General features: G+C 68.6%; 94 protein-coding genes, 1 tRNA gene and 1 pseudogene (1 of these 96 running past the window's edge). 68 read left to right on the top strand and 28 right to left on the bottom strand.

Annotated elements, in window-relative coordinates; translation table 11 throughout:
• The 4 genes in view from DTQ71_RS15950 to DTQ71_RS15935 are tightly spaced (at most 37 nt apart) and all read left to right on the top strand, a layout consistent with a single transcriptional unit that may run on beyond the window.
• Positions 1-1178 carry the 3' portion of a recombinase family protein gene (locus DTQ71_RS15950; protein ID WP_109565297.1) on the top strand. It extends 148 nt beyond the left edge of the window, so 1178 of the gene's 1326 nt are visible here — the last part of the coding sequence; its start codon lies off the left edge, out of view; the stop codon is at positions 1176-1178.
• Entirely contained in the window at positions 1175-1576 is a 402-nt protein-coding gene (locus DTQ71_RS15945; protein ID WP_109565296.1) for a hypothetical protein, read from the top strand. The genes DTQ71_RS15950 and DTQ71_RS15945 overlap by 4 nt, the downstream gene beginning before the upstream one ends.
• A gap of 37 nt (positions 1577-1613) precedes the next feature.
• Positions 1614-4883, top strand: a complete 3270-nt coding sequence (locus tag DTQ71_RS15940; protein ID WP_245947593.1) for a site-specific DNA-methyltransferase — start codon at positions 1614-1616, stop codon at positions 4881-4883.
• A gap of 4 nt (positions 4884-4887) precedes the next feature.
• A complete protein-coding gene (locus DTQ71_RS15935; protein ID WP_109565295.1) occupies positions 4888-7683 on the top strand; it encodes a BPTD_3080 family restriction endonuclease in 2796 nt (931 codons plus the stop codon).
• A 45-nt stretch (positions 7684-7728) separates the two neighbouring features.
• Here the strand turns inward: DTQ71_RS15935 and DTQ71_RS15930 are convergent, their stop codons facing one another.
• From DTQ71_RS15930 to DTQ71_RS15915, 4 genes are all read right to left on the bottom strand, one after another.
• A complete protein-coding gene (locus DTQ71_RS15930; RefSeq protein ID WP_109565294.1) occupies positions 7729-8118 on the bottom strand; it encodes a hypothetical protein in 390 nt (129 codons plus the stop codon).
• The gene (locus tag DTQ71_RS15925) at positions 8115-8381 is read right to left on the bottom strand and encodes a DUF6429 family protein (protein ID WP_211317147.1); all 267 of its coding nucleotides are present in this window, start codon (positions 8379-8381) and stop codon (positions 8115-8117) included. Before DTQ71_RS15925 ends, DTQ71_RS15930 begins: the two co-directional genes overlap by 4 nt.
• Positions 8382-8733: 352 nt before the next feature.
• Positions 8734-8823, bottom strand: a tRNA-Ser gene (locus DTQ71_RS15920).
• Between the two features lie 108 nt (positions 8824-8931).
• Positions 8932-11016, bottom strand: a complete 2085-nt coding sequence (locus DTQ71_RS15915; RefSeq protein WP_109565293.1) for a serine/threonine-protein kinase — start codon at positions 11014-11016, stop codon at positions 8932-8934.
• Positions 11017-11122: 106 nt separating this feature from the next.
• On the opposite strand from DTQ71_RS15915, the gene tssH reads away from it, so the two are divergent.
• Genes tssH through DTQ71_RS15890 form a run of 5 tightly spaced genes read left to right on the top strand, consistent with a single transcriptional unit; the run spans position 11123 to position 18212 of the window.
• Complete coding sequence (tssH, locus tag DTQ71_RS15910; RefSeq protein WP_109565292.1) at positions 11123-13852, top strand: type VI secretion system ATPase TssH; 2730 nt, start codon at positions 11123-11125, stop codon at positions 13850-13852.
• A 3-nt stretch (positions 13853-13855) separates the two neighbouring features.
• A complete protein-coding gene (locus DTQ71_RS15905) occupies positions 13856-14953 on the top strand; it encodes a DUF2169 family type VI secretion system accessory protein (protein ID WP_109565291.1) in 1098 nt (365 codons plus the stop codon).
• Positions 14950-15969 (top strand): 3-oxoacyl-ACP synthase, encoded by a 1020-nt coding sequence (locus DTQ71_RS15900; protein ID WP_109565290.1) that lies wholly within the window; start codon positions 14950-14952, stop codon positions 15967-15969. Before DTQ71_RS15905 ends, DTQ71_RS15900 begins: the two co-directional genes overlap by 4 nt.
• Positions 15966-17234: a PAAR-like domain-containing protein gene (locus tag DTQ71_RS15895; RefSeq protein ID WP_109565289.1), complete on the top strand. Its 1269-nt coding sequence runs from the start codon at positions 15966-15968 to the stop codon at positions 17232-17234. The genes DTQ71_RS15900 and DTQ71_RS15895 overlap by 4 nt, the downstream gene beginning before the upstream one ends.
• 18 nt (positions 17235-17252) lie before the next feature.
• Entirely contained in the window at positions 17253-18212 is a 960-nt protein-coding gene (locus DTQ71_RS15890) for a hypothetical protein (RefSeq protein ID WP_109565288.1), read from the top strand.
• Between the two features lie 9 nt (positions 18213-18221).
• On the opposite strand, the gene DTQ71_RS15885 is transcribed toward DTQ71_RS15890, so the two are convergent.
• Both DTQ71_RS15885 and DTQ71_RS15880 read right to left on the bottom strand, forming a co-directional pair.
• The gene (locus DTQ71_RS15885; protein ID WP_109565287.1) at positions 18222-18593 is read right to left on the bottom strand and encodes a hypothetical protein; all 372 of its coding nucleotides are present in this window, start codon (positions 18591-18593) and stop codon (positions 18222-18224) included.
• Position 18594: 1 nt separating this feature from the next.
• The gene (locus DTQ71_RS15880; protein WP_109565286.1) at positions 18595-19029 is read right to left on the bottom strand and encodes a DUF6484 domain-containing protein; all 435 of its coding nucleotides are present in this window, start codon (positions 19027-19029) and stop codon (positions 18595-18597) included.
• Positions 19030-19370: 341 nt separating this feature from the next.
• Between DTQ71_RS15880 and DTQ71_RS15875 the strand changes: the two genes are divergently transcribed.
• From DTQ71_RS15875 to tagF, 18 genes are all read left to right on the top strand, one after another.
• Positions 19371-19781 carry a hypothetical protein gene (locus tag DTQ71_RS15875; protein WP_245947591.1) on the top strand — a complete coding sequence of 137 codons (411 nt, stop codon included), beginning with the start codon at positions 19371-19373 and terminating at the stop codon, positions 19779-19781.
• Between the two features lie 4 nt (positions 19782-19785).
• The gene (locus DTQ71_RS15870; RefSeq protein WP_109565284.1) at positions 19786-20388 is read left to right on the top strand and encodes a MotA/TolQ/ExbB proton channel family protein; all 603 of its coding nucleotides are present in this window, start codon (positions 19786-19788) and stop codon (positions 20386-20388) included.
• Positions 20385-20768 (top strand): ExbD/TolR family protein, encoded by a 384-nt coding sequence (locus DTQ71_RS15865; RefSeq protein ID WP_109565283.1) that lies wholly within the window; start codon positions 20385-20387, stop codon positions 20766-20768. The genes DTQ71_RS15870 and DTQ71_RS15865 overlap by 4 nt, the downstream gene beginning before the upstream one ends.
• A 55-nt stretch (positions 20769-20823) precedes the next feature.
• On the top strand, positions 20824-21186 hold the full coding sequence (locus tag DTQ71_RS15860; RefSeq protein WP_245947589.1) for an ExbD/TolR family protein: 363 nt from the start codon (positions 20824-20826) through the stop codon (positions 21184-21186).
• Positions 21186-23228 carry a DUF4384 domain-containing protein gene (locus tag DTQ71_RS15855; RefSeq protein ID WP_109565281.1) on the top strand — a complete coding sequence of 681 codons (2043 nt, stop codon included), beginning with the start codon at positions 21186-21188 and terminating at the stop codon, positions 23226-23228. Before DTQ71_RS15860 ends, DTQ71_RS15855 begins: the two co-directional genes overlap by 1 nt.
• Before the next feature lie 111 nt (positions 23229-23339).
• Positions 23340-24491 carry a type VI secretion system protein TssA gene (gene tssA, locus DTQ71_RS15850; protein WP_109565280.1) on the top strand — a complete coding sequence of 384 codons (1152 nt, stop codon included), beginning with the start codon at positions 23340-23342 and terminating at the stop codon, positions 24489-24491.
• Positions 24484-25020, top strand: coding sequence for a type VI secretion system contractile sheath small subunit (gene tssB / locus DTQ71_RS15845; RefSeq protein WP_109565279.1), 537 nt, complete (start codon positions 24484-24486; stop codon positions 25018-25020). The genes tssA and tssB overlap by 8 nt, the downstream gene beginning before the upstream one ends.
• 2 nt (positions 25021-25022) lie before the next feature.
• The gene (gene tssC / locus DTQ71_RS15840) at positions 25023-26531 is read left to right on the top strand and encodes a type VI secretion system contractile sheath large subunit (RefSeq protein ID WP_170125460.1); all 1509 of its coding nucleotides are present in this window, start codon (positions 25023-25025) and stop codon (positions 26529-26531) included.
• A 32-nt stretch (positions 26532-26563) separates the two neighbouring features.
• On the top strand, positions 26564-27052 hold the full coding sequence (locus tag DTQ71_RS15835; RefSeq protein WP_109565277.1) for an Hcp family type VI secretion system effector: 489 nt from the start codon (positions 26564-26566) through the stop codon (positions 27050-27052).
• A 25-nt stretch (positions 27053-27077) separates the two neighbouring features.
• Entirely contained in the window at positions 27078-27800 is a 723-nt protein-coding gene (gene tssE, locus DTQ71_RS15830; protein ID WP_109565276.1) for a type VI secretion system baseplate subunit TssE, read from the top strand.
• Positions 27800-29689: a type VI secretion system baseplate subunit TssF gene (gene tssF / locus DTQ71_RS15825; RefSeq protein WP_109565275.1), complete on the top strand. Its 1890-nt coding sequence runs from the start codon at positions 27800-27802 to the stop codon at positions 29687-29689. Before tssE ends, tssF begins: the two co-directional genes overlap by 1 nt.
• Positions 29653-30756, top strand: a complete 1104-nt coding sequence (gene tssG / locus DTQ71_RS15820) for a type VI secretion system baseplate subunit TssG (protein WP_109565274.1) — start codon at positions 29653-29655, stop codon at positions 30754-30756. The genes tssF and tssG overlap by 37 nt, the downstream gene beginning before the upstream one ends.
• Positions 30753-32315 (top strand): type VI secretion system-associated FHA domain protein TagH, encoded by a 1563-nt coding sequence (tagH, locus tag DTQ71_RS15815; RefSeq protein WP_109565273.1) that lies wholly within the window; start codon positions 30753-30755, stop codon positions 32313-32315. The genes tssG and tagH overlap by 4 nt, the downstream gene beginning before the upstream one ends.
• Before the next feature lie 45 nt (positions 32316-32360).
• Complete coding sequence (gene tssJ / locus DTQ71_RS15810; RefSeq protein ID WP_109565272.1) at positions 32361-32807, top strand: type VI secretion system lipoprotein TssJ; 447 nt, start codon at positions 32361-32363, stop codon at positions 32805-32807.
• A 14-nt stretch (positions 32808-32821) separates the two neighbouring features.
• Positions 32822-34156: a type VI secretion system baseplate subunit TssK gene (gene tssK / locus DTQ71_RS15805; protein ID WP_109565271.1), complete on the top strand. Its 1335-nt coding sequence runs from the start codon at positions 32822-32824 to the stop codon at positions 34154-34156.
• A gap of 13 nt (positions 34157-34169) precedes the next feature.
• A complete protein-coding gene (icmH, locus tag DTQ71_RS15800) occupies positions 34170-35546 on the top strand; it encodes a type IVB secretion system protein IcmH/DotU (RefSeq protein ID WP_109565270.1) in 1377 nt (458 codons plus the stop codon).
• A 3-nt stretch (positions 35547-35549) separates the two neighbouring features.
• Positions 35550-39080, top strand: coding sequence for a type VI secretion system membrane subunit TssM (gene tssM / locus DTQ71_RS15795; RefSeq protein ID WP_109565269.1), 3531 nt, complete (start codon positions 35550-35552; stop codon positions 39078-39080).
• 5 nt (positions 39081-39085) lie between these two features.
• Positions 39086-39565, top strand: coding sequence for a type VI secretion system-associated protein TagF (tagF, locus tag DTQ71_RS15790; protein ID WP_109565268.1), 480 nt, complete (start codon positions 39086-39088; stop codon positions 39563-39565).
• A gap of 21 nt (positions 39566-39586) precedes the next feature.
• Here tagF and DTQ71_RS15785 read toward each other — a convergent pair whose 3' ends face one another.
• The 4 genes from DTQ71_RS15785 to DTQ71_RS15770 form a co-directional block, all read right to left on the bottom strand.
• Positions 39587-41920: a type VI secretion system Vgr family protein gene (locus DTQ71_RS15785; protein WP_109565267.1), complete on the bottom strand. Its 2334-nt coding sequence runs from the start codon at positions 41918-41920 to the stop codon at positions 39587-39589.
• A gap of 102 nt (positions 41921-42022) precedes the next feature.
• Positions 42023-44467, bottom strand: a complete 2445-nt coding sequence (locus DTQ71_RS15780) for an ImcF-related family protein (RefSeq protein ID WP_170125459.1) — start codon at positions 44465-44467, stop codon at positions 42023-42025.
• Positions 44464-45339 carry a M15 family metallopeptidase gene (locus DTQ71_RS15775; protein ID WP_109565265.1) on the bottom strand — a complete coding sequence of 292 codons (876 nt, stop codon included), beginning with the start codon at positions 45337-45339 and terminating at the stop codon, positions 44464-44466. Before DTQ71_RS15775 ends, DTQ71_RS15780 begins: the two co-directional genes overlap by 4 nt.
• Before the next feature lie 4 nt (positions 45340-45343).
• A complete protein-coding gene (locus DTQ71_RS15770; protein ID WP_109565264.1) occupies positions 45344-46093 on the bottom strand; it encodes a PP2C family protein-serine/threonine phosphatase in 750 nt (249 codons plus the stop codon).
• A gap of 111 nt (positions 46094-46204) precedes the next feature.
• On the opposite strand from DTQ71_RS15770, the gene DTQ71_RS15765 reads away from it, so the two are divergent.
• The 4 genes from DTQ71_RS15765 to DTQ71_RS15750 all read left to right on the top strand — a co-directional run bounded on the left by DTQ71_RS15765 (position 46205) and on the right by DTQ71_RS15750 (position 56285).
• Positions 46205-46873 (top strand): OmpA family protein, encoded by a 669-nt coding sequence (locus DTQ71_RS15765; RefSeq protein ID WP_109565263.1) that lies wholly within the window; start codon positions 46205-46207, stop codon positions 46871-46873.
• Positions 46874-47018: 145 nt separating this feature from the next.
• Positions 47019-48749 carry a ShlB/FhaC/HecB family hemolysin secretion/activation protein gene (locus DTQ71_RS15760; RefSeq protein ID WP_109565262.1) on the top strand — a complete coding sequence of 577 codons (1731 nt, stop codon included), beginning with the start codon at positions 47019-47021 and terminating at the stop codon, positions 48747-48749.
• A gap of 34 nt (positions 48750-48783) precedes the next feature.
• On the top strand, positions 48784-54330 hold the full coding sequence (locus DTQ71_RS15755) for an MBG domain-containing protein (protein ID WP_170125458.1): 5547 nt from the start codon (positions 48784-48786) through the stop codon (positions 54328-54330).
• Positions 54330-56285, top strand: a complete 1956-nt coding sequence (locus tag DTQ71_RS15750; protein ID WP_109565260.1) for a caspase family protein — start codon at positions 54330-54332, stop codon at positions 56283-56285. Before DTQ71_RS15755 ends, DTQ71_RS15750 begins: the two co-directional genes overlap by 1 nt.
• Before the next feature lie 44 nt (positions 56286-56329).
• On the opposite strand, the gene DTQ71_RS15745 is transcribed toward DTQ71_RS15750, so the two are convergent.
• A complete protein-coding gene (locus tag DTQ71_RS15745; protein ID WP_109565259.1) occupies positions 56330-57769 on the bottom strand; it encodes an aldo/keto reductase in 1440 nt (479 codons plus the stop codon).
• A 71-nt stretch (positions 57770-57840) separates the two neighbouring features.
• Between DTQ71_RS15745 and DTQ71_RS15740 the strand changes: the two genes are divergently transcribed.
• From DTQ71_RS15740 to DTQ71_RS15675, 14 genes are all read left to right on the top strand, one after another.
• Complete coding sequence (locus tag DTQ71_RS15740) at positions 57841-58191, top strand: TIGR04076 family protein (RefSeq protein WP_109565258.1); 351 nt, start codon at positions 57841-57843, stop codon at positions 58189-58191.
• A complete protein-coding gene (locus DTQ71_RS15735) occupies positions 58176-59234 on the top strand; it encodes an aldo/keto reductase (RefSeq protein WP_109565257.1) in 1059 nt (352 codons plus the stop codon). The genes DTQ71_RS15740 and DTQ71_RS15735 overlap by 16 nt, the downstream gene beginning before the upstream one ends.
• Complete coding sequence (locus DTQ71_RS15730; RefSeq protein ID WP_245947587.1) at positions 59227-59994, top strand: ABC transporter ATP-binding protein; 768 nt, start codon at positions 59227-59229, stop codon at positions 59992-59994. The genes DTQ71_RS15735 and DTQ71_RS15730 overlap by 8 nt, the downstream gene beginning before the upstream one ends.
• On the top strand, positions 59987-60712 hold the full coding sequence (locus tag DTQ71_RS15725; RefSeq protein ID WP_109565255.1) for an ABC transporter ATP-binding protein: 726 nt from the start codon (positions 59987-59989) through the stop codon (positions 60710-60712). Before DTQ71_RS15730 ends, DTQ71_RS15725 begins: the two co-directional genes overlap by 8 nt.
• Positions 60709-61623 carry a branched-chain amino acid ABC transporter permease gene (locus DTQ71_RS15720; protein ID WP_109565254.1) on the top strand — a complete coding sequence of 305 codons (915 nt, stop codon included), beginning with the start codon at positions 60709-60711 and terminating at the stop codon, positions 61621-61623. Before DTQ71_RS15725 ends, DTQ71_RS15720 begins: the two co-directional genes overlap by 4 nt.
• Positions 61620-62573, top strand: coding sequence for a branched-chain amino acid ABC transporter permease (locus DTQ71_RS15715; RefSeq protein ID WP_109565253.1), 954 nt, complete (start codon positions 61620-61622; stop codon positions 62571-62573). The genes DTQ71_RS15720 and DTQ71_RS15715 overlap by 4 nt, the downstream gene beginning before the upstream one ends.
• The gene (locus DTQ71_RS15710; RefSeq protein ID WP_109565252.1) at positions 62570-63835 is read left to right on the top strand and encodes an ABC transporter substrate-binding protein; all 1266 of its coding nucleotides are present in this window, start codon (positions 62570-62572) and stop codon (positions 63833-63835) included. The genes DTQ71_RS15715 and DTQ71_RS15710 overlap by 4 nt, the downstream gene beginning before the upstream one ends.
• 108 nt (positions 63836-63943) lie before the next feature.
• The gene (locus tag DTQ71_RS15705; RefSeq protein WP_109565251.1) at positions 63944-64831 is read left to right on the top strand and encodes a LysR family transcriptional regulator; all 888 of its coding nucleotides are present in this window, start codon (positions 63944-63946) and stop codon (positions 64829-64831) included.
• A gap of 93 nt (positions 64832-64924) precedes the next feature.
• The gene (locus DTQ71_RS15700) at positions 64925-65755 is read left to right on the top strand and encodes a putative hydro-lyase (RefSeq protein ID WP_407066411.1); all 831 of its coding nucleotides are present in this window, start codon (positions 64925-64927) and stop codon (positions 65753-65755) included.
• The gene (locus tag DTQ71_RS15695) at positions 65755-66786 is read left to right on the top strand and encodes a TRAP transporter substrate-binding protein (RefSeq protein ID WP_407066409.1); all 1032 of its coding nucleotides are present in this window, start codon (positions 65755-65757) and stop codon (positions 66784-66786) included. Before DTQ71_RS15700 ends, DTQ71_RS15695 begins: the two co-directional genes overlap by 1 nt.
• A gap of 27 nt (positions 66787-66813) precedes the next feature.
• Positions 66814-67359: a TRAP transporter small permease subunit gene (locus tag DTQ71_RS15690; protein ID WP_342768133.1), complete on the top strand. Its 546-nt coding sequence runs from the start codon at positions 66814-66816 to the stop codon at positions 67357-67359.
• Positions 67356-68639, top strand: coding sequence for a TRAP transporter large permease (locus tag DTQ71_RS15685; protein ID WP_109565247.1), 1284 nt, complete (start codon positions 67356-67358; stop codon positions 68637-68639). The genes DTQ71_RS15690 and DTQ71_RS15685 overlap by 4 nt, the downstream gene beginning before the upstream one ends.
• Before the next feature lie 243 nt (positions 68640-68882).
• Positions 68883-69788 (top strand): polysaccharide deacetylase family protein, encoded by a 906-nt coding sequence (locus DTQ71_RS15680; protein WP_109565246.1) that lies wholly within the window; start codon positions 68883-68885, stop codon positions 69786-69788.
• Positions 69788-71797: a molybdopterin-containing oxidoreductase family protein gene (locus DTQ71_RS15675; protein ID WP_109565245.1), complete on the top strand. Its 2010-nt coding sequence runs from the start codon at positions 69788-69790 to the stop codon at positions 71795-71797. Before DTQ71_RS15680 ends, DTQ71_RS15675 begins: the two co-directional genes overlap by 1 nt.
• A gap of 148 nt (positions 71798-71945) precedes the next feature.
• Here DTQ71_RS15675 and DTQ71_RS15670 read toward each other — a convergent pair whose 3' ends face one another.
• Complete coding sequence (locus DTQ71_RS15670) at positions 71946-72398, bottom strand: NUDIX domain-containing protein (protein WP_109565330.1); 453 nt, start codon at positions 72396-72398, stop codon at positions 71946-71948.
• Between the two features lie 141 nt (positions 72399-72539).
• Between DTQ71_RS15670 and hslO the strand changes: the two genes are divergently transcribed.
• From hslO to DTQ71_RS15630, 8 genes are all read left to right on the top strand, one after another.
• Positions 72540-73550 carry an Hsp33 family molecular chaperone HslO gene (gene hslO, locus DTQ71_RS15665; protein ID WP_109565244.1) on the top strand — a complete coding sequence of 337 codons (1011 nt, stop codon included), beginning with the start codon at positions 72540-72542 and terminating at the stop codon, positions 73548-73550.
• Positions 73540-74124, top strand: a complete 585-nt coding sequence (locus tag DTQ71_RS15660; protein WP_109565243.1) for an NUDIX hydrolase — start codon at positions 73540-73542, stop codon at positions 74122-74124. The genes hslO and DTQ71_RS15660 overlap by 11 nt, the downstream gene beginning before the upstream one ends.
• Positions 74111-75247: a CCA tRNA nucleotidyltransferase gene (locus DTQ71_RS15655; RefSeq protein ID WP_109565242.1), complete on the top strand. Its 1137-nt coding sequence runs from the start codon at positions 74111-74113 to the stop codon at positions 75245-75247. The genes DTQ71_RS15660 and DTQ71_RS15655 overlap by 14 nt, the downstream gene beginning before the upstream one ends.
• Before the next feature lie 128 nt (positions 75248-75375).
• Entirely contained in the window at positions 75376-75957 is a 582-nt protein-coding gene (locus DTQ71_RS15650; protein WP_109565241.1) for a LysE family translocator, read from the top strand.
• Positions 75958-75994: 37 nt separating this feature from the next.
• Positions 75995-77845 carry an ABC transporter ATP-binding protein gene (locus DTQ71_RS15645; protein WP_109565240.1) on the top strand — a complete coding sequence of 617 codons (1851 nt, stop codon included), beginning with the start codon at positions 75995-75997 and terminating at the stop codon, positions 77843-77845.
• Between the two features lie 87 nt (positions 77846-77932).
• Entirely contained in the window at positions 77933-79792 is a 1860-nt protein-coding gene (locus tag DTQ71_RS15640; protein ID WP_109565239.1) for an ABC transporter ATP-binding protein, read from the top strand.
• A complete protein-coding gene (locus DTQ71_RS15635) occupies positions 79793-81001 on the top strand; it encodes a class I SAM-dependent RNA methyltransferase (protein WP_109565238.1) in 1209 nt (402 codons plus the stop codon).
• Entirely contained in the window at positions 80998-81789 is a 792-nt protein-coding gene (locus DTQ71_RS15630; protein WP_109565237.1) for an ion transporter, read from the top strand. The genes DTQ71_RS15635 and DTQ71_RS15630 overlap by 4 nt, the downstream gene beginning before the upstream one ends.
• A 144-nt stretch (positions 81790-81933) precedes the next feature.
• On the opposite strand, the gene DTQ71_RS15625 is transcribed toward DTQ71_RS15630, so the two are convergent.
• The gene (locus tag DTQ71_RS15625) at positions 81934-82575 is read right to left on the bottom strand and encodes a sugar transferase (RefSeq protein WP_109565329.1); all 642 of its coding nucleotides are present in this window, start codon (positions 82573-82575) and stop codon (positions 81934-81936) included.
• Complete coding sequence (locus DTQ71_RS15620) at positions 82572-83294, bottom strand: NAD-dependent epimerase/dehydratase family protein (protein WP_170125457.1); 723 nt, start codon at positions 83292-83294, stop codon at positions 82572-82574. Before DTQ71_RS15620 ends, DTQ71_RS15625 begins: the two co-directional genes overlap by 4 nt.
• Before the next feature lie 203 nt (positions 83295-83497).
• On the opposite strand from DTQ71_RS15620, the gene DTQ71_RS15615 reads away from it, so the two are divergent.
• The 3 genes from DTQ71_RS15615 (at position 83498) to DTQ71_RS15605 (ending at position 86740) form a co-directional block, all read left to right on the top strand.
• Positions 83498-85672: a YjbH domain-containing protein gene (locus DTQ71_RS15615; RefSeq protein WP_109565235.1), complete on the top strand. Its 2175-nt coding sequence runs from the start codon at positions 83498-83500 to the stop codon at positions 85670-85672.
• On the top strand, positions 85669-86358 hold the full coding sequence (locus DTQ71_RS15610; RefSeq protein ID WP_109565234.1) for a YjbF family lipoprotein: 690 nt from the start codon (positions 85669-85671) through the stop codon (positions 86356-86358). Before DTQ71_RS15615 ends, DTQ71_RS15610 begins: the two co-directional genes overlap by 4 nt.
• A 130-nt stretch (positions 86359-86488) precedes the next feature.
• Positions 86489-86740 carry a hypothetical protein gene (locus DTQ71_RS15605; protein WP_109565233.1) on the top strand — a complete coding sequence of 84 codons (252 nt, stop codon included), beginning with the start codon at positions 86489-86491 and terminating at the stop codon, positions 86738-86740.
• Between the two features lie 358 nt (positions 86741-87098).
• Here DTQ71_RS15605 and dxs read toward each other — a convergent pair whose 3' ends face one another.
• From dxs to DTQ71_RS15575, 6 genes are all read right to left on the bottom strand, one after another.
• The gene (gene dxs, locus DTQ71_RS15600) at positions 87099-89015 is read right to left on the bottom strand and encodes a 1-deoxy-D-xylulose-5-phosphate synthase (protein WP_109565232.1); all 1917 of its coding nucleotides are present in this window, start codon (positions 89013-89015) and stop codon (positions 87099-87101) included.
• Positions 89016-89020: 5 nt separating this feature from the next.
• Positions 89021-89893 carry a polyprenyl synthetase family protein gene (locus tag DTQ71_RS15595; protein ID WP_109565231.1) on the bottom strand — a complete coding sequence of 291 codons (873 nt, stop codon included), beginning with the start codon at positions 89891-89893 and terminating at the stop codon, positions 89021-89023.
• Positions 89890-90126: an exodeoxyribonuclease VII small subunit gene (locus DTQ71_RS15590; protein ID WP_109565230.1), complete on the bottom strand. Its 237-nt coding sequence runs from the start codon at positions 90124-90126 to the stop codon at positions 89890-89892. The genes DTQ71_RS15595 and DTQ71_RS15590 overlap by 4 nt, the downstream gene beginning before the upstream one ends.
• A complete protein-coding gene (locus tag DTQ71_RS15585) occupies positions 90119-91045 on the bottom strand; it encodes a histone deacetylase family protein (RefSeq protein ID WP_109565229.1) in 927 nt (308 codons plus the stop codon). The genes DTQ71_RS15590 and DTQ71_RS15585 overlap by 8 nt, the downstream gene beginning before the upstream one ends.
• A gap of 66 nt (positions 91046-91111) precedes the next feature.
• The gene (locus tag DTQ71_RS15580; protein ID WP_109565228.1) at positions 91112-91822 is read right to left on the bottom strand and encodes a response regulator; all 711 of its coding nucleotides are present in this window, start codon (positions 91820-91822) and stop codon (positions 91112-91114) included.
• Positions 91819-92319 (bottom strand): MarR family winged helix-turn-helix transcriptional regulator, encoded by a 501-nt coding sequence (locus DTQ71_RS15575; protein ID WP_109565227.1) that lies wholly within the window; start codon positions 92317-92319, stop codon positions 91819-91821. Before DTQ71_RS15575 ends, DTQ71_RS15580 begins: the two co-directional genes overlap by 4 nt.
• A 127-nt stretch (positions 92320-92446) precedes the next feature.
• Here DTQ71_RS15575 and DTQ71_RS15570 point away from each other — a divergent pair, with 127 nt between their 5' ends.
• The gene (locus tag DTQ71_RS15570; RefSeq protein ID WP_109565226.1) at positions 92447-93316 is read left to right on the top strand and encodes a branched-chain amino acid aminotransferase; all 870 of its coding nucleotides are present in this window, start codon (positions 92447-92449) and stop codon (positions 93314-93316) included.
• A 320-nt stretch (positions 93317-93636) separates the two neighbouring features.
• Entirely contained in the window at positions 93637-93960 is a 324-nt protein-coding gene (locus tag DTQ71_RS15565) for a DUF2794 domain-containing protein (protein WP_245947585.1), read from the top strand.
• A gap of 69 nt (positions 93961-94029) precedes the next feature.
• Here the strand turns inward: DTQ71_RS15565 and DTQ71_RS15560 are convergent, their stop codons facing one another.
• Positions 94030-94872 (bottom strand): class I SAM-dependent methyltransferase, encoded by an 843-nt coding sequence (locus DTQ71_RS15560; RefSeq protein WP_109565224.1) that lies wholly within the window; start codon positions 94870-94872, stop codon positions 94030-94032.
• A 111-nt stretch (positions 94873-94983) separates the two neighbouring features.
• Between DTQ71_RS15560 and DTQ71_RS15555 the strand changes: the two are divergent.
• A pseudogene (locus DTQ71_RS15555) lies at positions 94984-95154 on the top strand (DUF2794 domain-containing protein); the annotation flags it as partial.
• Positions 95155-95204: 50 nt separating this feature from the next.
• Here the strand turns inward: DTQ71_RS15555 and DTQ71_RS15550 are convergent.
• The 4 genes from DTQ71_RS15550 to DTQ71_RS15535 form a co-directional block, all read right to left on the bottom strand.
• On the bottom strand, positions 95205-96095 hold the full coding sequence (locus tag DTQ71_RS15550) for a cation diffusion facilitator family transporter (RefSeq protein WP_109565222.1): 891 nt from the start codon (positions 96093-96095) through the stop codon (positions 95205-95207).
• A 135-nt stretch (positions 96096-96230) separates the two neighbouring features.
• Positions 96231-97088 (bottom strand): C40 family peptidase, encoded by an 858-nt coding sequence (locus DTQ71_RS15545; RefSeq protein WP_109565221.1) that lies wholly within the window; start codon positions 97086-97088, stop codon positions 96231-96233.
• Positions 97085-98464 carry a leucyl aminopeptidase family protein gene (locus DTQ71_RS15540; protein ID WP_109565220.1) on the bottom strand — a complete coding sequence of 460 codons (1380 nt, stop codon included), beginning with the start codon at positions 98462-98464 and terminating at the stop codon, positions 97085-97087. Before DTQ71_RS15540 ends, DTQ71_RS15545 begins: the two co-directional genes overlap by 4 nt.
• A gap of 76 nt (positions 98465-98540) precedes the next feature.
• On the bottom strand, positions 98541-98924 hold the full coding sequence (locus DTQ71_RS15535) for a hypothetical protein (protein ID WP_109565219.1): 384 nt from the start codon (positions 98922-98924) through the stop codon (positions 98541-98543).
• 170 nt (positions 98925-99094) lie between these two features.
• Here DTQ71_RS15535 and DTQ71_RS15530 point away from each other — a divergent pair, with 170 nt between their 5' ends.
• Together DTQ71_RS15530 and DTQ71_RS15525 are read left to right on the top strand one after the other, a co-directional pair.
• Complete coding sequence (locus DTQ71_RS15530; RefSeq protein WP_109565218.1) at positions 99095-99742, top strand: carbonic anhydrase; 648 nt, start codon at positions 99095-99097, stop codon at positions 99740-99742.
• Between the two features lie 42 nt (positions 99743-99784).
• Complete coding sequence (locus tag DTQ71_RS15525; protein WP_109565217.1) at positions 99785-100627, top strand: helix-turn-helix transcriptional regulator; 843 nt, start codon at positions 99785-99787, stop codon at positions 100625-100627.
• A gap of 3 nt (positions 100628-100630) precedes the next feature.
• Here DTQ71_RS15525 and DTQ71_RS15520 read toward each other — a convergent pair whose 3' ends face one another.
• Positions 100631-102259 (bottom strand): DUF4139 domain-containing protein, encoded by a 1629-nt coding sequence (locus tag DTQ71_RS15520; RefSeq protein ID WP_109565216.1) that lies wholly within the window; start codon positions 102257-102259, stop codon positions 100631-100633.
• A 143-nt stretch (positions 102260-102402) separates the two neighbouring features.
• On the opposite strand from DTQ71_RS15520, the gene DTQ71_RS24365 reads away from it, so the two are divergent.
• Positions 102403-102810 (top strand): hypothetical protein, encoded by a 408-nt coding sequence (locus DTQ71_RS24365; RefSeq protein ID WP_245947584.1) that lies wholly within the window; start codon positions 102403-102405, stop codon positions 102808-102810.
• A gap of 207 nt (positions 102811-103017) precedes the next feature.
• On the opposite strand, the gene DTQ71_RS15510 is transcribed toward DTQ71_RS24365, so the two are convergent.
• Positions 103018-104040, bottom strand: coding sequence for an aspartate-semialdehyde dehydrogenase (locus tag DTQ71_RS15510; protein WP_109565215.1), 1023 nt, complete (start codon positions 104038-104040; stop codon positions 103018-103020).
• Between the two features lie 117 nt (positions 104041-104157).
• Here DTQ71_RS15510 and DTQ71_RS15505 point away from each other — a divergent pair, with 117 nt between their 5' ends.
• The 6 genes from DTQ71_RS15505 to DTQ71_RS15480 all read left to right on the top strand — a co-directional run bounded on the left by DTQ71_RS15505 (position 104158) and on the right by DTQ71_RS15480 (position 113876).
• Positions 104158-104469 (top strand): ArsR/SmtB family transcription factor, encoded by a 312-nt coding sequence (locus tag DTQ71_RS15505; RefSeq protein ID WP_109565214.1) that lies wholly within the window; start codon positions 104158-104160, stop codon positions 104467-104469.
• Between the two features lie 60 nt (positions 104470-104529).
• Positions 104530-105576, top strand: coding sequence for a permease (locus tag DTQ71_RS15500; RefSeq protein ID WP_172500064.1), 1047 nt, complete (start codon positions 104530-104532; stop codon positions 105574-105576).
• Positions 105577-106329: 753 nt separating this feature from the next.
• Positions 106330-107568: a Coenzyme F420 hydrogenase/dehydrogenase, beta subunit C-terminal domain gene (locus DTQ71_RS15495; RefSeq protein WP_109565212.1), complete on the top strand. Its 1239-nt coding sequence runs from the start codon at positions 106330-106332 to the stop codon at positions 107566-107568.
• Between the two features lie 298 nt (positions 107569-107866).
• Positions 107867-109597, top strand: coding sequence for an ABC transporter ATP-binding protein (locus DTQ71_RS15490; protein WP_281271248.1), 1731 nt, complete (start codon positions 107867-107869; stop codon positions 109595-109597).
• A 59-nt stretch (positions 109598-109656) separates the two neighbouring features.
• Positions 109657-110766: an efflux RND transporter periplasmic adaptor subunit gene (locus DTQ71_RS15485; protein ID WP_109565210.1), complete on the top strand. Its 1110-nt coding sequence runs from the start codon at positions 109657-109659 to the stop codon at positions 110764-110766.
• Positions 110763-113876, top strand: a complete 3114-nt coding sequence (locus DTQ71_RS15480; RefSeq protein ID WP_109565209.1) for an efflux RND transporter permease subunit — start codon at positions 110763-110765, stop codon at positions 113874-113876. The genes DTQ71_RS15485 and DTQ71_RS15480 overlap by 4 nt, the downstream gene beginning before the upstream one ends.
• 4 nt (positions 113877-113880) lie before the next feature.
• Here the strand turns inward: DTQ71_RS15480 and DTQ71_RS15475 are convergent, their stop codons facing one another.
• Complete coding sequence (locus DTQ71_RS15475; protein WP_109565208.1) at positions 113881-114945, bottom strand: dipeptidase; 1065 nt, start codon at positions 114943-114945, stop codon at positions 113881-113883.
• Between the last annotated feature and the right edge of the window lie 398 nt (positions 114946-115343).

The raw sequence follows: 115343 nt of genomic DNA, 5'->3' as shown, positions 1-115343 counted from the left end.
GCTCCGAGGGCTGGGTGCTGGTCCGCGATCAGTATGACGACGGCGGCATTTCCGGCGCCACGCTGGAGCGCCCCGGTCTGCGGCGGCTGCTGGAGGACATCGAGGACGGGCTGGTCGACGTGGTCGTGGTCTACAAGATCGACCGTCTCAGCCGGTCGCTTGCCGACTTCGCGAAGCTGGTCGAGGTGTTCGACAGGAACGGCGTGACGTTCGTCTCGGTGACTCAATCCTTCAACACCACCACCTCCATGGGCCGGCTGACGCTGAACATCCTGCTCAGCTTCGCCCAATTCGAACGCGAGGTGACCGCCGAGCGCATCCGCGACAAGGTCGCTGCCAGCCGGAAGAAGGGCATGTGGATGGGTGGGGTGCCGCCCTTCGGCTACCGCGTCGAGAACAGAAAGCTGGAGGTCGACGAAGAAACCGCAACGCATGTGCGCTGGATTTTCGACCGGTTTCTTGAGATCGGATCCTGCACGGAACTGGCGCGGGAGGTCGGCACGCGGGGACTCCGGACGCCGCGCGGCAACCGGATCGACAAGAAATACATCTACCGGATGCTCAGCAACCGCGCCTACATCGGCGAGGCGGTCCACAAGGGCGACAGCTATCCCGGCGAGCACGACGCCATCATCGACCACGAGACGTGGGACCGAGTCCACGCCATCCTGCAGGAGAGCCCCCGGAAACGCGCGGCCCGCACACGCGCCGACACGCCCGCGCTGCTGAAGGGGCTGCTGTTCGGGCCCGATGGCGCCGCGTTCTCGCCGACGCATACCCGCAAGGGCGACCGGCTCTACCGCTACTATGTCAGCCAGACCGTGCTGAAACACGGCGCTGGATCGTGCCCGGTGGGCCGCGTGCCAGCAGGGGATATGGAGGCCGCCGTCATCGATCAGCTGCGCGCTGTGTTCCGCCAGCCGGAGATCGTGGCCGGGACATGGAAGGCGGCACGCGCCCACACCGACGACATCTCCGAGGCCGACGCCCGCGCGGCGCTGCAGCAGCTCGACCCGCTGTGGGACGAACTCTTCCCCGCCGAGCAGGCACGCATCGTGACATTGCTGGTCGAGCGCGTGGACATCGGCACGGAAGGCCTGAACGTGCGGCTCCGCGTCGATGGCCTTGGCGGCCTCGCGCGCGAGATGCTGGCTGGAGACATGGGAGCGGCTGCATGACCCGCGTGGCTCCGATCCCCGACACCGTGACGCTCCATGTCCCGTTCCGCATCGTGAAGCGCGGCGGGCGGAAGGAGATGCAGTTGCCGGAAGGCGTCCGGCCAGACTGCAAGGCGGACAACACGCTGGTCAAGGCGCTGGCCCGTGCCTTCCGCTGGAAGCGGATGCTCGAGTCGGGCGAGTTCTCGTCGATTTCGGAGTTGGCCGAGAAGGAGGGCATCGCCTTCACCTACATGGCGCGGCTGATGCGGCTGTCATTGCTGTCCCCGGCAATCGTCGATGCCATCATGGACGGTCGCCAGCCCGCGAATGTCACGCTCGCCGACCTGATGGGTTCGTTCCCGTCCGACTGGCAAGAACAGCAGGCACTCTGGACTGCAGACAGCGCGCAAGACTGAATCGCGCGTGCAAACGGACAATTCCCGCGATAGGGTCATGGAAAACAAGCCCTTTCTGCAAGTACTGGAATTCGCGCGCATGTCCGACAGCCTGACCGACCTGATCCTCTCCCTGATGCCCGAAGACGGATCGTCGATCGGCAATGGCGCGATGATGGCTCTTTTGCGCGAGCATGTGCCAGCCCTGTCCGACGAGGACTACGCGGCCGCCCGCGATGAGTTGGTTGACGAAGGTGTCCTCGGGCGGGGGCGCGGGCGCGGTGGATCGATCTATCGGGCCGACGTGACCGACCTGACACTGGAGATGCAGGACGAGGACGAGCCGACGGAGCCCCGCGGCAGGCCCCGAAGCGCGACAAGATCAGCGGCTTCACGCAGGTCCGGCGAACCGGTACAGGTGCTGTCCTATCGTCACGGCGAGACGCGGGTAAATAACCCCGAGGTGGGGATGGTCCACGCCGGGACGGACCCGGACGGCGCGCGCACCACATGGGCCTACGATCCGCATCTGGACCCGGTGCTGAACTTCGACTCTGCCCGCGCAGGGGTGGAAAAGCTGATCGATGACGCCCTGGCCAGCGATGATCCGCAGGCGATGAAGGACGCATTGTACGAGCTCAAGCGGCTCCAGCAGCCCTACCTCAACTGGACGGGCAAGGCGGAACGGACGTCGTTCGACGTCGATACCGTCAGCCTGCACGTGCATGAGCGGGTGGACCCGGCGACGATCCTGGCCAACGCGGCGAAGCGGTTGAAGGGCAAGGATGCGGGCGCGCAGTGGCGGCAACCCGACCTGTTCGCGGCGCCGTTCGAGAACCTGCCGCTGCGCCAGGCGCTCGACTTCTACTCCCACGAAAAGGGCTGGTCGAACCGGCTGGTGTCGGGCGACAGCCTGCTGGTGATGAACTCGCTGCTGACCAAGGAAAGCATGGGCGGCAAGGTGCAGATGATCTACATCGACCCGCCCTACGGCATCAAATACGGGTCGAACTTTCAGCCTTTCACGAACAAGCGCGACGTGAAGGACCGATCAGACGCGGACCTGACGCAGGAACCCGAGATGATCAAGGCGTTCCGCGACACCTGGGAACTGGGCATCCATTCCTACCTGACCTATCTGCGCGACCGTTTGGTGCTGGCCAAGGACCTGCTGCACGAGAGTGGATCTGTGTTTGTGCAGATTGGTGAAGAAAATTGCCACATTGTCAGGAATGTCCTCGACGAAATATTTGGAATCGAAAACTTCATTTCCCAAATCATATTCACAAAAACATCGGGAGCCACGTCGGAGAACCTTGCTGGTACCTACGATATTATCTTATTTTACGCCAAAGATAAGGCGCACCTGAAGTTCCGCCAACCTTATAACTTGAAGGAAGTCGGTGGTATCGGAGGGTCCGCTTACAAAAAAGTCCGAATGCCAAATCTTTCAGAGCGTCCCATAAAGAAGACGGAACTTGAGAAACCAGAGCTACTTACTGATGGCGCACGAATATTTCGCATCGACAATCTTACCAGCCAAGGGGCTGGAAGGGACAAAGGAGAAGGCGCGGCATCTTGGTTTCCAGTGAGTTACAATGGCGTCGAATTGCGACCATCGGACAAAGTGCGCTGGAAGACAAATGAAGATGGTATGAGCCGGCTATTCAAGGCCGGGCGACTCAGCGCGACAACGACAGGTCTATATTACGTTAGATACTTCGATGACTTCGCTGCTTTTCAAGAAGACAATATGTGGACGGACACCGGCATAGCTGGCTTTGCTTCCGAAAAGCGGTACGTGGTTGAGACCTCAGAGAAGGTGGTCGAAAGGTGCATGATAATGGCCACCGACCCTGGAGACCTTGTGCTTGACCCAACTTGCGGATCCGGGACAACCGCTGCTGTGGCAGAAAAGTGGGGACGACGATGGATCACATGCGATACATCGCGCGTCGCCGTCACCTTGGCCAAACAGCGTCTTATGACTGCAAGCTTTGAATATTATGCGTTACGCTACCCGCATGAGGGACTGAAGGGCGGTTTTGACTACGAAACTGTGCCGCACGTGATGCTGAAATCGATCGTCACCAACCCAGACATCGACACAATTTACGACGAGCTGCACCCCAAAGTCGACGAGGCTCTGACATCTCTCAACGCGGCCCTGGCTGCTGCTCCGCCGAAGCCATTCATTCCTATTCTAGGCGTCCGCAAAGGTAATCAGGTGAACTTTGCGAAGGGCGAAACCCTGCACGAATGGGAAATCCCGTTCGACTGGCCGGTGGATTGGCCCGACGCTGCCCGCGGACCCTTCGACGCTTTTCACGTTGCCCGTCAGACAATGCAGCGTCGCATCGATCAGTCCATCGCCGACCATGCAGATCAGGAGACGCTCTACGACAAGCCGCGCATCGACCGGAACCGCCTGCGCATCACGGGGCCCTTCTCGGTCGAAGCGGTGCCCGCACCGACTGTCCTGTCGCTCGATGACAGCCTGCCACCCGTCGAGGCAGACGACAGCATTGCCCGCACGGGCGAGACCTCGCGCCAGTCGCTCTGGCGCGACGAGCTTCTGAAGACCGGTGTCCGGGCGAAGGGCGGCGCGATGCTGCGCTTTGCCGAGTTCGAAACGCTGCCGGGCCTGCGCCACCTCCATGCCAGCGGATCGCTGGCCGATACCGGCGAGCGGGTTGTCGTCAGCTTTGGCCCCGAGCACGCAGCCCTCGAACAGCGCCAGGTGGAACTGGCCCTGACCGAGGCCGAAACCCTGCGTCCCGCGCCGAAGTTCATTCTGTTCTGCGCCTTCACCTTCGACCCCGAGGCCGCCAAGGACATCGACGAAGTGAACTGGCCCGGCGTGACGCTGCTCAAGGCGCAGATGAACACCGACCTTCTGACCGAGGATCTGAAAAAGGCGCGATCCTCGAACCAGTCCTTCTGGCTGATGGGTCAGCCCGATGTGGAGCTGCGCAAACGCAAGGACGGGATGTGGGAGGTCGAGGTCAACGGCTTCGATTACTTCGATCCAAAGGCGGGCGATCTGGTGTCGGGCGGCAAGAAGCAGATCGCCATGTGGTCGCTGGACACCGATTACGACCAACGCTCCCTGATGCCCCATCAGGTGTTCTTTCCGATGGCGGACGCCAAGGGCGGATGGAACCGGCTGAAGGCGACTGTCCGATCCGAACTGGACGAGGATCTGCTGGAGCAGTTCCATGGCACCGTGTCGCTGCCCTTTGCGGCGGGGGACAACCGGCGCATCGCGGTGAAGATCGTCGATGATCGCGGGATCGAGTCCCTCAAGATCATGCCGCTTGAGGGCTGAACCCATGTCCCTCATCATCAACACGCCATTCGTCTGCCCGGCTCAGCATTGGATCGAGGGCAAGGGTGGCAAGCTCGAAATCAAGCCCGAACGCCGCCCGGCGAGCTACGAGGTCTTCGACGCCCGCAACAACACGAAGCGGACAGAGGTGCTGGACCTGGTCAATACCATCCGCGCCCGGGTCGACGCCTGGCGCGAGGCGGGCTGGCCCGGCGTGACCATCGTCACCCGAAAGCTCCTGGAACACTGGCACGATCAAGACGCGCGACAGCACCCGTTCTACTTCTGCCAGCTGGAGGCAATCGAAACCTTGATCTGGTGGGTCGAGGGAGCTGAGGCATTCAAGCAGGGCATCGCGATCCCCGGCGACGGCGGGACCTGGGAGCGCCTTTGCAACAAGATGGCCACGGGCGCGGGCAAGACCACGGTGATGGCGATGATCATCACCTGGCAGGTCCTGAACGCGCTGACCTACCCGAAGCGGAACAAGGATTTCAGCCGCGCGGTGTTCATCGTGGCGCCCGGCCTGACTGTGAAGGAACGCCTTCAGGTCCTGCTGCCCAGCGAGGGCTCTTATTACGACGAGTTCAACCTCTGTCCGTCCGAGGCGCTGCGGCAAAAGCTGAACCAGGCCGAGGTGCTGATCGAGAACTGGCACACGCTGATGCCGCTGAAGGAGCAGGAACGCTCGGTCGTGAAGAAGGGCCGGGAGTCGGACGAGGCCTTCACGCGGCGGGTGCTGGGCAAGCTGGCGGCACACAAGGATATCATCGTCATCAATGACGAGGCCCACCACGCCTATCGGAAACCGCCCGAGGTGAAGATCAGCAAGAAGGTGGCCGCTGAGCAGGGGATTGACCTCGACGAGGCGACCCGCTGGATCGAGGGGCTGGACCGCATCCACAAGACGCGTCGCATCCAGCGCTGCTTCGACCTTTCAGCGACGCCGTTTGCGCCGACCGGCAAGAAGAGCACGGACACGGCGCTGTTCGACTGGATCATCTCGGATTTCGGGCTGAACGACGTGATCGAGGCCGGGCTGGTAAAGACGCCGCGCGTCGTGGTGCGGGACGATGCCTTGCCCGACGCGAGGACGTTGCGGTCGAAGCTCTATCACATCTACCGTGATCCTTCGGTCTCCGAGGATCTGAACAGGGCGAAGGCCGAACCGCACGAGGCACTGCCGAAGCTGGTGCAGGACGCCTATACGCTTCTCGGCGCGGACTGGCGCGAAACGCAGAGGCAGTGGCGAGAGGCAGGTCATCATTCCCCGCCGGTGATGCTGACGGTCTGCAACCGCACCGAGACGGCCGCGCGGGTCGAGCACTATTTCAACCAAGGTGACTCGCACTGGCCGGAGCTTCATGCGCCGAACAGGACGTTGCGTGTCGATTCCAAGGTGCTGGAGAAGGCGGAAATCGGCGAAGCCGCCACGTCCGACAAAGATTACGAGAACAGGCTGAAGGAAATCATCGAGGCTGCAAACCTGCCGGAGACACGAAAGCAGCAACTTCAGGGGATGAAGAAGGAGGAACTGCTGCGGGAGATCGTCGACAATGTCGGCAAGCGCGGTGCTGCTGGCCAGGACCTGCAGAACGTCATCTCCGTCGCGATGCTGTCCGAAGGCTGGGACGCCAAGAATGTAACCCACATCATGGGCTTGCGCGCATTCACCTCGCAGCTTTTGTGCGAGCAGGTCGTCGGCCGCGGTCTTCGCAGGGTCTCTTACGACACGGATGAGAACGGGCTGTTCCTGCCAGAGTATGTGAACGTTTTCGGCGTTCCGTTGTCCATCTCGGAAACCGGGGAAGGTGGCGACCCGCCTCCGCCCCCCAGACCGACCACCCAGATCGAGGTCATTCCTGATCGGGCACACCTTGAGATCAAGTGGCCCAATGTCCTGCGCGTCGAGACCGTGGTGAAGCCGCAGCTGACCATGGCGTGGGACAAGGTGCCTGCACTTGAGCTCGACCCGGCCTCGACACCCATAAGTGCTGAACTGGCCCCCGCCTTGGGAGGGGCCACGGACATGGGCAAGGTCACCGCGATCGATCTCGAACGCCTTCCGGACGGGTTCCGCTTGCAGAGACTTGTCTTTCAGGCTGCCAGAAAAGGCTTCGCCGAACTGCGGCACAGCTTCTCCGGAACCGAGGAGTACCTCGCGGCTCAGCTGGTGCGCATAGTCGAGACCTTTCTGAATTCAAAGCTTCTCGACATTCCGTCACTCTTCCACTCGGACCCATTGCGTCGCCGGATCCTGATCGCCTTGAACATCGATCTCGTCGTCCAGCACGTCATGCGTCATGTGAGCGAGCAGAATACTGAGCGCCTCACTCCGGTCTTTGATGAAGAGAACCCGATCGGCGCCACCGGTCAGATGCGCACCTGGTATACGACCAAGCCCTGCTTCCCGGCCATCAAGTCACACATCAGCCACCTCGTCGGCGATTCGTCGTGGGAGGGACACGCGGCGAATGTGTTCGAGGGGCGGGACGACGTAGTCGCCTATGCGAAGAACGATCACCTCGGCTTCCAGATTCAGTATATGTGGGCCGGTTCACGTCGCCGGTATGTGCCCGACTTCCTTGTTCGGCTGTCTGGCGGCAAGATGCTTGCCCTCGAAATCAAGGGAACCGACAGCCCCCAGAACAAGGCAAAGCGGGATGCGCTGAACGAATGGGTAAAGGCCATCAACGCGTCGGGTGGTTTTGGGTGCTGGTCATGGGATGTCGCCTTCAAGCCGGGCGACGTACAGGACATCATCACGAAACACACGGCCGTTGCCGAGCCAGTTGAATAGTTCTGGCACAAGATCGTCCTCGAATCCTGGCTGGACTGCGAACGACTATCTCGGCAGTTTGGCTGCTTCGTTGCCGACAATTCCTGAAAGGAATGCCTCGTCCAGCTTCGGCTCGTCCCATCGCTCGGCGACGGCCAGCCAACGGTCGAGGTGGTCGCGGAACCCCGGATCGCTAGCCTTGAGGTGAAACGTGTAGAGTCGGTCGACAATCTGCCGCATCAGGTGTCGCATCCGGTCGTCGTCGAGATGGGATGCATCGGTCCAGGGAATCTGCCGACCGCCGGCGTCAGTGATGAATACGTCCGAATAGTCGCCCGCGTGGGTGACCGGGACAGTCCCGGCGTGCAGTTCCTCGATTCCCGTATTGCGCACACAGATCATCGCCATCAGCTGCGCCAGCCGGGCAGCGATACGAGCCTCGTCGGCCGGTTTCATGGGTCGGACCTTTGTGGATCGTTCGAGTGCGGTTTCATGAACAACTCGGCGAGAGTCGCTTCGGCTCGGGCCAGTCCGGCTTCCGTCAGGGCGAGCGATTTCGCCTTGCCGACGGGATCGTGGATCAGGCCCTTCGCGTGCAGCCGGTCGCTGATGGACCAGTCGATCCCTTTCCAGACACGGTTGCTGTCATGCAAGGTCAGGCTGAGGATGGCCAGCGCCGCGTCATCAAGTTTGTCGGTGTCGAGGTCCAATTCCGTCATGTGCGGCCTCCTTCACCAACAAGATGCCGTCATCGCCCTAAATTCTCAATGGCGGAAGGGACTTGCGAAGCTGGACCGAGGAAAGAACGGGTTGGATTTCTGTTCCATTTCACGAAAGCCACTGGCATCGAAGCGTTCAGGTGGCGCGGGGAACTCTCCGCATGTTTACAACTGCTTACGGGCTTTGCACCGAATGCGCGCAGTCGAGAGGTTCGGAGAATATCGAGCTCCAGAGAACGTATCCGGCTACTGTGGCAAGGAAACCAGTGCAAAGCCGACTGCGCATAACCCCCGAAAACAACGAGAAAATCCGGCCGTAGCCGGATCGGGAGAACGCTTTCGCGAGGGCAAGTGGCGGAGGCGGTGGGATTCGAACCCACGAGACGGTTTCCCGCCTGCCGGTTTTCAAGACCGGTGCCTTCGACCGCTCGGCCACACCTCCGACAGAGACCGGCTACACGGGACGCGGCGACGCGTCCAGCGGGACGACGGAATGCGGGGGCCGTGGGCTAGGGGCGATGCGGCGCGGGCGTGGCCCGCGTCCGGCAAGCTATTCCCGCAGGTCGAGGATACGGGAGCTGACACTAAGCACGGTGTCGGGGCGGCGCGCGGTTTCCGCCGCCAGCGCTTCGGCGAAGGCCGCGACGCTCTCCTTGCTGGGGCGCAGTTCGAAGAGCGGCTCGGACGAGACGATGGCCACGATTTCGGCCTTGCCGTAAAGCTCGTCGTCGACGCGCAGCGCGAAGCCGCCCAGGTCGGGCCGGGCGCGCAGCTGCTCCAGGGTGCCCAGCAGCGGGATGCGCCGAAGCCCGCCCTCCAGGGTGCCCATCTTGCCGACCGAGGTCTCGGGCCGGTTCTGGTTGGGCACGACATGGAAGGCGAGCCCCGTATTGTCGACGACCGAAACCCAGAGATGCGCCTCCTCCAGCCCTTGGGGCAGCAGCAGGTCCGCCACGACGAACTCGCCGGTTCGGTAGATGCCCGCCAGGTTCTCGCTGCTCTCCTCGCCCGATCCCAGGCGCAGGGACACCCCGGCCCCGCGCGCATCGGGCAAGGCGGCCCGGATGGCGCAAAGCTCGGGGTTGAGCGTGTCCGTCTCGATACGCAGGCTACGGTCGCCGATTAGCGGCGCCAGCCGTGCCGACAACTCCTGAGCGGTGCCGTTGACCGCCACGTCGCCGGTTACGGTGACGGTGTCGCCGAGGCTGTAGGGGAAGTTGTCGCCGGACAGGCTCAGCGGCCCGCAATCCGAGACCGCCGCGAGAGTCGGGGACAGGGCCGCGCGCTCGAGGCTGCGTGGACCGGCGATCACCTCGGTCGTCACCGTCATCCCCGAGAGCGTCGTCCACTCCTCCAGGGCGCCTTCGAGCGCCGCGCGCGCGGCCAGCGTCTCCGCTAGGCCCGTGAGGCGCGCGGTATTGTCGGAGACCGAGATCGTCCAATCGTCCAGCGTGGCCGCCAGGGTCATGAGGTCGCTCACATGGGCGGGCCAATCCGGGTCGGGCATGCCGGTGGCCAGGGTAAAGGCGCCCTCGGGGGCGGCACCGCCCGTGACCTCTTGCCAGGTTCCGGCAAGGGCGGCGGCAATCTCCGCATCGGGCGCGTGCCCCGAAATCGTCGGAGCGCCCCCTCCTGCCGCGGCGGCCAGGGTGTAGGGCGTCACATGGGGCAGGGGCGGCGTGCGGTCGAAGAGGCCCACCGCATAGCTCACCGCCACCACGGCGCCGAGCGCTACGACCGCGCCGCCCAGGAGGATCGGCAGCTTGCTTCGCTTGGGCTTTTCGTCGCCCTTGCCGTCCGTCTTGGGCGCGAGCCAGCCGTCCAGCCGGTCCAGAGCCGCCTGGGCCGAGGGCGGTCGGTCGCCCGGATCGACGGCGCCCAGCCAGTCGATCAGTTTCTTCAGCGGCTCGGACAGGCCGCTGGTGTCCAGGGGCTCGCGTTTCTTGCGCAGGATTTCCCCGGGCGAGCCGCCGATCTGGGGCAGTTCCCGGCGCTGCGCGGCCAGCAGCGATGCGCCGAGGGCGTAGAGGTCCGATCGGGAATCGACCCGGCCGTCGAGCTGTTCGGGCGCGGCGAACTCGTATTTGCCCGCGAACTCGTTGCCCACGATGGTGCGCGCGCCCGCCGCCGTGTCCTTGGCGATGCCGAAATCGATCAGCGTCGCCCGGTCGGGCCGGTCGTCGCGCAGGATGATGTTGTCAGGCGACAGATCACGATGGACGATGCCCTTGGCATGGGTCGCCACCAAGCCCTCCAGCACGCGGTGTGCGACGATCAGCAGATCCCGGTCCGACAGTCCCCGGCCGAACATCATGTCGTTGAGAGAGGTGCCCTGGATGTAATCCATCACCAGGATCACATGCCCCGCATCGGTCCGCGAGCATTCCGAATAGCGCACCACCGCGTCATGGACGATGTCGCGCATCTGCTCCTCGCGCTTCATCAGCTCCAGGTAATCGGCATTGCCCGAGAACTGCGCGTTGAGCGCCTTGATCGCACTCTGACGTCCGGTGATCTGGTTCCGTGCCAGATAGACCTCACCCGTGCCGCCCCGGCCCAGGAGGCCCTCGACCTCGTAGGTATTGTTGAGAAGCTGGCCCGTCTTGAAGATGTCGGAAGGCAGCGAAGGGATCATGGTGTCGGGCCTTTCGCCATATATCCTTACCTTGACTAAGCGTTAAGCAAAGGGATCATTCCACCCGTGGGAGTTTTTCTCAACGGATTTCGCGGAGGGGGCCGAGATGGCGGGACGAGGATCGCAGGAAACGGTCAAGCGAAAAGAGCTGGTCGGAAAGCTGAACCCGATCTGCTTTGCAGCCTTTTCCGCAGCGGCGCAGGCGGCGAAAAAGCGCGGGAACCCCTATGTCGAACTCGTCCATTTCGTCACCGCGCTGGCCGATACGGAGCGGTCCGATTTCGCGCTGCTATTGGAGAGCGCGGGCGTCGACCGGCACCGATTCGACGGCGACATTCTGAAAGCGACCGATGCGCTGCCCCACGGGGCGAGCTCGGTCGAGGAGTTCAGCGACCACATTTTCCGCGCCATTCAGGAGGCGTGGCAATACGGCTCCCTGGAGTTCGGCAGCGATCAGGTGCGCTCGGCCTATGTGCTGCTGGCCGCGCTCAAGGTGCCGGTGCTCGAAGGGCTGCTCTTCAAGATGAGCCTGGAGTTCGACAAGATCGACCCCGACGCGATGGCCGCGCAGCTCGACGACATCCTGGCCTCCTCGCTGGAGCGGGTGGAAGAGCCGGGCGCCCCTGCCGCCAAGCCCGCCGGGGCCGCCGCCAAGGGCGGGCAGTCCGCGCTGGCGATGTATGCGACGAACCTCACCGAGCGGGCGAAATCCGGCAAGATGGACCCGGTGGTGGGCCGCGACCCCGAGATTCGCCAGATCGTCGACATCCTGCTGCGCCGCAAGCAGAACAACCCGATCCTCACCGGCGAGGCAGGGGTGGGCAAGACCGCCGTAGTCGAGGGCTTCGCCCAGCGGCTGGCGCGCGGCGACGTGCCGCCGCAGCTGCGCAATGTCGAGTTGCACATGCTCGATATCGGCCTGATGCAGGCCGGCGCCAGCGTGAAGGGCGAGTTCGAAAAGCGGCTCAAATCCGTGATCGAGGAGGTGCAGTCCTCTGATGTGCCGATCATCCTCTTCATCGACGAAGCGCATACGCTGATCGGCGCCGGAGGCGCAGCCGGCACCGGCGACGCGGCCAACCTGCTCAAGCCGGCGCTTGCCCGGGGTGAACTGCGCACCATCGCGGCGACCACCTGGGCCGAGTACAAGCAGCATATCGAGCCCGACCCCGCGCTGACCCGCCGCTTCCAGACGGTCAAGGTCGATGAGCCGGACGAGCCCAAGGCCGTGCTGATGTGCCGGGGCGTGGCCGGCGTCCTGGAAAAGCACCACCAGGTGGAGCTGCTCGACGAGGCGATCGAGGCCGCCGTCCAGCTTTCGCATCGCTACATCCCCAGCCGCCAGCTGCCCGACAAGGCGATCAGCTTGCTCGACACGGCCTGCGCCCGCGTCGCCGTCAGCCAACACGCCACCCCCGCCGAGGTCGAGGATATCGAACGGCGCCTCGCCGCGCTGGAGATCGAGGAGGGCATCATCGAGCGCGAGGAGGCCATCGGCATCGACGTGGCCGAGCGCAAGGCCGAGGTCACCGCCGGTCTGGCCGAGGCCAAGGCGGCGCTGGAGGCCGCCACCGCCCGCTGGGAGGAAGAAAAGGCCATGGTCGCCGGGATCCTCGACCTGCGCGCCCAGTTGCGCCGCGCGGGCGCGAGCCTGGACGAGACGGGCGAGATCGGCGATGCCCCCCCGCCCGAGGAGGTGCCCGAGGCCGATGAGGAAGCGTCAGCGTCCGAAGAGGCCCCGTTCGACCGGGAGGAAACGCTGGCCGCGCTCCGCGCCAAGATGGCCGAATTGACCGATGCCCAGGGCGAGACGCCGCTGATCCTGCCCGCCGTCGACGCCCAGGCCGTGGCCTCCGTCGTGCAAAGCTGGACCGGCATCCCGATGGGCCGGATGATGGCCAGCCAGACCGAGCGTGCCCTGACCCTGGCCGACACCCTGGCCGAGCGGATCGTGGGCCAGGACCATGCGATGCGCATGATTGCCAACCGCATCCAGACCAGCGCCGCTGGGCTGAAAGCCCCCGAAAAGCCCGTCGGCGTCTTCATGCTCTGCGGCCCTTCCGGCGTCGGCAAGACCGAGACCGCGCTGGCGCTGGCGGACCTGATGTATGGCGGCGAGGGCAACCTCATCTCGATCAACATGTCCGAGTTCCAGGAGGCCCACACCGTCAGCACCCTCAAGGGCGCGCCGCCGGGCTATGTCGGCTATGGCAAAGGCGGCATCCTGACCGAGGCGGTGCGGCGCAAGCCCTACTCCGTCATCCTGCTCGACGAGGTCGAGAAGGCCCATCCGGACGTCCACGAGATCTTCTTCCAGGTCTTCGACAAGGGGATGATGGATGACAGCGAGGGGCGGCGGATCGACTTCAAGAACACGCTGATCCTGCTGACCTCCAATGTCGGCTCCGACGAGATCATGGCAATGACCGCCAACGGCACCCAGCCCGCCGACGAGGAGGAACTGACCCAGGCGCTGCGCGCCCCGCTGCTCAACGTCTTCCCAGCCGCGCTTTTGGGCCGGGTGGTGACGATCCCCTACTACCCGCTCTCCGAGTCGATGATCGAGGCCATTGCGAACCACAAGCTGCGCGGCCTCGCCAAGCGCCTGGAGGAGGGCTACGGCGCGGAGTTGGTCATGGGCGAGGGCGCGATGCAGGTCATCAAGGATCGCTGCACCGAGATCGAGTCCGGCGGCCGGATGATCGACGCGCTGCTGACCAACACGCTGATGCCCGAGCTCTCGCGCCGGGTGCTGAACGCGACGCTGGAGGGGCGCAGCTTCAAGACGGTCACGGTAAGCGGGGGGGCGGAGGGGTTCGACTACGCCTTCGACTGAGCGATGGAGATCTTCAACCAGACCCGCTTCGTCCACCAGCACACCGGTGCCCTGGACAAGGCCGGGCGGGAATATCTTCTGCTTGTGGTGAAGGGAACTTTCGACTTCGGGACGGACGGCGCCTCGGCGCAGCTTTCGGCCGAGCAGCGGCCCCTGGTCTTCGCGGACGAGTACAAGGGCGAACCCGGCTTCTCCGCGCCGCTCTGGGAGACGGATTTCGCCCATCGCAAGCCGCGCTGCGACGTGATCGTCAACGGCGACGCCCATGCGCCGAACGGCCGGCCGGCGACCTCGGTCCGGGTCGGCGTGCGGGTGGGGGATTGGATCAAGCAGTTCGATGTCGTGGGCGCGCGGGAATGGCGGGCCTTCGGTCCGGTCGTGGCGCCGACCAAGCCGATGCCCTTCACCCGCATGGCCTTCGGCTACGACACGGCCTTCGGCGGCCGCGATCCCGACGATCCCGACGACGAGATCGCGCCGACCTACATGGACAACCCGGTCGGCATGGGCTGGGCCCGCGCCACCAGTCTGGAGCGGGTCTCGGGCCGCCCGGTGCCCAACACCCAGGCCGTCGATGACCCCGTCGCCACCCCCTTCGGCGACTACACCCCGATGTCGCTGGGTCCGATCCCGCGCAACGTGCCGGCCCGGTCCCGCTATGCCGGGACCTACGATCAGGCCTGGATCGACGACGTTTTCCCCTTCCTGCCCGCCGATTTCGACGAGCGCTATTTCCAGTCTGCCCCGGCGGACCAGTGGATCGACCCGCCCCCGTCCGGCACCCCGGTGGTGATTCTGGGCCTGACCCCCTCGGGGCGAGAAAGCTTCCGCCTGCCGTCGACCGAGCTTCCCGTGCGCCTCTTCCGCGGCCGCGAGACGGCGCTCGACACAAAGCTGAGGGCGGACACGATCCTGTTCGATTGCCATGCGCGGCAGGTGAGCCTCGTCTGGCGCGTCGACATTCCGATCCGGCGCAAGTTCATCGAAATCTCGGAGGCCTGGATCGGCCCGCCCACCGAGGCGATGCTGCGCGCCCGGGCCGAAGGCCGGCGCTATATTCGGGCCGTCGCCACCGGTGGGCCCGAAGAGGACGCGCCGTGAGCGGGCTGGTCGTGACCGCGGGCGGGATGGTCACCGCGGTGGGCCTGGACTTCGCGTCCTCCTGCGCGGCGCTGCGGGCGCGGCTCGACGGGTTCGCCGAAACACGGTTCCTGGGCCCCGGGGGGGAGTGGCTGCTGGGCGCGGCCGTGCCTTTGCCCAAGGCGTGGATCGGGGAGAAGCGGCTGGTGCATCTCCTGGCCGGGGCGTTCGCGGATCTGCGCGCCGCCGAGCCCGGCGCGTTGGACGACGCGGCGCTGATCCTGTGTCTGCCGGAAGAGACCCGCCCTGGCCGTCCTCTGCGCGACGGGCAGAGCCTGCTCGCGCGGGTTGCGGAGCATCTGTCGCTGCCCCGCGCCTCCAGCACGCGGCTGATCGCCCATGGCCGTCCCTCGGGCATCGTTGCGCTGGAGCGGGCGCGCCGGCTTCTGGCGGAGGGGCGCGCGCGGCAGGTCGTGATCGCGGGCATCGACAGCTACCTGACCGGGCGCGCGATCCGCCACTATCTCGACGCGGAGCGCCTGCTCTGCGCGCCCAACCCCGAAGGCTTCATCCCCGGCGAGGCGGCGGCGGCCGTCCTCTGCCGCGCCGACGGCCCGGGCCTGCGGATCGGCGGCCTGGGTCTCGCCCGGGACCGCGCGTCGTTCCGCAACGGGTTGGACGAGGACGGGCTGGACCTGCCGCTGCGCGGCGACGGGATGACCGCCGCCTACAAGGCCGCCTTCGCGGAGGCCGGGATCGGGCATCACGACATCGGCGTGAAGATCGGCGACCAGACGGGGGAGACGTATTTCTTCAAGCAGACGTCGCTCGCGATGCTGCGCACCCAGCGGGTCCGGTCCGACGTACAGCCGATTTGGCCCATCGCGGCCAGCCTTGGGAACGTGGGCGCGGCGGCGGTTCCGGTCATGCTGGGTTGGGCTCTTGAGGCGGCGCGTAAGGGCTATGCCCCTGAGGGGCGGATGCTGGTCGAGGCGTCCGGCGACGATGGCGCCTGCGGTGCGGCGGTGGCGGCATGACGGTCTTCGCCAATGGATTGGAGATTTCCTCTAAGGCGCAGGGCTGTAAGGTGATCGCGGCCTTTCCCGACACCTGCATGACCCCGCCCCAGGCCCCGCCCACCCCTCCCGGCGTGCCGATTCCCTATCCGGATTTCGGTTTCGACAGCGACCTCGCCAGCGGCACGGGCACGGTCAAGATCAAGGACAAGGAAGTCAGCCAGGAGAACGCGAGCAAGTATTCCAAATGTAGCGGAGACGAGGCGGGTGCCGCGCCGAAGAAGGGCCTGATCACCTCGACCAACACAGGCGCCGTTTACGCGCAGAAATGGTCGATGAACGTTAAGGCCGAAGGGAAGGGCGTCGTTCGCTTTACCGACATGGCGACGGGCAATCACCGCAGCAACGCGGGCGACTCGCCGCCGATGATCATCGTGGGCAAGCCCAACCTCGCATTGTCGGCCAATACCGAGGACTGTCTGGTGGGCGAGTATGGCGACATCAAGAAGGAGTGCAATGAACGCGGGGGCGAGGCGCATCACATCATTCCCGACGAATATTTTCGAAAGAAGGACGTCGCCGATTGCGGAATCACCCTGCCGAAGGCGGTCCAGGATCGGGTCGACAACGCGAAGGGTGGACGCGCCAAGATGGAGATCGTCGCCAAGTACGCCAAGGACAACAACATCACGCCGGACCCGACCCGCACCGATCCGAGCTTCCCATCGACGGAGGAAGGCTGCGCGATCTGCGTCGGCGGTAAAGAGAACGCCAAATCGCAGACGGAAAGACAGAGCGACCAGGGAAAGAAAATCGCCGAAAAAGGCCGGGACGACACCCGCAAGAAGGACAGCAACGACCTGACCGCGAAGGACGCCGCGGGAAAGGGCGGATCGTCTAAATCCGATACCGACAAGGTGCTGGGCCTGCATAACGGGCGAGGCCACGGATACATGCATTACGTCTTCGACGGGATGTTCGGAAACGACCCCCGACCCTTGGGGGACGCCGTCGAGATCGCGGAGATCGCCCTGTCGGGATGCGCGGAATATCACTCCTCGGTCATCGACTCCGAATGCGCGCAGGTCGGGGCGAATTGTGTCCGCGCGCAGCACGACAAGGCGCTCAAGAAAGATCCGCAGCCGAAATGCGAGAGCATCACGAAGAAGACGAAGGAAGGGCGCTTCGACAAGCGCGAGCCCACGCTCAACAGGAAATACGACGGAACGGCAGCCGGTCCGAACGATAAGTGCTACATCCCGGACCTGCACCCATCCCATGGCTGACCCCGAAAGAGGCCCCCGATGTTCGCACAGCCTGTAACCGACACCCTTGTCCTCGCGATCGAGGACGTTCCTCCGGATGAATGGCGCTTCCATTACATCAGCTACGAGCCGACCGAGCATCACAGCTTTGATACGCCAAACGGGGGCGATGTGATCTCCGCGGCTGTCAATCCAGAGAATCTTGCGGCCTGGATGCTCGCCGACGGGACGCTCTTCGCCGTGTCGCATGAGCTTCAGAGCGCGATCATCCTGCCGCTCCCTCGGGAGCGGATGCCGTTCTTCGATGTCACGCGCCTCGATGGGCGCTACTTCGTGACCGGGGCCGCGGCGAATATATGGGCCTTCGACATGGCCGAGGGTGCCTGGAGCCCGATTACTGCGCCCGCGCCCCAGCCCGATCTGCCGGACCAGGGGAGAGACGAGAGCGATGAGGCCTATGCGCGCCGCGTCGTCATGGCGCGAAGCGCCCATTTGCAGGCCCATCCTGATATGTACCATTCGTTCAAGGTCGGCGACGACCTCTACTTCGTGGGCGCCTTGGGGCGCGTGTTCCGGCTTAGGGACGGTGCGCTGGACGGAGATTGGCTCGATGGGGGCGACCGGCTGTTCCATGGCTTCGCCCACGAAGACGAGGCGATTTTGGTCGGGAACGACCCCGGGGTCGCGGTCTATCGCGGCACGCTCGATTCGGGGTTCGAGCGCATCTGGCAAAGCGACGAGACCGCGCTGCACCGGATGGCCTTCTTCGGGGGCGCGCATTATGTCGGTGCCGGCCTGGACCTGAGCTATGACGGCCCCTGTCTCAACGTCCTGAATGGCGACGAACTGGTCCCGGTGGTGACCGGATGCGAGCGTGAGCCGGGCCATCTGCGCCATCTCATGGTGACCGGCGAGGTGCTTTGGGCGATCGACCTCGAGGGCATTTTTCGCTTCACCAAAGGAAAGTGGACGCTGACCGAGCTTGAGGATCTGGCCTGACGCGAGAGGTCACCCCCGCGGATCCAGCGCCGCCTCCAGATAGGCCCGGACCTTCTCGATATCCAAATCCGCCACCGACTTGCCGTTGGCGCCCGGCTGCAACATGCGCAGAACGAACAGCTCTCCCGCGTATGGGAAGTCCTCGTAGGCCTCCTCGGCAAGCCGCACGCCCTCCTCGCCCGCGACACGCACCCCGTCGAGATGGGCGTCGAGGCGTTCGACCAGGCGGGCGAGGCGTTCCTCGTCCATGTCGGGGAACTCCTCGGGGCGGGCGAGCACGGCGTCGTATTGCGTCCACAGGAACGCGGCCTGCTCGACATGCTGGCGGACCAGCGGCACGATCACCGGCGCGCGGTAGGGTCGGGGCGGGGCCTCGGACATCTCAGTTCAGGTTGATCGATCCGCCACGGATGCGGTTCGACGCGGAGGCATGGCTGACCAGGTTGCGGCCGCGCACGGTGACATGGCCGTCCTTCTCCAGAATGATGGCGCTGTCGCCCACGCGCAGCTCGATCCGCTCCTTGGCGGTGATGCGCACTGTCTCCCCGTCGTGCTCGATCTCCCGCGTCTCCTTCGGCACGGCGTCCGGACGCACCGGTTCGACGATCCGGCCCACGATCAGCGGCCGCTCCAACGCGCCGTCCTCGAACAGCAGCGCAACCTCGCAGCCCGCGTCATCGGCGCTCAGATGGGCCAGCGAGCGCGCCGGCCGCGCCGTCTCTCTGGGATTGCCGGGAAAGACCACCAGAGGCCGCCCGTCCTCGAAGCCGATCAGCAGGCCGATCACGACGCCGTCTACCGCTTCCCTGACCGTCATGGGCTTCGCCTCCACGCTTGGGTTCTCCGACGATGCCACGGCGGCGGCGATGCGCCAAGAGCCGGGTTGGTCGCGAGACGGGGTTAAGGGCCGTGACCGGTACCGACCCGGCTGGGTCCGTCCAACGGGGACCCGGCCCGGGACGCATTGGCCCGCCTAGTCCTTGGCCGTTCTCGTGGCGAAGAGGAGGGCAGAGGGGCCAGCGACGCCTTGACGGCTTGGCGCTTGAGGACGGTTCGATCCCCCAAAGCCGGCGACCGGGGCGGTGGCGTCCCGCCCGAAATTTGCCTGTTCTCGCATCCCCCCTCCGCTGCTAGGCTCCGAAGCGAGGGGGGAATGCGATGCGTGGATTGATGTTGGCGGCCCTGGCCGCGGCCGGTCTGGCGGGACCAGCGGCGGCTCAGGGGATCACGGTCGAGCTCAACAAGCTGGAAGCGGGCGAGGAGGGGCAGTGCCGCGCCTTCTTCCTGTTCCGCAATGGCGACGATCGCAGCTTCGAGGCCTTCGAGATGTCGCTGGCGCTGATCGACACGGACGGGGTGATCGACCAGCTCCTCACGATCGACGCGGCCCCTTTGCCGGTGGATCGCACGACGCTGAAGCTGTTCGAGTTCCCGGGGCTCGCCTGCGACGCACTGGGCGAGGTGCTGCTGCACGACATGACCGCTTGCCGCCCGCAGAACGGGGAGGAAATCGACTGCTTCCCGCTGCTCACCCTGGAAAGCCGGGCGGATGTCGCCCTGGTGAAGTAGCGCCGTGGCGGCGCTTGGTTCGGCGGGGCCGGTCCTTCTGCTGCTGGCGGCGCTCTCGGTGCTGTCCGTCGCGGTCTTTGTCGCGCGGCTGATCGCGCTGCGGGGCGCGTCGGCCGGGGCGGCGGCGCGGGCCGACTGGCTCGACGCGGTCGAAGGCGGCGCGATGCCCGGTGCACCCGTGGGCGGAGGCGCTCCCGCCGACCGGCTTCTGGCGCGGGCGGCGGCGCTTCTGCCCCGGCGTCCGGCCCCCGAGGCGCTGACCGCAGAACTGGAGGCGATGGGCGCGACCGAGGTCGCGGCGCTGGGTCGGGGGGTGCGGACGCTCGAAATCATCGGGCTGATCGCGCCGTTGCTGGGTCTTCTCGGCACCGTGCTGGGCATGATCCAGTCCTTCCGGGCGCTGGAACTGGCCGAGGGCGCGGCCAACGCCTCGATCCTGGCAGGAGGCATCTGGCAGGCGTTGCTGACCACGGCGGCGGGGCTGATCGTGACAATCCCGGCGCTGGTTGGCGCTGCGATCCTGCAATCGCGTATCGACCGCGCCACCGACGAGATGGAGCGCGTGATCGGCCGAGCCGCGCTGGCCGCCGCGCTGCCGCGCTCATGATCGCGCGGCGCAGGCGGGCGGCGCGGCCGACGCTGGTGCCGCTGATCGACGTGCTGTTCATCATGCTGATCTATTTCATGGTGACCTCTATCTACCGGGATCTGAACATGATCCCGGTGTTGGGGGGCGCCGAGACGCCCGCGGCTGGGACCGCTGCCGCACCGGGTGAGACCCTGCTGATCCGGGTCGCGGCCGATGGGCGCGCGGTGCTCCGGGGGGCGGCGCTGACCGAGGGCGACCTGGCCCGCGCCCAGGGCGCGCGTGTCCTGGTCCTGCCCTCGCCCGAGGCGCCGCTCTCGGGTCTCGTGACCGTGCTCGACCGGCTGAGCGCGGCGGGGCTGCGCGACGTGGAACTGGTGCGGCTGGAGGCGCGGCCGTGACGCGCGCCGCGCCATGGGGCTGAGGCGCCGCGTCCCCACCCCGCCGGTTGAGCCGGTGATCCCACTCGTCGACGTGGTGTTCTTCCTGCTGGCCTTCTTCATGCTGGTCGCCCGGCTCGACGCCACCGCGCCTTTCGAGGTCCTGCCGCCGGTCGCCATCGGGGGCGCGGATATGCCCGGCGGGGGCGTGACGCTCTCGGTCGCTGCGGATGGGACGCTAGCGCTGAACGGGGCCCCGGTCCCCGAGCCCTGGCTGCCGGAGCTGCGCCGCCGGCTGGACGGCGGCGCGGAGCCGCTCATCCGCGTCAACGCCCATCGCGACGTGGCTCTCCGCCATGTCCTGCCCCTCATCAGTGCGCTGGAGGACGCGGCGCTGGGCGAGATCGTCCTGGTCGTCACGCCGCCGGAGGCCCGGTGATGCGCGGCGGGCTGGCGGGCCTCGCTGCTTCGCTCGCGTTGCATGGCGTGATCGCGGGGCTGGTCTGGCTGGCCTGGCCCGCCCCACCCCCGATGCCCGATCAGGCAGCGGGGCGGACCGAGATGCGCATGGGCGTGATGCAGGTCGAAAGCCAGCGCGCCGCCCCCGCCCCGCCGGACGCGCCCCGCGCCGTGCAGGCCGTGCCGCAGGGGCTGCGGAGCGAAGGACAGGGCGTGCCGATGCGGCGGAGCGAGGCGGTCGCGGTCAGCGGCGCCTCGCTGGCGGACCTGTCCGACGGCGGCGCGCAGGCTTTGGAGGCGTCCGCCCCGTCCCTCGCCGCGCCCCGGCCGCCGGTGCCGTCCGGCCGTGTCGAGGCCTTCGCCGAGAGGTCCGACGCCACCCCGCCCGCAGCGATCGCCGCGCCCCGCGCCCCGCCGTCAGCGCCCGCTCCGGCGGCCGGAGCGGCGCGCCCGCTTCAGGCGGCGCGCGCCGCTCCGGAGCCCGTGCCCGCGGCTCGCCGCGCCCCGGAGCGGGTCTCCGGAAGGGCGCAGACCGCCGCCGCGCCCGCCGCCCCGCGCGTCCCGAGCACCGTGCCTGAGGGGGGCGCGCGCCCGTCCCGTCCCCTGCCCAGCGCCCCGACGCCGCCGGCGATGCCGCACACCGAGACCGGCACCGCCCTGCGCCCCGCCGCCGCGACGATCGCCCAGAGCAGGCCGGCCACCGCGCGCGCATCGGCTGTCGCGGCGCCGTCCCCCGCGCGTCCGTCCCGTCCGGTGCAGGGCGACAGGGTCCGCCCCGCCGCGCCGGACCCGGATCCCGCCGCTGCCGCCGCAGCCAGCGGCCCCCGCGCAGAGACCGCGCGCCCGAGGGTCACAGCGGCGGCGGCCGCGCCGCCCCCATCGGTCCAGACCGCCGAGGCCGCGCCCCCAGCCACCGCCGCGCCGAAGGCCGCCGCGACCTCCGGCCGCGTCACGGCCGCCCCGCCTCCGACCGTCGCGGCCCCGTCCGGCCCGATGCGCGCCGCGCCCGCCGCGGCGGCCGCCGCCACGGGGGAGATGCGCCCGGAGGCGGTGCCCGAGAGCGCCCCGCTCCCGTCCTCCGCCGCGGACGCGCTGCGGGTCTCCTCCGATCCCGCGCCCGCCATATCTGCGCCCCCGGCCGCAGCGATCGGGGCCTCGGTCGCGACCCTGCGCATCGATCCCCCCGGGCTTGCCGCCTTGGCGCCCGACGCGCCGACGGTGACGGCGGCGCTCGACTGGTCGGGCGCGGGGGCGCTGCAACTGGATGCCGGGGGGCTTGCCGCGCTGCGCGCCTTCCTGACCCCCGAGGCGGCGCAGGGACAGGCCGTGCGCGACGGCATGGCCGCCGCCCTTGAGGCCGCTGATTGCGCGCGGGTCCGCACCATCTTCGACCCCGAGACGGGCGCGCTGGCTCTGCGGGGCCATGTCCCCGATCCCGCCGCCGCCGCCCCGCTTCTGGCCGCGCTGCGCGACGAGATCGGCGAGACGCTGCCCTTGCAGGACGAGCTGCGCGTCCTGCCCGACCCGCAATGCGGCCTGCTCGACCGGCTGGACCGGCTGGGCCTGCCGCAATCGGAGGAGCAGCTGACGAACCCGAATATCGTCGGCGAGAACGCCTTCGTGCGGGAATACGACTTCACCGAGGGCGACTGGTTCGTGGTCGAGCTGGGGACGCCGGATTACCCCGCTTATCTCTATGTCGATTACTTCGACAGCGACGGGCAGGTGCTGCACCTGACGCCCAATGCGGTTCTGCCGCTGACGCGCCACCCCGCCGAAAGCTCGGTCGTCATCGGACGCGACGACGCGCTGCGGCTCCGGATCGCGCCGCCCTTCGGGCAGGACATCGTCGTGGCCTTCGCGGCCAGCGCGCCGCTTTACGATGGTCTGCGCCCGACATCGGAGCCCGCCGTCCCCTATCTCGACTGGCTGCGCACGCGGGTGGCGGAGGCGCGGGCGGCCGATCCGGGCTTCAAGGGGGAGTGGGTCTATCTCTTCGTCGCAAGCCGCGCGGCGCAGTGATGGGGTATGGATTCACGCATATCGCCGATGTTCAGGCTATGCGGATTCGGGAATCGGACGTAGGGTTAAGCTTATTAAGGGACGTACTGCCGATTTCCGGAGTAATATTTCATGGACCTAGAGCGGTTCCTTGAACCGGTTCCGGGCGACCAACCGTCCGGCCTGGAGTTGCGAAACGATCCGCGGTTCGCCGCGATCGAGCGCGCGCTTGAGCCTGCCGCGCTGCGAAATCGTAAGAACGAAGACGGCAGCATCAACCCGCTGGCGCCGCCGCCGGATTGGCAGGAGGTCGTCTCGACCGGCGCCGAACTTGCCGCGATGGGACGGGATCTGCGGCTTCTGGTGATGATGGTGCGGGCCGCCTATGCCGAGGACGGGTTCCAGGGGCTCGCCTCCGGACTCACGATGCTCGCGCAGACATTGGAGCGCTATTGGGACGGGCTCCATCCCGAGTTGCGGGACCGGCCCGATCCCTCCATGGCCGTGCGGCCCCGGCTCAACGCGCTCAAGCAGCTGGAGAACGACGACAACGGTCTGTTGGGCGATCTGCGCTTTGGGATGGTTCTGAACCCGCGGGGCCTCGGTCCGATCATCGGGGACGATCTGGCCCGCGCGATGCTGTCGGATTTCGAGGTGATGCAATCCGCCGCCTCGGGCCTGAGCCAGAGGGAGAAGGACGAGGTTCTGGCCAGGCACAAGCAGGTCGCGGCCCGGGTGAAGGGCGCTTCGCGGGCGATGGCGGATACCGAGGCGGAGCGGCTGACCGAGATGACGGCCGGGATTTCGGCCTGCGAGGCGGCGGTGGGCAGTTTGGAGGCGGCCTTCGCCACCCAATCGGGCCTCACGGATACCGGCAGCCTGACCCTGCCCGAGCTGAAGACCTTCCTGGAGCGGTGCCGCGCGACCTTGGCGGCCGCGCAGGCGGAGGGGGGCGGCGCCACGACCTCGGCCCCGACCGACGGCGCCCCAGAAACAGCCCCCGTGCCCGGCGCGGCCCCGGCGGCGCCGGCGGGCCCTTCGGGGCCGGGCGTCATCGCCTCTCGCGAGGATGTCGAGAAGTCCCTCGACGCCATCGTCGCCTTTTACGAACGCACCGAGCCCGGCAGCCCCATCCCGCATCTGGCGAAGCGGCTGCGCAGCCTGGTGCGCCTCGATTTCCTGGACCTCATGGAACAGGTTGCGCCCGGTGGCCTGAAGGAGTTCCGCGCCCTGGCGGGCATAGAAGAGCCGACAAGACGATCACGGAGAGGGAACGATGAGTGAATCCAAGCAGAAGAACATAGAACGCAATCGCGCGCCTCGGGTGCAGATTGCCTATGACGTGGAGCATTACGGCAGCCCGACGACCATCGAGTTGCCCTTCGTGATGGGCGTGATGGCCGACCTCGCCGGGGACAGCGAGACGCCCGAGGCGCAGAAGCCGGTCAACGACCGCAGCTTCGTCGAGACCGATGCCGGCCGCTTTGGCCGCTTCATGGAGGCGCTGAGCCCGCGGGTGAAGACCCGCGTCAAGAACACCCTGCCCGCCGCCGAGGGCGAGGAGAAGGACGAGGAGCTGTTCGTCGACCTGACCTTCAAGAACATGTCCGACTTCGCCCCCGACAAGATCGCCGAGCAGGTGCCCCCGCTCGCGGAGCTTCTGAAGATGCGCAAGCAGCTGGAAGAGCTGCTCAGCTACATGGACGGCAAGGTCGACGCCGAAAAGCGCATCGCGCAGCTTCTGCGCAACGAACCGCTGCTCGCGCAGGCCGCCGAGCAGGCGATGGCCCAGAACGAAGATAAGGAGGGCTGAGAATGGCTGAAGAAAAGCAGGAGGGTGGCGCCGCCGTTGCCGAGGCCGAAGCGCTCGACCTGGGCGAGTTCAGCGAACTCCTGGAGAAGGATTTCCGCGTCAAGGACGAGGAAGGCGACAAGCTCAAGGGCCTGGTGTCGAACCTCGCCGTCGCCGCCAAGGAGCGGTCAGGCACGGCGACTCTGTCGGGCAACGCGGTCAAGTCGATCAAGTCGCTGATCGCCGGGATCGACGAGATCCTCAGCGAGCAGATGAACGAGATCCTGCACGCGCCCGCGGTCTCCAAGATGGAAGGCTCCTGGCGGGGGCTGCATTACCTCGTCAACAACACCGAGACCGACCAGAAGCTGAAGATCCGGGTCCTCAACATCTCCAAGGACGAACTCAGCGACCAGCTGGAGGATTACGAGGGCCAGATGTGGGACCAGTCCCCCATCTTCAAGAAGCTCTACACCGACGAGTATTCGATGTTCGGGGGCGAGCCCTTCGGAGCGATCATCGGCGACTACGAGTTCAGCCACAAGCCCAAGGACGTGAACCTGCTGCGCAACATGAGCGGCATCGCGGCCTCGGCGCATGCGCCCTTCATCGCGGCCGTCGCGCCTCAGCTGTTCCGCATGGAAAGCTGGCAGGAACTGCCCAACCCGCAGGATCTGGAGCAGATCGTCTCCAGCCCCGACTATGCCTCCTGGCAGTCGCTGAGGGAAAGCGAGGACGCCCGCTATATCGGCCTCGCCATGCCGCGCGTCTTGGGCCGGCTGCCTTACGGGGCGGATACCGTGCCGGTGAAGGGTTTCGATTTCGAAGAGACCATCGACGGCAAGCACGACCACTACACCTGGATGAACGCGGCCTACGCCATGGGCGTGAACATCAACCGCAGTCACAAGATGACCGGCTGGGGCACGCAGATCCGGGGCGTGGAATCGGGCGGCACGGTGCTGAATCTGCCGGTGCATACCTTCCCGACCGATGACGGCTCGGTCGCGATGAAATGCCCGACCGAAATCGCCATCGACGACCGGCGCGAGGCGGAACTGGCCAAGCTGGGCATGATGCCCATCCTGCACCGCAAGAACACCGACACCGCGGCGTTCATCGGGGCGCATTCGCTCCAGGACGACGAGGCCCGTGCCGGGCGTCTGGTCGACCCGGACGCGCAGGCCAATGAACGGCTCTCGGCGAACCTGCCCTACCTCTTCCCGGTCAGCCGCTTCGCGCATTACCTGAAGGCCATCGCCCGCGACAAAGTCGGCACTTTCAAGGAGCGGGGCGACATGGAGAAGTGGCTGAGCGAGTGGATCAACCGCTACGTCCTGGCCAATCCGGCGATGGCCGACGACAAGGCCAAGGCCAAGCGTCCGCTGGCCGCCGCCGAAGTGCAGGTCGACAGCGTCGAGGGGCGTCCCGGCTACTACAACGCCCGCTTCTTCCTACGCCCGCATTACCAACTCGAAGGCATCAACGCGTCGCTTCGGCTCGTGTCCGAACTGCCTTCTGTCAAATCTTAAAGACACCTGCATAACTTGAGAGGAGAGAGACCATGCCACTGACGGCTTATCTGAAGATCGATGATATCCAGGGGGAGTCCCAACGGGTCGACCACGAGGACGAGATCGATATCCACGACATCAAATGGAACATCGAGCAGGGCTCGGCGGCGCAGGTCGGCCGCGGACGGGCACGCGCCCGCGCCTTCGTCGATGCGCTTTATCTGCGGAAGTTCACCGACGCGTCCTCGCCGTATCTCGCGCTGTCCTGTATGCAGGGCAAGTCCTTCAAGGAAATGATTCTTTATGTCCGCAAGGACAGCGGCGAGGCGCATCTCGACTACTATACGATCACGATGGAGAACGTGACGATCTCCAAGTTCGAGACGATCGGCGTCGGCGAGAATGAAGGCGGCCAAGTGATCGAGGAGATCGTGGGGCTCGTCTTCGAGAACGTCACGGTGAAGTACGTCGTCCAGGACGACGATCACAACGCCAGCGACGAGCACGAGATCACCTACGACATCGCGGCAGGTGTCTGAGCGCGCGCGCGTCTGAAGCTGCTCGATGCCGGATCTCGACAGCGCATCGCTGGTCGCTCGGCAGGAGGCCGTCCAACCGTCCCTCTGGGACCGTCTGGTCGACGACCTGCCGGGCCTTCTGGCCGAACGCGGCGATCTGCACCGCGACCTGACCGCCATCCTTGGCGATGCGGCGCAGGTCGATGCCCTGGTCGCCGGGGGGATGCGCGCCATCGAGGCCCGAGACGATCTGGACGAGGCGACCCGTCGCCTTGCCCACCGCCTGGCTGCCGTCTCGGTCCGACAGCGCCGCCTGGAGGAGGGCGGCGTTGTCGTCACCCCGGATGTCCTGCGCGAGGCCGTGCGCCGCGACATCGAGATGCTCTTCAATGTCGAGCGGCTCGAAGCGGAGTTCCTGCTGACCGACCGGGAGCATCGCGACCGCGAAACGCCCGCCGAAATGCTTGCCGATTACCCCAATGTGCGGTCCTCGGTGGTCAATTACGGCGTGCCGTCCTTTTCCGGCCGGTCCGGCTCGGATTTCGACAAGGACGGGCTCGCGGCCGAGATCAAGAAGGTGCTGGCCATCTACGAGCCGCGGCTCAAGCGCGACAGCATCCGCGTCAAGGTGCAGACCGGCGACAAGACCGGCCTGCGCATCGATATCGACGGCATCCTGATGCTGTCCCCGGTTCCCGAGCGGCTGCGCCTGTCGACCACGATCGACCTCGATAGCGGCGCGGCATCGACGGCGTTGGACACCGTCTGATGGACCGGATGTTTCTCGACTACTACGAGGCCGAGTTGGAGCATATCCGCGCCCTCGCGACCGAGTTCGCGGCCCTCAACCCGAATGCCGCGGGCAGCCTGTCGATCGACACCACGCCGTGCCCGGACCCCTATGTCGAACGCCTGCTGGAAGGGGTCGCCTATCTCGCCGCGCGCACCCGGCTGAAGCTGGACGTGGAGAGCAGCCGCTATGTGCGCACGCTGCTCGACACGCTTTACCCCGACCTCGCCGGCCCCGCGCCCGCGATGACCCTGGCCCAGATGGAGCCGGGCCCGCAGGTCGACACGATGCTCGACGGGCATCTGATGCGGCGCGGCACGCGAATGATCGCCGGCCTGCGCGAGGGGCTGCGCACCCGCGCCACCTATACCACGTCCGAGGACGTCCATCTCTGGCCGGTCACGCTGACCGATGTGACCTATCTCCAGGACCGCAGTGCGCTGGTGCAGGCGGGCGTGTCGGACGCGGCGTCGCGGGACGTGGCGGCGGGGCTGCGCATCCGGCTGGCCCGGCGCGGGGCCGGGCGGCTGGCCGATCTGTCGCTCGACGCGCTGACGGTGCATTTCGGGATGGGGCCGCGGGGCGGGCCGCTCTTCGACGCGGTGTTCGGGGCGGGGCAGGGGGCGCTGGCGCGCGCGGCCGGGTCGGATGCGCCCTATCGGCCCATCGGACGACCGCAGATGGTCGGCATTGGCGACGAGACCGGGCTCTTGCCCCGGGTGCGCCCCTCCTTCGAGGGCTACCGCCTGTTGCGGGAGTATTTCCTGATGCCCGCGCGATTTCACGGGATGCGGCTCTCGGGCCTGTCGCCGGCGGTGCGCGTGGCCAAGGACGACGGGCAGGGCATCGAGATCGTCGTGCCGCTGGGCCGCGCGGACCCGGCCCTCTCGGCGCTCTCGACGGCGGATCTGCGGCTGCATGTCACGCCGGTGGTCAACCTCTTCGAGCATGAGTGCAACCTGGTGGAGCTGCGCCCCGGTCGATCCAGCCACACCGTCCATGCCGACCGCACGCGGCCCAAGGATTTCGAGATCTACCGCCTGCTGCGGGTCGAGGACGCCGAGACCGAGGGGCCCGATGCGCGCATCGCCCCGCTCTTTTCGGTGGCGCCCCGCCCCGGAGAGCGGTCGGGCTATGTCTATACCGCCGAACGGCGCCCCCGCCGCCCGGATACCGACGAAGTGCGCCGCGGCCAGACCCGGTCCAGCTATATCGGCGACGATTTTCAGATCGCGATCAGCGATCCGGGCCGGGGCCCTCGGACGGGGCGGCTGCGGCGGCTGGACATCCGGGCGCTGTGCACCAATCGCGATCTGCCGATCCTGGACGACAACCCGACTCTGACGCTCGAGACCGGCGACCCGGTAGGCCGCGTCAAGCTGCTCGGCGCGATGCGGCGGCCCCGGTCCAGCCTGCGTGCCAGCCTCCCATCGGGCGCCAAGGGCGAGGCGAAGATGGACGACCTGAGCTGGCGCTGGATCGCGCAGCTGTCGCTCAACCATCTGTCGCTGGCCGCCGATGGGGCCGATGCCGCGCCGCTCCGCGCGCTGATCCAGCTTTATGCGGACCGCGGCGATCCCGATCTCGCCCGCCATGGCGAGGCGTTGGAGCGCGTGCGCTCCGGCCAGGTGATGGACCGGCTGGCCCTGCCTGGCCCGATCGCCTTCGGCCACGGCACCGAGATCACGCTCGACATCAACGAGACGCTGCTGGGCGACGGGAGCGAACTTTTGCTCTCGGCGATCCTGGCGCAGCTCTTTTCGCGCCATACGGCGACGAACAGTTTCGTGCGCACCAAGACCCGCCTGATGCGGAGACAGACGGAGGTGAGATGGCCGACGACGCCGGGCACCCGCGCCCCGATCTGACCCCGCCCCTGCCGCAGACCGACCCCGCCGCAAAGGCACCGCCGGCCCATGCGCAGGACTTCTTTGCCCTGCTGCGGGACATGGAGACGGGGGGCAACCGCTTCGGCCGCGCCGGCGGGCCCGAGCGCGAGCCCGCCCGGCTGGGCCAGGCCCCGCGTTTGGGCTTCGCCGCCAGCGACGTGGCTCAGATCCGCGAACGGACGCGGGACGGGCGCACCGAGGTCTCGGTCAACGCCATCGGGCTGATCGGGCCCGAGGGGCCGATGCCGCTGCACCTGACCCGCTGGATCATCTCGCGGCAGTCGAACCGCTGGTTCACCGGCGCGGCCGGGGATGGCGGTGCCGGGGGCGCGACCGCCGACACCTCGTTTCTGGACCTCCTGAACCTGCTCCAGCACCGGATGATCGCGCTCTATTGGCGCGCCTGGGCGGATGCGCGGCCGGACGTGCAGATCGCCCATGGCGATGGCGGTCGGATCACGGCGATGATGCGCGCGCTGGCCGGTCTGGGCCTGCCGGGCGCCGAGTGCGATGGCGACCCGAGCCTCTCGGCGGCGAAGCTGCGGCACGCGACCTCGCTGGCGCAGATGGCGCGCAGCCCCGAGAATCTGACGACCTTCCTGGAGACGGTGATCGGCCTGCCGGTGAAGCTCCATGAATTCGTCGGCGTCTGGCTCGACATCGCGCCCGGGCAGCAGACGCGCCTTGGCATGGCCCATGCGCGGCTGGGCTCCGAGGCGGTGGTGGGCGCGCGGGTCTTCGACCGCCAGAGCCGCGCGGAGCTGGAACTCGGCCCGCTCACGCGCGCCGAATTGGAGGCGGTGTTGGCGGATGAGACGATTTGGTCCAGGCTGCGTCATGCGATCCGCTTCGCGGCGGGGCAGGAGCTGGTCTTCGACCTGCGCCTGACGCTGGCGCCGGGGGAGGTGCCCGCTGCGCGTCTGGGCGAGACGCAACTCGACCGGACGGCCTGGCTGGCGCCCGACCCGGAGCGGGGCGCGCGAGATCTCGTCTTCCGGCGTGTCACCGACATGCCCGGGCGGAACGTGACGGAGGAAGCGGCATGAGCATCCGACTGGTCCTGGAAAACGCACCGCACCCGCAGGCGGTCAGCGAAAGACTCTTCGACGAGGGGCGTTTCGTGATCGGTCGCAGCGACGATGCCGATTGGCAGATCGACGATCCCGAGATGTTCGTTTCGCGACGGCATTGCATCCTGACGATGGAGGATGGGGTGGTGATGGCCGCCGATGCCTCCTCCGGCGGGCTCTATATCGACAATGCCGCGCATCCCGTGGGCAGTGGCAATCAGGTTCCGGTCGAGCCGGGCATGCGCCTGCGCCTGGGAGATTTCGTCATCCGGATCGAGGCGGCGCGGGAGGCGCCGGCCGCGCCGCCCTCCGCGCCGGTCCGGGGCGGGATGTCCTTCGACTTCGACTTTGGCCCGTCCGAGCCCGCGCCGGAGCCGCCCAAGCGGCCCGAGAGCCTGCCGGATCCGTTCGGCCTGATGTCGCCGAAGCGGGAAGACCCGGCCGCCCCGCCGGAGCGCCGTGTGCCCCGGCCTCTCGATCAGGACGATCCCTTCGCGCTGGACCTGAACATCCCGCGATCGGAGCCGAGTCCGCCTCCGCCGCCCTCGGACGGGCATGACTGGTTCAAGGGCGTGAGCGCGTCTCCGCCGTCGCCGCCCGCCCCGCCGCCTCCGTCCTCGGTGCCTGAGCCCCCCACGGCCGCCCCGCCGGAGGCACCGCGCGATCCGTTCGGCGACTGGAGCAGCCCGCCCCCGCCCGTTCCGCCCTCCGATCCCCAAGCGGGCCGGTCGTCGGACGTGCCTCCGCCGCCGGAGCCCGCGATAGCGCCCCGGCCACCGCATACCCCGCCGCCGCCATCTTTCGACGTTCCGTCCCACGCCACCTACACCCCAAAGCCGGACCCCGCGCCGCGCCCCGAGCCCGAGCCGGAGCCCGCGCCTCGGGCCGCACCGCCCGAGCCTGCGCCCCCGCCCGAACCCGGCCCGCCTCCGCAACGGCCGGCGCCCGCGACCGGGGCCAGCCCGGACGAGACCGCCGTCTTCCATGCGTTGCTCCAGGGGATGGGTCTGGACCCGGCGGATTACGCCGATATCGACCCCGTGGAGGCTGCCGCCCAGATCGGCGCGGCCACCCGGAAGATGACCGAGGGCGTGATGCTGCTGCTGCGCGCCCGGTCCATGAACAAGCAAAAGGCGCGGGTGGCCCAGACCATCATCGCCAGCGCCGACGTCAACCCGCTGAAATTCATGGCCACGCCCGAGGATGCGCTGTCCATCATGCTCCAGCGCCGCAGCCGCGGCTATCTCGATGCCGATGCCGCGCTGGGCGAGGCGTTCCGCGACCTGACCGACCACCAGGTGCGCACCTGGACCGCCGTGCAGGTCGCGCTGCGCAAGATGATCGACAAGTTCGAGCCCTCCGCCATCGAGGCCGAGATGACCGAGATCGGCTTGCTCGGGCAGTTGATGGCGGGCGGCAAGAACGCCAAGCTCTGGCAACTCTACGAGGCGCGCTATCGCAAGATCGCCGAGGCGGCCGAGAAGGATTTCCTGGGCGAGGTCGGCGCGGATTTCCGGGATGCCTATGAGACTTGACCGGCGGGCCTGCGTGCCCGCACCCATGGAGAGGGAGGACCTGACATGATCGTTCTGACACGACGCGGATTTGTCGCCGCCACGGGGGCCACGGCCCTGGTCGCGGCCTGCACGCCCGCGGCGCCCAACATCCTGACCGTGAACGCCCAGGGCCTGCCGGGCATGAACCCCTCGGGCGGCTCGGACGTGCCGGTGACGGTGCATGTGCTGCAACTGCGCTCTCCCGGGGCGTTCGAGGCGGCGGATTACATCGCGCTCCAGAGCGACCCGAACGTGGTCGGCGCCGATCTTGTGCGCGCCGACCGGCTGGTTCTGGCGCCGGGCGGGACGGCTGGGCTGCAGATGGTGATCCAGCCGGACACCAGCACGATCGGGGTGACGGCCGGCTTCCGCGATCCCAGCGGCCGGACCGTCCGCCGCACGATCCCCGCGCCGACCGAGTCCTCGAGCCTCACGATTTCCGTCGGCCCTTCCGGCCTGAGCCTGGCCTGAGGATCGCGGCGGGTATGACGAGTGCGGGCAAAGTCGTCTGGTCCGAAGGGCTGTTCCTGCGGACCCAGCACCTCCAGCAGCAGGACCGGCATGTCGACTGGCTGGTCCGGCAGCTCCTGGCGGCGCAGCCGCTCCAGGGCTTCGGGTTCCGGCGGCTGGAGCTGGACCAGGCGGCGCTCGATGCAGGGCAGGTCGGCCTCAGCGCGGCGGTGGGCGTGCTGCCCGACGGGACGGTCTTCGACGCGCCCGACGGGGTCGAGCCGATCGAGCCGGTCCCCGTCACCGGCGACACCGCCGCGGGGCTCGTGCATCTGGCGCTGCCCGCCCATGCAGAGGGCGGGGTCGAGATCGACGCCGCCCATGACGCGCCCGGCGGCGCGCGGCTGCGCGGCTATTACGCAACCACCCGCGACGCGATACGAGGCGGCGCCGAGCCCAACGAGATCGAGGTCGCGCGCCCGGCGCCCAAGCTGCTTCTGCCCGGCGACGAGACGGCGGGCTATACCACCTTGCCCATCGCCCGGATCGAGGGGCTCACCACCGAGGGAGCCGTTGGCATCGACCGCAGCTTTCTTGCGCCCGCACTGCGGATCGGCGCGGTGCCCTGGTATGCGACCCTCCTGCGTGAGCTGGTGACCGGCATCGATCGCATCGCCGACGCCCATGGCTCGATGGTGCGGGGCGGCACCGGCGCGTCGATGGAGAACCTGCTGATCCTGGAGATCGCCAACTCCGCCCTGCCGCGGCTGGCGCATCTTTTGGCGCAGGACGATGTCCACCCGTCCGAGCTGTTCCTGGAACTGGCGGGCATCGCCGGCCGGATGGCGACCTATGGCGCCTCGGATCGGCGGATGCGGGACTTGCCGGTCTACGACCATATCAGCCCCGGCGAGGCGTTCGGCGCACTGGCCGACACGCTGCGCAGCCTCGTGCTGTCCCTCCAGCATGTCGCGCCCAAGAGCCGCGCGCTCCAGGTCTCGCGTCATTCCGACAACATCTGGACGGTGCGGATCGACAACCCCGAGATCATCCATTCCAGCCGCATCGTGCTGCGCGTGGGCGGCGATCTCAGCGAGGCGCTGCTGCGCAAGATCTTCGTCGATCAGGCGACGGTGGGCGCGGCGGGCTCGTTCGACAAGCTCTGGACCGCGCGGCTGACGGGCATCCCGCTCAAGCCGCTCAACTCGCAGCCCCGCGAAATCCCCTATGATGGCGACCGGCTCTGCCTGGAGCTCGACCGGTCGTCCGAGCACTGGGCCGCTTTGGCCGACGCGCCGGGCTTCGTGCTGGGGGTGGCGGGCGACCTGCCCCGGCAGCCCGAGGTCGATTGCTATGCGGTGAGCCGGTGAGGAGGAGGCGGAGATGAGCGACGAGGATCCGTTCGGCCTGAGCAACGATGCCGGGCGCACGCGCATCCGGCCGCGGCCCTCGCAAGGCCGGCCCGCGCAGGCCCAAGCGCCCGCCCGCGCGGCGCCTGTCGCCGCCCCGATCGAGCCGGGCGCGCCGATCCGCAGCAGCCGGGCGACCGACAACGCGCTGGTCGCCGCCTTCGCCGCGCTGCTCGGCATCGCCCCGGAGATGGAACGCGCCACCCAGCCCGAGAACCCGGAGGTGCTGCGCGCGCGCCTGCTGGAGAACCTGATCCATTCCCGCGACACCGCCGTCGCCCGCGGCGTGCCGCTGTCGCGGGCCGACCAGGGCGCGTGGTTCGTCGGCGCGCTTTTAGACGACATCGCCATCAACACGCCCTGGGGCGGGTCCAGCGGCTGGCCGCGCAACCCGCTGGTCGCGCAGATGTATGGCAATGTCGATGCGGGCGAACGGTTCTACGCCCTGGCCGAAGACCTGCTGCGCCATCCCGAGCGCGACCCGCAGCTGCTGGAGCTGGTCTTTCTGTGCCTCTCGCTGGGCTTTCGCGGCAAGCACCGCGTCTCGGGCGCGGCCGGGGACGGCGCGGTGGCAGCGCTGCGCGGCCAGCTGGCCCGCGTGCTGCGCGACCGCGACGCCGAGGACGCCGCCCTCTCGCCGCATTGGAAAGGGGTCGAGGCCGATGACGAGGATCGCGGCTTCGTCGTGCCGCTCTGGTCCGTCGGCGTCCTGGCGGTGGCCGTCATCACCGGCACCTATGTCGGGCTCGGGATTCTGCTGAGCGACCGGGGTGAGCAGCTCTATACCCTGGCCGAGGTTCTGCCGCCGCCCGAGCGGGCCGAGATCTTCCGCCCGGTGATCGAGACGGTCGAGCCGCAGGTCGTGCTCGTGGCCGAGCCTTTCGTCTTCGAGATCCTGCCGCTCTTCGTCGAGGCCGCGCCGCCGGACCGGGTCTCGGCCATTACGGACGTGCAGATTCCCGAAGACGTCGCGCTCGCTAAGCTGGTCGTGCTGGGCGCGGCGCCGGAGGTGTTCCGCTCCGCCCGGGCCGATCTGAACACCGAGTATAACGAGCTGATCGGCAGCATTGGCCGGACGATCGTCGATAATGTGGAGCTGATCGGCTCGGTCAAGGTGGTGGGCCATACCGACAGTATCCCGGTCCAGGCGTCGAACCCCTTCGGCTCCAACCAGCGGCTGAGCGAGGCGCGGGCCAAGACCATCGCCGACATGCTTGTGGAACTGGGCGTGCCCGCGGGGCTGGTCAGCTCCGAGGGCCGCGCGGCGAGCGAGCCCATCGCCGATAACGGCACCCGCGAGGGGCGCGCCCGCAACCGGCGTGTCGAAATCGTCATTCAGAAGAAGGTCTGACCGATGCGGGTCCTCAAGAAGATTTTCGGCTTCCTCTTCTCCCGCTTCCTCTGGACGTTGATCGGGGTCACGCTGCTCTGCCTCGCGATCTGGTTCTACGGCCCGCTGCTCAGCTTCGGAACGGCGCAGCCGCTTGCCAGCGATCTGGCGCGGATCGTGACCATCGGCGTGATCCTGATCCTGTGGCTCGTCTCGATGCTGATCGGGCAGATGCGCGCGGCCAAGGCCAACCGCGCCTTCGTCACCGAACTCGCCGCCCCCTTGCCCGACGAACCCGCCGTGCCCGGCGCCATGGACGAGGTGCATGGCAAGTTCGCGGGCGTTATGGACCAGATGAAGCGGTCCAAGCTGGGCGGCCGCAAGTTTCTGCGCGACATGCCCTGGTATGTCATCATCGGGCCGCCCGGCACGGGCAAGACGACCGCCCTGCTGCAATCGGGGCTCAACTTCCCCATCGACCTGTCGGACGACCTGAAGGGCGTCGGCGGCACCCGTAATTGCGACTGGTTCTTCACCGAGGACGCGGTGCTGATCGACACGGCCGGGCGCTATGTCCAGCAGCAATCCGACCCCGAGCGGGACGCGACGGAGTGGCGCGGGTTCCTCGATCTGCTGGTCAAGCATCGGGGGCGGCGGGCGCTCAACGGCGTGATCCTGACCCTGTCCGTGGAGGAACTTGCCGGCGACGCCGCCTCCATCCGCGACCATGGGCGCGAGATCCGCAAGCGGTTGGCGGAACTGTCGGAGCAGACCAAGCTGAAGCTGCCGGTCTATCTGATGATCACCAAGACCGACCTCGTGCCGGGCTTCGAGGCGTTCTTCGGCGACCTGAACTCCCGCGAGCGCGAGCAGGTCTGGGGCGCCACGCTGGGCACCGCGGAACGGGTCGACGGCACCACGGTCGAGCGCGAGATGGGCGTGCTGCAAAAGGCCCTGGAGGAGCGGATGCCCGGCCGCATCGCCGAGGACATGCCGCTGTCGAGCCGCGCCGAGGTCTTCCGCTTCCCGGCGCAGGTCGAACAACTGACGGCGCCTCTCAAAGTGCTGGTCGAGTCGGTCTTCGGCGAGAGCCGCTATGAAGAAAGCCCCTGGCTGCGCGGCCTCTACTTCACCTCGGCCACCCAGGAGGGCAGCCCGATCGACCGCATGGTGAGCGGGCTTGCCGGGGCCGTGGGCCTGCGCCCGCCCCCCGCCGAGCGGCGCGCCCATGGCAATTCCCGCAGCTTCTTCCTGCGCGAATTGCTCACCGATCTGATCTTCCCGGAGGCGGGGCTGGGCCGCTTCGACCCCAAGGCCGAGGAGCGGCGGAAATGGGTGTTTCGGGGCACCGTCGCCACGGCGGCGCTGACCGCCACCGTTCTGGCCACCGTGTTCCTCTTCTCCTATCTGCGCTGGGGGGGCGCGCTCACCGATCAGGAGCGGCAGTTGGCCACCCTATCCTCGCGGTTGGCCAATGTCGCGGCGCGGCAGGCGCCGACCGACCCTCTGGACCTGGACCTCGCGCTCGACGCGGTGAACGAGACGGCGAATGCGGGCACGCCGCTGCCCGACGGGGCGCTGACCGTGATCGGTCCGACCGCCGAGGCGGAGTTGCTTCACCTCCAGTCGGTCGCCTATGAGCACAGCCTGCGCAACATCCTGGAGCCTCGGATGGTCGCCCTGCTGGAGGCCACGATGTGGCGCCACGCCCGCGACCCGGAATTCCAGCTGGGCGCGCTCAAGGCCTATCAAATGCTGACCGGCGGCGCGCCGTATGACGCTGAGTTTCTCGGCTTCTGGTGGCAGACCGAGCTGCCCGCCTTCGCTCCGATCGAGCCCTTCCCGACCGAGGAGGCGATCGACCATCAGCTCGCCGCCCTGTCCCGGATGGCGACGGAGGAGAACAAGATCGAGGCCGACCCTGCGCTGGTCTCGACCTCGCTGGAGACGATCTGCACCATCCCACTGGCGGTGCGCGCCTATCGCGACCTGATGGCCAACCCGGCCGTGACCGGCCTGGACGACTGGATCCCGGCCGAGCATGTCGGCCCCAACGGCGCGCGCGTCCTGACCCGGCTGTCCGAAAAGACCCTGCGCTTGGGCCTGCCCGGCGCCTTCACCTATGCCGGGTTCCATGAGGCGATCCTGCCGCTCCTGCCCGAGGTGGCGGGGCAGGCCGTGCTGGACCGCGCCGTCTTCACCGGCGGCTGCACAGAGAGCGCCGAGGCGTCCGAGCAGCTCCTGGAGCAGGACATGCTCAAGCTTTATCAGGACGAGTTCATCGCGACCTGGAACGGCATGCTGCGCGACCTGCGCCTGGCGCCGCTGGACACGTTCGACATCGCGCGGCGCAACATGCGCGACCTGGCCAGCACCGACAGCGCCCTGCGCCGTCTCCTGCGCGCGGTGGCCAATGAAACCTACCTGACCCGTCCCGAGCCCGAGGGCGGGGCCGGAGACGCCGCGACCGACGGGGCGTTGCGGGTCGCGTCCAAGCTGGGCAAGCTGGGCAAGCTGGCCAAGACCGGCGCGCGCATCGCCGGGGCCGCCGGCGATGACGGCCCGCCGCCGCCTCCGCCCGGCGAATCGGTGTCGGATTACTTTGCTCCGATCCGCTCCATGATTGAGCCGGTCGACGGGATCGGGCCGTTGATCGACGATGCGGAGGTTGCGCTGGGCGCGCTGTCGGACCGGCTTCAGACCGTCGCGGCCAGCCCTGATCCGGCCGAGGCGCTGTTGCAGGCCGGCGGCCTGTCGGAACTGATCGGGGCCATCGTCACCGTCTCGGCCGAGATGCCGGACCCGGTGGACGAGTGGCTGGCGGCGCTCGCGGGCGATGCGGAATCGGTGACGACCGAAGCGGTGATCGCGGAACTCGACGCGCGCTGGCGCGCCGACGTCCTGCCCTTCTGCGTCTCGGCCACGGGCGGGCGCTATCCGTTCGAGCCGGGCAGCCGGATCGACGTGAACACGCTCGACTTCGCGCGGCTGTTCGGGCCCGGCGGGTTGATTGACAGCTTCATCGAAGACCAGCTGTCGAGCTATATCGACACCGCCATCCGGCCCTGGCAGTGGCGGCCGGGGCTGGGGTTGGAGGATGCGCAACTGCGGCCCTTCGAGAACGCCCGCCGTATCCGCGACGCGCTGTTCCCCGGGGGCGCGGGGCCGATCATGGCCTTCACGCTGGAGCCCAAGACGCTGAGCCCCAGTGCGGCGCGGGTGACGTTGAACGTGGACGGGCAGACCTTGAGCTACTTCAACGCGGCGACGCGGCCCGAGGCGATGACTTGGCCCGGACCCGACGGCACCAATATGATCACGCTCACCTTCGCGCCGGTCGCGGGGGGCGAGGTCATCACCTCAGAGACCGGAAGTTGGGCCTTCCTGCGGCTGATCCGCAAGGGCAGCCTTCAGGCCACGGCCCTGCCCGAGGTGTTCGGGCTGCGCCTGGGCGCGGGCGGGCATTCGGCGAGTTTCGATCTGCGGGCGAACTCGGTGGAAAACCCGTTCGACCTGGAGATGTTCTCGGGCTTCGTCTGCCCGCAAGGGTTCTAGGTCCGGTGGCGACGGGCTTTCTCGGCAAGCTGCCCACGCGGGGCGATTTTGTCATGCGCGACCTGTCGCCCGGTCTGTGCGCCGCCGTGGATCGCTGGCTGACCCGTTGGCTGGCGCCCCATGCGGAAATGGCCGGGCGCTGGCCCGAGCGGGGGGTGCGCGCCGTCATCGAGGCGCCGGGTGGGCCGCAGGTGCTCATCGCGCTGCCGAGCCATGACAAGGTCGGACGCGCCTTTCCGCTCGCCGCGCTCGCGCCGCTGGGCGTGGCCGGTCAGGATGGGGTGGATGCCTGGGCGGAGGCGGCGCTTTTCCCGCTGGACGCCGCGGTGGCCGGAGAGATCGAGCCCGATGAGTTGCACAGACTGCTGGCCGAGTTGGCCGATCCCGACGGCGGTGGCGCGGCCCTCGCGCCGCCGATGGTCTGGGCGATGGGCGAGGCGCCGAGGCCGCCCGAGGCCGCTCTACCCGGTCTCGTCGGAGCCTGACGGTCGGGGCCAAAGGCGGCCTTAGTTCATCTTGACGTTCGACCCCTTGAGGATGATGTCCCCGCTCGCCTTGGAGTTGATCTTGCCCGAGGCGTCGGTGTTGATGTCTTTTCCCTCGATCGAGATCGTGCCGTCTTTCTTCATGACAATCTCAGCCTTGCCGCATTTCAGCGTCAGCTGATCGCCACCCGCCTCCAGAAGCAGGTTCTTGTTGGAACGGAAGGTGGCGTCGTCCTCGGCCGAATGGAACGCCTTTTTGGTGACCATGTAAGTCCCGTCGCCGCCCACCCAGAAGCTCTGATCCTCGCCGATCTTCATCTCCTGGTTCTTTCCGATTTCAATGCTCTGGTCCTTGCCGACCTTCCAGCCGTCGTTCTGCAGCACGGTATGCTTCTGGTAGCCGGCGACGCTGACGGCGCGATAGCCGCCGACCTTGGTATCCTGGTAGCCCGCGACGCCCCGGCTCTCGTAGCCGCCGACCTTGTCCATGCGCCATCCGCCCACGGTCACCGACTGGTTGATCAGCACATACTGGCTGTGGCTCTTCCAGATCTTCTCGTCGCTGTCGCCGTCGACCTCGATGGTCTCGTTGCCGTGGACGGTGAGGCTTCGATCCTGGTCGACCGTCTCGGTGTCGGTCTTGCGGATGTTCACCGTCCGGTGGCCTATGACCTCGACCTTCTTGTCGTTATGAACGGTCTCCGTGCGGTCGTTGCCGATGGTCTGCGTCGCGTCGTTACCAACGTCCTCGACCCAGTCATGGCCGATCGTGCGGGTCTCGTCGTTCTTGACCAGCTCGACATGGTCCTTCTCCGCCTGGAAATAGACCTGCTCCGAGCCCTTCAGATCCTCGAAGCGCAGCTCGTTCCAGCCACCGCCGCCCTTGGAGCTGTTGGACTTCCAGCCCGATTGCGTGGCGTTGGCGGGCAGGGCGTAGGGGGGCATCTGCTCGGCGTTGTAGACGCGGCCGGTGATGATGGGCTGGTCGGGATCGCCTTCCAGGAAGTCGACGATGACCTCCTGGCCGATGCGGGGGATCTGGATGAAGCCCCAGCCGCTGCCCGCCCAGGCGGAGCTGACGCGCACCCAGCAGGAGGAGTTCTCGTCCTTGCCGCCCAGCCGGTCCCAGTGGAACTGCACCTTCACGCGACTGTATTTGTCGGTGTAGATCTCTTCGCCCCCGGGCCCCACGACGACCGCCGTCTGCGGGCCCTTCATGATCGGGCGGGGGGCCGGGTCGGGCAGGCGCCAGGGCACGTCGGCGGGCACCAGCTGCCAGTCGGCCTCGACGCCGATCTCGTCGGACCGCGCGCCGATCCCGCCGCCGAAGCGGGTCGAATAGGAGCCGTCCCAGATCTTGGTACGCACCCGGACGATGAGATATTCGATATTCTCCGAGGCGCGCGGATGCTCATCTAGGGTGAACAGGTGGCCCGAATGGGGAGCAGGCAGGGTGGAGATGGCGTTGATCTCGTAGCCCATCGCCTGGTTTTCCTGCAGCCGCAGTTCCGCGAGGGTCTCTCCCCGCCCGTACTCGATGTATTTGCCGGGGTAGCTGTAGCGTTCCTTGTCGGCCTCGCTGTGGTCGCGCCCGTCGTCCATCTGGGCGGCGAGGTCGGCGGACGGCTTTTCGAAATCGTAATCGGTCAGGCTGTGGCGCCCGGTGACGATGCTGTCGACGCGGGCGAAGGCGGTGATTCCGCCGGTCCCGTCCTGGCTGCCGCTGTCGTGCTCGCGGAAGCGGATCGTCTCGTTGCCCAGGGCCGGTTTGAGGTCGGCTACGACATCGGAGATTACCATGGTGTGGTCGCCGTCATCGAACTCGAAATGGTAGAACAGCCCCTCATGCTGGAGCAGGCGCTGGACGAAGGCCAGGTCCGTCTCGCCGTATTGGACGCAATAGTCCCGCGTGGGCAGGCTCGCCTGATGCTGCCAGCGGACATTGACGCCGTGCTGGTCGAGCACTTCGGACACGATGTCCTCGACCGACTTTTCCTGGAAGATGCGGTTATCCGTCGATTTGGACAGCAGCCACAGACGGGGCCTCAGCGTCAGTTCGTAGAGATACCGATCGGGCGAGTCGGGTCCCATGAAACGGAATCGGTCGACGATGCCGCTGTAAAAGCGGACGCCGATCTCTTGCTCCAGAGGGTTGGCGGAAATGATGACTGTGACGACCTCGCCCAGCAGGGTCTTGGCCGTGATGTCGGGATCGCTGCTGATGGCGCGGACCGTGTATTCGAAGGGCTGGCTGAGCGCGTCCTCCCCGGTCAGAGAGACGAAATGCAGGCCCGCCATATCGATGACGGCGGCGGGCACCGGGGTCACGAGTTCGGAGAAAGTGTGGCTCACCATCGGCGCGGGCTCCTCGAAAAGCGGGGTCTCAAATGCGGCACCCCGGCCATGGTAGCACAGGTTTGCGCGCCTGCGGGGTCTCCAAATCCATGCCCGCGCCGGTCATAGCGCGGGCGGGCAGGCGAGGCCGCGGAGCGCGGCCCGCACCGAGAGCGGGTTGAACCTATCCTCGAAGGCCATCTCGACGAAGACGCGGCCCGTCTCGGAGCGGATGTCGAGCAGCGCGCGCTGCCCTTCGTCCCGCATCCGAACGCGCATCCCATCGGTCAGGCGGAAGAGGCCCCAGGGTCCGGCATGGACGATCCGGCCCGGCGCCGCCCCCTCACGGAAGCTGACTTCCACGCCGAGCTGCGGCTGCGGCCCGGGCCAGGTGAATTGCGCCGGCGCGCCCGTGGCGCGGACCGGATGCGCGGTTCCGCCAATGGAGACGAGGGTTTGGCCCCGTTCCGCCAGAGCGGCGAGCGTCACGCGGTGGCTCAGCGTCCCGTCGGCGCCGAAGAGCCCCTCCGAGACCTGCGCGGCCCGTTCCAGGAACAGCGCGCTTTCCGGCGTCAGGCCCTCGAACCGGGCCTCGGGCTTCCAGCGCCAGGGGCTGACCTCGGTGTCGAGCAGGGGCAGGGCGTTATCGCGCAGGAAGGCCGTGAGGCTTCCTGCGGGGCCCAGCAGGGCCGCGACCTCGCCGGTGCCCGCATCGCCGCCCTCGGCGAAGGGGTAGTGGCCGCGCAGGGTCGACACGCATTGCGGAAAGACGACGCTCTGCCATTGGCGAGTCAGCGGATCGCCCGCTCCCTGATCCGAGCGGGCGCCGGCCGATTGCACCAGCACGTCCTCGGCGATCTGCACCACGATACGCGGCGCGACCTTGAGGGCCGCGATCGAGCGGGCGCGGTCGCTTAGCGTCATCAGCCGCTCCCCGCGGGAGCGGTCCCGCTCGACCGCGGCCAGCGCCACGTTGAGCTGCGAAAAGAGCAGGGCCATCTCGGCCATGCGGCCTTGCTCGACATATTGGATCATGGGGCCGAAAACGCGTCCGACCTTCAGCTGCATGGGATGGCTGCGGGAACGGTCCGAGCCGCCCGCCTGAACCCAGACTTCGGCCAGCAGGCGCTCTAGCGGGCTGCCGGGCTGCGCCAGGGCGCCCGAGACGGCGATGGCCGCGTCCCGCTCGGCGAAGGGGCGCACCCGCAGATCAGCCAGCCAGTCCTGCCAGGCGCGCAGGGTCTCGTCGAGCAGGCGCTCCATTAGCAAGTCGGGCGCGGCGCGGTCGGGCGTGAGCGTGTAGCCGGTGACGGTCGGCGCCAGTTGGCGCGCGGTCTGCACGGCGACGCCCGCGCCGAAGTCCCGCGCATAGGCCCAGCCCGCGGCGGTGAAGAGCCCGGGCAGGGGGGTCCCGATGGGCGTGCCGCTGCGCCGGTTCAGAACGTCGCCCACCCCCGGCACGGCGTCGCCGGGCACCCAGGGGGCCAGGTCTCGGCTCGCCTCCGCGCGCCATAGCTCCAGCCAGGCGCGGTCCGCTTCGGGTACTTCGGCGGCGAAGTCGCGGGCGAGGTCCAGGACGATCTGGTCCTGGGGCAGCAGCTCCGGCAACGGGCCATCCAGATGCACCGCGTGCCGGGCGAGACCGGCCACGCCGGCCGCGGCGCCGTTATCCTCCAGCCAGCCCACGAGATAGCCGCGCGACCAGGGTAGCTCGCCGCCCAGTACCGCCCAGGCGCGCAGCGCGTCGTAGAGGATCAGGCCATCGCCCTCGGTGGCCATCACCGTCTCGATTCCTTCGGCCAGGGCGCGGGGAACATGGGCGGCCACGGCGGCGAGATAGGCCGCCTCGGCCGTCGCCGCGCTATCGCCCACGGGCAGGCGCAGGCTGCGCCGCCAGGGCGCGCTTTCCGCCGCTTCGGTCACGCGGTCCACGGCGGCAGCCAGCGCGTCGAGCTGCGCCACCGGGTCGGTCGCGGGCGCGTCGGGCGTCAGGCCGATCTCGCGCGCCTCAAGCTCGAAGGCACCGATCAGCGGCGCGTGGAAGCGGTATTCCAGGATCACCGCATAGGCGGCGAGGGCCAGGATGAGCACGGCGGCGAAGCCCGCGATGCGCAGGCCCCAGCGTTCCTTGGGCTGGGCCAGGGTCGCGCTGCGCCCCGCGTCGATGCGCGCCAGCACATCCGCCAGGAAGGCGGCGAGGGGCGCGAAATCGCCGCCTTCGCGCTGGGCCGTCGCTTGAAATTCGCGGACGCGGGCGACCGAGACGTCGCGCCCGTCGAACAGGAGGCGCGGCGCGTGGGTGGACCAGTCGCGCAAGGACAGGCCGGGAGTGGAGCGCGCGAGCTGGTCGAGCCACACGCCCAGCGCGTAGCGGGCGGGCTTGCGGGCGGGTTTCGGCACGGCCTGGCGGGCCGCCTCCGTCTCGAATCGGTCCAGCAGGGCGCCCGCCTCGCGCAAGGTGCCCAGCGTATCGCGGCTTCCGCGCTGCTCGAACTCCTCCACGAAGCGGAAGACAGGCGACGAGGCGCGGGCCAGCGCCGCCTCCCCCTGCGCCAGGCTGCGAGTCACAGCAGGCCCTCGGCCTGCCACCGGCGCAGCGTTTCGACCCCGACCTCGAAATGCATCGAGTCCTCGCGATTATAGGTCGCGCCCCAATACCAGCCCTCTTCGTTGAAGAGTTCGGCCAAAAGCAGCAACCCGAACTGCGTGCCCCCGTCCCCGAACCCGTCCAACTGGCCTTGCAACTTCACGTCGATGGCGGTGCCCCAGGAATGGTTCGACACGCTCGACCGCGACCCGCGAATGAGCCGCACACAGAGCGCGCCCGCCGTGCCCAGCGCGTCGTGGAGGGCGGGCTCAGATTCCCTCAGCTTGGCCATGATCCGTTCCAGGCTGTCGAGCGCGGGTTTGATCATCGTCACGCGAATCGGCCCGACCTGCCGCGTCTCCATCAGGGAGCGCAGCCGCGTCTGCGTGACGCCCTGGCAGCTCTCGCCATAGCTGGTGCGGGGATGGCCGAGAACCTCCAGCATGACGCGGTTGCGCGGCTGGGTGATGCCCTTGTTGAACCGGTCCTTGGCCAGAATTCCGACATCGGTCATGCCCTCGAAGCCGCCATGATCGACCGCGTCGTCCTCGCCGGTGATGGTGGGGGAGGGGACGGTGATGTCGGCCGGCGCGGCAGTCGCCGGTGCGCGCGAGGCCAGCAACGCTTGCTCCTCGGCGAGGCGGGCCAACTCGGCCTCCGCGTCGCGCAGCGCGCTGTCGAGGCGCGCGACCTCGCGGCGCAGTTCTTCCAGGTCGTCCTCGCCCCGCGCGAGGCGCAGCTCGACGCTGCCATCGGCGGTCTGAAGCAGCGCGGTGACGATCGCGAAAGAGAGGGCGGCGACAACCAATCCGATCGCCACGATCACCGGCCCGATAAGCGTCCCCTGCCGCATCGGCTCAGTTCCGTTCCGCGCGGACGACCACGACCGAGACGTTGTCGGGCGCGCCCGCATGGAGCGCCTCGGTCACCAGGGCGCGCACGACCCGTTCGGGATCGTCGCTGCGCGCGAAGGCGCCCGCCGCCGTCTCGCCGCTGACGCAGGCGGTCAGCCCGTCGGAGCAGAGCATCAGCATATCGTCCGCCACCATCGGCAGGGACAGGCTGTCGGGCTCCAGATCCGGCTGGACGCCGACCGCGCGGGTGACGACATGACGCTCGGGATGGGTCTCGCGCTGGTCCTCGCGCAAGAGTCCCTCCTCGATGAGCTCCTGCACCACGGTGTGATCGCGCGTCAGCAGGCGCAGCGTCCCGTCGCGCCACAGATAGGCGCGGCAATCCCCGGCCCAGACGATTGACGCGCCGCCGGGTTGGATCGCCGCCGCGATCGCCGTCGCGCCCATGGTGCGCCCATCGGCCCGCGCCAGGATGTCGTCATTCGCCTGCTTGAGCGCGTCGATCAGGCGCGCGGTGTCGAGGGTGTCGTTCGACAGCTCGATCAGCCGGTCGATGACGATCTCGCTGGCCACATCCCCCCGGCCATGGCCCCCCATCCCGTCGGCCACCGCCCAGAGCGTGCCCCAGGGATCGGTCAGGATCTGATCCTCGTTCCGCTCCCTCACGCGGCCGACATGGGTCAGCCCCGCACCCGAAAAGCGCCGCGCGGCGGCATGCCTTAAAACCGGGATACGGGTCTTCGGTTGTGTCATCGGACCCCGCAGACGCAAAACTGACGCGTGTCGAAAAGACTGGTCTGACGGTGGCGGGATGATAGCGTAGCGTCAATCATCTTCGTCACCGAATTCGAAGCGAGGCCCCCCATGCCGAAATTTCGCGATGCCCTGTCCCTGACCGCGATCCTGGCCCTGCTGCCGCTTTCCGCCGTAGCGCAGGGGCTCTCCGCCGAGGAGATCATCGAGCGGCTCAATGCCCAGCGGGATCTGTTCTCTCAGACCGGCGAGGATGGCGAGCTGGGCGCCACGCGGGGGCTGGGCCTCGGCGGTCAAGGCGCCACCCGCGGGCTGGAACTGGTTACCGTGGACGGCGCCGCCCCGGCGGTCTCCGCCACCGAGACCGCCACCGTCGCCGCGGACGAGGCCCAGCCCCCCGCCGCTGACGAGGTCACGCCCGTCGTCTTCGCCAAGCTCGACCCGAGCCTCCAGGTGAACCTTCAGATTTCCTTCGCTTTCGACAGCGCCGCCATCGAGCCGAGCCAAAAGCCGACCCTCGACACGATGTGCGAGGTGATTCAGGGCAGCGACCTGGAGCGGATCCGCATCGTGGGGCATACCGACAGCGCGGGGACGGAGGCTTACAACGAGCGGCTCTCGACCCTGCGGGCCCGTGAGGTGGCACGGTATTTCGTCGATGAGTGCGGGATCGCGCCCGAGCGGCTGGAGACCACCGGCATGGGCGAGCGATTCCCCCTCGACGGGTCCGACCCGGCCGCCGACGAAAACCGCCGGGTGGAGTTCCAGGCGCTGAGCTGACCCACGGGGCCGGGATTTTCCGCCCTTTTGCGTGCAGGGCGGTCACGCCATGCGAAAAACTTTCGACAACCGCCTGACGCGTGGCTAGGCTTCAATCATTAACGTTACGTTAGGAGTCTTTCATCGACGTCTTTGGGGGCCGCGGATGATCAGCAGCACAGTGCCGAAACGTGGAGCCGCGGCGCGCGCGATCCTTATAGGCGTGGCTATTGCCGCGCTGCCGATGGCGGGTCTGTCGCAGACGGCCAGTTCGGTCACGCCGGAGAGTTTCCGGCCGGACCTCGCCCCGTTGGGCGGGCGCATCGTCTTCTCGGGCGCGGCGGGCACCACCGCGCCTCCGGGGGCCGATGAGATCGGAATCACCCTGGGCGGCGTCGTGCTGGAAGGGGCCTTCGCGGAACTTCAGGAGGTCAACGAGGCGTTCCGCGCCCGCCTGACCCGCGGCCGCATTCCCGTCTCCGAACTGTTCGAAGCCACGGCCGCGCTGGAGGCGGCCTATGCCGATGCGGGCTTCGTGCTGGCCCGCGTGGTGCTACCGCAGCAGAGCCTCGCCGATGGCGGCACGCTGCGCGTCACCGTCGTCGACGGCTTCGTCGAGACGATCGACACTTCGAACGCCCCGCCGGAGGTCCGCGCCCGTCTCGATCGGCTGACGGCACCGTTGCTGGGCCGCACCGGCCTGCAATTGCGCGATTTGGAGCGTCAGCTGTTGCTGGCGGGCGATACGCCCGGCGTGGCGCTTAACACCGCTCTGGCCACGGGCGAGCGACCGGGCGGCACCGTCCTGTCGCTCGATCCCGAGTTCCGGGGCGTGACCGGATTCGTCGGCTTCGACAACCGCCTCCCCGACGAGTTGGACGAGGTCGCGCTGAGCGCCGGACTGGAGCTGAACAGCCCTCTGAGTCAGGGCGAGACCTTCTACGTGCGGACCTCTTTCGCGCCCCATGGGGTGCTGTCCTCCGATCCGCGCTACCGCGTGGTCGCCGGCGGTTTCGTGGTGCCGTTGGGCGGCTCGGGCCTGTCCTTCAACGCGGAGTTCACCCATAGCGAGACCGAGCCCGACGATGACGATGCGCCCACCCGCTCCCTGTTCGAGCGGCAGTCGTTCCGCCTGCTCTACCCCTATATCCGGTCCCGCTCGCTGAACGTGACGACGCAGATCGCCATCGATCGTCAGCAGGACAGCCAGACTTTCATCGGCGGCGGCGCCGATTCCGACCTCTACGAGGATCAGACCACCGTGCTGCGCGCCAGCGGCGCGCTGTCCTTCATCCATGCGGACGACTCGTTTTCGACGGCGAATGTCGTTCTGTCGAAGGGGCTCGACATTTGGGGCGCGCGCTCGCTCGAAGACGCGGCGGGCAGCGGGGTCGGTTTGTCGCGGGAGGGGGCGGATGCGGATTTCACCAAGATCAACGCCTCCTTCTCCCATAGCCGTCGCCTGTCGGAGCTGTTCACGCTGAACGCCAGCGCGCGGCTGCAATGGTCCTTTGGTGACCCGCTTCCCACGGCGGAGCTGATCTCTATCTCGGGCCCGTCGGACCTGTCGGCCTTCGACAGCGGCGACCTGCGGGGCGATAGCGGCTGGTCGGTGCGCGCCGAGATGGCCAGCCCGCGCCCGGTCACGCTGGGCGGCCAAGAGTTCGGCTTCGCGCCCTATGCCTTCGTCGCCGCGGGCGGCGTCACGTTGGAGCAGCCAACGGCCGAAGAGTTTTCGAGCGAGAGCGCCTATGCCTACGGCCTGGGCATAGATCTGAATTTGAATACCGGTTCTCGGTTCCAGGCCGGTTCGATCCGGCTGGAAATCGGCAAGGGGGAACGAGACCATGGTCCGGACAACACGCGCGTCAGCCTCTCTGGGAACTACCGCTTCTAGCGCCCGCGCGGCGCGGCTGCGCGCGCTCCTGCTGATGTCGGTCGCGCTGATGCCGGGCGCGGCCCTGGCCCAGGGCGCGCTGCCGACCGGTGGCCGCGTGGCGGCGGGCGACGTCACGATCGGGTCCGCGTCGGGCGGGGCGCTCGGGATCACCCAGAGGTCCAATTCCGCGATCATCAACTGGGACGGTTTCTCGGTTGGCCAGGGCAACCGCGTCGATATCGCCCAGCCCGGCAGCGGGAGCGCGATCCTGAACCGGGTGACGGGCCCGGGCGGCAGCGCGATCCACGGGCAAATCAACGCCCCCGGCCGCGTTTTCGTGGTCAACCCCAACGGTATCTTCATCGGGCCGACGGGGCAGGTGAACACGGGCGGCGGCTTCGTCGCCTCGACCCTGGACATCACGGACGAGAATTTCAGCCGCGGGCAGTTGGACTTCGAGGGCAATGGCGCCTCTGCCGGGGTGACCAATGCCGGCACGATCACCGTTGGTCGCGGCGGCTACGCCGCGCTGCTCGGCGGCCGGGTCGACAACCGGGGCACGGTTTCGGTGCCGTTGGGCCAGATCGGCTTCGGCGCGGGCGAGCGGGTGACGCTGGACCTGTCGGGCGACGGCTTCCTGCAAGTCGCGATCCCCTCGGCCGGGGATGGCGATCCCTCGGCGCTCATCAAGAACTCCGGCACGGTCAGCGCCGATGGCGGCCGCATCGAGATGTCGGCGGCCACCGCCCGCAACGCGGTGCGCAACGCGATCAACCTGTCCGGCACCGCCGAGGCGCGCTCGGTCCAGAAGATCGGCGGACAAATCGTGCTGGGCGGCGGCGAAGGCGGCCGCGTGACGGTCTCGGGGCAGGCCACGACCCGCGACGCGCCGGCCACGCGCCAGCGTCAGGTGGCGGCTCTGCCGGTCAGCGAGCGGCCCGCGGCGCGGCCCGCCGTGATCGAGGTCTCGGGCGAGACGCTGGCCTTCTTCGGTGCCACGCTCGACGTCAGCGGCGAGAGCGCGGGCTCGATCCGCCTTGGCGGCGAGGCGGGCGGAGGCGGCACTTTGCTGCGCGCCAAGCGCGTCAGCGCGGACGCGGAGACCACCGTCCGCGCCGATGGCCTGAACGGCGGCGATGGCGGCTCCATCGTGTTCTGGTCCGACGAAGGGACCGACGTGGCGGCCACGCTCTCGGCCACGGCCGGGCCCGAGGGTGGCGATGGGGGCTTCATCGAGGTCTCCGCAAGCGAGGGCCTCAGCTGGAGCGGTTCCGCTGACACCCGCGCGCCGTCGGGCGAGTGGGGCCTGCTGCTGCTCGACCCGGTCAACATCACCGTTCCGGGCGACGTCGACCCGGCGACCATCCAAGCGGATCTCGCGACGACCAACGTGACGCTCTCGACCTTCGATTCGATCGAGACCAGTGCCGGCGACATCACGCTAAACGCCAACATTTCCTGGACGGCGCCAACCACGCTTTCGTTCGAGGCCGACAACAACATCGCGATCAACGCGAATGTCTCGGCGATCAACGGCACGTTCCGCATGGTGGCGGACGGCGACATCAGCTTCGGCTTCGGCACGATCACCGATGTCTCGTCGCTCGTGCTTCAGGCGGCTGGGAACGTGAACGTCGTCGGCGGCACCGTGTTCGAGCGCAACGGCGGCTCCGGCTCGGTCTCGGTCGGCGGCACCTTCAATTTCGATGGAAGCTGGACGCAGGAGGGCACGCTCTCGCCGTTCTTCGCGCAGGACTTCCAGTTCAACCCCACCGGCACCTTCCTGCGCACCGAGGGCGGCAGCGGAAGCGCGACGGATCCTTACGTGATCACCGATGTCTACGGGTTGCAGGCTCTGGCCGGGAACACGCTGCGGAGCCGCAATTTCCGGCTGGGCGGCGATATCGATGCGTCGGGCACCGCGAACTGGAATGTCGGCCGGGGGCTGACGGCGGGGCCGGGCGGGTTCCTGCCCATCGGCAATACCGAGCTGAGCTTCGTCGGCACCCTGGATGGCGGCGGGGCCGTCATCTCCGGTCTGACGTCCAGCTTCCCGGAAGCCGGGCTATTCGGGCAACTCAACGGGGCCGTTGTCACGTCTCTCGGTCTCGCAGGCGCGAATATCGAGGGTGCGCAGAACGTCGGCGGCCTGGCGGCTATCGCGCTTGGCTCCACGATCGCGGATGTCGCGATCGACGCGGCCAGCATCGTCAGCGGCCTGGACGCCAGCGCTGTCGGAGGCGTGGTGGGCCTCGCGTCCAATACCGATCTGACCGGCATCCGGTCCACCGCGACTGTCTTCGCATCCGAGCCCTTCCTGAACGATCTCGATGTCGGAGGGGTTGTCGGTTCCATCACGGGCGGCGTCGTTCAGGACGCGACAGCCGAAGGGGTGATCCTGGTCTCCAGCACTGTTCCCGAAGGGGATCTCTCCACCATCGGTGTCGTCAATCAGGTCGGCGGCATCGCGGGGTTTTCAGACGGCATCGTCGAGGATGTGGCGACGAGCGCCCTGATCGACGTGACGTCGAACCGGCTGGGCGCGACCTTCGTCGGCGGCCTGGTGGGCGCCAATGAGGGGACGGTCGGCATCGCCTCGGCGGCGGGGAACGTGGCGGCCGGCAATGTCGACGTCCTGACGGTGGACGCCTCGACCGCCTATGTCGGCGGCGCCATCGGTTGGAACATCCCGCTCGCCACTGCGAGCGCCATTTCTTCGCGGGCGACTGTCGCCGCCACGGGGGCGTCGGAAGGCGGCGTGGGCGGTCTGGTTGGCTGGAACGAAGGGGACATCCTGAATTCCGAGGCGACGGGAACTGTCAACTTTACCTATGCTGGCGGCGCGGCCTCCTTCGGTCCGGGGGTCGGCGGCTTCGCCGGCCTCTCCCAGGGGGGGACGTTCACGCGGACGGCCGCGCGGGGCGACGTCTCAGCCACCGGGATCGCCGTCGATCTGGGAGGGCACACCGGCCACGCCACCAACTCGGCATTCTTGGACAGCTACAGCTCCGGCAATCTCTCGGCCGATTCCGGCGGCGCGATCGGGGGCTTCGTGGGCCTCGCCTCCGCCTCCGAGCTGGTCAACGTCTTCGCGACCGGCGCCGTCGTCCCCGGGGGCAGCGGCGGCCCGACCCGCGGTCTGATCGGTGAGAACGGGCTCGACCCCTTCAACCCAGACACGATCGTGACCGCCGGCTTCTTCGACCAGGAGCGGACCGGACAATTCCCGGCCATCGCTGGAGAAGAAGGGTTCTACGGCGAGGCCGTCACCACCAACGAGCTGCGCGACACGGTGGGTTTCCAGTCCCGTTCTGGCTGGGATTTCTTTTCGACCTGGGCACCCGGTGAGGCGGGCCACGACCCGGCGCTCTATGCCATAGATCCGGTCCTCTTCGCCCAACTCGACCCCATCACACTCCAGTACGGTGACACGCCGTCAGCGGCCGGCACCGTTTACGAAGGGCTGCCGGGTCCTGCCTACGTGTTCTCCACCGACACGCTCATCTTCGGGCCGGGGACGTTCACACCCGTCCTCCCATCGAATGATGTCGGAACGGGCACCTACGCGTTGGCCGAAAACAGCATTACGGCCGTCAGATTCGCCCCCGATGGGACCACCTCGCCCGGGACAACCTACCGTCTCGTCCAACAGCCCGCCGGCTACGAGATCACCCCCGCGCCGCTCTTGGTGACGGCGCTGGATCAGACCAAGACCTACGGCGTGCCCTTCACCTTCGACGGCACCGAGATCTCGGTGACAGGTTTGCTGTTCAGCGACACGGTGGACAGCGCCACTCTGGCGAGCGCCGGGGCGGTGGACACCGCGCCGGTCGGCTTCGAGTCGATCGTCCCGAGCGCGGCGCAAGGCACGGGGCTCCAGAACTACGATATCTCCTATCTGAACGGTCTGCTCGAAGTGACCCCCGCCCCGCTGACGGTGACGGCGCTGGATCAGAGCAAGACCTATGGCGAGACGCTGAGCTTCGCCGGGACGGAGATCTCGACGACGGGCCTGCTGTTCACGGACACGGTAGACAGCGCGACGCTGGCGAGCGCCGGAGCGGTGGACACCGCGCCGGTGGGGACGTCGGCGATCACGGTGAGCGACGCGCAGGGCACGGGCCTGACGAACTACGCGATCACCTACGCCCCGGGCGTGCTGGACGTGCAGCCGGCCCCGCTGACGGTGACGGCGCTGGATCAGAGCAAGACCTATGGCGAGACGCTGAGCTTCGCCGGGACCGAGTTCTCGACGACGGGCCTGCTGTTCACGGACACGGTAGACAGCGCGACGCTGGCGAGCGCCGGAGCGGTGGACACCGCGCCGGTGGGGACGTCGGCGATCACGGTGAGCGACGCGCAGGGCACGGGCCTGACGAACTACGCGATCACCTACGCCCCGGGCGTGCTGGACGTGACCCCCGCGCCGCTGACGATCTTCGCGGGAGAAGGGGTCAAGACCTATGGCGATCGCGTCACCACGTCTGGCGCGATCAGGGACGCCGACGGCAATCCGATCCTGCAGCCCCGGCGTATGGTCGAGGCCATCGGCCTGCGCCTCGACGACACCGTTACGCAGGCCACGCTGCGCAGCGATGGGTCGAGCCGTCAGGCGGGGGTCGGCAGTTACGATGTCATCGCCAGCAACGCGCAGGGCACCGGGCTCGAAAACTACGACATCACCTATCAGACGGGCACGCTGGAGGTCGTGGCCCGCGGGCTGACGATCACCGCTCGGGATGCGACTAAGACCGAGGGCGAGACCCTCACCTTCGCCGGGACGGAGTTCGACTCGACGGGTCTCACGCCCTTCGACGAGATCACGGGCGTCACGCTCGGCAGTCTCGGCGCGCCCGCGGACGCCTTGGTCGCCGATAGCCCCTTTGCCATCACGGTCAGCGATCCGGTCGGGACCGGCCTCGCGAACTACGACATCACCCTGGTTCCGGGCACGCTGGTGGTCGAGGATCGCGTGATCGACGGGCCGCAGCCGCCCACGCAGGGCGAGACCATCGACCGGCCGCCGGTGACGGTGAACATCTCCTTCGCCAACCCGCAGGACGATCTGCCGCCCGAGATCGTGGGCGGTGGGACCGCGGCCACGGTGACGGGCGGATCCGTGGCGGAGACGGAGCAGACGCTTCAGGCCATCGACGGGATCGCCTCCGCGTTGCAGGTCGCGGCGCAGGCCTGCGCCGGAACGGCGGGCGACGTGTCGCGCTATCTCGCCTGCCTGTCCGACTCCCTCGACAGCTTCGCCAATGAGCTCGACCAGATCGTCACGGATCTGCCGCCGGGCCTGGAGAACGTCGCGCAGATCGTGCGGACGGCGCGGCGCGAGGTCGATGCGGCCCGCATCCGGGCCGAGGGCCGCCTGGCCGCCGCCACCAGCGATGCCGAGCGCGAGGCGATCCGCCGCGAAGCGGTCGGCGCGGCCCTGGGCGCCATCGACACGGCGGCCGAGGAGATCCGCAAATCGATCGAACTGGTCCGCGCCGAGGATCCCGAACTGGCCGCCTTCCAGGCCAGCGCCACGACCCGGATCGCGAATGCGGTCGACAGCGTCGGCATCGAGTTGAGCCGCGCCGTGGGTCTTTGATGCGGGCAGGCGTTGCGCTCGTGCTCGCGATCGCGACCGCACTTTGGGGCGGCGCGGTCCGGGCGGAGACACGGGTCGCCCTGGTGATCGGGAATTCCGAATACGAAGCGATCCCGTCGCTGCGGAATCCGGAGAACGACGCGCTCGACATCGCCATCGCGCTGGAGGGGCTGGGTTTCGAAGTGCTGCTCGGGACCGATCTGGACCGGCAGGGCATGATCGACACGGCGGAGGATTTCGCCCGGGCGGCCAGCACGGCTGATATCGCGATGCTCTATTATGCGGGGCATGGCTTTCAGGCCGACGGGCAGAACTACCTGATCCCGACGGATGCCCGGATCACGCGGGCCGAGGATGTCCGGCCGGAGACCCTGCCGCTGACGATTTTCCTGGACGCGCTGCGCGCCGCGCCGGGGGCGCGGCTGGTGTTCCTGGATGCGTGCCGGGACGATCCCTTCGGCGGCGCCGTGGCGGGGCCGGGGGTCAGCGACGGGCTGGCGCGGGTCGGGAATGAAGCGGACTTCCTCTTCGTCTACGCCACCCAGCCCGACAACGTGGCCTATGACGGGACGGGCCGGAACAGCTTTTTCACCGAGGCCGTCCTGAACCATCTCTACACGCCGGGCCAGGATGTGGACGACATGATGATCTCGGTCCGCCGAGACGTGCTGGCCGCCACCGGCGGGCGGCAGATCCCGTTCAACAATTCCTCGCTGACGGAGCGCGTGATCTTCGACCAGAGCCCGGTGACCGCGACCGAGGAGACGCTGCTCTTTCAGGTGGCCGCGCAGGCGGAGGAGCCGTCGCTGCTGCAACTCTATCTCGACCGCTACCCCGAGGGCGACCACGCCGCGGATGCGCGGGCGGCCATCGAAGGCGCCTTTGCCGGGGCAGGGGGCACGCGGGCGATCGGGCCGGAGGACGACGCGATCCAGGCCGACCGGCTCTGGGCGCTGGCGCGTCGCACCCGGATGCGGACGCTGCTGACCTACTACCTGGAGCGGTTCCCCGACGGGGCCCGCGCCGAGGAGGCGCGGCGGCTTCTGGATCTCGCGCCCGAGCCCGACCAGACATCGCCCGGGCCTCTCTGCGAACGGCTGGCGACCCATCCGAACGACGCGACCGCTAGCACCCCCGGCGTCCCGTTCGAGCGGCTGCGGCAGAACGCGATCCCGGCGATCCAGGCCTGCGCGGCGGCGCGGACCATCGCGCCGGATCTGCCGCATTACGTCGCGCTGCTGGCGCGGGCGACCGCGGCCTCGGGCGATCTGCCGCGGGCGGTGACGCTCTATGGCGAGGCGGCAGCCCAGGGCGATCTGCGCGCGATGGTGAGCCTGGCGCAGCTGATGGAGCAGGGCATCGGCATGCCCGCCGACCCGCAGGGTGCGCTGGCGCTCGTCCAGGAAGCGGCGGAGCGCGGGAGCCCGGACGCGATGCTGAACCTCGCCGTGGCGCTCTTCAACGGGGAGGGCGTCGCGCCGGATCCCGACCGCGCCGTCGATCTGCTGCGGCGGGCGGCGGACCTGGGCTCGGGGGGCGCGATCCACAATCTTGGCGTCTTCGCCGAACGGGGCGTGATCGATACGCCCGAGGCGGCGCTCGACTATTTCGTGCGGGCCGCGCGGGCGGGGGAATCGACGGGCTATCGCTCCGCCGCGATCGTGCTGGATGAGGGCCGCGGGGTCCCCCGCGACCCCGAGCGCGCGGCCGACATGCTGCTGCGCGCCGTCGCCGAGGACAGCGGGCAGACGCTGCGGGAACTCACCGGCCGCGTCGGCGGCCGGGTCGAGGATTGGAACCGGGACACGCTGGCCGCGGTCCAGGCGCGGCTGGCGGCGGCGGGCCATTACCGCGCGGTCATCGATGGCCTGCCGGGCCCGTCCATGACGGCCGCGCTGGAGACCTGGCGCAGCGGCGGGTTCGATGCGGAGGTGCTGGGGCCGCTCGACGGCTAGGGACCGGCGCGCGGGGCCTTGCCCCAGTGGCATCCTCCGACGCGTCAGCCCGCGACGATGGCCTCCGCCTCGATCTCCACCAGATGTTCGCCGATGGGCGGGGCGGTGACCAGGGTGTTCACGGGGCGCCACTCGCCCACGGCGCGGCCATGGGCGCGGGAGATCGCTTCGACATCGGCCCCTTCGGCCACGTAGATCCGCGTGCGCACGATGTCGGAGGCCGCGCCGCCCAAGGCCTCCACCGCGCCGATGATGCGGTCGAGAATGAAGGTCGTCTGCGCGCCCGCATCCCCCACCGCCACGGCCCGCCCGACGCCGGCCGTGGCTGTCGTCCCCGAGACAAGGATGCGGTCGCCGATCCGCTGCGCCCGCGCATAGCCCGCGATGTCCTCCCAGGCGGTGCCGGTCGAAACGCGCTCTGCGCCCGGCCGATGCGGCACGGGCTGGGGCGGATGCGCGGGGGGCAGGGCGTCCAGATGGTGGCTCAGATCGCCCGAGGCGGTCAGGAAGGGCGGGCGGCGGTATTCGTCGCCGCAATCGCCCGGGATCGGCGTCGTGGCGGCGAAGGCGGCGTCCAGTCGCGCGTGATCCTCGGCGTCCAGCGCGAAGGAGAAGAGGCGCGCGTTGTCTGCGCGATGCTCCGACTCGCCGAGCCGCGCGCCGACGATGACGCCCGCGACATGGGTTTGCTCCAGCACCCAGCGCGTCGCCACGTTGGCGATCGAGACGCCGTGGCGCCGGGCGATGGCGTCGGCGGCGCGCAGAACGCCCTGGAAGGCGTCCCAGCCGCCCGCGGCTTGGATGAAGCGCAGATACTTCATCTTGGACCAGTCCTCGGGGGAGGGCTCCGGGGCGTTCAGCCACCGCTCCGAGAGGAAGCCGCCGCAGAGCGTGCCATAGGCCAGGAGCTTGATGTCATGGGCGGCGCAGACTTCGGCCAGCGGCCCGGCGGCGCGCCGGTCGATCAGGCTGAACGAGACCTGGTTGCTGACCAGCGGCACCCCGTCGGCGGCGGCGAGCCGCAGATGCGCCGCGTCGAAATTGGTCACGCCGATCTCGCCGATCTGACCCTCGGCGCGCAGCGCCGCCATCTCGTGCAAGGCATCCAGCCAGGCCGGGTGCGAAAAGCTCCACCAGTGGAATTGCAGCAGGTCCACGCGGGAGACGCCCAGCCGGTTCAACCGCTCCTGCACGCCCGCGCGCACGACCTCCGGCGTCATCGGCCCCGGCGGGGGGCACCATTTGGTGAAGGCGCGCGCGGGCACGCCGCGGGCCAGCAGTCGACCGGCCACGATCTCGGCGCTGCCGTAATGGTCGGCCATGTCGAACGTGTCGAAGCCCGCCTCCGCATAGGCGGCCAGCGCATCCGCGCCCGCCTCCGGGTCCAGGGGCGCCGACCGCTCCATATCCGCGATCTGCCACAGGCCGGTCAGAATGCGCGAGATTTCCAGGCCGCCGGGCAGGGTGGTGCGGTCAGGCGTCATGGGAGGCCCCTTCTGGTCTTGACGATCCCCACCGTTACCCGTTGGCTGCGCGCACGGCAACGAGGGGGGCCATGTCCGAATTCGAACTCTACGATCTGCGCGTCGAGACGGTTCTCGATGGTCGCACTCCGGTCTGCCGCCATATCGAAGGAGAGAGCTTTCGGGTCGAGGGCGAGACGCTGGTCTTCCCCGAGGGCGCGCGCGTTTCGATGTATGCGCTGGCCGCGCTGCTGCCGCTTTTGCCGGCCAAGCAGCGGCCCACCGACCCGGCCGACTGGATGAGCACCGACGCCGAGGTCGCCTGCCCCGATCCCCATTGTGGCGGCCGGTTCCGCGTGACCCGCGTCGGCAAGCGCCGCTTCACCCATGACGCAACGACCGGCCTGCCCGGCGAAAGGGGGACCCCATGGTGGCAGAGCTAGCGCCGGGCCACACCATCAGCCGCGTGATCCGGGGCGGCTGGCAGCTGGCGGGCGACCATGGCGCGGTCGACCGCGCGCAGGCCATCGCCGACATGGAGCGGTTCGTCGAGGCGGGCGTGACCACCTTCGACTGCGCCGACATCTATACCGGCGTGGAGGAGATGATTGGCGACTTTCTTGCCGACCTGCGCCCCCGCCGCCCGGACCTGGCTGACAAGCTGGTGGTGCATACGAAATTCGTGCCCGATCTGGCGCTCTTGCCCGAGCTGAGCGCGCGCGACGTCGAGGCGATCATCGACCGCTCGCGCGACCGGCTGCGTGTCGACCGGCTCGATCTCGTCCAGTTCTACTGGTGGGACATGTCGCTGGGCGACCCGGCGCGGGGGCTGGAGCCGCTGTTGGAGCTGCGGGAGAAGGGCAAGATCCGCAATCTGGGCGTCACCAACTGGGATATCGAGGACACACGGCGCTTCACCGAGGCAGGCTTTCCACTGGTCTCGGCGCAGGTGCAGTATTCGGTGCTCGACCGGCGGCCCGAGAATGGCTACGCGGAATGGTGCGCGGGGCAGGGGATCCAGCTTCTGTGCTACGGCACGCTGGCGGGCGGGTTTCTCACCGAGAAATGGCTTGGCGCGCCCGATCCCGGCTTCTCCTTCGAGAACCGCAGCCTCGTGAAGTACCGCCTCATCATCGACGAATTCGGTCCCTGGGAGCGCTTCCAGCGCCTTTTGGCCGCGCTCGCCGCGGTCGGCGCCCGCCATGGCGCGTCGCTGTCCTCGGTGGCGACGGCCTGGGCGCTGGACCGGCCCAACGTCGCGGCCGCCATTGTCGGGGCGCGCTATGCCCGCCATCTGCCCAAGACGCTGGAGGCAATGGAGCTGCGCCTGACCGACGCGGACCGCGCCGAGATCGGCGCTGTCCTGGCCGAGGCCGAAGGACCGAACGGCCCAGTCTTCGGGCTGGAGCGGGACCGGTCGGGCCGCCACGGACGGATCATGAAATACAACCTCAACGCCGATCCGAATGCGGGGCTCGGTGGCTGAGGCGCTGGGCATCGTGGGTCTCACGCGCCGGTTCGGCGCGCTCCGGGCGGTGGACGGGGTCGACCTGTCCGTCGAACGGGGGACGATGACCGGCCTGATCGGACCGAACGGCGCGGGCAAGTCGACCCTCTTCAACCTGCTGACCGGGACACTGCGCCCCGATGCCGGGACCGTCACGCTGATGGGGCAGGACGTGACGCGGATGCGTCCCGAGGCGCGCTTCGCCGCAGGGCTTGGCCGGACGTTTCAGATCCCGCGCCCCTTCGCGCGGATGTCGGTGCTGGACAACGTGATGACCGCGCCCACGGCGCAGCTGGGCGAGCGGCTCTGGGGCCCGTTCCTGCGGCCCCGCGCGGTCGCCGCACAGGAAGCGCGGCTCAGGGCGCGCGCGATGGAGGTGCTGGATTTCGTTACGCTGGCGCCGCTGGCCCAACATCCGGCGGGTAAGCTTTCGGGCGGGCAGACCAAGCTGCTCGAACTGGCGCGCGTCCTGATGGGGGAGCCCTCGGTCATCCTGCTGGACGAACCGGCGGCGGGGGTGAACCCGGCGTTGACCGAGCTGCTGATCGGCAAGATCGAGGAGTTGAACCGTGGCGGGACCACCTTCGTCATCATCGAGCACGATATGGACCTGGTGATGCGCCACTGCGCGCCCATCGTGGCGCTGGCCGAGGGACGCGTCGTGTTCCAGGGCAGCGCGGCCGAAGCGCAGTCGAACCAGGTGCTGATCGACGCCTATCTGGGGGGCGTCCATGCCTGAGGCGCTGCGTCTGTCGGGGCTGGTGGCGGGATACCGTCCCGACCTGCCCATCCTGCGAGGCATCGATCTGGCGCTGGAGCCGGGCGGCATGACCGCCGTGGTCGGCCCGAACGGGGCGGGCAAGTCGACCCTCATCAAGGCCATCGCCGGGCTGGTCCCGATCTCGGGCGGGACCGTCACGCGCGGCGGCGCCGATATCACCGGCCTGCGCCCCGACCGGATGGCCGAGCACGGCATGGCCTATGTGCCGCAGACCGATAACGTCTTCCGGGGGCTGACGATACGGGAGAACCTGGACCTCGCGCTCCGCCGTGCCGGCCGCGCCGCGCCCGAGCGGCTGGCTCGCTTGCAGGCGATGTTCCCGATGCTGGCCGACAAGGCCGATATCCGGGGCGGCGCGCTCTCGGGTGGGCAGCGGCAGATGCTGGCCGTCGCGATGGCGCTGGCCACGGAGCCGTCCCTGGTGATGCTGGACGAGCCCTCGGCCGGACTCGCCCCTAACATCACCGCCGACGTGCTGGCCATGGCGCGCCGCCTGACCGAGGACGGCACCACCGTCCTGCTGGTGGAGCAAAACGTGAAACAGGCCCTGGCCCTGGCCGACCGCTGCATCGTCCTGGCCGAGGGCCGGATCGAGGCCGACGGCCCGGCGACGGAACTGCGCGAGGGCACGACCCTGGCCGAGATCTTCCTGGGCGCGAGGCGACGCGTCGCATGATCCAGCATCTGATCGACGGCGTGCTGGTGGGCGCGATCATTTCGCTTGGTGCGATCGGCCTCACGATGGTGATGCACATCCTTCGCTTCGCCAACTTTTCCCATGCGGAATTGCTCTCGGTCGGGGCCTATGCCGCCTTCGTGCTGGGGCCACTGATCGCCGGGCTGTCGGGCGCGCTGGAGGCGGGGATCGGGCCGCTCTCGCTCAGCTGGGCGGTCGCCTTGGCGGTTCCGTTGGCGATGGCGATCACCGGAGCCACCGCTGTCCTGCTCGACCGGATCGTCTTCCAACGCGTCCGCGCCAAGGGGGGCGAGCTGTCCATGGTCTTCGCCTCCTTCGGCGTGGCGCTGGTGATGCGCAACGTGATCGGGCTGATCTTCGGCCTCTCGCCGCATCTCTACAGCCGCGACATCGCCTTCGCACAGATCATCTCCTACGATCCGCTGATCATGGTGAAGCCCGATCAGGTCGCCGTGCTGGTCCTCGCGCTGATCCTGATGTTGGCGCTGCATCTGCTGCTGTCACGCACGACCTTCGGCTATTCCCTGCGAGCGGTGGCCGAGAACCCGGACTTGGCTCAAGTGACGGGCGTCGATCTCAAGGCCGCCATCCGCGCCGTCTGGCTGATCGGCGGCGCGCTGGCGGCGGCGGCGGGCGTGTTCTACGGGCTGACCAACCAAATCATCCCGGTGATGGGCCGCGATCTCGTCCTGCCGATCTTCGCCGCGACCATCGCGGGCGGCATCGGCAGCGTCTACGGCGCGGTGCTGGGCGGCTTTCTGGTGGGCATCGCGGGGAACCTGGCGCTGCTGGTTCTGCCGCCGGGCTACACGCCGTCGCTGCCCTTCGTCATCATCATCGCCGTCCTGTTGCTCCGGCCGCATGGCCTGTTCGGAGAGGCGCGGGCATGATCGGGGTGATCTCCTATCTGGTGTTCTTCGCCACCGTCGCCTCGATTCTGGCCATCGCGGTGCTGGGGCTGAACCTGCATTGGGGCTATACGGGCCTCTTCAACGGGGGCGTGGTCGCCTTTTTCGGTGCGGGCGCCTATGGGACGCTGATGCTGGGCGGCGCGCCGCAGCCGCATCTGGGGGGCTTCGAGTGGCCCTGGATCTTCGCCTTGATTGGAGGGGTGGCGGCTGCCGCTGTCCTGGCCTGGATCGTCGGGCTGCTGACCTTGCGGCTGCGCCACGACTATCTCGCCATCGCGACCTTCGGCGTGGCCGTGGCCTTCGAGAACACGATGCGCAACGCCCAAGGTTTCGCCGGCGGCGCGCAGGGCATTCGCGGCTTCGAGCGGCCCTTCCGAGAGTTCGCGGGCAACGGGCTGGGCTGGAACCTGCTTTATCTGGCACTGGTGCTGGTGGCGCTGGTGGCCACTTATCTTTTCCTCGAACGCCTCGCCCGCGCGCCCTTCGGCCGCCTGCTCCGCGCCATCCGCGAGGACGAGGAGGCAGCGCGGTCCCTCGGCAAGTCGCCCGCCCGCATCCGCCTGACTTCCTTCGTGACCGGCTCGGCGATCATGGGGCTGGCGGGCGGGCTCTATGGCACGTTCTACGCCTTCGTCAGCCCGCAGGATGTGCTGCCTATCCTGACGTTCCAGATCTGGGCCATGCTGATCGTGGGGGGCGCGGGCAACAACCGGGGCGCGGTGGCGGGCGCGTTTCTGATCTGGGGCGCGTGGACGGCATCGGGCTGGGGCCTGTCGCGCTTCGCGCCCGTCGACTGGCAACTCTATGCAGGATCGATCCAATGGGTTCTCATCGGATCCGTGATCGTCGGCATGCTGATGTGGCGGCCCGAAGGGCTGTTTCCGGAACGGGTCGGCGAAGACCGGCCTCAAACAGGGAGAACGACATGAAGAAACTGCTTCTTGGGGGCGCGGCCCTCATGGCGCTGAGCGTGGGCTTTACCGGCGTAACTACCGGCTCCGCCCAGGCCCAGCAATGCACCACCAAGATCGGCGCGGTGCTGCCCACCTCGGTCGATTGGGGCCGGCCCATCGCCGAGGTCGCGCAATTCGCCGTCGATCAGGTGAACGCGGCGGGCGGCGCCGGCGGGTGCCAGATCGAGATGGTGCTGCGCGACACGCAGGTCGACCCGAAGGTCGGCGTCGACGCGGCCCGCGCCCTGGTCGATCTGGACGGGGTCGAAGTGCTGCTGGGCGCCGTGTCCTCGGGCGTGTCGATGCCGATCCTGACCTCGGTCACGGTGCCCTCCGAGACGATGATGATGTCCTGCTGCTCGTCCTCGACGGCCTTCACCAATCTCGCTGAACAGGGCGAGACCAAGGGCCTCTTCTTCCGCACCTTCGCCACGACCGGCGTGCAGGCCGCCGTCGGCGCCAAGGTCGCGGCCGACCAGGGCTGGGGCAAGGTCGCGATCCTCTACAAGAACGACGATTGGGGTCAGGACATGGCCCGCATCATCGCGGCCGATTTCGCCGAGGCGGGGGTCGAGGTGACCGGGTCGGTCGCGCTCAACGACGCGCAGCCCTCCTACCGGGCCGAGGTGGCGCAGGCGCTCTCGGGCCAGCCCGACGCGATCTACCTCGCGCTCTACCCGGCCGAGGGCACGATGGCCGTGCGCGAATGGATCGGCCTGGGCGGCACCCAGAACATGATCATGGCGAACTCGCTCAAGTCCGATGAGTTCAAGGAGAACGTCGGCCTGCAATATCTGGCCCACGCCTACGGCACCGACACCGCGAGCCCCCGGGCCGAGAGCGCGGATGCCTTCGTGGAGGCTTACCGCGCCCGCTTCGAGGCGGAGCCGACGGGGCCGGGCCTCGCCAACAGCTATGACGCCGCGATGCTGGCGCTGCTCGCCATGGAGGCTGCTGGTGAGGGTGCCACGGGGCCGCAGATCGCCGCCGCCATCCCGCGCGTGACCGACCCGGAGGGCACGCCGATCACCGCCGACACCGCCGGGTTCGCACAGGCCAAGGAGGTTCTCGCCGGGGGCGGGACCGTCATGTATCAGGGCGCGACCGGCAATGTGCGCTTCGACGCCAATGGCGACGTGAGCGCCCCCGCGGTTATCTGGAAATTCGGCGAGTCGACGATCGAAGAGGTGCAATATCTCCCTCTCGAAGAGGTCAACGCCATCATGTCCGACGGCTGACCCGCGGTGCGCCGCCCCCGCGCGGGGCGGCGCGTTCCCGTCCGGTCGATCCGGTCCGGCGCGCCCCCGCGCGTGCGGCCAAGGGACCGCCGGGCGAGACCTCGTCCCATGACGCTGGACCAGATCAGGACCTTCCTCTGGGTCGCCCGGCTGGGCGGCGTCCGCCGGGCGGCGGCGCGGCTGAACCTGTCGCAACCGGCGGTCTCCTCTCGCATCGCGACGCTGGAGGACCACCTCCGCACCCCGCTCTTCGAACGCCGCCCCGGCGGCCTGATCCCGACCCGCGCGGGCCGGTCGCTTTTGGCCTATGCCGAGCAGATGCTCTTCGTGGAGGAAGAGATCCGCCGCCAGGTGGCCGACCGCGAAGGGGTCACCGGTCTCTTCCGCATCGGCGCCTCCGAGACCGTCGCCCAAAGCTGGCTGCCGGCCTTCATGAAAGCCTTCGCCGACACCTTTCCGCAGGTGACGCTGGACCTGACCGTCGATATTTCGCTGAACCTGCGGGCGACGCTGCTGGAGCGGGGGCTGGACCTGGCCTTTCTGATGGGGCCGATCTCCGAGTTCACCGTGCAGAACCGACCGCTGCCGCGCTTCGACCTGCATTGGTACAAGGCGGCGTCCATGGAGGAGGTCGATCTGACCCGCGTGCCCGTCATCTCCTATGCGCGCCAGACCCGGCCCCATCGGGAACTGACCGAGGCGCTGGCGCGGAAGGTCGGACCGCGGGCGCGCGTCTATTCCTCCGCGTCCCTCTCGGCGAGCCTCGCGATGATCGCCGAGGGGGTGGCCGTCGGCCCCTATCCGGAAGTCATCGCCCGCCGCGCTCTGGACGCGGGCCGGATCGCCCGGTTCGATCCGGGCGTGCCCTGCGCGCCCTTGGTGTTCACCGCGTCCTGGCTGGCGGACCCGCGCAACCATCTGGCCGAGACAGGGGCCGAGATCGCGGAGGCCGTGGCTCGCGATTGGGACCGAGCGAGCCGAGATGATCAAGTCTGACGATCACTTTCGATCCGAAATGAAAATTAGCATGGATGTATGAGAACTGTCAGTGTGAGGGAAACTGTGACAGGATCTGTCCCGATGGCCAAAATGCTGACCCATGCCGAAGCCGCCCTGCTGAGCGCGCCCGAGATTCGCCGCGCCATCCGTGCCGGTCGCTACGACAGGCACACGGCGGGGCTGGCCGCGGGCAAGCTGCAATGCAACCTCGCCATCCTGCCCGCGCGCTATGCCGACGATTTCCTGGAGTTCTGCGACCGCAACCCGCGCCCCTGCCCGGTGGTCGGCGTCTCGCGCCCCGGCGCGACCGGCATCCCGGAACTGGCCGAGGATCTCGACATCCGCCGCGACGTGCCCCGTTACCGCGTCTTCCGCGACGGAGCCCTCGCCGAGGAGCGGACCGAGATCGCAAGCCTCTGGCAGGACGATCTGGTGACGGTGGCGCTAGGCTGCTCCTTCACCTTCGAGAACGCTTTTCTGGCCGCCGGCATCCCCGTCCGCCATATCGAGATGGACCGCACCGTGCCGATGTATCGGACGACGCTGGCGCTCGATCCCGCGGGCCCGTTCCACGGCACCATGGTCGTCACCATGCGCCCGATCCCCGAGGGCCGGGTGGAAGAGGCGCGCCGCATCTCCGCCGCTTTCCCCCACGCCCACGGCGCGCCGCTGGCGCAGGGCGATCCGGCCGCGCTGGGGATCGCCGATCTGGACGCGCCCGACTGGGGCGAGCCGGTCGAGATCCGCGCCGGCGAGGTGCCGCTCTATTGGGCCTGCGGCGTCACGCCCCAGAACGTGCTGCGCGACGCGGGCCTTCCCCTTTGCATCACCCATGCACCCGGTCACATGCTGATCGCGGATGTGGCCGAGGACGTTCAGCCGTCCCCGGCGAACTATAAGATCCAACACGGAGACACCTGATGAAGTCCCTTCGCCTTCTCGCCGCCTGCACCGCTCTCGTGGCGCCCGCCGCCCTCCATGCCGAGACCCTCGCCGTCGTCGGCAGCTGGTCGGGCCTGCCGCTGCACAAACAATACGAAGCCCCGTTCTGGTCCGAGACCCTGCCCGCCGCCGTCGAGGGCGTCGAAGTCGAACTGACCACCCATGACCAGATGAGCCTCGGCCTGGGCGACATCTATCCGCTGCTTGGGCAGGGCGTCTACGACGTGGCGATGACCGTCGCCGACTATGCCGTCGCCGACGCGCCGGAGCTGGAAGGCCTGGACGTGCCGCTGATCGCGACCACTGCCGACGAGGCCCGCGCGATGGTCGAGGCCGCGCGGCCCATGGTCGAGGATATCTACCGCGACCGCTTCAACTCCAAGGTCCTGGCCATCGCGCCCTATCCGCCGCAGGTCGTGTTCTGCAACGCCGAGATCGCCGGGCTGGAAGACCTGGAGGGCCTCAAGGTCCGCGCCTCCGGCCGCATGACCGCCAAGCTCCTGGAGGCGCTGGGCGCCGAGGGCGTCAACGTCTCCTTCTCGGAGGTGCCGGGCGCGCTTCAGAACGGGGTCGTGGACTGTGCCGTGACTGGCGCGGGCTCGGGCTATTCGGCCGGATGGTGGGAGGTGTCGACCCACCTGCTGCCGATCCCGCTGGGCGGCTGGGACTCGGTCGTCACCGCCATGAACCTCGACCGCTGGAACAGCCTGAGCGCCGAGATGCAGGAGGCGATTCAGACCGCCGTGACCGAAGAGTTCGAGGCGCCCGCCTGGGCTTCGGCGCAGACCGCGCTGGTCGACGACATCGCCTGCCTGACCGGCAACGGCGACTGCCCCGCTGGCGAGGCGCGCAACATGACCCTGGTCGAGGCCTCCGAGGCGGACGCGACCAAGGCGCGCGAGATCCTGGTGGGCGAGGTTCTGCCGGAATGGGCCGAGCGGGCCGGCGGCGACTGGGCCGAGCGCTGGAATGCCAGCGTCGGCCAGGTCGTCGGCGTCACGATCGAGTAAGCACCAAGGGGGCGCGGGACGATGGAGATGATCTGGATCGCGCGGCTGCGCCGGCTTAATGCCGGGATCGCGGTCGCCACGGGCGCGGTGCTGCTGGCCTGCGCGGCGTTCGTTCTCATCGATATCGTCCTGCGCGGCCTCGGTCTGCCGTCGCTTGGCGGCACCGAGGAAATCGCGGGCTATGTCATGGCGGTCGCGACCGCCTGGGGCATGTCCTATGCGCTGCTTGAGCTGGGGCATGTCCGCATCGACCTCCTGCGCGCCCGGGGCGGCGCGCGGGTCCGCGCGGCGCTCGACGTGCTCTCGATGGCGATCCTGTCGGCCACGGTCGTGTTCATCGCGATCAAGGCTTGGCCGGTGGTTGAACGCTCCATCACGATGGGCAGCCGCGCGAACACCCCGTTGGAGACGCCGCTGGCCTGGGCGCAAGTCCCGTGGTTCGCGGGCTGGGTCTGGTTCGCGGCGATGGCCTGCCTGCTGACGGCCCTCTCCGCCTCGCTGGTCCTGCGCGGCCGTCTGGACGAGGCAGAAGCCGCCATCGGCGCCTTCGCCGAAGCGGACACTCTCAAATGATCGGCGCGGTCGGAGCGGGGCTGCTGGGCCTCCTGGCGCTGTCGATCCCCGTCGGGATCGTGCTGTTCCTGCTGGGCTTCGGGGTGGACACGTTCTTCTCCTCGTTCCCGCTCAGCCGGGGCCTGGGCAACATGGTCTGGTCCTCGTCCAACTACGCCACCCTGATCGCGATCCCGTTCTTCGTTCTGCTGGGCGAGATCCTGGTCCGCTCCGGCGTGGCGGGCCGCACCTATGCGGCGCTCGACCGTTGGGTCAGCTGGCTGCCGGGCGGGCTGGTCCATGCCAATATCGCGACGGCGACGATGTTCTCGGCGACCTCCGGCTCGTCGGTCGCGACCGCCGCCACCGTGGCCACCGTCGCCATGCCCCAGGCCGAGAAGCTGGGCTACGACCCCAAGCTCTTCTCCGGCGCCATCGCGGCGGGGGGCACGCTGGGCATCATGATCCCGCCCTCGATCAACCTGATCGTCTACGGTTTCCTGACCCAAAGCTCGATCCCGCAGCTGTTCCTGGCGGGGCTGATCCCCGGCCTCGCCCTGGCGCTGGCCTTCATGGCGGTCACCGCGCTGATTTGCGCGGTCCGTCCCGAACTGGGCGGGCAGCAGCGCACCTTCCCGCTGGCGCTGATGCTGCGCGGCCTGATCGACCTGGCGCCGATCCTGGTCCTGTTCGGTCTGATCGTCGGCTCCATCTATCGCGGTTGGGCCACGCCGACAGAGGCGGCGGCGGTGGGCGTGGCCGGCGCCCTGCTCATCGCGGCCTTCTTCCGCGGGCTCAGCCTGGAGATGATCCGGCTCAGCCTCTTGGGCACGGTCAAGATCACGGCGATGATCATGCTGATCGTCCTCGGCGCGTCCTTCCTCAACTTCACCCTCGCCTCGGCGGGCCTCGGCCGCGAGATCAACGCCTTCCTGGAGGGGCTGGGCCTCGGCCCCCTCGGCACGATCCTCGTGGTGGTCGTCCTCTATATCGTGCTGGGCTTCTTCATCGAGACGCTGTCGCTGATGGTTGTCACGATCCCGATCGTCGTTCCGATCGTGCTGGCGCAGGGCTACGACCCGATCTGGTTCGGCATCCTGATGATCGTGCTGGTCGAGATGGCCCTGATTACGCCGCCTGTCGGGTTGAACCTCTATGTCGTGCAGGGCGCGCGGAAGACCGGGAAGATCGGCGAGGTGATGTTGGGTGTCATTCCGTTCGCGCTGATCATGCTGGCTATGGCCTTCGCGCTGATCGCCTTCCCGCAAATCGCGCTGTGGCTGCCGGGAGCGCTGAACTGACCCACCGGGCACGCGCCTCTCCCGGATCGGGCCGAAAGCGTCGCGCCTCCCTGCCTTCTTCTGGCAGAAAATACTCCGGGGTCCGGGGCGGAGCCCCGGTTTCGGGACCGGGCGACAGGTCCAAGGCGGGGAGGCGTCGAGATCCGCCCCAGCGAATGCCCCAATTCCAGGCAGGCCGCCGCTCCCGGCTTCCGCCCGGCCCCGCCCGTGCTAGGTTCCGCTCCGACCTGATCCGGAGCCCCCATGTCCGACCCCACCCCGCCCGCACTCCGCCACCATGGCCGCTTCGCCTATCGCGCCATCACCGACCGGCCCGATTACGACTGGCCCGATGGGCGTCGCCTGGCCGTCTATCTCGGTCTCAACCTTGAGCATTTCGCCTGGGGCGAGGGGCTAGGGGCGGAGCTGGCCCCGGGCGGGCCGCAGCCGGACGTGCTGAACTACGCCTGGCGGGATTACGGCAACCGCGTGGGCGCCTGGCGGATGCTGGAGCTGTTCGACGCCTTGGACCTGCCCGCCAGCATCCTCGCCAACAGCGCGATGTATGCTCATGCGCCCGAGCTGATGGCCGCCTTCCGCGCGCGTGGCGACGAGATCGTGGGCCATGGGCGTACCAACGCGGAGCGCCAGAGTGTGCTGGACCGCGCCGCCGAGGCCGCCCTGATCGCCGAGTCCACCGCGGTGCTCCGCGCCGCCGAAGGCGTGGCGCCGCAAGGCTGGCTCTCCCCCTGGATCGCCGAGTCGGAGCACACGCCCGACCTGCTGGCCGAGGCCGGCTACGGCTATACGCTCAACTGGTGCATGGACGATCAGCCGATCTGGATGGAGACCACGGGCGGGCGCCTGCTCTCGATCCCCTATCCGCAGGAGGCGAACGACATCCCCTCCATCGTCGCGCGTAAGGACGGGGCGGGGTATTTCGCCGACATGATCATCGACAATTTCGACGAGATGCGGGCGCAATCCCGGGGGCAGCCCCTGGTCATGGGCATTGCCCTGCACCCCTATCTCGTCGGCCAGCCCTACCGTCTGCGCCACCTGCGCCGGGCGCTGACCCATATCGCGGCGCATCGCGACGAGATCTGGCTCTGCCGCGCGGGCGAGATCCACAGCTACTGCCGGAACGTGATCTCCGACCGGGTGGTTTGATGCCCGTAACCCGCACCATGTGCCCGATGAACTGCCACCCGACCGCCTGCGGGATGGAGGTCACGGTCGAGGGCGACCGCGTGACCATCGTCGGTGACGAGAGCAACCCGGACAGCCAGGGCTTCCTCTGCATGCGGGGCCGGGCGGCGCATGGGCTGGTGGGCAACCCGGACCGGCTGCTGACGCCGCTGGTGCGCGAGACTCGGTCCGGGCCCTGGCGGGAGGTTGGCTGGGACGCCGCGCTGGACCGGATCGCCGAGGCGATGGAACGGGTCGGACCCCAGGCGGTGGGCGTCTGGCAGGGCCATGGCAACATGGCCAACGATTACGGCGTCAGCCTGAAGCGCGGGCAGATGGAGCGCTTTGCCAATCTCTACGGCTGCCACCACTGGAACTCCGCCATGGTCTGCTGGGGGCTGGGGGCGTTCGGGCTGGGGATCACGGGGGCCATCGAGACCAACTTCAAGGAGGATCTGGGCGATAATTCCGACTACGTGATCCTCTGGGGCGCCAACACGGTCAGCCAGGCCCATACGCTGCGCGAGGTCGAGCGGGCCAAGCGGCGCGGCGCGCGGATCGTCGTGATCGACGTGCGCCGGACCGAGGCGGGGGCGCTGGCCGACGAGGTTCTGCTGGTGCGGCCGGGGACGGATGCGGCGCTGGCCCTGGCGATGATGCATGTGATCGTGGGCGAGGGGCTCCAGGATGCGGCGTATGTCGCCGCCCATACGGTCGGTTTCGACGCGCTGGCCGATCACCTGCGGCCCTTCACGCCCGAATGGGGCGCCGCGCGGACCGGCCTCCCGCCCGAGCGGATCGTGGCCTTGGCCCGCGACTATGCGGCGGCGGCGCCGGCGATGATCGTCCTGGGCGGCTCCTCGATCCACAAGGGCGAGAACGGCTGGCACGCGGCGCGCGCCATCGGCTGCCTGCCCGCGCTGACGGGGCAGTTTGGGCGGCCCGGCGGCGGGATCGGCCCGCGCCACGGGGCGCGCAGCCACGGGGCGGGCTTTGCCGACCTCTCTGCGCCCGAGCGCCGCACCGCGCCGCTGATCCCCAACCAGATGGAGGCCATCCTGGAGGCGTTGGAGAGCGGCGCGGTCAAGGCCTTCATCTCCATCGGCTCCAACCTGCTGTCCTCCTTCCCCGACACGACCCGGGTGCGGCGGGCGTTGGCCCGGGCGGAGTTGGTTGTGGCCTATGACCTGTTCGAGAACCAGACCATCCGGGAGGCTGCCGATATCGTCCTGCCCGGCACGATCTGGCTGGAGGAGATCGGCGTGAAGGCGACCAATGGGTGGGTCCATCTGACCGAGCCGGTGCTGCCCCCCGCCGGGCAGGCGCGCCCGGCCTATGAGATCTATACCGGGCTGGCGGCGCGGTTGGGCGTGGCGGATGTCTATCCCTGGCCCGATCAGGCGGCGGCCATCGACGCGGCGCTGGACCATCCCGGCACCGGCGGCGCGACCGTTGCGGGCCTGCGCGCCAATGGCGGGCGGATGCCGCTGGCCGTCTCGCCGGTGGGCCATGTCACTCAGGTCTTCGCCACGCCCTCCGGCAAGGTGGAGTTCCTGTCGGCCCGTGCCGAGACCTGGGGCCTGCCGCCGCTCCCCGTCGCGCCCGAGCCCGAGGACACCGGCCTGCGCCTCGCTCACGGGCGCAGCTTCGCGCATTTTCATTCCTTCTACGACAATGGCCGCGTCCTGCCCGCGCTCGCCGCGCGGGAGCCGGAGCCGGTGCTCTGGGTGGCGCCCGGCGATGCGGGGGCGCGCGGGCTGTCGGATGGCGATTGGGCCGAGATGTGGAACGCGCGCGGCACCTTCCGCGCGAAGTTGCGGGTCACGCCGCGCATCCCCGAGGGCACGGTCTGGATTCGCGATGGCTGGCCCGGCTTGAACGCGGTGACGGACGCGACGGCCCTCTTGCCCGAAGCGGCGCTGGACGCCTTTCCCTTTCCCGTGGGCCAGAGCAGCTTCGCGGCGCGCGTGGAGCTCCGGCCGGCGCCGTGACAGGTCTCGGACGATGCTTGGCCGCTCCGGTCATGCCACCGGAGCGGCCCCCATCCCGTGCAGGTCGAGCGGTGCCTGTATGCAGGGGTAAATCCCCATCGTGACGCCAGCTTGGCCGATGAGGGTTAAGAAAAGGTTAGCGCCGCCGTCACCCGCCGCTCAGCGCCAGCCCCCGCGACAGCCACGGCCGGTCCGCCGGGTTCCACAGCGCGCTGACGGCCTTGGTCCCGTCCATCCAGACAGCGCGATGTCCGGGTTCGACGGGCGGGCCCTGTCGCGGACCCGGCCGCCCCAGGTAGATCGTGCAGAGCTTCTCGGCGTAGAGGTCGTATTCCTCCATATAAGTGTACCGCCGATAGGCCCCCAACCGCCGGAACCCGGCGCAGCGATAGCCAGTCTCCTCCAGCACCTCGCGATGCAGCGCCGGAAGTGGCGATTCGCCCGGATCCACGCCGCCCCCGGGCAGTTGCAACTCCTGCCGCCCGGGCATCTGCTGCTCCGTCAGCAGCACCCGCCCGCGATGCACCAGCACCGCATAGGCGCCTGGGCGCAGGCGATAGGCGACGTCGCGGCGCGGGGCCTCCCCGTGGCGTGCGAGCATGGCGGCCATGACCTCCTGGACGATTGCGGGGCTTGGAGAGCCGTCCGCGCCCCCCTATATGGCCCCGGTATCGCACCGGCCCCGGGCCGGACAAGACTCCCATGCCGGCCCCTCGGGCCGGACAAGCAGGGAAACCCCGCCATGACCGAGACTGCCACCACCCTTCTGTGGGACGACACCGTGTTGCCCTTCCAGCTCGACGCCTCCGACATCCGGGGCCGCGTCGCGCGCCTGGACGGCGTGCTGGAGCAGGTGCTGGCCCAGCACGACTACCCCCCGGCGATCGAGGCGCTGGTGGCCGAGATGGCGTTGCTGACGGCCCTGATCGGCCAGACCATCGACCTGCGCTGGAAGCTGTCGCTGCAAGTCCGCGGCGACGGGCCCGCCCGCCTGATCGCCACCGACTATTACGGCCCCACCAAGGAGGGCGCGCCCGCCCGGATCCGCGCCTATGCCTCCTTCGACCAGGACCGGCAGGCGGAGATGACGGTCGGCGGCGCCACGCCGTTCGAGTTGATCGGCAAGGGCTATTTCGCCGTGCTCCTCGATCAGGGCGAGGGCACCGTGCCCTATCAGGGGATCACGCCGATCGCCGGCGGCGGGCTGGCCAACTGTGCCGAGACCTATTTCGCCCAGTCCGAGCAGCTTCCGACCCGCTTCGCGCTGGCCTTCGGCCGCTCCACCCTGCCCGGTCAGGGGGAACGGTGGCGCGCCGGTGGGGTGATGCTACAGCACATGCCCAAGAAGGGGATGCATGTCAGCGCCGAGGGCTCGGGCGAGGGCGGGTTGCTCACTGCCGCCGACGTGCTGGACGCCGACGAGGGCGAGAACTGGAACCGCGCCAACATCCTGCTCGACACGACCGAAGAGATGGAGCTGATCGGGCCCAACCTGGCCCCCACCGACCTGCTGCTGCGCCTCTTCCACGAGGAGAGACCGCGCGTCTACGACCCGCAGCCCGTGCGCTTCGGCTGCTCCTGCGGCCCGGACAAGGTGCGCCAGTCGCTGTCGATCTATTCGGCCCGCGACATCGCCACCATGACCACTGACGAGGGGACCGTGACCGCCGATTGCCAGTTCTGCGGTGCTCATTACGTCTTCGATCCCGAGACGCTGGGCTTCGAGGCCACCAAGGACCCGCATGACGCCTGACGCCCTTCGCGCCGCGCTGGAGCCCTCCGGCGCGGCGTCTTCCGATTTCGACCTGAACCCCGACGTGATCCTGCCCGGGCGGCGCATCCTGCGCGACGCGGCGGTTCTGGTGGCGTTCCAGGACGGACCGGAGGGCCTGCGCCTGCTGCTGACGAAGCGGTCCTCGCGCCTGCGCCATCATCCAGGACAGATCGCGTTCCCCGGCGGCAAGATGGACGCGGGCGAAACGCCCGAGCAGGCGGCGCTGCGCGAGGCGGCGGAAGAGGTCGGTCTGCCCGGCGCGCGGCTCCTCGGCCGCCTGCCCAGCCACGAGACGGTCACGGGCTTCACCGTCACGCCCGTTCTGGCGTTGGCCGCTCCCTTCGATGCCGTCCCGGAGCCGGGCGAGGTCGACGAAGTCTTCACCGTCCCCGCCGCCCATGTCCTGACCCCGGACAATTTCTCGGTCGAACGCCGCCGCTGGCGCGGCCAGTGGCGCCGCTATTATACGGTACCCTGGGGCCCCTATTACATCTGGGGCGCGACCGCGCGGATCCTGCGCGGCTTGGCGGAGCGGGTGCATGATCTCGGATGACTGGCTGACGGCGGCGCCGACCCAGGCGGTGATGGCGATGCTGGAGGCGGGCGGGCACCAGGCGCTGGCCGTGGGTGGCTGCGTCCGCAACGGCCTGCTGGGCGCGCCAGTCGCCGATATCGACATCGCCACCGACGCCCGTCCCGAGCGGGTGATGGAGCTGGCCCGTGCGGCGGGGTTGAAACCGGTCCCAACCGGCATCGACCACGGCACCGTCACGGTGGTGGCCGGCGGCGAGCCCCATGAGGTCACGACCTTTCGCCGGGACGAGGAAACCGACGGTCGCCGCGCCACCGTCGCCTTCACCGAAGCCCTGGAGGAGGACGCGGCCCGGCGCGACTTCACGATGAACGCGCTCTATGTGCAGCGCGACGGCACCGTCGTCGACCCGCTGGGCGGCCTGCCCGACCTGGAAGCGCGCCGTGTCCGCTTCATCCGCGACCCCGACGCGCGCATTCGCGAGGATTACCTGCGCATCCTGCGCTTTTTCCGCTTCACCGCCTGGTATGGCGACCCGGAGCTCGGCATCGACGCCGAAGGCCTCGCCGCCTGCGCGGAGCACGCGGAGGGCCTCGCCCGCCTGAGCGCCGAGCGCGTGGGCCACGAGATGCGCAAATTGCTGGCTGCCCCAGACCCCGCCCCCGCTGTCGCCGCGATGGCGCAGGCCGGTATTCTTGCCCGTGTCATGCCCGGGGCCGATCCGGCGGCCCTCGCACCCGCCATCCTTCTGGGCCTCTCCGACTGGATCGACCGCGCCGCCGCGCTGGGCGGCGAGACCGAGGGCTGGCGCCTGTCCCGTGCCGAGGCGCGAGAACTGGCCGCGCTCTCCGCCGCCGCCCGTGGCAGCGACCGCCCCTTTGCCCTGGGCGACCGTCTTGGCCCGCGGGGCATGGACGCCGTCCGCCTGCGCGCCGCCCTCCTGGGCGCGGCGCCCGACCCAGATGACATAACTCTGGCCGAGCGCGGCGCCGCCGCCTCCTTCCCGCTGAGGGCCGCCGACCTGATGCCCGCCCTCCAGGGGCCTGCCCTGGGCCAAGCCCTCGACCGCGCCCGCGACCTGTGGCGAGAGGCCGACGGCGCGCTCACGAAGGACGAACTGGTCGCCGCGACCTTGGACGCCTGAGACGCGTCCTTCTTTCTTCTGGCTGAAAATACTCCGGGGGGCCCGAAGGGCGGGGGCAGAGCCCCCTCCGACCCAAGCCGCGCACGCCGGAGCTTGCGGCGGCGCGCAAACCCCGCCAATGCGACGCCATGCTCGACCCGCTTTATCTCTTCGTCTTCGCGGGGCTCTTCACCCCGGGCCCGAACGTCATCCTGCTGACCGCCTCCGGCGCGCGGTTCGGCTTCCGGCCAACGATCCCGCATGTGCTCGGCGTGGCCTTCGGCGTGGGCGTGACCTCGGCGCTGACCGCGCTCGGGGTGGGCGCGCTGCTGCTGGCCGTCCCGACGCTGACCTTCGCGCTCAAGGTTGCGGCCTGCGGCTGGATACTTTGGATGGCGTGGAAGCTCTTCCGCTCCACCGGCGCGACGGCCAAGGGCAAGGACCGCCCCTTCACCTTCATCGAGGCGGTGCTGTTCCAATGGGTGAACCCCAAGATCTGGATCGTCGCGCTGGCGGCGGCCTCGGGCTATGCCTCGGACCTGCCGGCCCATCTGGAGGCGCTCCGAATCGGCTCCGCCTTCTCGGGCATCAACCTCTTCGTCTGCCTGTTCTGGACCTTCGCGGGGACGTTGCTGGCCTATCTGCTCAAGACGCCTCTGGCCTGGCGGATCTTCACCTCCGTGATGGCCGCCGCACTGGCCGCGTCGGGCGTCATGGTCTTCTTCGCATGAGACCCTACCTGGCCAGGGCAGCCTGAAAGGCGCCGCCATGTTCCGCCGCTTCGAAAGCCTTATCGACCCCTATGTCGCCCATGCCGAGGACGACACGCCTCCCGCGCGGCTCTGGCCGTTCCTGCGGGCCTGGACGCAGCCGTTCCACCGGCTCTTCGCGCTGACAGCGCTGGTGTCGGTCGTCGTCGCGGCGATCGAGGTCGGTCTGATCGCCTATATGGGCCGGGTGGTCGATCTGCTGTCGGAGCTGAGCCCGGCCGAACTGGCCCAGCGCCATGGCACGGAACTCATCCTCGCGGCGCTCTTCGTCCTGCTTCTGCGGCCCGCCGTTCAGGCGCTCGACGTGCTGCTCATCAATAACGCGGTGCTGCCGCAGATGGGCGCCTTGTTCCGCTGGCGGGCGCATAACCACGTGCTGCGGCAATCGGTGGGCTGGTTCGAGAACGACTTCGCCGGGCGCATCGCCAACCGGATCATGCAGACGCCGACCTCGGCGGGGGATGCGGTCTTTCAGGTCTTCGACGCGATCACCTTCGCGCTGGCCTATGTGGTGGGCGCTGCGATCCTGCTGCTGGACGCGGACCCTCGCCTGCTGCTTCCGATGCTGCTCTGGCTCCTGCTCTATGGGGTGCTGGTGCGTTGGACGATGCGGCGGGTCGGGCCGGCCTCCAAGGCCAGTTCGGATGCGCGGTCGATGACGACCGGCCGGGTGGTGGACGCCTATACCAACATCCATTCGGTGAAGCTCTTTGCCCATGAGGGGCAGGAACTCGCCTATGCCCGCGACGCCATCGAGACCACGCGGCGCACCTTCGCCGCCGAAATGCGTCTCTTCACGATCATGGATGTGGCGCTGGTGGCGCTCAACGGGCTGCTGATCGTGGGCGTGGTCGGCTGGGCGGTGCTGCTTTGGATGCAGGGCACGGCCTCGGTCGGCGTGGTGGCGGCGGCGACGGCGCTGGTGCTCAGGCTCAACGCGATGACCGGCTGGATCATGTGGGCGCTGTCGACCTTCTTCCGCTCCCTCGGGGTCGTGGCCGAGGGGATGGAGACCATCGCCCAGCCGATCCAACTGACAGACGCGCCGGACGCCAAGCCGCTCAAGCTGACCCGGGGCGCCATCGCCTTCGATGCGGTGACGCATCTCTATGGCGGCACCAGCGGCGGCGTGACCGGGCTGACCCTGCGTGTGGCGCCGGGCGAGAAGGTCGGCGTGGTCGGGCGCTCGGGCGCGGGCAAGTCGACCCTGGTGAAGCTGCTTCTGCGTTTCTACGACCCTGAGACGGGCCGGATCGAGATCGACGGGCAGGACATAAGCCGCGTCACCCAGGGCAGCCTGCGCCACGCCATCGGCATGGTGCAGCAGGATTCCTCGCTATTGCATCGCTCGGTGCTGGAGAACATCCGTTATGGCCGCGCTGACGCCACCGAGGCGGAGGTGCGCGCCGCCGCCGAAAAGGCCCACGCACATGATTTCATCCTGGGGCTGCAGGACGCGCAGGGCAACAAAGGCTACGACGCGCAGGTCGGCGAGCGGGGCGTGAAGCTGTCGGGGGGCCAGCGCCAGCGCATCGCGCTGGCCCGCGTCATCCTCAAGGACGCGCCCATCCTGGTGCTCGACGAGGCGACGGCGGCGCTCGACTCGGAGGTCGAGGCCGCGATCCAGGACACGCTCTATGGGATGATGGAGGGCAAGACCGTCATCGCCATCGCGCATCGCCTGTCGACCATCGCCGCGATGGACCGGATCGTCGTCATCGACGCGGGGCGGATCATCGAGGAAGGGACGCATGAGCAACTGCTTGCGCGCGCCGGCCTCTATGCCTCGTTCTGGGCGCGGCAATCGGGCGGCTTCATCGATACCGAGTCGAACGCGGCCGCTGAATAGCTCAGAGGCGCTTCGGCCCCTCCGCACAGGTCACTGCGCAATCCTGGCCCTCGCAACCGGGGGGCGCGCGCCCTAGATGGGTCGGACATGTCTCGACTTCTTCGCCACGTCGCGGACCGCTTCGCCGGTCTCGTCCCCGCCTTCGCCCCGGCCGAGGGAGCGCCCCCGCGCGACCTTCTGGCTTTTTTCCGCTGGTGCCTCCATGGGGCGTGGCCCTGGCTGATCGTGGCCTTCGGCGCCTCGGCGCTGGCGGGCACGACCGAGATCGCGACCGCCTTCTTCCTGGGCGCGGTGATCGACAGCGTCGCGGGCGAGACCGAAGGATACCTCGCGCGGAACGCTCTGCTGCTGGGCGGGTTCATGCTGTTCTATCTGCTGCTGCGCCCGCTCACCTTCGGCGCGTCGGCGGCCTTCAACGGCATCACGGTCATGCCCAATGTCTACCCGCTGGTGCAGTCCCGCTTGCACCGCTGGACGATGGGCCAGTCGGTGACGTTCTTCGACAACGATTTCGCGGGGCGCATCGCCACCAAGCAGATGCAGACGGCGCGGGCCGTGACCGAGGTCACCAACGAGTTCATCAACGTCGTCGCCTTCGCCTCGGCCTCGCTGATCGGGTCGCTGCTCTTGATGTTCGCCATCGACTGGCGCATCGCGTTGGCGCTTGGGATTTGGCTGGTCGGATATGTCGCGCTGTTCCGCTGGTTCATGCCGCGCATCCGGACGCGCTCCAAGGCGCGGGCGGCGGCGCGGGCGATGGTGACGGGCCAGGTCGTCGACACGATCACCAACATCAAGACCGTGAAGCTCTTTGGTCATGCGGAGCACGAGGACCGCTCCGCGCTCGACGCGATGGCCACCCTGCGGGAGCGGGCGCTGGCCTTCGGGCGGATGTCGACCTCGTTCCGCTTCATGCTGATGTTCTGCGCGGGGCTCCTGCCTATCCTGATGATCGGCGGCTCGGTTCTCTTGTGGCAGGCGGGCCAGGCCACGGCGGGGGACATTGCGGCGGCGGGGGCGATCTCGTTCCGGCTCAGCCAGATGACGGGGTGGGTCTCGTTCACGCTGATGGCGCTCTATGCCAATGTGGGCGAGGTGGAGGACGGGATGCACACGCTCGCCCATCTGCACGCGCTGACGGACGCGCCCGACGCGCATGACCTGCCGCGGCTCGACGGCGCGATCCGGCTGGAGGACGTCACCTTCACCTATGGCCGCGACGAGGGCGGGATCTCGGGCTTCGACCTGACCGTGGCCCCGGGCGAGAAGATCGGCGTGGTCGGGGCCTCGGGCGCGGGCAAGTCCACGCTAGTGGCGCTGCTGCTGCGGCTATACGACCCGGAGGAGGGGCGGATCACAGTCGATGGGCACGACCTGCGGGAGGTGACGCAGGACAGCCTGCGCCGCCAGATTGGGATGGTCACGCAGGAGACGGCCATGTTCAACCGCTCCGCCCGCGACAACATCCTCTACGGCCGCCCCGACGCCTCGGAAGAGGAGATAATCGACGCGGCCCGCCGGGCCGAAGCGCATGATTTCATCGAGGGCCTGCGGGATCACAAGGGCAATACCGGCTATGACGCCTTCCTGGGCGAGCGCGGGGTGAAGTTGTCGGGCGGCCAGCGCCAGCGCATCGCCCTGGCCCGCGCCATCCTCAAGGACGCGCCGGTTCTCGTTCTGGACGAGGCGACCTCGGCCCTTGATTCCGAGGTGGAGGCGGCGATCCAATCGGCGTTGGAGCAGGTGATGGAGGGCAAGACCGTGATCGCCATCGCGCACCGTCTCTCGACCATCGCGCGTATGGACCGGATCGTGGTGATGGAGGCGGGGCGCATCGTCGAGCAGGGCACCCATCGCCAGCTGCTGGCGAAGGGCGGCACATATGCCCGATACTGGGAGCGGCAATCGGGCGGGTTCATCGGGGTCGAAGATGTCGCGGCGGAGTGAATGCCCGTGCTGACCGTCGAGACGCTGGGGGCCAGGGGAGATGGCGTTGCGGGCGGCGTCTATGTGCCGCGCAGCCTGCCGGGTGAGGTCGTGACCGGCGAGATCGTCGGCGATCGGATGCCCGATCCGAAGATCGTGACGCCCTCGCCCGACCGGGTCGCCCCGCCCTGCCCGCATTTCCGCCGCTGCGGAGGCTGCGCCCTGCAACATGCCTCCGACGGGTTCGTGGCCGAGTGGAAGGTGGAGATCGTGCGCGGGGCCCTGGCCCGCGCCGGGATCGAATCGGAGGTTGCGTCGGTTGAGACCTCGCCCCCCGCGACCCGCCGGCGCGCGGCGCTTTCGGGACGCAAGACGAAGAAAGGCGCGCAGGTGGGGTTCCATGTGCGCGGCTCGGATGAGATCGTCTCCATCCCCGAATGTCATGTGCTGCATCCCGCGCTGCTGGCCGCGCTCCCGTCGCTGGAGGCGATCACGCGCATGGCCGCCGCGCGGGGGACCGAGATCACGCTCCAGCTCACGCGGACCGAGACCGGGCTCGATCTGGCGCTCGACGGGGCGAAACCGCTGGACCGCGCGGCGATGAGCGCGCTGGCGCCGCTGGCGGCTGGCTTCGCGCGCATCACCTGGAACGGGGAGCCCGCGCTGCAACAGCTGCCGCCGCGCCTGACCCTGGGCCGCGCGCCGGTCACGCCGCCGCCGGGCGCCTTTCTCCAGGCGACCGAGGCCGGCGAGGCGGCGCTGGTGGCGCGGGTGCGCGACGGGCTGGGCGCGGCCACCGCCGTCGTCGATCTCTTCGCCGGCATGGGCACCTTCACCTTCCCCGCCGCCGAGCGCGCCCGCGTGCACGCGGTGGAGGGTGATCCGGCCCTGATCGCCGCGCTGGAGCAGGGGGCACGGCAGGCCCAGGGGCTGAAACCCGTCACCGGCCAGGTGCGGGATCTCTTTCGCGACCCGCTGACCGCCGCGGAGCTGTCGCGCTACGAGGCCGTCATCATAGACCCGCCCCGGGCGGGCGCGGCCGCCCAGGTGGCGGAACTGGCGAGGGCCGATCTTTCGCGCATCGCCTACGTCTCGTGCAACCCCGCTACCTTCGCGCGCGATGCGGCCATGCTGACGGAGGCGGGATGGCGCCTGGGCCCCGTGACGGTGGTGGACCAATTCCGCTGGAGCGCACATATCGAACTCGCCGCAACTTTCGAGAGACCATGACCCGCGCCCGCCTGGAACAGATCATCGACAGCGCTGCGATCCGCAACACGATCATCGCCGTCATTGTCCTCAACGCCATCGTCCTGGGGCTAGAGACCGTACCGCCCGTCTATGACCGGTTCAGCGGGGTCCTGGTCGCGTTCGACCGCGCCTGCCTGGCGATTTTCGTCGTGGAACTGGTGGCCAAGATGATCGCCAAGGGGACGCGCTTCTGGCGGGACGGGTGGAACCTGTTCGACTTCGCCATCGTCGCGGTGGCGCTGGTGCCCAATGCCGGGCCGTTCAGCGTGCTGCGCGCGCTGCGGATCCTGCGGGTGCTGCGCATCATCTCGGTCTTTCCGCGCCTGCGCCGCGTGGTCGAGGGCTTCGTCACCGCGCTGCCCGGGATGGGCAGCGTGTTCCTGCTGATGGGGATCATCTTCTATATCGCCGCGGTGATGGCCACCAAGCTCTTCGGCGCGTCTTTCCCGGAATGGTTCGGCGACCTCGGATCGTCCGGCTATTCGCTGTTCCAGATCATGACGCTGGAAAGCTGGTCCATGGGGATCGTCCGCCCGGTCATGGAGGTCTACCCCTACGCCTGGGCCTTTTTCGTACCGTTCATCATGGTGACGACCTTCGCCGTGGTGAACCTGCTGGTCGGTCTGATCGTGAACTCGATGCAGGACGCCCATGCGGAGGAAACGAACGCCGCGACCGACGCCTATCGCGATGAGGTGCTGGAGAAGCTGCGCGTCATCGAGGCACGGCTGGAGTCGGCGGAGAAGGCGCGCGGTTCGGCGAAGTGAGCCAACCCGAACTGGCGCGCGCGTGGCGGGCGGGGTGGGGGGCTCTGCCCCCCGTCGGCCCAAGGGCCGACTCCCCCCGGAGTATTTCCGGCCAGAAGAAGGACTGTCCGCCGCGAGGGAGCGCTGGGCCGCGGCGGTCCGGGCTCAGAGCGGACGGCCCTTGCGGATTGGGCGCCAGCGGCGGGGGATGAAGCGGGCGGTCGTCCAGGCGACCAGCTTCACGTCCAGCCAGAGGCTCCGGTTGCGCTGATAGATCAGGTCGAGCGCGGCCTTTCGGGGGACGCAGCGGCGTATATAGGCCGCCTCGGTTTCCTCGGGCGTCGTGGCGCGGGCCAGGATCCGCTCTTCATGCGCGGCATAGACCAGCGAGGCGAGGCCGGTGACGCCGGGGCGCGAGCGCAGGACGCGCGCATAGAGATCGGGAAACATCTCGACATAGCGGCGCAACGGCGGGCGCGGGCCGACGAAGCTGATATCGCCGCGCAGGATGTTCCAAAGCTGCGGGAGTTCGTCCAGCCGCACCCGCCGCAGCTTGGCGCCAAGCGGCGTGATCCGGGCCGACTTGTCGCCGCCGGTGACGCCCTGATCGGTGGCGGCGACGGTCATGGTGCGGAACTTCCACAGGATGAAGGCCTCGGTCGGGCTGCGCATCCGCTCCGAGCCGTAGAGGATGGGGCCGTCCCGCCCGCGCCAGACCAGACCGGCGATGACCAGCATGACCGGCGCCAGGATCACCGCCAGCACCAGCGCGAGCACGATATCGAAGAGCCGCTTGCCGGGGGTCACGCCGTCGCCTCCCGCCATTCGGCCACCAGCGCGTCGGGCGTGGCCGGGGCGAGCGGCACCAGCGCCTCCAGCGGCGCGGTGTCCAGGTGGACCTCGGCCAGGGCCTCGGGCGGGGCGGGGACCGGGGTCCAGGCGTGCCCCGCCGCGCTCGCAAGGTCGCCCATCGCGACCGGGCCGGGGGCGGCGAGGTTGAGGATGGAGGGCAGGGCTGGGGCGCTTGCCAGCCTCTCCAGCACGCGGGCGAGGCTGCGGGGGCCGATATAGCTGCGCCGGGGCGTGGTGCCGTCGGGCCAGACATGGATCGCCGGCACCGCGCCGGGGGTGAGGTTGCCGAACAGCGCGTCGGCCCCCGCGACATTGCCGAGGCGCAGGCAGACGGCTTCGGGCCCGTCGGGATGGGCGGCGCGCCACTTGGCGACGGCGCGCTCCATCTCGGCCTTGGCGGTGCCATAGGGCGCGGCCGGGCTGGGCGCGGCCTCGGCGCTCAGCGGAGAGGGCGCGCGCCCGTAGACCGCCGCCGAGGAGAGCAGGAAGACCCGGGGCACGCGGTGGGCGCGGGCTGCCTCCAATGCCGCCAGCGCGACATCGGTATTTGCGCGGAGCGCGGCCGCATCCCCGCGCGTCACCCCCGCCAGCGCCACGAGCGCCCGCGCCCCCGCGACCCCCGAGAGCGGATCGGTGCGGGACAGCCAGACGGCTCCGGGCAGAAATGGCCGCATGAGGCGGGCGACGCGGCCGGTGGAACCGGTTAGGGCGAGGGGAGCGGAAGTCATCAGGCAAGTCCGATCGGCGGGCGGCTGCCCGACTAGACGGCGCCACGTTGCGGAATCAAGACACATCGCGCCATGCCCACGGCTTTGCCCTTTCCATCCGGCGCTTGCGCACTGATAACGGGCGCAGCGATTGGCAGAGGGGCTGCGCGATGCGGACGATCCGAACGATGCTGACGGGCCGAACGATCCTGACGAGCCTTCTCTGCGCCGGGCTGGTGGCGCCTGCCGGCGCGCAGCAGGCGCCCGAACCCCGCCGCTCGGTCAGCAGCTATGGCGTGCCCGGGCTGATCGACATGCCGAGCGCGCAGATGCAGCCCGATGGCGAGATCGTCACCAGCATCTATGGCCTGTCCAACGGGTCCGGCCGGACGCAGCTCTCGTTCCAGATCCTGCCCCGGGTGCAGGGTGTGTTCCGTTACGCGACCATCCCTGACTTCCTGCGCGTGGGCGACGAGTTCATCCGGACCTATGACCGCAGCTTCGACGTGCGGTTTCAGGTCCTGAAAGAGAACGGCTGGATCCCGGACGTGACGGTGGGCTTGCAGGATTTCGGCGGAACCAGCCTGTTCAGCGGCGAATATGTCGTGGCGTCCAAGACCTTCGGCCCGCAATGGACGGCGACGGCGGGGATCGGCTGGGGCCGGTTCGGGTCGGCGGGCAGCTTTACCAACCCGCTGGTCGCGCTGGACGAGCGGTTCCGCGACCGGCCCCGCTACGATGTCAATACCTCCGGCGGCCAGTTCTCGACCTCATCCTGGTTCCGGGGCGACGCCGCGCTGTTCGCGGGCGTGGAGTTCCGGCCCAACGACCGCTGGACGCTGAAGGCGGAATACTCCTCCGACGGCTACCGCGAGGAAGAGGCGCGGGGCATTTTCGATCGCAAGTCGCCGCTCAATTTCGGGGTCGAATACAACCTCGCCCCCGGCATCCGCTTGGGCGGCTACGCGGTCGGCGGGTCGGAGTTCGGCTTCAACATCCAGCTCGCCCTGAACCCCAAGCGCCCGCCCACCGGCGGCAGCGGCCTGGAGGGCGCGGCGCTGCCCGTGGCGCTGCGCCCCTCGCGGGACGCGCAGCCTCAGCTCTGGTCGGAGGCCTGGGTCGGCGCGGCGCAGGTCGAGGAGCCGGTCGTCGCCGGGCTCGACGCGGTGTTGGCGGAGGCCGGGCTGGAGCTGATCTCTTATCGGCTGACCGGGGACCGGGTCGATATCCGCTTCCGCAACCCCCGCTACGCCAGCGAGGCGCAGGCGATCGGACGGGCCGCGCGGGCCATGGCCGCGACGCTGCCGCCCTCGGTCGAGACCTTCGTTCTGACGCCCGAGAACGAGCGGAGCCTGGGCTCTGCCTCGGTCATCCTGCGGCGCAGCGACCTGGAGGCGATCGAGAACCGTCCCAATGGCGCGGCCGAGATGCTGGCGGTCGCGGGGATCGTCGATTCGGCGAGCCTGCCCACGGATGGGCGCCGCTATGTCGAGGACGCCTATCCCCGGCTGAACTGGAATATCGGCCCCTATATCGGCTATTCGCTGTTCGACCCGGACAATCCCTTTCGCGTCGATGTCGGTCTCGCGGCGTCGGCCGAATGGGAGCCGGTGCGCGGTCTCGTCCTGGGGGGGGAAGTCCGCCAGAAGTTGATCGGGAACCGCGACGAGTCGGTGCGGGAGAGCAATTCCGTGCTGCCGCGCGTTCGCACGAACGGGCCGGAATTCCTCAAGACCGATGACCCGTTCATTCCCTACCTGACGGCGTCCTATTTCTTCCGTCCCGGTCAGAACCTCTATGCGCGCGGCACGGTCGGTCTGTTGGAGCGGGAATTTGGCGGCGTCTCGGGTGAGGTGCTGTGGAAGCCGGTGAATTCGCGTCTCGCCATCGGGGTCGAGGCCAATATCGTCCGGCAGCGTGAGTTCGACGGGCTCTTCGGCTTTCAGGACCTTGAGGCCGAGACGGCCTTCATCTCCGCCTATTACGATCACGGCGCCCGCTTCTACAGCCAGCTCGATGTGGGTCAGTATCTGGCGGGCGACCGGGGAGCGACTTACACGCTCACGCGGGAGTTCTCGAACGGCTGGCAGGTGGGCGCCTATGCCACCCGCACCAATGTCAGTGCCGAGGAATTCGGGGAGGGCAGCTTCGACAAGGGCTTCTTCCTGCGCATTCCGACCGACTGGTTGCTCGGCCGGCCCACGCGCCAGACCAGCGGTCTGACGATTCAGCCGGTGCAGAGGGACGGAGGCGCGCGGCTCACGATTCGCGACCGGCTCTATCCGCTGGTCCGGAGCCAATCCGCCCCGGACTTGACCGAACGCTGGGGGAGGTTCTGGAGATGACGTTGACCCGCTGGTCCCGACCTTTCGCCGCTTTGCTCCTGGCGGCTCTGGCCGCCTGCTCCGGCGGCACGGAGAACGCGCCGCCCGCCAATGACAAGCTGCTCTTCGCCGCGCTCCAATCCCGATTCGCGGGGCTTGCGGGGGAGGAGCCCGCGGCGGACGCGCGGGAGGTCCTCACGCCCGCGATGGTGGCGGGGTCGCCCACGCCGCTGCTGCTGGTGGTAGTGCAGGAGACGGATATCGGCCTGACGATGGTTCCGCGCGCGGTCAAGCTCGGAACGGAACAGTGGCGCGACATCTCCGGCGGTGGCCTGTTCCGGCGGAATGGAATCCTCGTGGGTACGCGCGGTTTCGGCTTCGACCTCCACACGGCCGATGTCGCCCCGCTGGCCGCTGCACTGCGCGCGGGCGGCGGCGAAGACGTAGAGCGGGTCAATCGCTATATCGACGGTCAGAATCAGATCGTTGCGGTGCAGTTCCTCTGCTCCGTCCGGCCCGTGGGGCAGGAGCGTTTGAGCTATTTTGGGGTGAACATCGACACGACGGTCTACGAAGAGGACTGCGTGTCCGACGGCGGGGGCTTTGTGAATCGATACTGGCTGGACGCAGGCGGAACCGTGCGCCGGTCCGTTGAATTGATCGCCCCCGAGTCGGGATCGCTGGACGTGATCGTCCTAAAAGTGTAAAGAGATTAGGCGTCGGGGAGGGCTGAGCGTGTCAATGCTGCATCTGCGGCATATGCATTGCGGATTGAGGCTTGAGACCTGGGCGCGAGCAGCTTAGTCCTGCGAAGAACGACTGACATGGAGATCCGTTGTGAAGAAAATTGCCACTCTCTCGGCGGCCGCATTGCTCGCGCTGTCGCCCACCGCCCTTCTGGCCCAGAAGCTCGGGGATGCCGGCGTCTCTGACGACGTGGTCGTCGCGGAAGACGACGATGCCGTTCTCGTCGGCCCTGGGATCGACGGCGCTGCCGCCGCTGCCGCTGCCGGCGGTCTCCTGGCGCTCGCCCTGCTGCTGGGTAGCGATGGCGACGGGTCGACCACGACGACCACGACCGAAGACTGATCTTTTCGCTCGGCGCCCCTCGTGGGCGTCGGGCTCGCCGTTTCGGCGAAAACGCGCTTTGCTCGGGTGAGCATATTTGCTTGACCCAATTCCCTCTGGAACAGGGGCATGCGTTAGCTCTGTTGGCGTTATATGCCGACAGAGCTTTTTTTATGGATATAACGATCCCAGTCATGCGCGCCGCGTTGGGGCCGATCGGTCACTTCGACGTAACGACCGGATCGCTCGGGGCGTCGGCAGCGCCGGATGGCTGCTGCGGTTTGCGGAGATGACTGATCAGCGGGCGCCAGGGCAAGGTCGGCATACAGTTCGGGACGGCGGACCAACGGCCTCGCCGTCTTTCGCTTTACCGGGGCGGTCAGGCGCGTTTGCTCAACACCTGCACGCCGAGAACCGAGAGCACCTTCGCCTCGATGTCTTCGACATTGAGCCCGGCCGCCGCATACATCTCGCGCGGGCCGGCCTGGTCGATAAACGCATCGGGCAGCACCATCGAGCGGTAGCAGAGGCCGGTATCGAAGACGCCCTCCTCGGCGAGGAGCTGCGCGACATGGCTGCCGAAACCGCCGATCGCACCCTCCTCGATGGTGATCAGCGCCTCATGGCGCGCCGCGAGGTCGAGGATCAGATCCCGGTCCAGAGGCTTCGAGAAACGCGCATCGGCGACGGTCGGCTCGATTCCCCGGGCCATCAACCGCTCCCGCGCTTCCTCGACCTCGACCAATCGCGCGCCGAAGGACAGGATCGCGACCTGCGCTCCCTCATGCACGATCCGGCCCTTGCCGATTTCGAGCGGGACGCCCCGCTCGGGCATCTCGCAGCCGACGCCCTCGCCTCGCGGGAAGCGGAAGGCGATCGGCCCCGAATCATGCGCGGCGGCCGTCGCAACCATGTGGCGCAGCTCCGCCTCGTTCGCGGCGGCCATGACGGTGAAATTGGGCAAGTTGGACAGATAGGCGACGTCGAAGCTGCCGGCATGGGTCGCGCCATCGGCACCCACCAACCCCGCCCGGTCGATGGCGAATCGCACCGGCAGGTTTTGCAGCGCGACGTCGTGGACGACCTGGTCGTAGCCCCTCTGGAGGAAGGTCGAGTAGATCGCGGCGAAAGGCTTCATCCCCGCCGCGGCCAGGCCCGCGCAGAAGGTCACGCCATGCTGCTCGGCGATACCGACATCGAAGCAGCGGGCCGGGAAACGCTCCGCGAAGAGGTTGAGGCCGGTGCCGTCGGGCATCGCGGCGGTGATGGCCACGATCTTGTCGTCCTCGGCGGCCTCCTGGATCAGGCTCTGGGCGAAGACCTTGGTATAGGAGGGCGCATTGGACTTGGCCTTTTTCTGCTCTCCGGTGGCCGGGTCGAACTTGCCCGTGGCGTGGCCCCGGTCGGCGCGGTGCTCGGCGAAGCCCTTGCCCTTCTGCGTGATCGCATGGATCAGGATCGGCCCGTCCGCGCGCACCTTCACGGTGCGCAATACCTGGAGCAAGCTTTCCATGTCATGGCCGTCGATGGGGCCGACATAGCTGAAGCCCAGTTCTTCGAAGAGGGTGCCGCCCACCGTGATGCCCTTGAGCATCTCCTTGGCGCGGCGCGCCCCCTCCTGGAAAGGCGGCGGCAGGAAGCCCACGGCGCCCTTGGCGGCGGCCTTGAACTCCTGGAACGGCGCCCCGGCATAGAGCGAGGACAGATAGGACGACATCGCGCCCACCGGCGGGGCGATGGACATCTCGTTGTCGTTGAGGATGACGATCAGGCGCTTCTTGAGGTGGCCCGCATGGTTCATCGCCTCATAGGCCATGCCGCCGGACAGCGCCCCATCCCCGATCACGGCGATGGCGTCGCCCACGTCGTCGGCGCCCAGTTCCCGCCCCATGGCGAAACCAAGCGCCGCCGAAATGGAGGTGGAGCTATGGGCCGCGCCGAACGGGTCGTAGATGCTCTCGGTCCGCTTGGTGAAGCCGGACAGCCCGTCCTTCTGGCGGATCGTGCGCATCCGGTCGCGGCGGCCCGTGAGGATCTTGTGCGGATAGCACTGATGGGAGACGTCCCAGATCAGCTTGTCGCGCGGCGTGTTGAATACGGCGTGGATCGCGACCGTCAGCTCGACCACGCCCAGCCCCGCGCCCAGATGGCCGCCGGTCTGGCTGACGGCCCAGATCGTTTCGGCCCGCAATTCGTCGGCGAGGCGTTTGAGGTCGCGATCGGGCAGGACCCGCAGATCGGCGGGCCCTCCGATCCGATCGAGCAGGGGCGTCGCGGGGCGGGCTTGGTCGGTCATGGTCGTTACCTGTCTCTCGTCACCACGTAGCGGGCGACCGAGCCTAGATTAGCGCCCTTTGGTGTGTAAATCAAAATAGACATTTCGGCGTCACGCACGAGAGACATCGCGCGCGCCCGCGCTGCCTCCGCTCCCAGCAGCGAGACGAAGGTCGCCTTGCCCGCCGCCGCGTCCTTTCGCAACGCCTTACCCGCCTTTTCCGCGTCGCCTTCGACGTCCAGCAGGTCGTCCGCGATCTGAAACGCGAGGCCCAGCGCGCCGGCGTAATCGACCAGCGGGCCGGGATCCGCCCCGCCCAGCAGGGCTCCGGCGCGGCAGGGCCATTCCAGCAGCCGCCCGGTCTTGAGCCGCTGCAACTCCGACACCTGGTCCAGCGTCAGCGGCGCCGCCGCCGTCTCCGCCGCGATGTCGAGCGCCTGGCCCCGCACCATACCTTGCGCGCCCGCATCGCGCGCGAGCGTCAGGACCAGATCGGCGCGCACGGCCGGGTCGGGATGGGTCTCCGGGTCGGCCAGCAGCTCGAAGGCGAGGGTTTGTAGGGCATCGCCGGCCAGCACCGCCGTCGCCTCGTCCCAGCGGCGATGGACGGTGGGCTGGCCCCGGCGCAGGTCGTCGTCGTCCATGCAGGGCAAGTCGTCATGGATCAGCGAATAGGCGTGGACGCATTCGATGGCGGCCGCCGCGCGCAGGGCCCGCGCGCGCGGTACGTCGAACAGCGCCGCGGCCTCCAGGGCGAGGAAGGCGCGCAACCGCTTGCCGCCCCGGGTCGCATAGCGCATCGCTTCGGCCACGGGATCGTCGCCGAACGGCGCAAGAGCCGTGTCCAGCGCCTGCTGGACCTCGGCCTGCGCTGTGCTCAGATCGTTCTCGAAGCTCACTGCGGGTCGGTCATGCCGGTCGGCTGGCCCTGCGCGTCGAGCGTGATCTGGCGGACCTTGGCATCCGCTTCGTTCAGCTTCGCTTCGCAATGGGCCTTCAGCGCCGCGCCCCGCTCATAGAGGGCGATCGACTGGTCCAGCGGCACGTCGCCGGAATCGAGCCGGTTCACGACCTGCTCCAATTCGGCGATGGCCTCTTCGAAGGACATCTTCTTAACGGGCGTCTCAGCCATCGGTGCGCCTCCTCAGGACGTCAACATGCGCGGCCACGGCATTGGCCAACGCGTCGAGGTCATAGCCGCCCTCCAGGCAGGAAACCACCCGGCCCGCGCAATGGGTCCAAGCCGCGTCGCAAAGCCGTTCCGTCGCCCAGGCGAAATCTTCGGTGGTCCAGGCGAGTTGCGCCAGGGGGTCTGCGTGATGGGCGTCGAACCCCGCCGAGATCAGCAACAGCTCCGGGGCGAACTCGTCGATCCCGGGCAGGACAATGCGTTCCATCGCCGCGCGGAAGGCCGCCCCCCCCGAGCCGGGCGGGAGAGGAACATTCGTGACCGTGCCATGAGGCCCCGTCTCGGAGGCATCGCCCGTGCCGGGCCAGAGCGGCATCTGGTGGGTCGACCAGAAACGGGCGCGGGGCTCGTCCCACAGCAGATCCTGCGTGCCGTTGCCGTGATGGACGTCGAAATCGACCACGGCCACGCGCGAGATCCCATGGGCCTCCAGGGCGTGCTTGGCGGCGATGGCGACATTGCCCAGCGTGCAGAAGCCCATCGGCGTCGCCGTCTCCGCATGATGCCCGGGCGGGCGCATGGCGCAGAAGACATTGCGCGCGCTCCCCTCCATCACCGCGTCCACGGCGCGAACGGCTGCGCCCGCCGCCAGCCGCGCCGCGCGCCAAGTGCCCGGCGACAGGAATGTATCGGCGTCGAGCTGTACCCACCCCTCTTCGGGCACCGCGCCCGCGATCCGGTCGAGATAGGCCTGCGGATGACAGCGCAGGAGCGGCTCGTCGCTCGCTTCGCGCGCCTCCTCGCGATCGAGCGTCATCCCCTCGAGCGCCTCCAGCACATATCGCAGCCGCGCCACCTGCTCGGGATGCCCCGGCGGGTTCTCGTGCAGCAGGGCGTCGGGATGGGTGATGACGAGGGTCATGGGGCCCTCCTTCTTCTGGCCGAAAATACTCCACGGGGGTCCGGGGGTGTGAAACTCCCGGCGCTCTCAGTCGGGCGCGAGCATATAGCCCTCGCCGCGGACCGTCTGCAGGTAGCGCGGCTGTTTCGGGTCGCGCTCCAGCTTGCGGCGGAGTCGGGTGATCTGCACATCGACCGCGCGCTCGTTGGTGCCGCCCTCGTCGCGGCCCAGACGCTCTACCAGGGTGCCGCGGCTGACGGCCTCGTGCGGGGTCTCTGCGAAGATGCGCATAAGGATCGTCTCGGTCGCGGTCAGGCGTACGAGCGCGCCGTCCTGCCAAAGCTCGCCCCGCTCCAGATCGTAGCGGATCGGGCCGAGATGCAGCATCTTCGGCACCGCATGCGCGGCCTGGGGGGCGCGTCGCAGGATCGCCTTGAGACGCAACAGCAGTTCCTTCGGCTCGAACGGCTTCGGGAGGTAGTCGTCCGCCCCCGCCTCCAGCCCGGTGATCCGGTCCGAGGTCTCGCCCTTGGCCGTCAGCAGCAGGACCGGCATGTCGCGCGTCTCCCGGATCTCGGCGCAGAGGATGAAGCCGTTATCGCCCGGCATCATCACGTCGAGGATCGCGATGTCGAAATCGAGTCCCGCCAGCAGGCGCCGCGCATGATCCGAATCGCGCGCCGCGGTGGTCAGGTAGCCGTTGCGCATCAGGAACTTCTGCAGGAGCGATCGAATGCGTTCGTCGTCGTCGACCAGCAGGACATGGGCCTGGTGGCCCGGCACGTCGGCATGGGTCATCGGTCCCCTTCCCTGGCGGCCGCGAAGAGGCGGCGAAGCTCGGGATCCATCATATGCTCAAGCACCTGACGGAATCCAGCGACGGCCTCCGGCCCGGCCTCGCGAAAGGCCGCGCGCATCCGGGCGCGCTGGGCGGTCGACAGTTCCGCCTCCAGTTCGGCGCCCGCATCGGTCAGGTAGAGATGCCGCTCCCGCCGGTCGTGGGGGCCGACGCGGCTCTCGACCAGGCCATCCTCGATCAGGGTTCGCAGAACCCGATTGAGCGATTGCTTGGTCACGCCCAGAATGGCCAGCAGGTTCGTCACCGTGCTGCCGGGGGCGCGTTGGATGAAGTGGATCGCGCGGTGATGGGCGCGGCCGTACCCGCGCTCGGACAGGATCCGGTCGGGATCCGCGGTGAAGCCGCGATAGGCGAAGAACATCGCCTCGATCGCCCGCCTGAGTTGCGCGTCCGTCAGGAAGAGCAGCGTGTCGCTGTCTCTCAGATCCTCGGCCATGATCACCTCCGACCGGAAAACTACGTCAGCCTTGTTGACATTCCAAGACCGAATCGATAGCGATCCGCAGGTTTGGCGAAATAATGTGTCCGAAGTGGGCTCATTTACGAAACGAAAGGGTAGAAAGATGGCTGGGTCCTATGCGGAACTTGACGGCAAGATCTGGATGGATGGCGCGCTGGTCGAATGGGGCGATGCCAATGTGCACCTGCTGACCCATGCGATGCACTACGCCAGCGCGGTGTTCGAAGGGGAGCGGGCCTATTCCGGCAAGATCTTCGAGTCCCGCAAGCATTCCGAGCGCCTGATCGAGTCGGGGCGACAGCTCGACATGGAGATCCCGTGGACCGTCGACGAGATCGAGGCCGCCAAGTACGAAACGATGCGCGCCAACGGGCTTGAGGACGCCTATGTCCGCGTCCTGGCTTGGCGCGGCGCGGGCGAGGACATGGGCGTGTCGTCGCGGCGCAACCCGGTGCGCATGGCCGTCGCGACCTGGGCCTGGGGCAACTATTACGGCGACGCCAAGATGAAGGGCGCCAAGCTGGACATCGCCAAGTGGAAGCGCCCCTCGCCCGAGACGGCGCCGAGCCACGCCAAGGCGGCGGGCCTCTACATGATCTGCACCATGTCCAAGCACGCCGCCGAGGCGAAGGGCTGCTCGGATGCGATGATGTTCGACTATCGCGGCTACGTGGCCGAGGCGACGGGTGCCAACATCTTCTTCGTCAAGGACGGCGAAGTGCATACGCCCGACCCCGACTGTTTCCTCAACGGGATCACCCGGCAGACCGTGCTGGGAATGCTGAAGGACCGCCAGATCAAGGTCCATGAGCGTCACATCATGCCCGAAGAGCTCGAAGGCTTCGAGCAGTGCTGGCTGACCGGCACGGCGGCCGAGGTCACGCCGGTGGGCCAGATCGGCGATTACAATTTCGAGGTCGGCGCGATGACGCGCGACATTTCCGAGGCTTACGAAAAGCTCGTCCGGGCCTGAGTGCCCAAGAGAAACGCCTCGTCCGCGACGGCGGACGAGGCGCATGTGGCAGACGCCCCAATCCGGGGCAGTGTAGGGTCCCCGGCCGGCGCTCTGGGTGGGGGCAAGGAAGCGCCGGGCCGGGAACATCGAGCTTTCGCTCCTACACGTCAGAGGGTGCCGAAGCGTCGCGGCGCTTCCACGTCGGCGGCGTGCTGCACTTCGGGTCTTTTCATGGCGCGATCTGGGCAAGGGCACGGACATGCCGCATTCGCGGCATTCGCCGCATCGCTGACATGCCGCGCCTTGATCTGCCCCGCGCGCACCGTAACTGTCACAGTATGACGCCCGCGACCCCGCTCCCCGAGACCGTCCATTTTCACCGGACCGAACTCTCCGTGATCCTGTCGCTCTACGGGCGGATGGTCGCCGCCGGGGAGTGGCGCGATTACGGGATCTCCTCGCTCAAGGACGTGGCGATCTTCTCGGTCTTCCGCCGCACTGCCGAGATGCCGATGTACCGGATCGAGAAGCGGCCCAAGATGGCCGCGCGCCAAGGCCAGTACTGCGTGATCGGTATGGACGGGCGCATTCTGCGGCGCGGGCACGATCTGAAGACGGTGCTGCGGGTGCTGGAGCGCAAGCTGATCCGCGCGGTGGAGTAGGGCGCGAGGCAAGGTCCGGTGTGAGGCCCACACTGAACCGACGATTCATGGGGTCGATTTGAAACCTGCCTATGTGGAGCAGGTGAACAGATTAATGACCGCTGGAACGCGAACGTCGCCGTCTCGGTCGAACGGCATGAATTCGCCTCGCACGCATTCTTCAATCGCCGTTTCATCGGCCTCGTCGCCGCCATATACCTTCATGATCCGCGCAGCAGGGCCGACTCGGCTCGCGGCCCGTGCAGCCCCCCGCACCCCGTCCGGCGGTGTCAGCATCACCTCCGTCCTGTCCGCCCTGATGTTGGATAGACCAGCTTTCTTCATCAGCCCTGCCACATGGTCGATGTCCTGAAAGGCCGTCGGGCCGGGGGAAGTCGGCTCCGTTTCATGCAGCGGCCCCAAACGATCTTCGGCCGCTTTTTTCGGAATGAGGAACCATGGGTTCTCAGACACTGCCGCCCAACAGACGAAGGCCATTCGACCGCCCGCCTTCAGTGCTTTCGTCAGATTTTCAAACGCCGCCACGCTGTCCGAGAAGAAACTCATCCCGATGCGCGAGATTAAAATATCGAAGGCGCCCTTCGGGAACGGGTGAGTCTGTGCGTCGGCTAGAAGAAAGGACGCGTTCTCCACACCGATCTCTCTCGCGCGGATTTCGGCGCGCTCCAGAAGCGGCCTGGAGATGTCGATTCCGAAAGATTCGCCGTCAGGGGCCCTCCTGGCAGCGGCCAGGGTGCTCGCTCCGGTGCCGCAGCCAATGTCCAGGATCCGGTCCGGCTTTGCGATGTCGGCGGCATCGAGCATGGTCTCCAGCATTCCTGCCATGGCCGCATCCAGGGCGCGCTCATGCTCGATCCATTTGAGCCCCGCGGGCGAACTCCAGTACGTCTCCTGCGCTTCGTTCGCCATCATCTCAAAGCCCCCCGCTTGAACCTTTGAGGATGACACGAAAACGCAAGTCTGTCTGCTCTCGCCGCGTGACGGACGTCCGCCCGACCTGGACGTCCATCTCTAGCCGCCGCCCGCCGCACCGCCGATATGCCGACGTATCGCATCGAGAAGCGGCCCAAGATGGCCGCGCGCCAAGGCCAGTACTGCGTGATCGGCATGGACGGGCGCATTCTGCGACGCGGGCACGATCTGAAGACGGTGCTGCGGGTGCTGGAGTGCAAGCTGATCCGCGCGGTGGAGTAGGGCACGGGGCCCCGCCACCGTGCCGCGAAGGGCAGGCCATGCCGGCGCGGTCAGTCGAGTACGACGATGCCCGAATGTTTTGACTTGTGCTCGGGTTCCACATGGATCGTGACGCGGGTTTCGGGGACGGCCCTGCCGATCGCGGCTTCCACCCGGTCGCAGATCTCATGGGCGTCGAACACGCTCATCTCGCCCGGCACGACGAGGTGGAACTCGACGAAGGTCGCGCTGCCGGCGTGCCGCGTCCGGAGGTCATGCGCTTCGACGGCGCCTCCCGCCTCGGTCGCGATGACATGGCGGATCTCGGCGAGCGTCGCGTCCGGCACGGCCTCGTCCATCAGGCCGCTCAGGGACTGCTTTACGACGCGCGACCCCGACCAGAGGATGTTCAGAGCCACCAGCGCCGCCAACAGCGGGTCAAGCACCCACCAGCCCGTCGCCAGCGCCAGCAGGACACCGACGGCCACCCCGGCCGAGGTGACGACATCTGCCCAGAGATGCCGCCCGTCCGCCACCAGCGCCGGGGATTTCAGGCGCCCCCCCTGCCGCACGAGAACCGCGGCCCAGACCGCGTTCAACACCGTGGCGAGACCGTTCACCAGCAGGCCCTCGATCGGCGCGTCGAGCGCCCTCGGACTCTGGAACCCGTCCCAGGCCGCGCGCAGGATGAAGAGCGCGGCGACGATGATCATGACGCCTTCGAGCACCGCGCTGAAGAACTCCGCCTTGTGATGCCCGAAGGGGTGGTTCGCATCCGCCGGGCGTGCCGCGATGCGGATCGCCACGAGGGCCGCAAAGGCCGTGGCCAGGTTGACCGTGCTCTCCAGCGCGTCCGAGAGCAGCGCGACTGATCCGGTCATCCACCAGGCCATGAGCTTGAGGCCCAGCACGATGAGCCCGACCAGCAGGCTTCCCGCGGCGATTTTCAAGGTGGGGGACACGGCGGCTCCGCTCTTGGAACCGCGGACCTACCGCAGCGGGAAAGACGGCTCAAGCCATCCCCGGCGCCGAGGGCGGTCACGCGCGCAGCCCGACAGGGCGCGGGTCTTGCCGGGCCGGTTGGCGCGCGATGCGGCTCAGGCGGGTCTTTCGACCCTGCGCCGCGCCGTGACCTCTCCCGCGCCGGTCGACTCGGCCTGGCTGGCCGCGATGCGGGCCATCGCCTCTTCCAGCGGCTCGTAGGCGACGGCCATGTGGTGGGCGTTGGCGTGCAGCATCAGCGTATCCGAGGCCATGATCCCGACATGGCCGCGCCAGAAGATCAGATCGCCGCGATGGAGCGGTTCGTCCTCGCGCAGCTCCCGGCCGAGGCCCATCTGCTGGTCGCTGTCGCGCGGGCAATCGATGCCGCAGGCGACGAAGGCCTGCTGCACCAGGCCCGAGCAATCGATGCCCCAGCGCGAGGAGCCCCCCCAGAGATAGGGCGTGCCGAGGAACATATCCGCCACGCCCACCGGATCGGAGAACCGGGCGCGCAGGCGTTGTAGATGCTGGGTCGGGACGAAATGGCCGGTGGAGATCTTCTGGAACTCTCCGTGATCGGCGGTGACGCGCACATGGCTGCCGAAGAAGATCGAGACCTCGGGCGGCGCCTTCACCTTGGGTTTGGGGTAGAGATGGGTCGCGGGGGCCGCGACCCAGTGGGTGGCCGCCTCCTGCCGGGCCAGGGCGCCGGCCAGGACGTAGCCGCAATAGCCGTCCCGCAGGCTCTGCCCGAAGGCGTAGCCGTCGCGCTCGTCGATGACGCGGAACGCTTCCCCGAAGAGAAGCTGGCTTGCCCGTTCCCCGCGCGGCGCCTCGGCCAGGTTGACCAGCGGCTGCTGCACCGTGCGCACCGTGCCTTTGACATAGCGCGTCGCCTCTACCACGCCGCGCAACTCATGCGCGGCGGCGTGGCCATTGGCGGGGGTGAGGCGGGGGTCTAGAGCGCTCATGTGGGCAGAAGACGGGGCAAGGCGTCGAGGATGGCGCGGGCGCCCATTCCGACGCCGCCAACCGGGCGCGCGGGGGCGGCCGTCGGGTTCCAGCCGAAGATGTCGAAATGGACGAAACGGCCCGGGCCGGAGAAGCGGTCGAGGAAGAGCGCGGCGGTGATCGACCCGGCGAAGCCGCCCTTGGGCGCGTTGTCCAGATCGGCGATCCCCGGCTCGATCATCGTCTCGTAGGGCCGGTGCAGCGGCATCCGCCAGAGCGGGTCGCGCACCCGGCGCCCCGCCTGCATCAGTGCCAGCGCCATGGCGTCGTCATCGGTGTAGAACGGGGCCAGGTCCGGCCCCACGGCGACGCGGGCCGCGCCGGTCAGCGTGGCCATGCAGATCGTCAGGTCGGCCGGATCCTCGGCGGCGAGCGCCAGGGCGTCGGCCAGCACCAGCCGGCCCTCCGCGTCGGTGTTGTTGATCTCGACGGTCGTGCCGTTCCGCGCCGTCAGGATGTCGCCGGGGCGGAAGGCATCGCCCGAGACGGCGTTCTCGACCGCCGGGATCAGCACGCGCAGGCGCAGCTTGGCGCCGGTCGTCATGATCATCGCGGCGAGGCCCAGCACCGTGGCCGCCCCGCCCATATCCTTCTTCATCAGCCCCATGGAGGCGCTGGGCTTGAGGTTCAGTCCGCCGGTGTCGAAGCAGACGCCCTTGCCGACCAGCGTCAGGGTCGGGCCCTCCTGGCCCCAGCGGAGGTCGATCAGCCGGGGCGCGCGGGTGGAGGCGCGGCCGACCGTGTGGATCAGGGGGAAGCCGGTGGCCAGGGCCTCGCTCTGCGTCACCTCGATCACGCCGCCATGCTCGTCGGCCAGGCCGCGCGCGATTTCCTCCAGCTCGGCGGGGCCCATGTCGTTGGCGGGGATGTTGATGAGGTCGCGGGTCAGCGTCTCGCCGGCGGCGATGGCCTCCAGCCGGGCCGCATCGACACCCTCGGGCGCGACGAGGCGCGGGGCCTCTTGCGGTTTGCCCGCGTAGCGGGTGAACCGGTAGCCCGCGAGCAGCCAGCCCAGAGCCGCCTCCTCGCGCTGGTCGGCGGACAGGTCGCCGGTCAATGCGTAGGTGCCGGGGCTTAGCGCGGCCGCGGCCTTGGCGAAGAGGAACCGGCCACGGGCATGGTCCTTCGGGCCGCCCCAACCGAACAGCACCCGCGCAACCGACATGTCGGGGGCGGGCAGGCACAGGATCTCGCCCGCCTTGGCCGTGAAGCCATTCGCTGCCACCCAGTCGCGCACCGGCTCGTCCTGGCCGGCGAGCCACCGGTCGAGGTCGTCCGCCGCGACGATACGGATCGGAATGGCGGCAGGATCGGGATCGGCGAAGCGGGCGGTCATGGGCGTCTCGGCTCTCGGGGCAAGGCGACCGACACGATAGCCGCGCCGACCGCCGCCGCAAGGCCGCAGGCGTCCCTCAGGCCGTCGTGGCGGTGCGAACCGTCCAAGTCTCGATGGCGGCGGGGTGGCCCAGGCGCACCAACCGCGCGCCGCAGGCCGCCAGCGCGGCCGGATCCTCGGCGGCGATGGCGTCGCGCACGGCATGGGCAGCTTGGGTCACAGTGCGCATGCCGATCGTGCGCGACAACTCCGCCAGATCCAGACAGGTCCGCTCCAGCCGCGCGACATCGCCTTGGCGCAGCAGGCGCGCGGTCCGGTCGATCAGGCGCCCGATATGCAGCAGGTACTCGGTCAGGAAGGTCTCGATCTCGGCGCCGTGCAGGGAGCAGAGGTCGGCCAGCACGTCATGGTCGAACTCCACCGCTTCGGTCTTGGCGGGCAGGGTCAGGGTCTCGGTCATGTCTCTTCGATCTTTCGCTCAGCGCCCCCACGGCACGGGTTCGGATGTGGCGGCGAACCGGGGCGGAAACGCGGCGGGGTGAGGTCGGCGCGCGGTAGAAAAGCCTCGAAACGTCTCAAATTGATCCGTAAGAACGCCGAGGGACCAGACCGACCGCCAGGACCGCCCTCATGAGACCGACGAAGCCGCTGCCGAAATCCCTCGTCCAACGTTTTTACGGGTGGAAGGCCACGGAATTTGTCGAAAACGCCGCCTGGTATCGGCGGCTGGCGACCGAGGGGCAGCGGCCGCGGACCATGGTCATCGCCTGCTGCGACAGCCGGGTGGACGTGCTGTCTCTCTTCGGTGCGGAGCGGGGGGAGTTCTTCGTCCACCGCAACATCGCCAATCTCGTCCCTCCGTTCGAGCCGGACGGGCTGCATCACGGCACCTCGGCGGCGGTCGAATACGCGGTCACAGCGCTGCATGTCTCGCAGGTCATGGTGGTCGGCCATTCCGAATGCGGCGGCGTGGCGGGCTGTGCCTCGATGTGTTCCGGCGAGGCGCCCGAGCTCGACCGGGAGGACAGCTTCGTCGGCCGCTGGATGGATGTGCTGCGGCCCGGCTGGGAAGAGGTCAAGGAGCTTGAGGGGCGCGCGCGGCTGGAGGCCCTGGAAAAGCAGTCGGTGCTGGTCTCGCTCGACAATCTCATGACCTTCCCCTTCGTCGCCGAGGCGGTGAAGGACGGCGAATTGGCGCTGCATGGGCTTTGGAACGATCTGAAGGAAGGCGCGCTTGAGATTTATGACGCGCAGACGAATCGGTTCGTTCCGCTGTGATCGGCGGATCGCGGGCGCGCGGCGCGTGACGGGGGGCGGCGCTTGACGCGCGACTGTCGCACCCGGCAGGGGGACGAAAGGCACGCCGCCGATGTCTCCGGTCCCTCGGCCCCGCCGAACGAGGCGGAGGCGCTGGCGGCCGTCAGCCGTCTGCTGGAGGCCAGTGACATCGAGAGCGTCTGGGCCGCCTTGCGCGCGGTGCTGGCGCGCTATGGCTTCGACCGTCTCAACTATACCCACGCGCCCGCGCTGCGGGATCCGGTGCATCTCAGCCGGTCCCTGCGCTTTACCCTGACCAGTCACTCCGACCCACGGATGGAGCGGATCTATCGCAGCGAGGTGCTCGACCGCTCGCCGATGCGGCGCTGGGCGGCGGAGAATGTGGGCGCCATCAGCTGGTCGCGCCAGCCGGAGCTGTTGCGGGAATATGGGATGGAGGCCGATGGGCCGGAGTTGAACGCGCTGCTGGCTGATCTCGGGTTCCATGCCGGCTATACGATCGGCTTTCCGTTTTCGGCCCTGACCGGAAAAGCCGCGATGGGGCTGACGGCGCGCCCCGATCTGGATCAGCCCGCGGTCGATGCGATCTGGGGCCGCCACGGGCCCGCCATCGAGGCGCTGGCGGGGGCTGCCCATGCCCGCATGTCCCAACTCCCGCTGGAGCTTCCCAATGGCAGGCTCTCGCCCCGGCAGCGGGAGATCCTGAGCTGGATCGCCGATGGCAAGTCGGTGCAGGACGTCGCCATCCTGATGGATCGCTCGCTGGCCGCGATCGAGAAGCAGCTGCGCGAGGCTCGGAAGCGGCTGGGCGTCGAGACCACGGCCCAGGCGGTGGCGCGCGTGGCGCTTCTTAACCAGCTTTCCGTCCCGGGGCGGGCCGGCTGAGGCTCAGGGCTGCCAGTTCAGGACTTCCCCTTCGGGCCAGTCGATCTCGACCCGGATGGTGATTTCCGCCGTCTCGCCCGGCGCGACGTCCAGATCCCAGCGGGCGAGCCCGCGGATGTCCTCCACGTCCCGCGCGTCCGGGGCGGGGATCGTCCGGGCCGTGACCTGGACCGCATCGCGCTCCGAGAAGGGCAGGGCGTGCAGCGTCTCGACCGTCTGCGCCGTTTCCGACAGGTTCCGCACCCGCAGGACCACGTCTTGCCGCCGCGTGCCCTGGGTGGTGAAGACGCCGCGCTCTCCAGCCGTGTTCTCCAGCGCGCGCCACTCAAGGCGCAGATGCGGTTGGGGGCCGAAGGGCAGGTCGGCCGTGTCCCCCGCGGGGATCAGGGGCAGCTCCGTCTGCCCGACCGGCGCCCCGTCGCGGCGGAGCGTGACCGAGCCGGGCAGGAGCGGCTCGCCGGTGGCGTTCACGATCTCCGCCATCCGATAGGCGGTCTCGTCGTAGCGCGGCACCGCGCGGTCGAAGACCCGCGCCGGAAAGTCGAGCCGGTCCAGCACCACCGTCGTCGTCCCGCTGGCCGCCGGAAGCGAGATCGGCTCGGGATAGGCATAGGTCACGACGACCCCGTCGAGCAGGGCCTCGGCCATGAGGGCCTTGTCCTGCGCGACGGTCGGTGCAGGGGCGAAATCCTGGCTGAGCGCGCCGCCCCCGTCCGCCTCGGCGCTCTGCTCAACGGGGCTTCGCGGGGCGAAGGTCGTCTCTGGCTGGGTGACCACGCGGTCGGCATACGGCTCGGACGGCTCCGCGAATGCGAAGAGATCCGCGGTCGAGAGCGTCAGCGCCGTCCGCTCCATTGCGACGCCCGTGCCGTTCCAAAGCTCCGCCCGGCGGTCCAAGGTGACGGTGCCGTCCGTCAGATCGGCGCGGTAGGACGGGCTCCAGCCGGCGGCGTCGCTCACGTCTTCCAGGGTCACCGAAACCGGCCCGCCCTCGGTGGTCAGCCCGATGGCGAGCAGCGAGACCGGCGCGTCGCCGATCCCGGCCCGGTCCGCGTCGCGGCGCGCCTGGGCCTCGGTCCGCCGGGCCTCCGCCACGGCGTCGTCTGCGGCGCGCAGGGCGGCGCGCGCCCCGGCGAGATCGGCCTGCGCCTCGGCGATGCCCCCGCCGATCGCCGCCGCGCTGCTGGCGATGCTGCCGGCGTCCAGGCCGCTCAGGGCCTGTCCCGAGACCGAGCGCAGGAAGGCCAGCCGCGCCTCCGCCGCGTCGAGATCGGTGCGGGCCAAGAGGCGCGCGTCCTCTGCCGATGCGCGCGCCGCCTCCGCGGCGTCCAGAGCGTCGGCGGCAGCGTTCTGGCGGTCGGTATAGAGGTCCCGTCCGTCGACCAGCGCGCCGTCGAGCGTGCTCACGATCCCGAGCGACGCGCCCGTCAGGGCGATACGCGGCATCTCGACGCTGCGCGGAAGAACCGGCACGAGCAGGCGGTGGGTGCCCGCTGGCAGACGCGCCTCGGCCTGCCGTGTGAGCACGGCGCCACGCAGATGGATCTGCGCCTCGGTCACGGGCGCGGGCAGCAGGATATCCTCGGCACAGGCAAGGCCGGGAAGGGCACAAAGGAGCAGGGCGAGGCGCATGGCGAGTCCGGTCGTTGGGGCCTGTCCAGTGTGGCGATGGGAGACGGGATTGTCAGCCCTGCGATCGTTAATCGGGCGTTAAGAACGCCGAGCGACAAGGGGGCGTGGCGCAGCGGGACATAACGATTCGATTGCCGGAGAACATGCTTCGGGCGGTGGAGGCCCTGGCGGGGCGGCACGACGTGACACCCGGCCAGGTGATCCGGACGGCCCTGGTGCGGGAGTTGCGGCGCAGCGGCCCGCGGACGGAGACGCCCAATCGGGCGGATGAGCAGCTCGTCGCGTCCTTGCAGGCGCTCCTCGCCCGGGACATCGCGGAGGCGCGCGGCTGGGACGACCTGAACGCACGGTTGAGACGACAGGGCTATCGCCTCGGCGCGGCGGGAGGCGGTCTTGCCCTCTTCGCCAGGGGTGGGCGCAAGGTCTGCAAGGGATCGGAACTGGGCGTGCCCTACCGCGTACTCGTCCGACGCTTCGGCGGAGCCCTGCCCGGACATCCCCACGGTGCGGTGGGGTTGGTCGATGCGCAGGACGATCCGTTGATCGAGTGAGGTTAGAGCGCGCCCCCCTTCGGCCGATCGATGCAGATCGGGCAACGGCTCTGGTTTCGGCATTTCTCCAAGGCTCCGCCCGACCGCGTCTCGGTGCCTGTGTTGGAGCCGGCGCCGGCCGCAGGCCCGGTTCGCTTTGGGCTCCGCCCGTTCGACACTCGGAGGCCCCACTGGGGCCTCCGCCGGGCCGGCGGCCCGGACCGTGTCTCACCCCTTCTTCAATACCCGGGTGCCGAGGGTCTCCGCGATCTGCACCGCGTTCAGTGCCGCGCCCTTGCGGAGGTTGTCGGAGACGATCCACATGTTGAGGCCGTTCTCGATCGTCGCATCCTGCCGGATCCGGGACACGAAGGTCGCGAAATCGCCCACGCATTCGACCGGCGTGACATAGCCGCCGGGCTCGCGCTTATCGACCACCAGGATGCCCGGCGCCGTGCGTAGGATGTCCCGCGCTTCGTCCTCGTCCAGGAAGTCCTCGAACTCGATATTCACCGCCTCGGAATGCCCGACGAAGACCGGAACCCGCACGCAGGTCGCCGTGACCTTGATCGACGGGTCGACGATCTTCTTGGTCTCCGCGACCATCTTCCACTCTTCCTTGGTGGAGCCATCCTCCATGAAGACGTCGATATGCGGGATCACGTTGAAGGCGATCTGCTTGGGGTAGACCTTCGGCTCCTTCTCCTGACCCGGAACATACATGCCTTTGGTCTGGTCCCAGAGCTCGTCGATGGCCTCTTTGCCGGTGCCCGAGACCGATTGGTAGGTCGACACCACCACCCGCTTGATCCGCGCGCGGTCGTGCAGGGGCTTGAGCGCCACCACCATCTGCGCGGTCGAGCAGTTGGGGTTCGCGATGATGTTCTTCTTGGAATAGCCGTCCACGGCCTCGGGGTTCACTTCGGGAACGACGAGCGGCACGTCCGGGTCGTAGCGGTAGAGCGACGAGTTGTCGATCACCACGCAGCCCGCCTTCGCCGCCTTGGGGGCGTAGATCTTGGTCGCGTCCGAGCCGATGGCGAAGAACGCGATGTCCCAGCCGGTGAAGTCGAACTGCTCCAGGTCCTTGGTCTTCAAGGTCTTGTCGCCGAACGACACTTCGGTCCCGAGAGATTTGCGCGACGCGAGCGCGACGATCTCGTCGACGGGGAACTGGCGCTCGGCCAGGATGTTCAGCATTTCGCGGCCCACGTTCCCCGTGGCGCCGCAGACGACGACCTTGTAGCCCATTCCGTTAACTCCTGATGGGGTGGGAAACGCCGCGGGGGCTATACGGCATGCGGGCCGGTGGCAAGCGTCCTGCACTAGACACCTTTACAAAACTAGAAATGTAGTTATGAAGGCGGCATGACCGAACTGACCCTCCAGGCCCGCGCCCTGGCCGCGCTGGGGCATGATGCCCGCCTCTCCATCTTTCGTCTGCTGGTGCGGGCGGGCGATGACGGGCTGAATGTCGGCGAGATCGGCGCGCATCTCGGCCTGCCGGCCTCGACACTGGCCCACCATCTCGCCGCTTTGGTCGATGCCGGCCTCGTCCTGCAGGAGCGGCAGGGCCGCGCCACCGTCAACCGCGTCGATTTCGACCGCATCCGCGGTCTTGTCGCCTTCCTCACCGAAGAATGCTGCGCCGGGCTCGCCGCCCCGGGCGACGCGGCGTGAGAGCCGAATGAAACAGACCTTCGCTTGCCTAGATAGACCTATTTATCCGGAGATGTGGATATGACCGACAGCAGCCTGCCGAGGCCAAGCCCGAGCCTTTGGGCATCGGCATGGAAAGACTATCGCGTCTGGCTCGCCTCGCTCGCGATCCTGCTGGTGCTTGCGGTGTTCGACACATCCCAGGCCGTCGAGAGTGCCACCTTTGCGGTGGGCGCCCTGATCCGCACGGCGCCCTACCTGATCCTGTCCATCGCCATCGCCGCCTGGGCGGGGGCGACCGGAGCCGACAACCTGATCGCCAAGGCGTTCACCGGCGCGCCGCTCGTCATGGTCTTGGTCGGGGCTTTGGCGGGCGGATTGTCGCCCTTCTGCTCCTGTGGGGTGATCCCGCTGATCGCGGCGCTTCTGGCGATGGGCGTGCCGCTGAGCGCGGTCATGGCGTTCTGGTTGGCCTCGCCGATCATGGACCCGTCGATGTTCGTGCTCACCGCGGGGATGCTGGGCGCGGAGTTCGCCATCGCCAAGACGCTGGCAGCCATCGGTCTGGGCATCTTCGGCGGGCTGGTCGTGCACGTGCTCGCGCGGGGCGGCGCCCTGGCGGACCCGCTGCGCGAGGGCGTCGGCAATGGCGGCTGCGGCGGGTCGAAGATCCGCGCGCCGAAGCCGCCGGTCTGGCGCTTCTGGCAGGACGCGGAGCGACGGGCGAAGTTCGCCAAGGTCTCGGTCGACACGACGCTGTTCCTGGCCAAGTGGCTGACCCTTGCCTTCCTGATCGAGAGCCTGATGCTGGCCTGGGTCCCGGCCGAAACCGTGACCTCCGTGCTGGGCGGCCAGGGCCTGATGCCCATCGCGACCGCCACGCTGGTCGGCGTGCCGGCCTATCTCAACGGCTATGCCGCGCTGCCGCTGGTGGGCGGGCTGATTGAGCAGGGCATGGCCCCGGGGGCGGGCATGGCCTTCCTGGTGGCGGGAGGCGTGACCTCGATCCCTGCGGCAATGGCGGTCTGGGCGTTGGCGCGGCCGCCGGTCTTCGCCCTCTACATCGCGCTGTCGCTGTCGGGCGCCTTCGCGGCGGGGGCGATGTTCCAACTCTGGCAACTGGTCTGACTGGAGCGGGGTGCGCTCCGCCGGGCCGGCAATGCAATCGGCCCGCGTCGGGATATGAGTATTTTGGGCCAGAAGAAGGGACCGTTGACGTCGCGGGCCACGGTCGCGCTGGCGTCGGGGCTTTGGTTGGGGGAGCGCTCTGCGCGCCCGGTACGGGGCGGGTTCTTAAGCCTGGGGTGCTTGGATCGCCCGGTTCGCCGCTCCCGGGTCAGAGCCTCGGGCCTTGTCCATCTTGGAGCGGCTCTCGGTGTTTCGTGTCCGCTCCGCGCCCATAGGCCGGGTCGGGCCGGTCTCCCTGCTGCGGGCGACCTTCTATCTCATCGGCGGGCTGGGTCACGACATCGCGGCCGCCGTCTTTCTTCGTCTTGGAGAGATCGGGCGGCTTCGTCCTGTGTTGGCGTCATGCGGACCGTCTTGGGTAGGGAGAACCTGCCTTCGGACCCGGTGCCCCGGTCGTCTTCGGTCCGCCGGTGTAGATCGGTCTCGTCCTTATCCGACCCGTGCTTCGCGGAGCCGCCGCGTGTCTTGGTCCCCCTCACGGCCACTCTTGTCTGACGCCCGAGCCGATGTCCCGGCGCCGGCTTGATTGCAGCGGGCGACTCCCTCCCTTGCCGTCTCCCAGAGCGCGGGGCCGGTCTGTCGGCAACTGCCATGTCCGCCTCCGTCGCGGGTATCGGTCCGAGATCGGTCGGGTGCCCATGTCGGTTTGGAGGGGGCTGGACAGCGCCAGGTCCGACACGCAGACTGTCAAATATGCGTGACACTCGCCCCCTCGACATCCCTGACTTGGCTCCGCCCGCCCCGCGCGGCGAGCTGTGCACCGATTGCGGGCTCTCGCGCATGGCCCTGGCGCCGCGCTGTGGCACGGCCTGCCAGTTCACGGTGCCCGACTACCCCGCGTCGGAGACGGCCACCCACGGCGGGCCGGGCGCGGACCCGCATTTCGGCCATGTGCTGTCGATGCATCGGGCGGCGCTGCGAGAGCCCGCGCCGGGCGCACAATGGACGGGAATCACCACGGCGCTGGCCGCCGATCTCCTGGCCCGTGGCGTCGTGACCGCCGTGCTGACCTTGGCGCCGGCCCCGGACGACCCGTTTCGCCCTATACCCGTCATCGTCACCGATCCGGCCGACATGGCGCGGGTGCGGGGGATGCGGATGGGCTATGCGCCCCTGCTGGCCTTGCTGGAGCCGGCGATCGCCCGGGGGCACACTCGGATCGGGCTGGTCGGCATCCCCTGCCAAGTCCACGCCCTCCGCGCCATCGAAGCGGAACTGGGGCTGGAACGGCTCTATGTCATAGGCACGCCGTGCTCGGACAACACCACGACCGAGAACTTCCACGCTTTCCTCGCGCGCCTGACTGACCGCCCCGACCGCGTGACCTATCTGGAGTTCCGCGCCGATTACCGTGTCGAGATGCGGTTCGAGGATGGGGGCGTGCGGACGATTCCCTTCCTCAAGCTGCCTCTCTCAGACCTGCCCCCGGATTTCTTCCCGCTCACCTGCCGGACCTGCACCGACTACACCAACCGGCTGGCGGACGTCACCGTAGGCTATATGGGCGGCGACGGGGATCAGTGGCTGATCGTGCGGAACGCCCGCGGAGCGGAGATGGTCGCGGCGCTGGGTGATCGGCTGGTGACGCGGCCACTGACCTCGCGCGGGAAACGGGCCGGGGCGGTGAAGGGCTTCGCCGCCAATACGGAGCGGGCGGCGGGGGGGCTTCCGCTCCGGCGGATGCCCGACTGGCTGCGCCCGGTGGTGGCCTGGCTCCAGCCTCGGATCGGCCCCCGGGGGATGGAGTTCGCCCGCGCGCGGCTGGAGATGAAGGCGGTTGAGACGATCCTGCACCTGCGCCGGACCGCGCCCCGCCGCATGCGCCATATGGTGCCGGAGCATGTCTGGCGGCTGGCCGCGCCCTATGGACTGGCCCCGCGCCCCGGCGAGACCAAGGCAACCAGCGGCGTGGACCAGACCAAGAGCCCCTGACCGCGCCCCGACAAGCACGCCGTCTCCCGCGAAGACGGGCCCCGCCAGACATGCCCCCGAACTCGCCATACCCGCCCGGGCCGGTTACCTCACGCGAGATCACGTCGCGGCGGGATTGCCCCATCGGGCTCCGGGGCATAAGCCTACTGAAACGCACCAGCCGCGCGGACCGTCTCAGCGCCCCGCGCCAGTCTTCTTCTGGCCAGAAATACTCCGGGGGTCCGGGGGCTGGCCCCCGGTCCTGCCGGTGCCGCATGCGCGCCGGTCGAGACGCTCGAAAAGGTATCAGGTCCGCCGCGTGACCCGCCCCCGTCATCCCTTTGCCCGCCTCTGGAGAGGCTACCTCAAGCGGCACTGGCCGTGGATCCTGGTCGCGGCCCTTCTAATGGCGATCGAGGGGAGCAGCGTGGGCGCGCTCGCCTATATGCTGGAGCCGATGTTCGACGTGGTCTTCGTCGATGGCCGATCGGATCTCATCGTCGTGGTCGGGCTGGCGATTTTCGCGCTCTTTGCCGTCCGCGGCGTTGTCAGCGTCCTGCATCGGATCATCATGACGCGGGTGTCCTTCGACGCCTCCGCGCGGTTGCAGCAGGATCTGCTGGGCCATGTCCTGCGGCTCGACAATGCCTATTTCTCCGCGAACTCGCCGGGGCAGCTGATCGAGCGGGTGCAGGGCGACGTGCAGGCGATCCAGCTGATGTGGACGGGCATCCTGACCTCTGCGGGGCGGGACGCGATGGGGTTGGTCTCGCTGATGGCGGTGGCGCTGATGGTCGACCCGCTCTGGACGCTGATCGCGGTGGTAGGCGCGCCGCTCCTGGTGCTCCCCAGCCTCGTGGTGCAGCGCTATATCCGCAAGAAATCCCATGCCCTGCGCGAGATCGCGGGGCGGCGCACGACGCGGCTGGACGAGATCTTTCACGGGATCTCGCCGATCAAGCTCAACGCGATGGAGGCCTATCAGGAGGGCCGGTTTCGCGCGGCGACCGCCGCCATGGTCCGCGCGACGGTGCGCGCCAAGGCCGGGCAGGCGACCGTGCCCGCGCTCGTCGACATCTCGGTGGGGGCGGGGTTCTTCGCTGTGCTGATGTATGGTGGCCCGCAGATCATCGCGGGTGAGAAGACCATCGGCGAGTTCATGTCCTTCTTCACCGCCATGTCGCTGGCCTTTCAGCCGCTCCGGCGACTCGCCGACCTATCGGGCAACTGGCAGACGATGATGGCCTCGCTGGAGCGGATCTATGCGCTGCGCGATACCGTCCCGACCATCCTGGAGCAGCCCGACGCCGCCGCCCGGCCGCCCGCCGACGTTTCCATCGTCTTCGAGGATGTCGCCCTGTCTTATGGCGACAACCCGGTGCTGCGCGGGGTCAGCTTCGAGGTGCTGCAAGGCACGACGACGGCGCTGGTGGGGCTGTCGGGGGCGGGCAAGTCGACGCTGTTCAACGTGCTGACGCGGTTGGTCGACCCGGATGAGGGCCGGGTCACGATCGGCGGGGAGGACATCCGGACGCGCAAGCTGAGCGAGTTGCGCGCGCTCTTCTCGGTCGTCAGCCAGGATACGCTGCTCTTCGACGAGACGCTGCGCGAGAACCTGACCTTGGGCCGCGACGTGCCGGAGGCGCGGTTGCAGGCGGCGCTCGAGGCGGCCCATGTCGTCGACTTCTTCGACGATCTGCCCGCCGGGCTCGACAGCCCCGCCGGGCCCCGGGGCGCCAACCTGTCGGGCGGGCAGCGGCAGCGGGTCGCCATCGCGCGGGCGCTCTTGCGCGACACGCCGATCCTGCTGCTCGACGAGGCGACCAGTGCGCTCGACACCAAGTCGGAGCGCCTGGTTCAGCAGGCGCTGGCCCGGCTGTCGCACAACCGCACCACGCTGGTGATCGCGCACCGCCTATCGACAGTGCAGGATGCCGATCAGATCGTCGTGCTGGACCAGGGGCGGGTGGCGCAGCGGGGGACGCATGCCGAGCTGCTTGCGGAGGGCGGGCTTTACGCGCAGCTGCATGGGATGCAAGTGCGCGAATAGAGGACTGGAACAGGCCGCGCGCGGCGCCATTTGGCCGCGCCCATCCACCGGAGGCAGGCATGACCGAAGACACGCGGAAGGAGCTGACCTTCGAGAGCGACCCGGGCGCGGGGCGCGCGACTTGGGTGGCGGCCTTCATCGCGCTGGCGGTGGTGGTCTGGATGGGGTCGGGCTTTTTCCTGCCCTCCGCGCCGCCCTCGACCCCCGAGGCCGCCCCGGCGGCCGGTCCGGTCTCGGTCGCGACCGAGCGGCGGCAGGCCGAGGCCGTGACCCTGCGGCTTCAGGCCGAAGGGCAGGCGGAGCCGGACCGGGATACGCGCTTGCGCGCCGAAGTCTCGGGCGATGTGGCCGAGGTGCTGGTCGAGAAGGGCGCGGACGTGGCGGCGGGCCAGGTTCTGGCCCGGCTCGACACCGACCGGGCCGAGGCCGACCTGCGCCGCGCCGAGGAAGAACTGGCCCGCGCCGAGCGGGAGTTCGACAATGCCGAATCGCTCCTGGAGCGGGGCGTGGCGACCGCCGACCGCGTGGCCGAAGCCCGGGCCGATCTGGCGGCTGCACAGGCGGCGGTCACCGCCGCACGGGACGCGCGGGAGGCGTCCGACATCACCGCGCCCTTCGCCGGCCGGATCGAGGAATTCGGGCTCGACCCCGGAGAGTTCGTGCAAGCGGGCGCCGAAATCGGGCGCATCGTCGATCTCGACCCGCTCACCGTCGCCATCCAGGTTCCGCAACAGGCCGTCGCGGCCTTGCGCGTGGATCAGACGGCCGATGTCGTCTTCATCACCGGGATGCGGGCCGCGGGCCGGGTGACCTTCGTCGGCACCGCCGCCGCCGCCGAGACGCGCACCTTCCTGGTCGAGATCGAGGTGCCCAACCCGGACGGTGCGATCCCGGCGGGCATCTCGGCCACGGTGGTCATCCCGACCGGCCAGGCGCTGGGGCAATTCGTCCAGCCCTCCACCATCTCGCTCGATCCCGATGGCCGCATCGGGGTCAAGGTGGTCGAGGCGGGCCGGGTCGTGTTCTACCCGGTAGAGGTCGTGCGCGCCGAGACCGGCGGCATTTGGGTGACGGGCCTGCCCGAGGAGGTGGAGATCATCACCGTGGGACAGGGCTTCGTCCAGGCCGGCGAGGCGGTGGAGACGCGACAAGCGGAGACGCCGGAATGAACGCGCTGGTCGACGCCGCCTTCAGCCGGGCGCGGGTCGCGATGATGGTCCTGCTGCTGCTGCTCTCGGTCGGGACGGTCGCCTATTTGTCGATCCCCAAGGAATCGAACCCCGAGGTGCCGCTGCCGCTGGTTTATGTCTCGACCGGGCTGGAGGGAATCAGCCCGACCGATGCGGAGCGCCTTCTGCTGGAGCCGATGGAGACGGAGTTCGGCGCCATCGAGGGACTCACCAAGATGTCTTCGGAGGCGTCGGAGGGTTTTGCCTCGATCCAGCTGGAATTCCAGGCCGGGGGCGATATCGACGAGGCGCTCGACCGGGTGCGCGACGCCGCCGACAGGGTTCAGCCCGAACTGCCGGACGATGCCAACGAGCTCAGAATCACCGAGATCAACACGGCGCTCTTCCCGATCATCACCGTCATCCTGTCGGGCCCTGTCCCCGAGCGCACGCTCAACGATCTGGCCGAGACGGCGCAGACCCGGCTGGAGGGGTTGCGCGGCGTCCTGGAGGTGGATCTCGCCGGCGCCCGAGACGAGTTCATGGAGGTGCTGATCGATCCGACCGCCTTCCAGACCTACAACCTCTCCTTCGACGAGGTGATCGGCCAGATCCAGCGCAACAACCGCCTGATCGCCGCCGGTGCCATCGAGACCGGGGGCGGGCGCATCGTGCTGAAGGTGCCGGGCCTGATCGAGGATCTCGACGACGTGCTCGCCATGCCGATCAAGGTGCGCGACGACGCGGTTGTGACCTTCGGCGATGTGGGCGTCATCCGCCGCACCTTCGAGGACCCGACCGGCTTTGCCCGGATCGACGGGCAGCCCGCGCTTTCACTGGAGGTCAAGAAGCGCTCCGGGGCGAACATCATCGAGACGGTGTCGGAAGTACGGGCCGCCATGGGCGACTTGGCCGAGGACTGGCCCGACAGCGTCGAGGTCACCTTCCTTCAGGACCAGTCCGAGGAGGTGCGCGACATGCTCTCGGACCTGGAGGCGAACGTGATCGCCGCCGTCATCCTGGTGATGATCGTGGTGGTCGCGGCGCTGGGTGTGCGCTCGGCCATCCTGGTCGGGCTGGCCATCCCGGGCGCGTTCCTGACCGGGGTCATCGCGCTTTGGGCGATGGGATACACGATGAACATCGTGGTGCTGTTCTCGCTGATCCTGGTGGTGGGCATGCTGGTCGATGGGGCCATCGTCACCGTCGAACTGGCCGACCGCCGCTTGCAGGAGGGGGCCGATCCGCGCACCGCCTATGCCGAGGCCGCCAAGCGCATGGCCTGGCCCGTCATCGCTTCGACCGCGACGACGCTCAGCGTGTTCTTCCCGCTGCTGTTCTGGACCGGGCTCGTGGGCGAGTTCATGAAGTTCCTGCCGGTGACGGTGATCCTGACGCTCTCGGCGTCGCTGCTGATGGCGTTGATCCTGATCCCGGTGTTGGGCGGCCTGATCGGCCGGGCCCAGCCGCAGACGGCGGCGGCCAAGCGGGCCTTCCGTGCCGCCGAGACCGGTGACCCACGGGAGATCGGCGGCCTCACCGGCGCCTATATCCGGGTGCTGCATCGTGCGATCCTGCGGCCGGGCGCCACGCTGCTGCTGGCCGTGGCGCTGCTGCTCGGCGCCTTCGGACTCTATGCGCAGTTCGGGCGGGGCGTGACCTTCTTTCCCTCGGTCGAACCAGAGGCGATGCTGGTGGAGGTGCGCGCCCGCGACAACCTCTCCATCTGGGAGCGGGACGCGCTGGTGCGCGCGGTGGAGACGCGGCTGACGGGCATGGAGGGCGTCGCCTCGGTCTATGCGCGCTCCACCCTCTCCGCGGGGCAGGGCGACGAGGAGGTGATCGGCACGATCCAACTGGACCTTGCCGATTGGGACACACGAGAGACGGCCGCCGTTCTGGGCGACGAAGTCCGCGCCCGCGTCGCCGATATCGGCGGCATCGATGTGCAGGTTCAGACAGAGAGCGGCGGCCCGGCGGCGGGCAAGCCCGTCAGCCTGGAATTGCGCGCCCGCGATTCTGCCGCGCGCGATGCGGGGGTCGGTGCCGTCCTGGCGCTGATGGAGCGGATGGGCGGCTTTACCGATGTCACCGACACGCGGCCTCTGCCGGGGGTCGAGGTCGAGATCATCGTCAACCGGGAGGAGGCCGCCCGCTACGGCGCCGATGTCTCTCTGCTGGGGCAGGCGGTGCAACTGCTGACGCAGGGAATCACCGTGGCCGACTACCGGCCCGAGGACGCGGACGGGCCATTGGATATCCGGGTGCGCTTCCCCGGCGAGGCGCGCTCCCTGGCGGAACTCAGCGCGCTGCGGGTGCCGACCTCGGCCGGGCTGGTGCCGATCTCGAACTTCGTGACCTTCGCCCCCTCCGAGCGGGTCGGCATCGTCCGCCGCGTCGACGAGCGCCGCGTCGTCACCATCGAATCGGACGTGGCGCCCGGCGTGTTGGTCAACGATCAGATCGTCGCTTTGGAAGCGGCGCTGCCGGACGTGCTGCCCGAGGAGGTGGAATACAGCTTCGGCGGCGAGGCCGAGGATCAGGCCGAGGCGATGGAGTTCCTGATCGGCGCCTTCATCGCCGCCATCTTCCTGATGCTCGTGATCCTGGTCACGCAATTCAACAGCTTCGTCCAGGCGGGGATCGTGATGACGGCGATCGTCTTCTCCATCGCCGGCGTGCTACTGGGCCTGCTGGCCACTGGGCGCCCCTTTGGCGTTGTGATGGGCGGAATCGGCGTGATCGCCCTGGCGGGGATCGTGGTGAACAACAACATCGTCCTCATCGACACCTTCAACGCGCTGCGGGCCGAGGGACAATCGGTGCGAGAGGCGGCGCTGCGGTCCGGCGCGCAACGCTTGCGCCCCGTGCTGCTGACTTCGATCACGACGGCGCTGGGGCTGATGCCGATGGTGATCGGCGTGAACCTCAACTTCGCGAAGCGCGAGATCGTCTATGGCGCGCCGTCGACCCAATGGTGGACGGAGCTTTCCTCGGCCATCGCGGGGGGGCTGGTGGTGGCGACCGTCCTGACGCTGGTCGTGACGCCCGCCCTGCTGGTGCTGACCGAGCGTCGCCGGTCCGTGCCAGTCCCGCAGCCCGCCGAATAGGCCGTCAGTCGGACCAGGTCCGGTCCAGCAGCGCCAGCCAATTGCCGTGGCAGATCTTGGCGATGAGCGCCTCGCCATAGCCGTGCTCGGCCATGGCGGTACGCAAGACGCCCAGCTTGGAGACGTCCGACACCGCCTCGGGCACGACCGCGCCGTCATAATCGGAGCCCAGGCCGACCCGGTCCTCGCCCAGCCGTCCGATCAGGTGGTCGAGATGGCGCAGCATGTCCTCGATGGGCGTATCCGCGATCTTGCGGCCGTCTTCGCGCAGGAAGGAGACGGCGAAGTTTAGCCCCACCATCCCGTCGCTCTCGGCGATGGCGTCGAGCTGCGCATCGGTCAGGTTGCGCGAATGGGGGCAGAGCGCGTGGGCGTTGGAATGAGTGGCGACGAGCGGCTTGGTCGACAGCTTGGCCACGTCCCAGAAGCCCGCCTCGTTCAGATGGCTCAGGTCGAGCATGATCCCCAGCTCGTTGCAGCGCGTCACGAGGCGCTTCCCTGCCTCGGTCAGCCCAGGGCCACGGTCGGGGGAGGAGGGGAAGGCGAAGGGGACGCCGTGCCCGAAGGGGGTGCTCCGCGACCAAACCGGCCCGATCGAGCGCAGCCCGGCGGCATAGAGAAGATCCAGCGCGTCGAGATCGGTGTCGATCGCTTCGGCCCCCTCCACATGGAAGATGGCGGCCATCACGCCGGCCTCCATCGCCGCGCGAATCTCGGCGGTGCTGCGGCAGACCCGAAGCAGGCCGCGCCGGTCCATCTCAAGGAGAAGCGCCGCCTGGCCTATCAGGACGCGCATCCCCTCGTCCCATGCAATCGGGACGGGCAGGGGAATGTCATAGCTGGGCTGGCACATGAGCGCGTGGAGCTCTTCGAGAGGTTGGTCCTCGGGGGAGGGCACCCAGCAGGCGAAGAAGCCGCCTCCGAATCCCCCGGTCTTGGCGCGGGGCAGATCGATGGCTCCGGCCCGACCGATGACCATCTGATCGAGGGCTGTGGTGCCGCCCGCCTGCCAGAGCCGGGTGAGAAGGTCGTTGTGGCCGTCAAAGACGATGGGCGCGGGGACAGACATCTCGGCTCCTATGCTGTGTGGGCCGATGGTGCGCCGGGCCAGGGGAGGGGACAAGTCCGGCCAGTGCCGCGAATTCGGGCGGTTGACGCTAGGTCGCGCAAAAAAACGACCTGAACGTGAATTTTCCACTTGCGGCCCACGGTCCCCATCCGTAGATAGCCCCTCACCGGCGGCGCTGAGGCGCTGACGGGAACGGACGGAACGACGGAGCGCAGACTTCCGAAGGGCCGGACCGACATCCTGAGGCAGCTAGATCGGGTTGCACCAAGAAATTTTGGTGCGATGCGGTGTTTTTGTCTCCGAGCTTTTTGACATGATTGTATATCTGAAGAGATATGCGGGCGGTTTGGGTTTGATCGAGCATTCGATGGATCAGACGTCTGTATATCGCGCTAGTA

The organism is Jannaschia seohaensis (assembly GCF_900116765.1).
Classification (GTDB): Bacteria; Pseudomonadota; Alphaproteobacteria; order Rhodobacterales; family Rhodobacteraceae; genus Jannaschia; species Jannaschia seohaensis.
Note: the sequence above shows the minus strand (reverse complement) of the source record. Positions and strands in the feature narration are given on the sequence as shown.

Bases quoted from the DNA above. Each gene is read 5' to 3' on its own strand.
- DTQ71_RS15925 (WP_211317147.1), bottom strand. From the start codon at position 8,381: ATGACGGAATTGGACCTCGACACCGACAAACTTGATGACGCGGCGCTG.
- DTQ71_RS15635 (WP_109565238.1), top strand. From the start codon at position 79,793: ATGCCCGTGCTGACCGTCGAGACGCTGGGGGCCAGGGGAGATGGCGTT.
- DTQ71_RS15915 (WP_109565293.1), bottom strand. From the start codon at position 11,016: ATGATCCCTTCGCTGCCTTCCGACATCTTCAAGACGGGCCAGCTTCTC.
- DTQ71_RS15650 (WP_109565241.1), top strand. From the start codon at position 75,376: ATGCTCGACCCGCTTTATCTCTTCGTCTTCGCGGGGCTCTTCACCCCG.
- icmH (WP_109565270.1), top strand. From the start codon at position 34,170: ATGAGCGACGAGGATCCGTTCGGCCTGAGCAACGATGCCGGGCGCACG.
- DTQ71_RS15885 (WP_109565287.1), bottom strand. From the start codon at position 18,593: ATGTCCGAGGCCCCGCCCCGACCCTACCGCGCGCCGGTGATCGTGCCG.
- DTQ71_RS15745 (WP_109565259.1), bottom strand. From the start codon at position 57,769: ATGACGCCTGACCGCACCACCCTGCCCGGCGGCCTGGAAATCTCGCGC.
- DTQ71_RS15610 (WP_109565234.1), top strand. From the start codon at position 85,669: ATGACGTTGACCCGCTGGTCCCGACCTTTCGCCGCTTTGCTCCTGGCG.
- DTQ71_RS15575 (WP_109565227.1), bottom strand. From the start codon at position 92,319: ATGGCCGAGGATCTGAGAGACAGCGACACGCTGCTCTTCCTGACGGAC.
- DTQ71_RS15720 (WP_109565254.1), top strand. From the start codon at position 60,709: ATGATCCAGCATCTGATCGACGGCGTGCTGGTGGGCGCGATCATTTCG.
- DTQ71_RS15715 (WP_109565253.1), top strand. From the start codon at position 61,620: ATGATCGGGGTGATCTCCTATCTGGTGTTCTTCGCCACCGTCGCCTCG.
- DTQ71_RS15935 (WP_109565295.1), top strand. From the start codon at position 4,888: ATGTCCCTCATCATCAACACGCCATTCGTCTGCCCGGCTCAGCATTGG.
- DTQ71_RS15505 (WP_109565214.1), top strand. From the start codon at position 104,158: ATGACCGAACTGACCCTCCAGGCCCGCGCCCTGGCCGCGCTGGGGCAT.
- DTQ71_RS15570 (WP_109565226.1), top strand. From the start codon at position 92,447: ATGGCTGGGTCCTATGCGGAACTTGACGGCAAGATCTGGATGGATGGC.
- DTQ71_RS15615 (WP_109565235.1), top strand. From the start codon at position 83,498: ATGCGGACGATCCGAACGATGCTGACGGGCCGAACGATCCTGACGAGC.
- DTQ71_RS15640 (WP_109565239.1), top strand. From the start codon at position 77,933: ATGTCTCGACTTCTTCGCCACGTCGCGGACCGCTTCGCCGGTCTCGTC.
- DTQ71_RS15675 (WP_109565245.1), top strand. From the start codon at position 69,788: ATGCCCGTAACCCGCACCATGTGCCCGATGAACTGCCACCCGACCGCC.
- DTQ71_RS15785 (WP_109565267.1), bottom strand. From the start codon at position 41,920: ATGGTGAGCCACACTTTCTCCGAACTCGTGACCCCGGTGCCCGCCGCC.
- DTQ71_RS15565 (WP_245947585.1), top strand. From the start codon at position 93,637: ATGACGCCCGCGACCCCGCTCCCCGAGACCGTCCATTTTCACCGGACC.
- DTQ71_RS15895 (WP_109565289.1), top strand. From the start codon at position 15,966: ATGACGGTCTTCGCCAATGGATTGGAGATTTCCTCTAAGGCGCAGGGC.
- DTQ71_RS15630 (WP_109565237.1), top strand. From the start codon at position 80,998: ATGACCCGCGCCCGCCTGGAACAGATCATCGACAGCGCTGCGATCCGC.
- DTQ71_RS15835 (WP_109565277.1), top strand. From the start codon at position 26,564: ATGCCACTGACGGCTTATCTGAAGATCGATGATATCCAGGGGGAGTCC.
- DTQ71_RS15655 (WP_109565242.1), top strand. From the start codon at position 74,111: ATGATCTCGGATGACTGGCTGACGGCGGCGCCGACCCAGGCGGTGATG.
- DTQ71_RS15560 (WP_109565224.1), bottom strand. From the start codon at position 94,872: ATGATGGCGAACGAAGCGCAGGAGACGTACTGGAGTTCGCCCGCGGGG.
- DTQ71_RS15620 (WP_170125457.1), bottom strand. From the start codon at position 83,294: ATGCGGCCATTTCTGCCCGGAGCCGTCTGGCTGTCCCGCACCGATCCG.
- tssA (WP_109565280.1), top strand. From the start codon at position 23,340: ATGGACCTAGAGCGGTTCCTTGAACCGGTTCCGGGCGACCAACCGTCC.
- tssH (WP_109565292.1), top strand. From the start codon at position 11,123: ATGGCGGGACGAGGATCGCAGGAAACGGTCAAGCGAAAAGAGCTGGTC.
- DTQ71_RS15875 (WP_245947591.1), top strand. From the start codon at position 19,371: ATGCGTGGATTGATGTTGGCGGCCCTGGCCGCGGCCGGTCTGGCGGGA.
- DTQ71_RS15940 (WP_245947593.1), top strand. From the start codon at position 1,614: ATGGAAAACAAGCCCTTTCTGCAAGTACTGGAATTCGCGCGCATGTCC.
- DTQ71_RS15765 (WP_109565263.1), top strand. From the start codon at position 46,205: ATGCCGAAATTTCGCGATGCCCTGTCCCTGACCGCGATCCTGGCCCTG.
- DTQ71_RS24365 (WP_245947584.1), top strand. From the start codon at position 102,403: ATGCTTCGGGCGGTGGAGGCCCTGGCGGGGCGGCACGACGTGACACCC.
- hslO (WP_109565244.1), top strand. From the start codon at position 72,540: ATGACCGAGACTGCCACCACCCTTCTGTGGGACGACACCGTGTTGCCC.
- DTQ71_RS15760 (WP_109565262.1), top strand. From the start codon at position 47,019: ATGATCAGCAGCACAGTGCCGAAACGTGGAGCCGCGGCGCGCGCGATC.
- DTQ71_RS15695 (WP_407066409.1), top strand. From the start codon at position 65,755: ATGAAGTCCCTTCGCCTTCTCGCCGCCTGCACCGCTCTCGTGGCGCCC.
- tssM (WP_109565269.1), top strand. From the start codon at position 35,550: ATGCGGGTCCTCAAGAAGATTTTCGGCTTCCTCTTCTCCCGCTTCCTC.
- DTQ71_RS15535 (WP_109565219.1), bottom strand. From the start codon at position 98,924: ATGACCGAGACCCTGACCCTGCCCGCCAAGACCGAAGCGGTGGAGTTC.
- DTQ71_RS15945 (WP_109565296.1), top strand. From the start codon at position 1,175: ATGACCCGCGTGGCTCCGATCCCCGACACCGTGACGCTCCATGTCCCG.
- tssF (WP_109565275.1), top strand. From the start codon at position 27,800: ATGGACCGGATGTTTCTCGACTACTACGAGGCCGAGTTGGAGCATATC.
- DTQ71_RS15705 (WP_109565251.1), top strand. From the start codon at position 63,944: ATGACGCTGGACCAGATCAGGACCTTCCTCTGGGTCGCCCGGCTGGGC.
- tssC (WP_170125460.1), top strand. From the start codon at position 25,023: ATGGCTGAAGAAAAGCAGGAGGGTGGCGCCGCCGTTGCCGAGGCCGAA.
- DTQ71_RS15680 (WP_109565246.1), top strand. From the start codon at position 68,883: ATGTCCGACCCCACCCCGCCCGCACTCCGCCACCATGGCCGCTTCGCC.
- DTQ71_RS15930 (WP_109565294.1), bottom strand. From the start codon at position 8,118: ATGAAACCGGCCGACGAGGCTCGTATCGCTGCCCGGCTGGCGCAGCTG.
- DTQ71_RS15475 (WP_109565208.1), bottom strand. From the start codon at position 114,945: ATGTCTGTCCCCGCGCCCATCGTCTTTGACGGCCACAACGACCTTCTC.
- tssG (WP_109565274.1), top strand. From the start codon at position 29,653: ATGGCCGACGACGCCGGGCACCCGCGCCCCGATCTGACCCCGCCCCTG.
- DTQ71_RS15755 (WP_170125458.1), top strand. From the start codon at position 48,784: ATGTCGGTCGCGCTGATGCCGGGCGCGGCCCTGGCCCAGGGCGCGCTG.
- DTQ71_RS15480 (WP_109565209.1), top strand. From the start codon at position 110,763: ATGAACGCGCTGGTCGACGCCGCCTTCAGCCGGGCGCGGGTCGCGATG.
- DTQ71_RS15590 (WP_109565230.1), bottom strand. From the start codon at position 90,126: ATGGCTGAGACGCCCGTTAAGAAGATGTCCTTCGAAGAGGCCATCGCC.
- tssB (WP_109565279.1), top strand. From the start codon at position 24,484: ATGAGTGAATCCAAGCAGAAGAACATAGAACGCAATCGCGCGCCTCGG.
- DTQ71_RS15775 (WP_109565265.1), bottom strand. From the start codon at position 45,339: ATGCGGCAGGGGACGCTTATCGGGCCGGTGATCGTGGCGATCGGATTG.
- DTQ71_RS15740 (WP_109565258.1), top strand. From the start codon at position 57,841: ATGTCCGAATTCGAACTCTACGATCTGCGCGTCGAGACGGTTCTCGAT.
- DTQ71_RS15580 (WP_109565228.1), bottom strand. From the start codon at position 91,822: ATGACCCATGCCGACGTGCCGGGCCACCAGGCCCATGTCCTGCTGGTC.
- DTQ71_RS15545 (WP_109565221.1), bottom strand. From the start codon at position 97,088: ATGAGCGCTCTAGACCCCCGCCTCACCCCCGCCAATGGCCACGCCGCC.
- DTQ71_RS15750 (WP_109565260.1), top strand. From the start codon at position 54,330: ATGCGGGCAGGCGTTGCGCTCGTGCTCGCGATCGCGACCGCACTTTGG.
- DTQ71_RS15725 (WP_109565255.1), top strand. From the start codon at position 59,987: ATGCCTGAGGCGCTGCGTCTGTCGGGGCTGGTGGCGGGATACCGTCCC.
- DTQ71_RS15710 (WP_109565252.1), top strand. From the start codon at position 62,570: ATGAAGAAACTGCTTCTTGGGGGCGCGGCCCTCATGGCGCTGAGCGTG.
- tssJ (WP_109565272.1), top strand. From the start codon at position 32,361: ATGATCGTTCTGACACGACGCGGATTTGTCGCCGCCACGGGGGCCACG.
- DTQ71_RS15585 (WP_109565229.1), bottom strand. From the start codon at position 91,045: ATGACCCTCGTCATCACCCATCCCGACGCCCTGCTGCACGAGAACCCG.
- DTQ71_RS15500 (WP_172500064.1), top strand. From the start codon at position 104,530: ATGACCGACAGCAGCCTGCCGAGGCCAAGCCCGAGCCTTTGGGCATCG.
- DTQ71_RS15865 (WP_109565283.1), top strand. From the start codon at position 20,385: ATGATCGCGCGGCGCAGGCGGGCGGCGCGGCCGACGCTGGTGCCGCTG.
- tssE (WP_109565276.1), top strand. From the start codon at position 27,078: ATGCCGGATCTCGACAGCGCATCGCTGGTCGCTCGGCAGGAGGCCGTC.
- DTQ71_RS15510 (WP_109565215.1), bottom strand. From the start codon at position 104,040: ATGGGCTACAAGGTCGTCGTCTGCGGCGCCACGGGGAACGTGGGCCGC.
- DTQ71_RS15880 (WP_109565286.1), bottom strand. From the start codon at position 19,029: ATGACGGTCAGGGAAGCGGTAGACGGCGTCGTGATCGGCCTGCTGATC.
- DTQ71_RS15540 (WP_109565220.1), bottom strand. From the start codon at position 98,464: ATGACCGCCCGCTTCGCCGATCCCGATCCTGCCGCCATTCCGATCCGT.
- DTQ71_RS15660 (WP_109565243.1), top strand. From the start codon at position 73,540: ATGACGCCTGACGCCCTTCGCGCCGCGCTGGAGCCCTCCGGCGCGGCG.
- DTQ71_RS15735 (WP_109565257.1), top strand. From the start codon at position 58,176: ATGGTGGCAGAGCTAGCGCCGGGCCACACCATCAGCCGCGTGATCCGG.
- DTQ71_RS15690 (WP_342768133.1), top strand. From the start codon at position 66,814: ATGATCTGGATCGCGCGGCTGCGCCGGCTTAATGCCGGGATCGCGGTC.
- DTQ71_RS15520 (WP_109565216.1), bottom strand. From the start codon at position 102,259: ATGCGCCTCGCCCTGCTCCTTTGTGCCCTTCCCGGCCTTGCCTGTGCC.
- DTQ71_RS15855 (WP_109565281.1), top strand. From the start codon at position 21,186: ATGCGCGGCGGGCTGGCGGGCCTCGCTGCTTCGCTCGCGTTGCATGGC.
- DTQ71_RS15530 (WP_109565218.1), top strand. From the start codon at position 99,095: ATGAGACCGACGAAGCCGCTGCCGAAATCCCTCGTCCAACGTTTTTAC.
- DTQ71_RS15905 (WP_109565291.1), top strand. From the start codon at position 13,856: ATGGAGATCTTCAACCAGACCCGCTTCGTCCACCAGCACACCGGTGCC.
- DTQ71_RS15685 (WP_109565247.1), top strand. From the start codon at position 67,356: ATGATCGGCGCGGTCGGAGCGGGGCTGCTGGGCCTCCTGGCGCTGTCG.
- DTQ71_RS15670 (WP_109565330.1), bottom strand. From the start codon at position 72,398: ATGCTCGCACGCCACGGGGAGGCCCCGCGCCGCGACGTCGCCTATCGC.
- DTQ71_RS15770 (WP_109565264.1), bottom strand. From the start codon at position 46,093: ATGACACAACCGAAGACCCGTATCCCGGTTTTAAGGCATGCCGCCGCG.
- DTQ71_RS15645 (WP_109565240.1), top strand. From the start codon at position 75,995: ATGTTCCGCCGCTTCGAAAGCCTTATCGACCCCTATGTCGCCCATGCC.
- tagH (WP_109565273.1), top strand. From the start codon at position 30,753: ATGAGCATCCGACTGGTCCTGGAAAACGCACCGCACCCGCAGGCGGTC.
- dxs (WP_109565232.1), bottom strand. From the start codon at position 89,015: ATGACCGACCAAGCCCGCCCCGCGACGCCCCTGCTCGATCGGATCGGA.
- tssK (WP_109565271.1), top strand. From the start codon at position 32,822: ATGACGAGTGCGGGCAAAGTCGTCTGGTCCGAAGGGCTGTTCCTGCGG.
- DTQ71_RS15495 (WP_109565212.1), top strand. From the start codon at position 106,330: ATGCGTGACACTCGCCCCCTCGACATCCCTGACTTGGCTCCGCCCGCC.
- DTQ71_RS15890 (WP_109565288.1), top strand. From the start codon at position 17,253: ATGTTCGCACAGCCTGTAACCGACACCCTTGTCCTCGCGATCGAGGAC.
- DTQ71_RS15700 (WP_407066411.1), top strand. From the start codon at position 64,925: ATGCTGACCCATGCCGAAGCCGCCCTGCTGAGCGCGCCCGAGATTCGC.
- DTQ71_RS15485 (WP_109565210.1), top strand. From the start codon at position 109,657: ATGACCGAAGACACGCGGAAGGAGCTGACCTTCGAGAGCGACCCGGGC.